This is a genomic window from Methylovulum psychrotolerans (assembly GCF_002209385.1).
GTDB classification, from domain to species: domain Bacteria; phylum Pseudomonadota; class Gammaproteobacteria; order Methylococcales; family Methylomonadaceae; genus Methylovulum; species Methylovulum psychrotolerans.
The window spans coordinates 402,358-517,700 of sequence record NZ_CP022129.1; the positions used below are offsets into that span (position 1 = coordinate 402,358).

General features: G+C 50.8%; 101 protein-coding genes (2 of these 101 only partly in view). 49 read left to right on the forward strand and 52 right to left on the reverse strand.

The annotated features are described in order from the left end of the window. From CEK71_RS01620 to CEK71_RS01635, 4 genes are all read right to left on the reverse strand, one after another. Positions 1–315, reverse strand: partial view of a right-handed parallel beta-helix repeat-containing protein gene (locus CEK71_RS01620; RefSeq protein ID WP_088617748.1) — the start only. The gene continues 1,179 nt to the left of window position 1, outside the view; the window shows 315 of its 1,494 coding nt (coding positions 1–315); the start codon lies at positions 313–315; its stop codon lies beyond the left edge, outside the window. A gap of 118 nt (positions 316–433) precedes the next feature. Next, positions 434–1,954 (reverse strand): choice-of-anchor Q domain-containing protein, encoded by a 1,521-nt coding sequence (locus CEK71_RS01625; protein WP_088617749.1) that lies wholly within the window; start codon positions 1,952–1,954, stop codon positions 434–436. A gap of 72 nt (positions 1,955–2,026) precedes the next feature. Beyond that, positions 2,027–3,613, reverse strand: coding sequence for a choice-of-anchor Q domain-containing protein (locus CEK71_RS01630; protein WP_088617750.1), 1,587 nt, complete (start codon positions 3,611–3,613; stop codon positions 2,027–2,029). A 42-nt stretch (positions 3,614–3,655) separates the two neighbouring features. Continuing rightward, a complete protein-coding gene (locus CEK71_RS01635; RefSeq protein ID WP_088617751.1) occupies positions 3,656–5,401 on the reverse strand; it encodes a right-handed parallel beta-helix repeat-containing protein in 1,746 nt (581 codons plus the stop codon). A gap of 539 nt (positions 5,402–5,940) precedes the next feature. On the opposite strand from CEK71_RS01635, the gene CEK71_RS01640 reads away from it, so the two are divergent. From CEK71_RS01640 to CEK71_RS01670, 7 genes are all read left to right on the forward strand, one after another. Continuing rightward, positions 5,941–6,438 carry an NUDIX hydrolase gene (locus CEK71_RS01640; RefSeq protein ID WP_088621462.1) on the forward strand — a complete coding sequence of 166 codons (498 nt, stop codon included), beginning with the start codon at positions 5,941–5,943 and terminating at the stop codon, positions 6,436–6,438. Positions 6,439–6,481: 43 nt separating this feature from the next. Beyond that, positions 6,482–6,814, forward strand: a complete 333-nt coding sequence (locus CEK71_RS01645; protein WP_088617752.1) for a DUF1820 family protein — start codon at positions 6,482–6,484, stop codon at positions 6,812–6,814. 334 nt (positions 6,815–7,148) lie between these two features. Then, positions 7,149–10,502, forward strand: coding sequence for an FtsK/SpoIIIE domain-containing protein (locus CEK71_RS01650; RefSeq protein WP_088617753.1), 3,354 nt, complete (start codon positions 7,149–7,151; stop codon positions 10,500–10,502). Position 10,503: 1 nt separating this feature from the next. After that, a complete protein-coding gene (locus CEK71_RS01655) occupies positions 10,504–10,782 on the forward strand; it encodes a hypothetical protein (protein ID WP_088617754.1) in 279 nt (92 codons plus the stop codon). A 1-nt stretch (position 10,783) separates the two neighbouring features. Continuing rightward, on the forward strand, positions 10,784–11,041 hold the full coding sequence (locus CEK71_RS01660; RefSeq protein WP_088617755.1) for a hypothetical protein: 258 nt from the start codon (positions 10,784–10,786) through the stop codon (positions 11,039–11,041). 11 nt (positions 11,042–11,052) lie between these two features. Further along, a complete protein-coding gene (locus CEK71_RS01665) occupies positions 11,053–12,072 on the forward strand; it encodes a hypothetical protein (RefSeq protein ID WP_088617756.1) in 1,020 nt (339 codons plus the stop codon). A gap of 3 nt (positions 12,073–12,075) precedes the next feature. Next, the gene (locus CEK71_RS01670; protein WP_088617757.1) at positions 12,076–12,510 is read left to right on the forward strand and encodes a hypothetical protein; all 435 of its coding nucleotides are present in this window, start codon (positions 12,076–12,078) and stop codon (positions 12,508–12,510) included. A gap of 181 nt (positions 12,511–12,691) precedes the next feature. On the opposite strand, the gene CEK71_RS01675 is transcribed toward CEK71_RS01670, so the two are convergent. From CEK71_RS01675 to petA, 6 genes are all read right to left on the reverse strand, one after another. Further along, the gene (locus tag CEK71_RS01675; protein WP_088617758.1) at positions 12,692–13,174 is read right to left on the reverse strand and encodes a hypothetical protein; all 483 of its coding nucleotides are present in this window, start codon (positions 13,172–13,174) and stop codon (positions 12,692–12,694) included. 21 nt (positions 13,175–13,195) lie between these two features. After that, the gene (locus CEK71_RS01680) at positions 13,196–13,579 is read right to left on the reverse strand and encodes a ClpXP protease specificity-enhancing factor (protein ID WP_088617759.1); all 384 of its coding nucleotides are present in this window, start codon (positions 13,577–13,579) and stop codon (positions 13,196–13,198) included. Positions 13,580–13,593: 14 nt separating this feature from the next. Then, positions 13,594–14,199 carry a glutathione S-transferase N-terminal domain-containing protein gene (locus CEK71_RS01685; protein ID WP_198328422.1) on the reverse strand — a complete coding sequence of 202 codons (606 nt, stop codon included), beginning with the start codon at positions 14,197–14,199 and terminating at the stop codon, positions 13,594–13,596. 198 nt (positions 14,200–14,397) lie between these two features. Then, positions 14,398–15,114, reverse strand: coding sequence for a cytochrome c1 (locus CEK71_RS01690; protein ID WP_088617760.1), 717 nt, complete (start codon positions 15,112–15,114; stop codon positions 14,398–14,400). Between the two features lies 1 nt (position 15,115). Further along, entirely contained in the window at positions 15,116–16,522 is a 1,407-nt protein-coding gene (locus CEK71_RS01695) for a cytochrome b (RefSeq protein ID WP_088617761.1), read from the reverse strand. A 10-nt stretch (positions 16,523–16,532) separates the two neighbouring features. Further along, positions 16,533–17,117, reverse strand: coding sequence for a ubiquinol-cytochrome c reductase iron-sulfur subunit (petA, locus tag CEK71_RS01700; protein WP_088617762.1), 585 nt, complete (start codon positions 17,115–17,117; stop codon positions 16,533–16,535). A 615-nt stretch (positions 17,118–17,732) separates the two neighbouring features. Here petA and CEK71_RS01705 point away from each other — a divergent pair. The 3 genes from CEK71_RS01705 (at position 17,733) to CEK71_RS01715 (ending at position 22,349) form a co-directional block, all read left to right on the forward strand. Next, positions 17,733–18,866 (forward strand): FG-GAP repeat domain-containing protein, encoded by a 1,134-nt coding sequence (locus tag CEK71_RS01705; protein ID WP_088617763.1) that lies wholly within the window; start codon positions 17,733–17,735, stop codon positions 18,864–18,866. 213 nt (positions 18,867–19,079) lie between these two features. Next, positions 19,080–20,558, forward strand: a complete 1,479-nt coding sequence (locus tag CEK71_RS01710) for a NarK family nitrate/nitrite MFS transporter (RefSeq protein ID WP_088617764.1) — start codon at positions 19,080–19,082, stop codon at positions 20,556–20,558. Positions 20,559–20,615: 57 nt separating this feature from the next. Next, on the forward strand, positions 20,616–22,349 hold the full coding sequence (locus CEK71_RS01715) for a bifunctional protein-serine/threonine kinase/phosphatase (protein WP_088617765.1): 1,734 nt from the start codon (positions 20,616–20,618) through the stop codon (positions 22,347–22,349). Positions 22,350–22,458: 109 nt separating this feature from the next. On the opposite strand, the gene CEK71_RS01720 is transcribed toward CEK71_RS01715, so the two are convergent. From CEK71_RS01720 to CEK71_RS01730, 3 genes are read right to left on the reverse strand one after another with little or no spacing between them, the layout of a single operon-like run. Further along, entirely contained in the window at positions 22,459–23,409 is a 951-nt protein-coding gene (locus CEK71_RS01720) for a catalase family protein (RefSeq protein WP_088617766.1), read from the reverse strand. Next, entirely contained in the window at positions 23,406–24,437 is a 1,032-nt protein-coding gene (locus CEK71_RS01725; RefSeq protein WP_088617767.1) for a sulfotransferase, read from the reverse strand. Before CEK71_RS01725 ends, CEK71_RS01720 begins: the two co-directional genes overlap by 4 nt. Further along, positions 24,434–25,627, reverse strand: a complete 1,194-nt coding sequence (locus tag CEK71_RS01730; protein WP_088617768.1) for an oxygenase MpaB family protein — start codon at positions 25,625–25,627, stop codon at positions 24,434–24,436. Before CEK71_RS01730 ends, CEK71_RS01725 begins: the two co-directional genes overlap by 4 nt. A gap of 923 nt (positions 25,628–26,550) precedes the next feature. On the opposite strand from CEK71_RS01730, the gene CEK71_RS01735 reads away from it, so the two are divergent. From CEK71_RS01735 to CEK71_RS01775, 9 genes are all read left to right on the forward strand, one after another. After that, complete coding sequence (locus tag CEK71_RS01735; RefSeq protein WP_088617769.1) at positions 26,551–26,898, forward strand: roadblock/LC7 domain-containing protein; 348 nt, start codon at positions 26,551–26,553, stop codon at positions 26,896–26,898. A gap of 581 nt (positions 26,899–27,479) precedes the next feature. Further along, positions 27,480–30,083 carry a glycosyltransferase gene (locus CEK71_RS01740; protein ID WP_088617770.1) on the forward strand — a complete coding sequence of 868 codons (2,604 nt, stop codon included), beginning with the start codon at positions 27,480–27,482 and terminating at the stop codon, positions 30,081–30,083. 316 nt (positions 30,084–30,399) lie between these two features. Continuing rightward, positions 30,400–31,413 (forward strand): polysaccharide biosynthesis/export family protein, encoded by a 1,014-nt coding sequence (locus CEK71_RS01745; RefSeq protein WP_232463738.1) that lies wholly within the window; start codon positions 30,400–30,402, stop codon positions 31,411–31,413. A 3-nt stretch (positions 31,414–31,416) separates the two neighbouring features. Continuing rightward, positions 31,417–33,513 (forward strand): GumC family protein, encoded by a 2,097-nt coding sequence (locus CEK71_RS01750; RefSeq protein ID WP_088617772.1) that lies wholly within the window; start codon positions 31,417–31,419, stop codon positions 33,511–33,513. A 124-nt stretch (positions 33,514–33,637) separates the two neighbouring features. Continuing rightward, the gene (locus CEK71_RS01755; protein ID WP_088617773.1) at positions 33,638–34,717 is read left to right on the forward strand and encodes a glycosyltransferase family 4 protein; all 1,080 of its coding nucleotides are present in this window, start codon (positions 33,638–33,640) and stop codon (positions 34,715–34,717) included. Then, entirely contained in the window at positions 34,714–35,715 is a 1,002-nt protein-coding gene (locus CEK71_RS01760) for a glycosyltransferase family 2 protein (RefSeq protein ID WP_088617774.1), read from the forward strand. Before CEK71_RS01755 ends, CEK71_RS01760 begins: the two co-directional genes overlap by 4 nt. A 59-nt stretch (positions 35,716–35,774) precedes the next feature. Further along, positions 35,775–38,837 carry an HD domain-containing protein gene (locus CEK71_RS01765; RefSeq protein WP_088617775.1) on the forward strand — a complete coding sequence of 1,021 codons (3,063 nt, stop codon included), beginning with the start codon at positions 35,775–35,777 and terminating at the stop codon, positions 38,835–38,837. A gap of 114 nt (positions 38,838–38,951) precedes the next feature. Further along, on the forward strand, positions 38,952–39,530 hold the full coding sequence (locus CEK71_RS23845; RefSeq protein WP_088617776.1) for an acyltransferase: 579 nt from the start codon (positions 38,952–38,954) through the stop codon (positions 39,528–39,530). Next, a complete protein-coding gene (locus CEK71_RS01775) occupies positions 39,531–40,922 on the forward strand; it encodes an O-antigen ligase family protein (RefSeq protein ID WP_088617777.1) in 1,392 nt (463 codons plus the stop codon). 83 nt (positions 40,923–41,005) lie between these two features. Here CEK71_RS01775 and trhP read toward each other — a convergent pair whose 3' ends face one another. The 4 genes from trhP to speE form a co-directional block, all read right to left on the reverse strand. After that, the gene (gene trhP, locus CEK71_RS01780) at positions 41,006–42,370 is read right to left on the reverse strand and encodes a prephenate-dependent tRNA uridine(34) hydroxylase TrhP (RefSeq protein WP_088617778.1); all 1,365 of its coding nucleotides are present in this window, start codon (positions 42,368–42,370) and stop codon (positions 41,006–41,008) included. A gap of 255 nt (positions 42,371–42,625) precedes the next feature. Then, entirely contained in the window at positions 42,626–42,886 is a 261-nt protein-coding gene (ubiK, locus tag CEK71_RS01785) for a ubiquinone biosynthesis accessory factor UbiK (RefSeq protein ID WP_088617779.1), read from the reverse strand. A 27-nt stretch (positions 42,887–42,913) separates the two neighbouring features. Beyond that, positions 42,914–43,507: a MarR family winged helix-turn-helix transcriptional regulator gene (locus tag CEK71_RS01790; protein ID WP_088617780.1), complete on the reverse strand. Its 594-nt coding sequence runs from the start codon at positions 43,505–43,507 to the stop codon at positions 42,914–42,916. Positions 43,508–43,516: 9 nt separating this feature from the next. After that, positions 43,517–44,365 carry a polyamine aminopropyltransferase gene (speE, locus tag CEK71_RS01795; RefSeq protein ID WP_088617781.1) on the reverse strand — a complete coding sequence of 283 codons (849 nt, stop codon included), beginning with the start codon at positions 44,363–44,365 and terminating at the stop codon, positions 43,517–43,519. Between the two features lie 680 nt (positions 44,366–45,045). Here speE and CEK71_RS01805 point away from each other — a divergent pair. After that, positions 45,046–45,327 carry a hypothetical protein gene (locus CEK71_RS01805; protein WP_088617783.1) on the forward strand — a complete coding sequence of 94 codons (282 nt, stop codon included), beginning with the start codon at positions 45,046–45,048 and terminating at the stop codon, positions 45,325–45,327. Between the two features lie 231 nt (positions 45,328–45,558). Here the strand turns inward: CEK71_RS01805 and CEK71_RS01810 are convergent, their stop codons facing one another. After that, entirely contained in the window at positions 45,559–46,188 is a 630-nt protein-coding gene (locus CEK71_RS01810) for a TIGR04282 family arsenosugar biosynthesis glycosyltransferase (protein ID WP_088617784.1), read from the reverse strand. 547 nt (positions 46,189–46,735) lie between these two features. Here CEK71_RS01810 and CEK71_RS01815 point away from each other — a divergent pair. Both CEK71_RS01815 and CEK71_RS01820 read left to right on the forward strand, forming a co-directional pair. After that, positions 46,736–52,513: a PAS domain S-box protein gene (locus CEK71_RS01815; protein ID WP_088617785.1), complete on the forward strand. Its 5,778-nt coding sequence runs from the start codon at positions 46,736–46,738 to the stop codon at positions 52,511–52,513. Positions 52,514–52,536: 23 nt separating this feature from the next. Continuing rightward, positions 52,537–53,529: a response regulator gene (locus tag CEK71_RS01820; RefSeq protein ID WP_088617786.1), complete on the forward strand. Its 993-nt coding sequence runs from the start codon at positions 52,537–52,539 to the stop codon at positions 53,527–53,529. A gap of 30 nt (positions 53,530–53,559) precedes the next feature. Here CEK71_RS01820 and CEK71_RS01825 read toward each other — a convergent pair whose 3' ends face one another. From CEK71_RS01825 to CEK71_RS01840, 4 genes are all read right to left on the reverse strand, one after another. Continuing rightward, positions 53,560–54,399 (reverse strand): hypothetical protein, encoded by an 840-nt coding sequence (locus CEK71_RS01825; RefSeq protein ID WP_088617787.1) that lies wholly within the window; start codon positions 54,397–54,399, stop codon positions 53,560–53,562. A gap of 70 nt (positions 54,400–54,469) precedes the next feature. Continuing rightward, complete coding sequence (locus tag CEK71_RS01830; RefSeq protein ID WP_088617788.1) at positions 54,470–54,985, reverse strand: hypothetical protein; 516 nt, start codon at positions 54,983–54,985, stop codon at positions 54,470–54,472. Positions 54,986–55,072: 87 nt separating this feature from the next. After that, positions 55,073–55,717 carry a DUF6928 family protein gene (locus CEK71_RS01835; protein ID WP_088617789.1) on the reverse strand — a complete coding sequence of 215 codons (645 nt, stop codon included), beginning with the start codon at positions 55,715–55,717 and terminating at the stop codon, positions 55,073–55,075. Positions 55,718–56,102: 385 nt separating this feature from the next. After that, entirely contained in the window at positions 56,103–57,803 is a 1,701-nt protein-coding gene (locus tag CEK71_RS01840; RefSeq protein ID WP_088617790.1) for a sensor domain-containing protein, read from the reverse strand. 423 nt (positions 57,804–58,226) lie between these two features. Here CEK71_RS01840 and CEK71_RS01850 point away from each other — a divergent pair, with 423 nt between their 5' ends. Then, positions 58,227–58,592 (forward strand): YidH family protein, encoded by a 366-nt coding sequence (locus CEK71_RS01850; protein ID WP_088617792.1) that lies wholly within the window; start codon positions 58,227–58,229, stop codon positions 58,590–58,592. A gap of 49 nt (positions 58,593–58,641) precedes the next feature. Then, the gene (locus CEK71_RS01855; RefSeq protein WP_088617793.1) at positions 58,642–58,884 is read left to right on the forward strand and encodes a DUF6868 family protein; all 243 of its coding nucleotides are present in this window, start codon (positions 58,642–58,644) and stop codon (positions 58,882–58,884) included. 70 nt (positions 58,885–58,954) lie between these two features. Here the strand turns inward: CEK71_RS01855 and arsB are convergent, their stop codons facing one another. The 10 genes from arsB to pqqA form a co-directional block, all read right to left on the reverse strand. Beyond that, positions 58,955–60,034, reverse strand: coding sequence for an ACR3 family arsenite efflux transporter (gene arsB, locus CEK71_RS01860; RefSeq protein WP_088617794.1), 1,080 nt, complete (start codon positions 60,032–60,034; stop codon positions 58,955–58,957). Positions 60,035–60,038: 4 nt separating this feature from the next. Next, the gene (locus CEK71_RS01865; RefSeq protein WP_088617795.1) at positions 60,039–60,515 is read right to left on the reverse strand and encodes an arsenate reductase ArsC; all 477 of its coding nucleotides are present in this window, start codon (positions 60,513–60,515) and stop codon (positions 60,039–60,041) included. Positions 60,516–60,579: 64 nt separating this feature from the next. After that, the gene (locus CEK71_RS01870; protein WP_232463739.1) at positions 60,580–60,981 is read right to left on the reverse strand and encodes a metalloregulator ArsR/SmtB family transcription factor; all 402 of its coding nucleotides are present in this window, start codon (positions 60,979–60,981) and stop codon (positions 60,580–60,582) included. 64 nt (positions 60,982–61,045) lie between these two features. Further along, on the reverse strand, positions 61,046–61,447 hold the full coding sequence (locus CEK71_RS01875; RefSeq protein ID WP_088617797.1) for a hypothetical protein: 402 nt from the start codon (positions 61,445–61,447) through the stop codon (positions 61,046–61,048). Positions 61,448–61,658: 211 nt separating this feature from the next. Next, positions 61,659–62,390 (reverse strand): pyrroloquinoline-quinone synthase PqqC, encoded by a 732-nt coding sequence (pqqC, locus tag CEK71_RS01880; protein ID WP_088617798.1) that lies wholly within the window; start codon positions 62,388–62,390, stop codon positions 61,659–61,661. Positions 62,391–62,429: 39 nt separating this feature from the next. Then, complete coding sequence (locus CEK71_RS01885) at positions 62,430–63,371, reverse strand: hypothetical protein (RefSeq protein ID WP_088617799.1); 942 nt, start codon at positions 63,369–63,371, stop codon at positions 62,430–62,432. A 13-nt stretch (positions 63,372–63,384) separates the two neighbouring features. After that, on the reverse strand, positions 63,385–64,548 hold the full coding sequence (locus CEK71_RS01890; protein ID WP_088617800.1) for an AAA family ATPase: 1,164 nt from the start codon (positions 64,546–64,548) through the stop codon (positions 63,385–63,387). Between the two features lie 472 nt (positions 64,549–65,020). Next, on the reverse strand, positions 65,021–65,578 hold the full coding sequence (locus CEK71_RS01895) for a Uma2 family endonuclease (protein WP_088617801.1): 558 nt from the start codon (positions 65,576–65,578) through the stop codon (positions 65,021–65,023). A gap of 11 nt (positions 65,579–65,589) precedes the next feature. Continuing rightward, positions 65,590–66,501 carry a pyrroloquinoline quinone biosynthesis protein PqqB gene (pqqB, locus tag CEK71_RS01900; protein WP_088617802.1) on the reverse strand — a complete coding sequence of 304 codons (912 nt, stop codon included), beginning with the start codon at positions 66,499–66,501 and terminating at the stop codon, positions 65,590–65,592. A 426-nt stretch (positions 66,502–66,927) separates the two neighbouring features. Continuing rightward, positions 66,928–67,002, reverse strand: a complete 75-nt coding sequence (gene pqqA / locus CEK71_RS24060; RefSeq protein WP_083930472.1) for a pyrroloquinoline quinone precursor peptide PqqA — start codon at positions 67,000–67,002, stop codon at positions 66,928–66,930. 294 nt (positions 67,003–67,296) lie between these two features. Between pqqA and CEK71_RS01910 the strand changes: the two genes are divergently transcribed. After that, positions 67,297–67,503 (forward strand): hypothetical protein, encoded by a 207-nt coding sequence (locus CEK71_RS01910; protein WP_088617803.1) that lies wholly within the window; start codon positions 67,297–67,299, stop codon positions 67,501–67,503. A 34-nt stretch (positions 67,504–67,537) separates the two neighbouring features. On the opposite strand, the gene CEK71_RS01915 is transcribed toward CEK71_RS01910, so the two are convergent. Continuing rightward, positions 67,538–68,290, reverse strand: a complete 753-nt coding sequence (locus CEK71_RS01915) for a HesA/MoeB/ThiF family protein (RefSeq protein WP_088617804.1) — start codon at positions 68,288–68,290, stop codon at positions 67,538–67,540. Between the two features lie 137 nt (positions 68,291–68,427). Between CEK71_RS01915 and groES the strand changes: the two genes are divergently transcribed. Further along, a complete protein-coding gene (groES, locus tag CEK71_RS01920; RefSeq protein ID WP_088617805.1) occupies positions 68,428–68,715 on the forward strand; it encodes a co-chaperone GroES in 288 nt (95 codons plus the stop codon). 56 nt (positions 68,716–68,771) lie between these two features. Then, positions 68,772–70,424: a chaperonin GroEL gene (gene groL, locus CEK71_RS01925; protein WP_088617806.1), complete on the forward strand. Its 1,653-nt coding sequence runs from the start codon at positions 68,772–68,774 to the stop codon at positions 70,422–70,424. 111 nt (positions 70,425–70,535) lie between these two features. Here the strand turns inward: groL and CEK71_RS01930 are convergent, their stop codons facing one another. Next, entirely contained in the window at positions 70,536–71,303 is a 768-nt protein-coding gene (locus tag CEK71_RS01930) for a hypothetical protein (protein ID WP_088617807.1), read from the reverse strand. 135 nt (positions 71,304–71,438) lie between these two features. Further along, on the reverse strand, positions 71,439–72,950 hold the full coding sequence (locus CEK71_RS01935) for a YifB family Mg chelatase-like AAA ATPase (RefSeq protein WP_088617808.1): 1,512 nt from the start codon (positions 72,948–72,950) through the stop codon (positions 71,439–71,441). A 345-nt stretch (positions 72,951–73,295) separates the two neighbouring features. Between CEK71_RS01935 and CEK71_RS01940 the strand changes: the two genes are divergently transcribed. The 8 genes from CEK71_RS01940 (at position 73,296) to CEK71_RS01980 (ending at position 83,249) form a co-directional block, all read left to right on the forward strand. Further along, a complete protein-coding gene (locus tag CEK71_RS01940) occupies positions 73,296–74,231 on the forward strand; it encodes a glycosyltransferase family 2 protein (protein ID WP_088617809.1) in 936 nt (311 codons plus the stop codon). Next, on the forward strand, positions 74,221–74,880 hold the full coding sequence (locus tag CEK71_RS01945; protein ID WP_198328425.1) for a GNAT family N-acetyltransferase: 660 nt from the start codon (positions 74,221–74,223) through the stop codon (positions 74,878–74,880). The genes CEK71_RS01940 and CEK71_RS01945 overlap by 11 nt, the downstream gene beginning before the upstream one ends. A gap of 289 nt (positions 74,881–75,169) precedes the next feature. Next, positions 75,170–76,117, forward strand: a complete 948-nt coding sequence (locus CEK71_RS01950; protein WP_157678921.1) for a lysylphosphatidylglycerol synthase transmembrane domain-containing protein — start codon at positions 75,170–75,172, stop codon at positions 76,115–76,117. Between the two features lie 79 nt (positions 76,118–76,196). After that, positions 76,197–76,727, forward strand: a complete 531-nt coding sequence (locus CEK71_RS01955; protein ID WP_198328427.1) for an acyltransferase — start codon at positions 76,197–76,199, stop codon at positions 76,725–76,727. Between the two features lie 43 nt (positions 76,728–76,770). Continuing rightward, the gene (locus tag CEK71_RS01960; RefSeq protein ID WP_088617811.1) at positions 76,771–77,997 is read left to right on the forward strand and encodes a DegT/DnrJ/EryC1/StrS family aminotransferase; all 1,227 of its coding nucleotides are present in this window, start codon (positions 76,771–76,773) and stop codon (positions 77,995–77,997) included. 132 nt (positions 77,998–78,129) lie between these two features. Next, positions 78,130–79,704, forward strand: a complete 1,575-nt coding sequence (locus tag CEK71_RS01965) for a GMC oxidoreductase (protein ID WP_088617812.1) — start codon at positions 78,130–78,132, stop codon at positions 79,702–79,704. Between the two features lie 325 nt (positions 79,705–80,029). Beyond that, positions 80,030–81,160, forward strand: coding sequence for a dTDP-4-amino-4,6-dideoxygalactose transaminase (rffA, locus tag CEK71_RS01975; protein ID WP_088617814.1), 1,131 nt, complete (start codon positions 80,030–80,032; stop codon positions 81,158–81,160). 10 nt (positions 81,161–81,170) lie between these two features. Beyond that, positions 81,171–83,249, forward strand: coding sequence for a hypothetical protein (locus tag CEK71_RS01980; RefSeq protein WP_157678923.1), 2,079 nt, complete (start codon positions 81,171–81,173; stop codon positions 83,247–83,249). A gap of 442 nt (positions 83,250–83,691) precedes the next feature. Here CEK71_RS01980 and CEK71_RS01990 read toward each other — a convergent pair whose 3' ends face one another. After that, a complete protein-coding gene (locus CEK71_RS01990; RefSeq protein WP_157678925.1) occupies positions 83,692–84,279 on the reverse strand; it encodes a tetratricopeptide repeat protein in 588 nt (195 codons plus the stop codon). Continuing rightward, the gene (locus CEK71_RS01995) at positions 84,276–85,022 is read right to left on the reverse strand and encodes a HEAT repeat domain-containing protein (RefSeq protein WP_198328430.1); all 747 of its coding nucleotides are present in this window, start codon (positions 85,020–85,022) and stop codon (positions 84,276–84,278) included. Before CEK71_RS01995 ends, CEK71_RS01990 begins: the two co-directional genes overlap by 4 nt. A 421-nt stretch (positions 85,023–85,443) precedes the next feature. Between CEK71_RS01995 and CEK71_RS02000 the strand changes: the two genes are divergently transcribed. The 3 genes from CEK71_RS02000 to lpxB all read left to right on the forward strand — a co-directional run bounded on the left by CEK71_RS02000 (position 85,444) and on the right by lpxB (position 88,872). Continuing rightward, complete coding sequence (locus CEK71_RS02000; protein ID WP_088617819.1) at positions 85,444–86,382, forward strand: Gfo/Idh/MocA family protein; 939 nt, start codon at positions 85,444–85,446, stop codon at positions 86,380–86,382. Positions 86,383–86,593: 211 nt separating this feature from the next. Further along, entirely contained in the window at positions 86,594–87,685 is a 1,092-nt protein-coding gene (locus tag CEK71_RS02005; RefSeq protein ID WP_088621466.1) for a DegT/DnrJ/EryC1/StrS family aminotransferase, read from the forward strand. 2 nt (positions 87,686–87,687) lie between these two features. Beyond that, on the forward strand, positions 87,688–88,872 hold the full coding sequence (lpxB, locus tag CEK71_RS02010) for a lipid-A-disaccharide synthase (protein WP_088617820.1): 1,185 nt from the start codon (positions 87,688–87,690) through the stop codon (positions 88,870–88,872). Between the two features lie 47 nt (positions 88,873–88,919). On the opposite strand, the gene CEK71_RS02015 is transcribed toward lpxB, so the two are convergent. Together CEK71_RS02015 and CEK71_RS02020 are read right to left on the reverse strand one after the other, a co-directional pair. Further along, positions 88,920–89,348, reverse strand: coding sequence for a DUF1249 domain-containing protein (locus tag CEK71_RS02015; protein ID WP_088617821.1), 429 nt, complete (start codon positions 89,346–89,348; stop codon positions 88,920–88,922). Positions 89,349–89,356: 8 nt separating this feature from the next. Further along, a complete protein-coding gene (locus tag CEK71_RS02020) occupies positions 89,357–89,761 on the reverse strand; it encodes a 6-pyruvoyl trahydropterin synthase family protein (RefSeq protein WP_088617822.1) in 405 nt (134 codons plus the stop codon). A gap of 243 nt (positions 89,762–90,004) precedes the next feature. Between CEK71_RS02020 and accA the strand changes: the two genes are divergently transcribed. The 7 genes from accA to CEK71_RS02055 all read left to right on the forward strand — a co-directional run bounded on the left by accA (position 90,005) and on the right by CEK71_RS02055 (position 96,626). Then, positions 90,005–90,961, forward strand: coding sequence for an acetyl-CoA carboxylase carboxyl transferase subunit alpha (gene accA, locus CEK71_RS02025; protein ID WP_088617823.1), 957 nt, complete (start codon positions 90,005–90,007; stop codon positions 90,959–90,961). Positions 90,962–91,059: 98 nt separating this feature from the next. Beyond that, positions 91,060–92,043: an ATP-grasp domain-containing protein gene (locus CEK71_RS02030; RefSeq protein ID WP_232463740.1), complete on the forward strand. Its 984-nt coding sequence runs from the start codon at positions 91,060–91,062 to the stop codon at positions 92,041–92,043. Next, the gene (locus CEK71_RS02035) at positions 92,040–93,083 is read left to right on the forward strand and encodes a hydantoinase/oxoprolinase family protein (RefSeq protein WP_088617825.1); all 1,044 of its coding nucleotides are present in this window, start codon (positions 92,040–92,042) and stop codon (positions 93,081–93,083) included. Before CEK71_RS02030 ends, CEK71_RS02035 begins: the two co-directional genes overlap by 4 nt. A gap of 423 nt (positions 93,084–93,506) precedes the next feature. Beyond that, complete coding sequence (locus CEK71_RS02040; protein ID WP_232463741.1) at positions 93,507–93,914, forward strand: DUF1499 domain-containing protein; 408 nt, start codon at positions 93,507–93,509, stop codon at positions 93,912–93,914. A 169-nt stretch (positions 93,915–94,083) separates the two neighbouring features. After that, on the forward strand, positions 94,084–94,911 hold the full coding sequence (gene proC, locus CEK71_RS02045; protein WP_088617827.1) for a pyrroline-5-carboxylate reductase: 828 nt from the start codon (positions 94,084–94,086) through the stop codon (positions 94,909–94,911). Then, positions 94,911–95,486, forward strand: a complete 576-nt coding sequence (locus tag CEK71_RS02050; protein ID WP_088617828.1) for a YggT family protein — start codon at positions 94,911–94,913, stop codon at positions 95,484–95,486. Before proC ends, CEK71_RS02050 begins: the two co-directional genes overlap by 1 nt. 141 nt (positions 95,487–95,627) lie before the next feature. Then, entirely contained in the window at positions 95,628–96,626 is a 999-nt protein-coding gene (locus CEK71_RS02055; RefSeq protein WP_232463742.1) for a hypothetical protein, read from the forward strand. On the opposite strand, the gene argB is transcribed toward CEK71_RS02055, so the two are convergent. The 8 genes from argB to CEK71_RS02095 form a co-directional block, all read right to left on the reverse strand. Beyond that, entirely contained in the window at positions 96,603–97,505 is a 903-nt protein-coding gene (argB, locus tag CEK71_RS02060; RefSeq protein ID WP_088617829.1) for an acetylglutamate kinase, read from the reverse strand. The genes CEK71_RS02055 and argB overlap by 24 nt on opposite strands. A 169-nt stretch (positions 97,506–97,674) precedes the next feature. Further along, a complete protein-coding gene (locus tag CEK71_RS02065) occupies positions 97,675–98,700 on the reverse strand; it encodes a hypothetical protein (protein WP_088617830.1) in 1,026 nt (341 codons plus the stop codon). 320 nt (positions 98,701–99,020) lie between these two features. Beyond that, complete coding sequence (gene dut, locus CEK71_RS02070) at positions 99,021–99,476, reverse strand: dUTP diphosphatase (protein ID WP_088617831.1); 456 nt, start codon at positions 99,474–99,476, stop codon at positions 99,021–99,023. Beyond that, complete coding sequence (coaBC, locus tag CEK71_RS02075) at positions 99,473–100,678, reverse strand: bifunctional phosphopantothenoylcysteine decarboxylase/phosphopantothenate--cysteine ligase CoaBC (protein ID WP_088617832.1); 1,206 nt, start codon at positions 100,676–100,678, stop codon at positions 99,473–99,475. The genes dut and coaBC overlap by 4 nt, the downstream gene beginning before the upstream one ends. Before the next feature lie 126 nt (positions 100,679–100,804). Beyond that, the gene (prsK, locus tag CEK71_RS02080; RefSeq protein WP_088617833.1) at positions 100,805–102,937 is read right to left on the reverse strand and encodes an XrtA/PEP-CTERM system histidine kinase PrsK; all 2,133 of its coding nucleotides are present in this window, start codon (positions 102,935–102,937) and stop codon (positions 100,805–100,807) included. Between the two features lie 28 nt (positions 102,938–102,965). After that, a complete protein-coding gene (locus CEK71_RS02085; RefSeq protein WP_088617834.1) occupies positions 102,966–104,315 on the reverse strand; it encodes an ABC transporter permease in 1,350 nt (449 codons plus the stop codon). Positions 104,316–104,342: 27 nt separating this feature from the next. Next, positions 104,343–105,104, reverse strand: coding sequence for a serine O-acetyltransferase (cysE, locus tag CEK71_RS02090; protein ID WP_088617835.1), 762 nt, complete (start codon positions 105,102–105,104; stop codon positions 104,343–104,345). A gap of 1 nt (position 105,105) precedes the next feature. Beyond that, the gene (locus tag CEK71_RS02095; protein WP_088621468.1) at positions 105,106–105,834 is read right to left on the reverse strand and encodes an RNA methyltransferase; all 729 of its coding nucleotides are present in this window, start codon (positions 105,832–105,834) and stop codon (positions 105,106–105,108) included. A 181-nt stretch (positions 105,835–106,015) separates the two neighbouring features. Between CEK71_RS02095 and suhB the strand changes: the two genes are divergently transcribed. After that, the gene (suhB, locus tag CEK71_RS02100) at positions 106,016–106,810 is read left to right on the forward strand and encodes an inositol-1-monophosphatase (RefSeq protein ID WP_088617836.1); all 795 of its coding nucleotides are present in this window, start codon (positions 106,016–106,018) and stop codon (positions 106,808–106,810) included. Positions 106,811–106,901: 91 nt separating this feature from the next. Here the strand turns inward: suhB and CEK71_RS02105 are convergent, their stop codons facing one another. Next, positions 106,902–107,603, reverse strand: a complete 702-nt coding sequence (locus CEK71_RS02105; protein ID WP_232463743.1) for a GTP-binding protein — start codon at positions 107,601–107,603, stop codon at positions 106,902–106,904. A 731-nt stretch (positions 107,604–108,334) separates the two neighbouring features. Here CEK71_RS02105 and CEK71_RS02110 point away from each other — a divergent pair. After that, positions 108,335–109,321: a hypothetical protein gene (locus CEK71_RS02110; RefSeq protein WP_088617837.1), complete on the forward strand. Its 987-nt coding sequence runs from the start codon at positions 108,335–108,337 to the stop codon at positions 109,319–109,321. 91 nt (positions 109,322–109,412) lie between these two features. Here the strand turns inward: CEK71_RS02110 and CEK71_RS02115 are convergent, their stop codons facing one another. The 4 genes from CEK71_RS02115 to CEK71_RS02130 all read right to left on the reverse strand — a co-directional run bounded on the left by CEK71_RS02115 (position 109,413) and on the right by CEK71_RS02130 (position 113,095). After that, the gene (locus CEK71_RS02115; protein WP_088617838.1) at positions 109,413–109,775 is read right to left on the reverse strand and encodes a hypothetical protein; all 363 of its coding nucleotides are present in this window, start codon (positions 109,773–109,775) and stop codon (positions 109,413–109,415) included. A gap of 215 nt (positions 109,776–109,990) precedes the next feature. After that, the gene (locus CEK71_RS02120; RefSeq protein ID WP_088617839.1) at positions 109,991–110,398 is read right to left on the reverse strand and encodes a hypothetical protein; all 408 of its coding nucleotides are present in this window, start codon (positions 110,396–110,398) and stop codon (positions 109,991–109,993) included. Between the two features lie 111 nt (positions 110,399–110,509). After that, on the reverse strand, positions 110,510–111,544 hold the full coding sequence (locus CEK71_RS23070; protein WP_088617840.1) for a hypothetical protein: 1,035 nt from the start codon (positions 111,542–111,544) through the stop codon (positions 110,510–110,512). A 1,149-nt stretch (positions 111,545–112,693) separates the two neighbouring features. Continuing rightward, a complete protein-coding gene (locus CEK71_RS02130; RefSeq protein ID WP_088617841.1) occupies positions 112,694–113,095 on the reverse strand; it encodes a PilZ domain-containing protein in 402 nt (133 codons plus the stop codon). Between the two features lie 479 nt (positions 113,096–113,574). Between CEK71_RS02130 and pssA the strand changes: the two genes are divergently transcribed. Both pssA and CEK71_RS02140 read left to right on the forward strand, forming a co-directional pair. Then, positions 113,575–114,315 (forward strand): CDP-diacylglycerol--serine O-phosphatidyltransferase, encoded by a 741-nt coding sequence (gene pssA, locus CEK71_RS02135; RefSeq protein ID WP_088617842.1) that lies wholly within the window; start codon positions 113,575–113,577, stop codon positions 114,313–114,315. A 103-nt stretch (positions 114,316–114,418) separates the two neighbouring features. Next, positions 114,419–115,343: the 5' portion of a 2-isopropylmalate synthase gene (locus CEK71_RS02140; protein ID WP_088617843.1), read on the forward strand. Its footprint extends 620 nt past the window's final position; only the first 925 of its 1,545 coding nucleotides appear in the window; its start codon is at positions 114,419–114,421; the stop codon falls past the right edge of the window.

The following is a 115,343-nucleotide window of genomic DNA, read 5'->3' on the forward strand; positions in this document are numbered from 1 at the left end:
GGTCGCACCGTTACCGTTAAGGGTGATGGTGCTGGTGATTAAGGGCAAGCCGTTCGGGCCGGTCGAATCTTGGTTGTTGACGCTATTGACGGTGTAAATGGCGTTGGCTTTCAGATTTAAGGTATCCGCGCCGTTACCCGCCGGGCAACCGCCCGTGCCGTCGGTATCGGTATCGGTGTTGGCATTATTGATGGCGTTAATTAAAGTGCACGGCGCGGTCACCGCCATGGTGGCGGCTTGTGCCGAACCCGCCAAGGCGAGTGCTAACACTAAGGCGTGGCGGCGATAAGGCAGCGGTTGGGATGGTTGGGCCATTATAAATCTCCAAACAAAAAGGGTAAGAGTTAAGCGGGTGGGGGGTATTTTAACTCTTCTTGACAAACGCCGTGTGAATGGCGGCAAATCGCTTTGCCGCCTTGGTGGCAGGGTTTGTTTATGGGCATTTCCAGGTGCTATGAAGGTCGTTAATGGCGGTCAGTAACACTACGGCCTGGTCGCCTGTGGCATAGTCGTCGGCTTCTGGACTATGATCCGGGTCGATGCGTGCGGCACTGCGTTGGAGTTGGCTACAGGCCAGTGGCTTTTGGTGGTGGGCACGCAAATCGCCCGCCACTAGGAATTGGTTCATTAGGGCATTCAGTTGCTGCATCCCTAAATTAGTGCTTAGGGTCGGCCTGAGGTTGCCGCTGGCGAGTAAGCCCTGAAAAATTTGCATAATGTCGGTAACTGGCGCGGGGATGAAGCGGATCTGTTCAATAGCCCCTATGTCGCACCGCTTGTCCGAGGTTTGGGGGCGGCTGACATGGCGCTGGTCGGTGGCGGGGCACAAGGCGGAGCTGGTGGGTTTAACCATTTTATGCGGGTAAATGGCATGGGTGGCGGTTACGCCGCCATTATCGAGTAAGGCATCTAGGTTGATGTTGCCGCTTAAGGTTGCGTTGCAAGAGCCGTCTTCAATCCAGTTTGAGCCTTTAAGGATAACCGCGCCGCTGTTGAGGCAATCGCCGTTGCTGTTGCCTGCAATTAGGTTATTGGTGAGTATCGCGGTCGCCTGATTGTTTAGCCCGCCGCCTTGATTCTTGGCGATGGTGTTGTGTCTGGCGGTGAGTGTCGAGGCAAGGTTGCCAATACCGCCGTTTTGTTGCGCCTTATTGCCCGATATGGTGCTGTTGCTCAGGGTGACGGTCGCTTGCTGGTTACTGAGGCCGCCGCCGTCATTGGCGGTGTTGCCGGACAGTGTACTGTTGCTGAGGCTGACGGTGGCGTGGTCGTTCATCATGCCGCCCGCGATAAAGGCCTTATTGCCGGAAACGCTGCTGTCCACTAAGGCCGTCGTGCCGTTGACGGTGATAATGCCGCCGCCGACTGCGGCACGATTGGCCGTTATCCGGCTGTTGCTGAGTGCCAGTGTGCCGCCAAGGTTGGCAATGCCGCCGCCATTGTCCACTTGGTTCTGGTCGATTTGGCTGTTGCTGATGGTCAGCGTACCGTGGTTAAGGATAGCGCCACCGTAGAGATAATCGCCGTCGAGGTTGCCGTTGCGCAAGGTCAGCTTGTCTAGGGTCAAATTGCCGTTGGCGGCGATGTGCAGGAAGCGGAAGTCGGGGGTGTCGGCAGTGTTGGCGCGTTGCAGGGTCGCGCCGTTACCGTTGAGGGTAATGGTACTGGTGATGGAGGGTAAGGCATTTTCGCCTTCGCCGTCGGCATAGTTGTCGGGGCTGCTTAAGGTATAAACGCTATTGGCCTTGAGTTTGATAATGTCCGCACCATTGCCCGCACTACAGCCGCCCGTGCCGTCGGTATCGGTGTCGGTGTTGGCGTTATGGATAGCGTTAAGCAGCGTACAACTGCCGCTGACCGTTAGAGTGGCGGCAGATGCCGCCCCGCTGGCGAGCGCCAGTGCCAGCACTAGGGCATGGGGGCGGAAAGGTAAAGCTGAAAGTTTGACAGGCATAAGAGATTCCTCGTCATCATTAATGTGTTGGTGAAGTTGCGCCTAGGGGTAAAGCCGCATAGGCGCAGCGTCTTATCGGCATTGCCACGCGGTGCGTAGGGCGGTGATGTTTTGCGCAAAAGTGGCGGCGGCGCTGCCTGTTATATAGTCGTTTTGTTCGGGTGTGCCGTCAGTGTCGATATAGGTCAAGGTTTTATGCAGTTGGCCGCAGGCTGCGGCGTTCTGGTGGCGGTCCTGGTATTCGCCCGCCACCAGCACTTGTCGCCGGACAGCATCTTGCTTGGCTGGGGTAATGCCGATCAGGGCGTTAATTGACGCTTGGTTATCAAAAAATTGCAGCAGGCCGCTGGTGCTGGCGGGCAGGAATGTCAAACGTTGGTAAGCGCCGATGTCGCAAGCTTGGTTGACGGCAAGCTGGCGGTTGATGTGGCGTTGGTCGGTTTTCGGGCAGAATATTTCCGTCGCCTTATTATTGGCGGGGCTGCCAGCCAACAAGGCTTGGGTCGGGGTGGGGCCACCGTTATCCAATAAGGGCCCCAGTTTGGGGTTGCCGCTGAGCTGGGCGTTACAGGTTTTATCGCCGATGAAGTTGGTACCGTTGCTGGCAAATACTTCGGCATGGTTGGCGCAGTCGCCCGTATTGGCGGCTAAGAGACTGTTGCCGAGGATCAGCACGCCGTGGTTATCGGCGCCGCTGCCGCTATTATTGGTCAAGGTGCTGTTGACTAGGGTAAGCTGGCAACGCTCTTGGATATAATAGCCGCCGCCACCGTCATAGTAATTGTAATGCTTTGTGCTATTGATCTGTTGGTTTTGGATGCCCATGCCTTTATTCCCGGACACTGTACTGTTCAACAAGCTGGCGCGGCCATAACAGCCGTAAAAATAGCCGCCCCCGGCATTAGAAACCGCTGCGCCGTTGCTGGCGGTATTGCCGGAGACCGTGCTGTTGGTTAAGGTCATGGTACTGTCTTTATTCCAAAGGGCGCTGCCGTCTACGGCGTGGTTGGCGCTGATGTGGCTATCGGTCAGGGTCAGTTTGCCGAGTGAGGCGATGCCGCCGCCATTCGCCCCGGCACGGTTGCCGGAAACGAGGCTGTTGTTGACGGTTAGGTTGCCCAAGTTGTGAATGCCGCCACCGTCATTGCCGGCACGGTTATCGGTAATGGTACTGTTGTTAAGGCTGACGGTGCCACGGTTGTAGATGCCGCCGCCCCGGTGGTAGTTATAATAGGCTGGGGCTTTGCCGCCCGTCACTTGCAGACGGTTGAGGGTCAGGTTGCCGGTGCTGCCGACATGCAGCAAGCGCATAGCGGGGGTGTCAGGGGCGGTGCTGCGTTGCAAAACGGCGTTGTTGCCGTTGATGGTAATGACACTGGTGATGGAGGGCAGGGCATTGTTGCCGTCGGTGTTGTTATCGGTTTGGCTAAACGTATAGGTGCTGTTGGCCTTAAGGTTAAGGGTGTCGGCACCGCTACCCGCAAGACAACCGCTGGCACCGTCAGTATCGGTGTCGGTGTTGGCGTTGATAATGGCGTTGCGTAAGGTACAGCCCTCTTTAACGGCAATGGTTTGGGCATGGCTGGCGGTAACCGCCAAGGCTAAAGCGAGAACTAGGGCATGGCGGCGAAAAGGTATTGGGTGTGCTGGGTTATTCATTAGGATAATCCTGAGCATAAAAATGAAGAGGGGCTAAAGGCCTTACTGGCAAGACCAAGGGCCAAAGAGTCCGGCAAGTTTTGCCGCTAACGCGGTGGCGTCGCTACCCGTGACATACTCGCCAGAACTTGGCGTATTGTCGGTATCGATGCGTTTTAGCGTCCGGCTAAGTTGGCTACAAGCGGAAGCGGTTTGGTTTTGGTTTTTATAACGTCCGGCGGCTAAGAGTTGGTTGCGCAAAGCCGAACTGAAAAGCGGGCTTTGCTTGGTGTTGCCCGTACCGACTAAAGTGCCGGTCAAAATACCGTTGTCAAAGAATTGCACAACACTGGCGACGGTATTGGGGATACTGGTCATCCGCTCAAACGCGCCGATATCACAACCGCCCCCACTCGGTTGTGGGCGGCTGATGCCACGCTGGTCTTGATTGGTGCAGAGCGGTTTATTGGCGGTATCTAAGGCCGGGCTATCGGCAAGCAGGGCTTGGGTGGCGGTGATGCCGCCGTTATCTAACAGCGTCACCAGTTTGGGGTCGCCCATGATGTCCGCACCGCAACTGCCGTCTTCAACCAAATTAACGCCTTGTAGGGTAGTGATGCCGCCGCTTTTGTTCACGCAATCGCCGCCGCTTTGGCTATTGGCAATCAGGGTGTTGGTCAGGGTCATGTTATGTAAGTTAAAGATGCCGCCGCCGTTGCCTTTGGCCGCTTGGTTGGCCGATAAGGTGCTGTGCGTCAGGTTTAATACGCCTTTATTGGCGATACCGCCGCCGCTGTTGCTGGCTTTGTTGGCCGACACCGTGCTATTGCTCAGATTGAGGACTTGGGCATTAAAAATGCCGCCGCCCCCAGTTGCTTGATTATTGACGACGGTGCTGTTGGTCAGGGTCAGGGTGTTGCTGGAAAAGATAAAGTGGCCGCTGTAGATACCGCCACCAGACGGGGCGTTATTGTGCGAGACGGTGCTGTCGGTCAGGGTCATCGTACCCCGGTTACGGATGCCGCCGCCTTCGCTGTCGGCGCTGTTATTGGCTACGGTGCTGCCGTTGAGGGTCATGGTACCAAAATTGATAATGCCGCCGCCCATAGGGCCTTCGCCCCGATAATGGCTGCCGAGGGTTTTGTTATTGCTTACGGTACTGTTGGTTAGGGTCATGACCCCGCTGTTGTAAATGCCGCCGCCCCGACCACTGTCGCCATTAATCGAATAGCCCGCATCGGCAGTGTTGTTGGAAATCTTGCTATTAGTAAGGGTTGCCGTCCCGCTGTTAAAGATGCCGCCGCCGTAACTGCCAAAGCAATAATAATCACAGGCTGCATAAACGCCGTTTCCGGTAATAGTGCTGTCATTCAGTTGCAATTGGCCACGGTTGAGAATGCCGCCGCCTTTCTGTTCATAACCATTCTTTACGGTCAATTTATTCAGCGTCAAATTCCCCGTGTTAGTGATGTAAAAGGCACGGGCGTAAAGGGCTTTACTGTCGATGGTGGCGTGGTTGCCATTGATGGTGATGACGCTGCTGATGGTCGGCAACAGTTTGTTGGCTAAAGCATAAGTGGCTTTTTTGGCCAAATTGATAACATCAGCACCATTGCCTGCGGGGCAGCCGACATTGGCGCCGTCGGTGTCAGTGTCGGTATTGGCGTTGCTGATGGCGCTATCAAGGGTGCAAGTGCCGCTGACGTTAAACGTGGCGGCGGAGAGTGTGGGACTGGCTAGTGCTAAGGTAAGCGCTAAAATCAAGGCATGACGGCGGTAAGGTAAAGTAGGGCTTTGGGTCGGGTTCATCAGATGTTCCTCGCTCGGTGAAAGGGGTTAAAAAAGTAAATCCTTTTTTTGGCGATAGCGTGTTAACACAGCAATGCCCTATCTGCCCAAATTCCTGTGTTTAAAATGAACTGTTTGTATGAAAATCTGATGACAACAAACCGTCTGAACGCCTAAGGTAACTTCATTTTTTATAATATAATCAATTAATAATGGCTTGGTTGAGGCCGTGTAGTCATATTTTGGCAAAGTTCATTTTTACTTGCCGAGCATAAGCTAAAATGCTGGCAGTAGGCTGTGATTTATTACCCAAACTGGGTCTGTCGCCTATAAAAAGCCTAACCGACCAGTTGCCTGATGGCAGCGGTTTTAAGCTTTTTAATTTATTTGCCGCATTGGGGGCAAAATGTCTGTAGCATAGGCACAATGCCAACCCAAACTTCGCCGTCTCTAGCAACTGGGAGTCTGCGGTAAATGACCCTTAAAACGCTGGATTTCTGGTCAGATGGGGCAAGATGCATTTTAAATGCCCTCTTTATTTACTGATTTTCAGACTTATCATGCACACTACAGACCTCCAAGCCTTGCCGATGCCCGCTATTGGAGTTGGGGCTATTGTTTTTAATGGCGGGCATGTCCTAATGATTCAACGCGGCCAGCCGCCCGCGCACGGCCTATGGTCGATACCTGGCGGTAAGCAGGAACCGGGGGAGGGTTTGGCCGAGGCTTGCTGCCGCGAGGTTGCCGAAGAAACGGGTTTGGCGGTAACGGTGCAGCAATTGGTGGCCGTGGCGGAAAGGCGGCTGGAAGGTTTCCATTATGTAATTTTGGATTTTTTGGCGGTATTGGCTGATCCCGCCGTGGCGGAACCGCAAGCCTATAGCGATGCGTTGCAGGCCCGCTGGGTCGCTTTATCGGACTTGGCGGATTATCCGATGGTGGAAGGCTTGGCAGTGATTATCACGCGCAGTTATAAGCTCTATAGAAACGGCGGCGCGGCAGGTTTAATAGCGGCCTTGCCACCGTACAGCGATTTTATTTTACCCGCCCAACCCTAGGCCTAAAGCCGTAACCCTGAACCAGCGAGGATAGCAAAGTTCCATGTCGGAAAAGCTTATTTATAAAGTGACCTTAGTCAGTCATGAGCAAATCTATGAACTCTATGTCAAAAATGTCTACCAGAGCGAATTGTATGGTTTTGTGGTCATTGAGAATTTCGTGTTCGGCGAAAAAAGCGCGATAGTGGTCGACCCGTCCGAGGAAAAACTCAGGATCGAATTCGAAGGGGTCGAGCGCTCGTTCATACCCGCCCACAAAATTATCCGTATCGACCAAGTCAAACAGCAAGGCAAGGCCAAAATTGTCGCGGCCGGGAAAAGCGAAGGCGAAGCGGGCACTAAGGTGTCGATGCTGTTTAGGCCTGATAAGAGTTGAGCCTATCAAAGTAAGCCTGCTTAGTTAAGTGTTACGCTTCGCATGGTAAATTGATGGTTGTATATTGGCAGATATTGCCGAAACAATGTCACATAAGGCGGTTTGGTATTTATTTTAACTGCTTGATAAAAAAGATATAAGTATTTTTTATTATTACAGTTGGAAGCGGATGGGTGGTGTTTGCGGTTGTTTGTGGTACGATTGCTAAGGTTTTATAAACGCTTTAATTAGGGCGTGGAGGTGTTGCTTTTTCGGGTAATATCCCGCCCCATTTTATTAAAAATCGTTATTGCCGCAATGGCTTACCGCATCGGCAACGTTTTGAGGCATAGAGATGAATGCAACAAATTCGTATTTACACAGCTATAGCGATCTTGGTCTGGTTATTAATGATATGCTGGCGCGTCATCAAAAACTCAAGCAATGGCAGGATCAAGTTTTTGCTGGGGAAACCACTGTTAGGTCTCAGCTTAACGCGTTTTCCATAACAGCAGATGCTATTTTAACGGTCAGCCATCCGCTTATCGGGCATTTTGAGAGAGTAACGCAAACATGGCAGGCAGGCATGAGTGTTCCGCTAGCGGAAATGTCCCAGGCTTGGCAGTTGGCAGGGGCGGCGCAATTAAGGCTCGTTCAGCTAGAACAAGAAATGGTTAAGCTGCAAAAAGAAATAAGGCAGTTCACTCAGGATTTGGAACAGAAAAAAACCGATAGGGATAAGCTAAAACAGTGGGGTTGGCTTTTGCTAATCTTCGTGATAGGGGCGTTTTTATTGATAAAAGCCTATCTAAGCCATGACGGCTACATAAAAGAGACCGACGAATTAGACGCTAACATTCATGTTTTAATCACAAAAGTAGAAGAGCTAAAACAAGCAATTAGCGGCCAGCAACAAATAATAGACCATAATAGCCAAATGCTAGCGGTAGCCCGACAACACGCTTTGCGTGTTGTTGAAGAATGCTCCGGGCTGTCTGGGCAGTTTTTTAAAGCGCAATTTGAGGAATGCCAACTGGCATGGCAGAACACAATGCAAGAGTTGCCGCCGTTTTTTTGGGGCGATTGGAGCGAAACTGCTTGGCGTGCTTATGGCTTTAAGGCCGCCTATCGGACAGCTTTTCTTCTTACCGGACTCATCCGGGATAATTTTCCATCAACGGACGCGCCGTTTGTCGTGCCCGCCTTTGCTGATTTTGCGCGTAAAAACCAAACGGTTGTCCTTGAAGGGACAGAAGAGCAAACGCTTGCTTTAATGCACACCCTTATTCTCCAATTGGCTGTACTTATACCGTACGGTGCAGTGTTCACGCTCTTGGATCCGGCCAGCGCCGGTCAGGCTTTCCCGATGCGGCGCAGTTTGCCGGAAGGTCTTGTGCGCCATATCGGCGCCGACATTTATCGGGATTTAGAGATCGTTTCTGAAGATATTTCCCGAATCATACACACTTATCTTGATGATCAGACCCGCTCCTTCGATGAATTGCCGGAACATATAAAAGCCAATGAGCGGTTTGAATTTATATTCGCCGCCAATTTTCCCGATGGTTATGATCGGCGCACTATTGAAATCTTGCAGAAAATATCCAGAAACGGGCCTGTCGCCGGAAAGTACCTTTTTATTCAAAAATCTCCTGATAAACAGTTGCCTAGGGATTTAAGCTGGGATGATTTTTATCAGTGTTGGCACTTTAACAACCCGCAAATGTCGGACGAATACAGTGTCGCGCCATTAATCTGCCCTCAAGGTGCGGCCCAGTCCATGATCTTGCAACTATTGGCCGCGCAAAAACCGCCTGAAGCCAAAATTACTTGGCAGGATGTCATTGATAACAATCCTGAAAAATGGTGGTCTGAAGAGGTTTCCCGCAGCATTAGCGCACCGATTGGCATGAGCGGGCGCGATAAAATGCTCACTATTTGGTTTGGGGTAAACCGCGATGGCCGTCCTTGTACGCATGGCATACTTGGCGCGATGACAGGTTCAGGCAAATCAAACCTGTATCATGTGCTTATTTGTGGATTGGCGACACGCTATAGCCCGGAGGAATTAAATTTTTATTTGATTGACGGTAAGCACGGCGTGGAGTTTCAGGCATACCGCTGTTTGCCACATGCCCGTGTTGTGGCATTGCATTCTGCACCTGAGTTATCGCGTAGTGTTTTGGAAGAGCTGATTGCGGAAATGGGCCGGAGAAATGATATATTCAAACGGTTGGGTGTCGTGGACTTGTCGGGTTATGCGCAGCAAGGTTTGCCCGAAAAAATACCGCGTATCGTGTTAATGATTGATGAATATCAAGAATTGTTTGAAGATGACCGTTTAGGCCACGCGTCGGCGATGTTATTGCAGCTTGCGCAACAGGGACGGAGTGCGGGCATTCATTTGTTGCTGGGATCACAGCGGTTTGGGGCGGTGGGTATGCTTAATCAAACCGCTATTTTCGGCAATATACATTTGCGCATGGCTATGAAAATGAGCTTGTCGGATATACAGAGTTTGACGGAGTTTGGGCGTGATGGAAAACGTCTTATTAGCCAGTGTGATCAGCCAGGTAAATTAGTGCTCAACGATCAAAGCGGCGATGATCGGGCGAATGAATTTGGTAAAGTCGCGTTGCTTGAAACATCGGAACGGGCCCGATTGCTTGCCGCGTTGGTGGCAAAAGCGGATGTGGAGTGGCCGCTTGAGCGGCGCTTTGCGATTGTTATTTTCGATGGGGAAGAACAGCCGAATTTTATCGAAAATCCACAAGCAATTGATTTGCTACGCTTAAACAGCCGTCCGATAGGGGATGCTTGGCAACGTATCGCTACCGCGCCTGTGCATGAACGGGGTCTGGGCGCTAGCGATTGGTTTGATGGCGAGCATCCTGTAGGGCTATGGTTTGGTCAAGAGCAGAATGTTCATGGGCAAGCCCGCATTATCTTACGCAGACGCGCGATGGAAAATATTTTGCTTGTCGGAGAGAACCAAGCTGCCATTTATGGGATGCTTATCGGTATAGTCTGTTCCGTACCCGTAAATTTAGCCGCTAGTCGTGTGCGGTTATGGATTATGGATAGGGCGGTTCCCGGTACACCTTGGAAAAACGCCTTCTCCGAAATGATAGATGCCGTTTTGGTGACGCTTGGGTATTCTTTGGAGCAAAGCAATGACGCAATTTTGCTTGCCGAATGGTTGGATGTTTGGTGTAAGGAATTGGAGCGCCGTGCCGCCCTTTCGGAAGATGACTTGGCGGGGCAACCGACTTGGCTAATCACTATGGCTAGCGTAGACCGTATCCCTCAGTTGATGCGCATACAAGGTAAGCACCATGGGTTAACGGATAGCCCTCAAGGAGAGTTGCTTAAGCGGCTATGTCGCGAAGGGCCTATGCTGGGTTTGCATATTATAATGACTTTTCCGGCAACCGGATCATTAAAGCAATTGTTTGACCGTCCCCAAGTTGAGCAATTTAAGCATCGGATAGTATCGCAAATATCAGAAGCGGATGCTTTTTGGTTGACCGGAAAAGATAGCGCGGCAAAACTCCAACGCGTTGGTGCTAAGCCGGTTTTTGCGATTTACGCCGATTCTGTTGGCGGTACGGAAACAAAACTTAAGCCTTACACGGTAGAAGCCCAAATACCTTGGCATGAACAGGCGCAGACCTTGGTCGGCCATTTGCAAAAATGGCAGGAGGGTTAACATGTCTATGGATGATGTTTATGAACGCGCCCAAATAGCCGAGCGGGAGCTAGAGCATTTTAACGGGCGGTTGCGGGAATCTTTTTCCGAGGTTATGCGTTCGCACGATGCCGTTTCGCCGATATGGGATGATGCTATGCGGCGTGAATATGATATTTCTTGGCGACCGTTACAAGAGTCTATGGAAGAGTATATCAATTTGATAGGGCCTCAGTATGTAGATTTTCTGATTGAACGGTTACGTTACTTACAAGCTTATTTGTACGGCCATGGCGCATAATATGAGAATTGAAGAACTTAAGGCCGGATTGGACGAATACCGTCAGGCATTGCTTCTCCAACGCAACAATCTGCATAGCGATTATGTCGAGTTGCAGCAAGCGTTTGACGCGCTGTGGGATGTCTATGGCGGCAACACTTCGGAGGAGTTTCAGCAGCATTGGAATCATACCGCCGATTGGTTTGGGCAATACTTAGAAGCTACCAGGCATTTAGAGCGTTTTCTTGAAGAACGTATTGAGGCCTTGCGTTATCTTTGAGGGGAGATTTTATGGGCAGACAAGAACCGCAATTGATAAGCCATAAGGTACAAATCCTTATAGGCCAGATGCAAGATTGGGAATACCGTTCTGGTATGGCAATTGACGGTGCGGAATATACCCAAAGCCATGCCAATGAGTTTGTTAGCCGTATGCAGAACCGGGTTATGGCGGCAGAGTATAACCTATATGATGATACGCTGACGGCAGAAGCGATGCGTCGGGAATATGAACTGTGCCGACAACGGAATTTCGACATTTCCCAACGGGTTCAGAGGGATTATGAAGCAACTTTACGCGTATTATCCAAAGCCGACAGCACCACTGAATATTGGTACGGTGAATTGAGTTTGGCTAGGCAATGGCTGGCTTCGGCACAGGCTGAAGAGTGTCGCGCAAGAAGTGTCCGTGACGAGGCACAACGGCAATTAGGGCAAGCATTGGCGGAGTTAGCCGCCGCTCAGGCGGAACTTGCCGCCGCCCGTCACCGGACCGAATATGCTGGCCAGGATAAAGATGGGCGACCGATTTATCGGCCTATTGATACGGCACCCTATCAGGCGGCTGTACGGGAGGCGGAGTCGGCGGTAATGCGGGCTAGGCAGTATTTGGAGAAAGCGGAAGCGGCTCTTCTCCGTGCCATAGTGGATAGGCGTGCCGCCGAAAACCGGGTGGAGGGATGTTGCCGTGCCGTAGAGTTTGCCGAACAGGCGCAACATCAGGCAGCGCAAGCGAAAACGGCTATTGCCCGCGCCAATGCTGTTTTTGGGCGTTTAGGCGAAGAAACGTTGCGTACAGAAAATTTGGTCATATCCGCTGAAACTTGGCTTCTTGAAGAAAATGCGGCGGTTGATGAGGCCAAGAGTCGGGCTGGATATGCGCAGGCCGACGAAGCGGAAGCCAAACAGACGCTGAACTTAGCATATCAGGAGCAGAGGGATGCCTGTTTGCATTCCGCACAAGGCCGTATAGAAATTGACTGGCGGTTACAGCAATTGTGTGCGTTTGATGCGCCGCTGTCTTTATTTTGAGCTATGGATCAGGAAATTTATTGGCTTTCCTGCCGGATTGAAGACTTAAGTGCGGCAATCCGGCAAATGCGCTGGTATTTTGCAGAAGTGCAAGAATTGCGCAAGAGTCTTGCCCCGATTTGGAATGATAGTTGCAGTTTGGAAATGGCCAAACGTTTTCTCAATCCGATGGCACTGGAAGCTGAGGCTTCGTTAACGGAACTGGAACGCCAAGTTGTAGGGTTATTGGATTGTGTGGCGGCACTTTCGGCGGCAGATAACGCTCTTTCAGAAGCTGTCGGTGCCGCAGAGCAAATTGATAATTTAAGTGGCGAAGTGCAATCTATGTTCCGTGTTTTAGATGGTTTGCTTTCCGATGTCGTCAAGGAGGCAGACCAAGCGCTGGCACATATTAGCAATGCAGAAACCCTGATAGCCGCAGCAAACTCGGCAGCTTAATACCGTGTTGTCTTAAGGGACGTGCACGAAATAAAATCCGTTGTAGAGCCTAAGAGCCGTTCCCTGAGCGAAGCCGAAGAGAACGGCTCTTAGGCTTCACTCAGGTATCCAGAGGTTGGATCCCGTGCAATGGAACGCCTACTTAATTTCATGCGCGCTCCTAAGCCAGATGATGGGCCAATTATTTGCCTAGTCCTTGGCGTATAAACCATAACCATAAGCCCGCTATCCCGGCCACGAGACACAGGCTGTGTAATGTGTCGATGGCGATAATACCGAGGAGCGGGTTGGCATCGCTAAACGGTGCGAACGGGCGGATGTCGGTGTGCATGACGCTATCGAGCAAGACGTGGGAATAGCAACCCGCCGCCGCACCGAAGGTAACGGCGGCGGGGCTTAAGCTTTGCCAAGCAAACCAGTTTGGTAGCCAGCGGCTGAGTTTGAGGGCTAAGACAAACAATGCCAAGGTGGCAATGATGATGGTAGATGCACCGAGATAAGTGTGCAGGAACCGATGGATAGGATACTGGGCGTTAAGCATAAAATACAGCGGCTCAACGTCAATCAGGACATTGGCCGCACAAAAGCTTAAAAAGCTGATGTGTTTAGGGGCTAGGGCATTGATCGCCGCCCCAGGACCAAAATGCAGCGGTGTGAAGGGCATAGGGGCGGCTAGAGGCAGGCGTTATTTGACCACGCGCAAATTGGGCCGACCGGTAGGCGGCTTGTGTTCGGGTGGCGGCGCTTCGGTTTCGGGGTAGTCTTCAGGATCAAAGCTCATGCCCTTGTTGGTTTCTTTGGCATAAATCGCCAGTACGGCAGCAACCGGAACGATGACCAACATCGGTTTGCCGCTAAAACGGGCGTTAAATTGGATGTCGTGATTGCCTAATGCTAAGGCATCGACCGCTTGCGGTCTGATGTTCAGGACAATTTTTCCGTCGTCGACAAACTGTTGCGGCACGACCGCTTGGCTATGCTGGGCATCGACCAGCATGTGCGGGGTCAGGTTATTGTCAATAATCCAATCGTAAATGGCACGGATTAAATAAGGTTTTAAAGAAGTCATGTTGGGGCTATGGGTTATTTGATAGGGTCTGCCATTTCTTTTTCGGCATCGCTCAGGCTGCGTTTAAAGGCGGTGCGTTTAAACAGGCGTTGGGCGTAGTTGCCGATGATTTCGTTTTGCGACATGACATCAATACCGACACTGGGCAAGCGCCATAATAATGGGGCAATGACGCAATCAATTAAAGAAAATTCGTCGCTCATAAAATAGGGCCGGGCACCAAAAACCGGCGTGGCCGCAATCAGGCTTTCGCGTAACAATTTTTTTGCACGCGCGGATTTTTTCTCGCCTGATGATGATATTTCGTCCAGCAACTGATACCAGTCTTGGTCAATGCGCTTAATGACCATGCGGGCAGTGGCGCGTGAGACCGGATCCATTTGGTGTAAGGGCGGATGCGGGAAGCGTTCGTCCAAATATTCCATGATGATACGGGAATCGTATAACACCAGTTCGCGCTCGATTAAAGTGGGCGACACACCGGTCGGGTTGAGTTCGAGCAAATCTTCCGGCGGATTGGCCGGGTCGTAATATTCTATGTCGGCGGTGATCGCTTTTTCGTGCAGGACGAAGCGGGCGCAGTGGCTCATCGGACAGGTTGCGGATGAAAAAAGCGTCATTACAGATTTACGAGTAATAATATTTGCCACAGATAACAACCTCTTTGACGTATGTAGGGCGATAAAATTGGCTATTATAGCATGAATCGTAAAGCTTTTTGTGGCTTCCTTCCGATTGCCTGCGACAGGACTTAAGGATAAGAAAACATCCTTGTCTTCTTATGCACTTAGGGTGGAAAAGACCGGGTACTAATGGCTTTAATGGATGTCTTTCCAATATTCTTTTTTCAGCAAGTAGCCGATGACAAAGAAAATCAATAGGAAGAACAGTACATATTTACCCATTTGTTGCCGTTCCAATTGAACGGGCTCGCCGACATAGACTAAGAAATTGACCAAATCATTTACCATGGTATCAAACTCTTTTTCAGTCAGGGTACCCGGATCATGTTGGACCAGTTCGATATGTTCGCCGTAAATGGTTTTCCTGACGGTGGCGTGTTGCTCGCCCTGCAATTCCCAGAACGGGTTAGGCATCGCCGTGTCTTTGAAAATCAGGTTATTGACCCCAAATGGCCGTTTCGGATCCAAATAATAGCTTTTTAAGTAGCTATAGAGCCAGTCTTGGCCGCGTGAGCGGGCAATTAGGGATAAATCAGGCGGTTGGGTACCAAACCATTTTTCGGCATCGTGCTTGTTCATGGCGCTGTGGATTTGGTCATAAATCCCAGCACCTTCAGGGGCGATGTCGTTCAGGATGACTTTTTCATCCACTTCCATGTCTTTGGCGATACGCAGGTAACGCATTTGCTTGATGGAGTGGCAGCCTAAACAATGGGTGACAAAATGCTTGGCACCGCGCAATAACGACAGGTTATCGGTTAAATCAATGTCCGCGCTGTCCAGCTTGACACTTTCGGAGGCGTTGACGCTGAGCGATACCAAGAGTAGTGATAAAGTGAGAAATTTTTTCATATTAGTCGAGGCTCTCTACCAGTTTTTTTGCAAAGCGAGTGAGGACATGGCGTATACCGGTAGGGTTAGGCCGTCGGCTGAAGAAAGAACTTCTGAACACGCCATGGTCAGGTTCGCCTGTTTCGGGTTTGAGTTCAGTGATTTCTTCAAATAATGCCGGCAATTGCTCGTCAAGCGAATGGTGTTCGGTAACGCGTGTCGGGACGGGTTTGGTGCGTTCCCAACGGGTGTAAATGGGCATCAGTAAAAAGAAGCCGAAGTACATGGCGGTAAAGATACGCGCCACGATAGTCGCGCTGGGTGTCGCGGGTTGGGTGCCTAAATAACCCAGCACCAAGAAGCTGATGGCAAACATGACCAAGGCTTTTTTATACACGCCGCCCCGGTAACGGATGGATTTGACCGGATTACGGTCCAGCCACGGCAACAGGAACAGCACCACAATCGCTCCGCCCATGCCGATGACACCGGCAAATTTGTCGGGGATGGCGCGTAAGATCGCGTAGAACGGTGTGAAGTACCAGACCGGGGCGATATGCTCAGGGGTTTTTAGCGGGTCGGCCGGAATAAAGTTGGCGTGTTCGAGAAAATAACCGCCCATTTCCGGCATGTAAAAAATGACGGTGGCAAAGAAAATCATAAACACGCCGACCCCGGCAATGTCTTTAACGGTGTAATAGGGGTGGAAAGGGATGCCGTCTAAAGGAATGCCGTTTTCATCTTTATATTTTTTGATTTCCACACCGTCAGGATTGTTGGAGCCGACTTCATGCAGGGCGACGATATGCAGGAACACCAGCATGACTAGCACCAGCGGTACGGAAATGACGTGGAAGGCGAAAAAGCGGTTTAAGGTGGCATCGGACACTACATAATCGCCGCGTACCCACAGCGACAACTCGTCGCCGATGACCGGAATGGCGCTGAACAGCGAGATAATGACCTGTGCGCCCCAGTAGGACATTTGCCCCCAAGGCAACAAATAGCCCATAAAGGCTTCCGCCATCAGGGCGACAAACAGCAACATGCCGAAAATCCACACCAATTCGCGCGGTTGCTTAAACGAGCCGTACAGCAAGCCACGGAACATGTGCAGGTAAATGACGATAAAAAACGCCGATGCCCCGGTCGAGTGCATATAGCGGATCAGCCAGCCCCAGTGGACATCACGCATGATGTATTCCACCGAATCAAACGCCAATTTGGCATCGGGCTTGTAGTTCATGGTCAATAAAATGCCGGTGACAAATTGGTTGACCAGCACCAAGAGTGCCAGCGAGCCAAAAAAGTACCAGAAGTTGAAGTTTTTCGGCGCGTAATAATGCGCCATGTGATCGTTCCACAATTTAGTGAGCGGGAAACGGTCGAGAATCCAGTTACCGGATTCGGTAAATCGGTTAATTTTCATGCGTTTTTCCTTATGCCTGTTCGCCGATGATGAGTTGCGTGTCGCTTACATAACGGTAAGGGGGAACTTCCAAATTGGTCGGTGCCGGTACGCCTTGGTAAACGCGCCCCGCCAAGTCAAACCAAGAGCCGTGGCAAGGGCAGAAAAAGCCGCCTTTCCAATTTTCACCCAAATCGCTAGGGGCGATTTCCGGTCGGAAGGTCGGCGAACATCCCAAATGGGTGCATAAGCCCACTGCGACAAAGACTTCCGGTTTGATGGAGCGGGCGGGATTTTTGCTGGATTCAGGCTGTAGGGACTGCGACGACAGAGGGTCGCGTAGCTGCGAATCCAAGGTTTTTAAGGTTGCCAGCACTTCGGGTGTCCGGTTTAAAACCCATACCGGCTTGCCGCGCCAAGCAACCCGTAGCAATTGCCCAGGTTCCATTTTGCTAATATCTATAGTAACAGGTGCGCCCGCCGCCATGGCCTTAACGCTTGGCTGCATCTGCGCGAGAAAAGGCACCGCTATAAAGCCAGTGCCGACTGTGCCAACCACGGTTAAGGCCGAGGTCAAAAACTGGCGTTTAGACTTATCGACGCCTTCATTAATCATTACAAAGCTCTCCTCATTGTTATGTGCTGTGCTGCACTTTTTTTATCCGCGCCAATATACCACCAGAACCTAGTGGATTTGAAGAGCTTATGTAAATTGTTTGGCAATCGCTGAACTGTAGTGAGAAATGTTCCTATTTAGAGCGTTTTTTTTGGAGAGTATGCGGCTCGAAGAACAATAAAGCCGGTTAAATATTCGGGGCTTTGGATTAGGGTTTAAATGCAATTGCATTTTATCAGTATATCAAGGTGTTTTTTAACCGGTTGTTTTGTAAGCTTGTCTGGATAAATACGGTTCTTAGCTGTTTAGGCAAAGGTTGGGTGGCTCTTGTTATCGGTTACTTGGAACATGTAGTTTTGAAAATAGGAATCAGAAGTTTTGGGTCTGGCTTATACCGCTATGCTTTTCGGTGGCGAAGTGGCCGGATGATCGGCTAGTGCGGTTAGAATATCTTGTACCGCAGAACTTGCCGCGTTGAGGTTGTGAGGTCTTACCGGATAACGCGGTTAATATTTAGGATTTACATAGGTTATATGTCGCTGCCAAAAATAGTTCTTGGCTTTATCATGATGTCTCCCGTTCGATGAACGAATTACTTAATTGAGGACAATAATCATGTTAAAAAATATTCAGTTATCTTCTTGCTTGTCTGTCGTTGCCATGACTGGCCTGGGGCTGTTATTACCCGATTTGGGCAAAGATTTGCAAGCGGCTCCTATTACTTTCCAGCCTAAGGCGGATTATGCCACGGATGCTACCCCCATTGATTTGGCGGCAGGCGATGTCAATTTGGATGGTAAACCTGATCTGGTTACGGCGAATATTGGTGCGGGTACGGTCAGTGTATTGCTCAATAATGGCTTTGGGGTGTTCTTGCCGAAAGTGGATTATACGGCGGGGGCTAACACCAATGCGGTGGTGATCGGTGATGTCAACAGTGACGGTAAAGCCGATTTGGTGACGGCAAATTATGCGGCGAACACCGTGAGCGTGTTGATAGGCAACGGTAACGGCACGTTTCAACCGAAGACCGATTATACGACAGGCCTAAATCCCTATTCGTTGGCTATCGGCGACGTTAACCGCGACGGTAAGGCGGATTTGCTGGTCACCAATGCGGGCGGCAATAGTGTCAGCGTATTGTTGGGTACAGGTGGTGGGGTGTTTGGGGCGAAAAACGATTTCATCGTTGGGGCTTTTCCCCAAGCGGTGGCGGTGGCCGATGTCAACCGTGACGGTAAGCCAGATTTGGTGACGGCAAATTACAGTGCCGATACGCTAAGCGTATTGATCGGTAAGGGTAATGGCAGTTTTAATTTTAAGGTCGATTATAGTACCGGCACTAGCCCTTCTATGGTTGCGGTGGGTGATGTTAACCGTGACGGCAAGTTGGATTTGTTTGCCCCCAACGCCAACGCCAATACGGTTAGCGTACTGCTGGGTAAGGGTAATGGGGTTTTCAATGCCAAAGTTGATTATGGTACTGGCGATAGCCCTTATTCAGTTGGCATTACTGACATCAACCGTGATGGCAAGCCTGATCTGGTGGTGGCTAATGGTGTCAGCAATACCGTCAGCGTGTTGCCGGGTAAAGGCAATGGCGTATTTTTGGCCAAAACCGATTATGCGGTAGGGGCAAATCCGAGCGCTGTTGCCGTAGCGGATGTGAATGGCGATAGCAAGGTTGATGTTTTAACGGCAAACCTTAGCGACAGTACAGCCAGTGTGTTGGTGAATACTACGCCTTAATATCGCGTGAGGCTGCTTATTTTAATTGTTACGCACGTTCTTGAATTCGCACCAGTATGGGATTTGTTTTCCTGTATTGGTGCAATTTTACTGAGAGTTGCCGGTTAATGTGCAGCAGAGAATGTATTTGCACCAATAAAGGACTGCTTTGGTCGCTTATGGTATGAATAGTGCTTAATTTTGGTGCTAAATACCCTTGATTTGGATTCTATAATGCCATCGCAGACCTTTAACCTCTTTTCTTTTTCGGGCAAAATGAAAATTTTGCACCTTACTTGGCTGGCTTTTTTTATTAGCTTTGTCGTCTGGTTTAATCACGCACCACTGATGTTGGTTATTGCCCAATCATTGGGCATGGATGCGGCTCAGATCAAAACCATTTTGCTTTTAAATGTGGCGCTTACTATTCCGGCGCGGATTGTTATCGGCATGTTGGTTGATAAATTCGGCCCTAAGCGGACATACTCGACGCTCTTGGCAGCGGGTAGCGTGCCGTGTTTTATGTTTGCGTTTGCCAGCAGCTTTGAACAACTGGCTCTGGCGCGGTTTTTACTGGGCTTTATCGGCGCAGGTTTCGTGATTGGCATCCGTATGGTCGGCGAATGGTTTCCAGCCAAGCAAGTGGGGCTGGCCGAGGGCATTTATGGTGGCTGGGGCAATTTTGGTTCGGCGGCGGCAGCGGGGCTATTGCCGATGCTGGCTCTGTGGTACGGCGGGGCGGACGGCTGGCGGTATGCGGTAGCGACGACGGGTATGATGGCTTTGATTTATGCGGTCGTGTATTTTTTTAGCGTGACCGACACCCCAAAAGGCTCGACCTATTTTAAGCCCAAAAAAGCCGGGGCGATGGAAGTGACCAGCCGGGGCGATTTGTATTTGTATATGCTGATGACTTTGCCGCTGTATTCGGCATTAACTTTGCTGACCTGGAAGCTGTCTAACGGAGTGACTGCTTTACTGTCAGCGGCGGCAGCCGGGGTGATCTATGCCGTGGTGTGGCTGGTATTTATCCTCAATATCAGAAAGATTTTCCACGTCAATAACGGACTTCTTTCGCAGGAGATTGAAGCTATTCATCGTTACAAATTCAAGCAAGTCGCTATTTTGGACTTGGCATATTTCATTACCTTTGGTTCGGAATTAGCCGTGGTGTCGATGTTGCCGATGTATTTTTTTGAGACTTTCCATGTGTCGCAAGGCATTACTAATGTGCAGGCGGGTTTGTTGGGCGGCAGCTTCGCTTTTATTAATTTGGTGGCACGTCCGGCAGGCGGTTGGCTGAGCGATAAGTTTGGCCGCAAGCTGTCCTTAAGCATTTTCATTGCGGGTTTGGCGACAGGTTATTTTGGTATGTCCCTGATCACCCCCGATTGGCCTATCCCTTTGGCGGTGCTGTTGACGATGGCCTGTTCAAGTTTTGTGTCCGGCGGTTGCGGGGCGGTGTTCGCTATGGTGCCGTTGATTAAGCGCCGCATGACCGGACAGATTGCCGGTATGGTCGGCGCTTACGGCAATGTCGGTGGAGTGCTGTTTTTGACTGTGCTGGCGTTTGTTTCGCCCGCCGAGTTTTTTGTTATCATTGCTGGTGTGGCTATCGTGGTTTTGCTAGCTGTGCAATGGGTCGACGAACCGAAAGGCCACATGGCGGAAGTGCAGGAAGATGGCTCGGTGGAAATGATTGAGCTGAATTGATGGGCGGTAAAGCTGATTTAAGGCATAACCCTTTCGGCAATTTTTAGTGGATTAACCATGACTCTTGCGGTACGGCCTGAATTGGCGATTGATATAGGCTCGGCCAGCGATAAGGGCGTTAAGGCCGATAATGAAGACTGTTGCGGGGCGTTTATCCCGACTGACCGCCAGCTCAGTTATAAGGGGATCGCTATTGCCATTGCCGATGGCATGAGCGGCAGTGAGGCGGGCAAGCAGGCCAGCCATTGCTGTGTGGTGGGCTTTTTAAGCGATTATTACAGCACCCCCGATTCGTGGTCGGTCAAACAAGCGGGGCAGAAAATTCTCTCGGCGACCAATTCTTGGCTGTACAGCCAAGGCCAGGTGCGCTACCAATCGGCTAAAGGTATGGTCAGCACTTTGAGCATTTTGGTGCTGAAATCGACGACGGCGCATATTTTTCATATCGGCGATTCGCGGATTTACCGTTGGCGGAACGGCAATTTGGAGCAGATCACCCGCGACCATCGGGTCTGGTTGGCGAACGATAAAAACTATCTGAACCGGGCGATGGGCATAGAGCCGCGCCTGGAAGTCGATTATAAGGCCATGCCCTTAGCCATTGGTGATGTGTTTTTATTAACTACGGATGGCGTACACGATTTTTTGGACGCGAAAGCCTTAAAAAAGCAGTTGCAAGACGGCGGCGATTTGGCGGTGTTGGCGGAGGCGATGGTGCGGCAGGCTTTGGCGAACGGCAGCGATGATAACCTGACCTGCCAACTTGTCCGTATTGTCGCTTTGCCGGAGGCCAAAGAGGATGAAATACTGCGCCGCCATGCCAATTTGCCGTTTCCGCCGCCTTTGGCAGTGGGGGCGATATTGGACGGTTACCGTATCGAAGCCGAACTGCACGCCAGTAAGCGCACACAAATTTATCGGGCTTTAGATATGCGTAGCGGTGTGCAGGTGATTTTAAAAACCCCGTCCGTGCTGTATGACGACGACACCTTGTATATCGAGCATTTTCTCCATGAAGAATGGGCGGGTAAACGCCTTCGGCATGACCATGTGTTGCAGGTGCTCAGCACTGACCGGGTTAAAAGCTGTATTTACTATGTCACTGAGTATCTGCCGGGATTGACGCTTAGGCAGTGGTTGGCGGCGCACCCGAAGCCGGATCTCGATACGGTGTCGGTGATTGTTGGGCAAATCGCCAAAGGCCTCCGCGCTTTTCATCGTATGGAAATGCTGCATCAGGATGTAAAGCCGGAAAATATTATGTTTGCGGCAGACGGTAGGGTAAAAATTATTGACTTTGGTTCGGTGAAAATTGCCGGTATCGCCGAATTGGCTCCGTTGGCCGACCAGGAAGAAAATATTTTGGGGACGCTCAATTATACTGCGCCCGAATACCATTTGGGTCAGCGGGGCAGCACCCGCTCAGATTTGTTTTCTTTGGCGGTGATCACTTATGAAATGCTGAACAGTGCTTTACCTTATGGGCCGATGCCATCCCAGCCCGACAAGCACAGTCTGGCAAAGTTGGTCTATGTGCCCAGTTTCCACCATAACGATAGGGTGCCGGTCTGGGTGGATGGGGCGTTAAAAAAAGCCACGGCACTGAATCCGCAATTGCGTTACGGCGATTTGTCGGAGTTTCTCTACGATTTGGGCCATCCCAATCCCGCTTTTTTAAATACCCCCCAGCACCAGCCGCTGATCGAGCGCAACCCGTTACTGTTTTGGCAAGGGCTGTCACTGTTGCTGCTGTTGGTTAATTTTATTTTACTGTATTTCGTCAGCAGGTGATGGCCGCGTTCTTTAGGGAACACCGATACCGGCTATTAGGCAACGCCACACCCTTGGCTTGCCTAGTCAAAGCAAGGCCGTTCCGAACGGGTACTGTTGCGGAATCTGGCTATGTAAGCCGCCGCAGGGCCGAATTCTTGTAGACGACGCGCCGCAATGCATTGATGCTGCCAAGCGGTTCATGCGCTTGCAAACAATGCCAAGGATTGTAAGACAGCCGCTCGCCTTCTGTGAATAGTGCGGTTGCCAAAATATCCTGTACCGGAAAGGTTAAGCGTCCGACAAGATGCGTAGGGCTTTGCCAAACTTGAAACAGGTCATCCACCAAATCCGTTGCCAATGTTTTTGGCTGAATGAAAAAATCGAACACCAAATCGGTTTGCAACAAATGCGAGTGTAGCCGTTCACGCAGAGTGCGGCCTTTGCCCATCGGTGTGCTCGCCGGGCGGAACTGATATTTCATGGCGCTTGTGCCGAGCCGGTAAGGGGAGAGGCTGTTGTATTGGTATTGCGTGATGTCCCGCCGCCGGAAGGCTTGGCCTAAGGTGCAGAGCATTGCCTGCACAAAGCCCCATCGCGCCTTTAGCGGATTTAAGCTAGGAAAGGTGTAGGTCGGCGGCGCGACGTTAAAAGGGGTCAGCTCTTTCACACCGTCCATTTTGCGCATAAACGCCAACATATCTTCCGCATCCCGCGTAATAAAAGTCGGTTGGTTGATGGTAACAATCGTATGTTCGCCTTCGGGTGCCTCTTCACAAACGGGGCCGCTGACAGCGTGTATTTTCAACGCCATCCCTCGTGCGTCAGGGTAGTTTTCATTGGCAAAAAGCGAACTGGAAAAACGTGCCGTGACTTTGTAGGTTTTGGGTTCGAGAAACAGTCCAAGCCGATATGGGGTAGGCACGGCAGAAAAAATTTCCAGTTCGCCTTCTAGGTTGGCAATCAGCGGGGCATGGAAGGTTCGCCGATAACTGCCATCGGGTTGGATTTTTTGAAAAGTTTTCGCGCAGATGCTGTTAATCTCATCCGCCATCGCTGCGAACGGGCAGGTCGTTTTCATAATGGGTATCCTAGTATTTTTAAGCCCGGTTCACACGCTTGGGTAAGCGCAAGCCGCTCCGCTTCGGGTAACTCACGGTATTTTGAACGTGTCGGCCTAGGGATTTGCGACACGGTATCCAACCAGTGGGCATCTTCCAGTTCTGGGCTGATAAACCGGATCAATTCGTTCAGTTCCTTTCTGGGGTCTTGCTGGACGGCTTCAAATTTTACGGAAAGCAGACGGTCTTTAGGAAGGGTAGCCAAAATCGCGCTGCCTGCCAGAATCATGTTGCTCCATAATTTTCCGTATTCCACGAGCGGAAATTCTTGTGTTTTCATCTGCCGGGTATTTAAAAAAGGCATCAGCAATTTTTCAAGCCACAGTTTTTGTGGCCCGATGTGCGGTTTATGCCAAGCCTTAAAAACATCGATGCCTAGGCTTTGGCTTTTCTGTAGCATGGTCAGCAAGAGACGAAAATTGTGATGCTGGCTCATCGACAAGGCGGTGTCGCGCCCATCCCGAAAGACGTGGATGACTTTGGCCTGTGGGAACAGTTTCAATAAAGTCGCGGCGATCATAAAAGAACCGCCTGAGCGCTCGACCCAGACATCACGTTGATATTTATTCGCCAAAGCCTCAAATAAAAACTGATACTGTTCCGCAAGCGGACAACGTGGACGTGCCTTTACAAGCAATTCCAATTCATCGTACAGGGCTTCGTGTGCGTCGGTCAGGTGCGGAAGTGCCACCGACAGAATGGGGGGGATATTTTTTGGGGTAAACCGCGCCTGCGGGCTATTAAACGGATATAAGCCTTCATCGACAACAATGCCATCTTCCAACATCATCCGCAAAGCGGGAGTTTGTTGGCTCAATATCTGCCACATTTGCGGCCCGGTAGGGGCTTTGTTTGAAAACGCCGCCGACCCTAAGGGGACAAAAAACTCCGATAGACTGAGCACTTTCGGATGCTTGCCCAGTATGTCCGAAATCATTGTGGAGCCACATCGCCCCGTGCTCAAAATTAAGATAGGGTCGGTTTTCATAATTCTTGATCTTGTTCAGCGTATAAATGCCCTGGCATCCGGTAGCGGATACCATTCTGATTGTATAAGGAAACCTCCAGTAGCTGCATAAACTGCCCGCTACGGCTACGTCTTTCCAAGCTTGGAAACAGGCGTTGCAACAAGCTGCCCAGGCCATTTTTGAAACGGAAAAACGCCAGCACCCCAAAGGGGTTATGGTTCGGAAAATTCAATTGATCAGCTAACTCCGTGCCGATCAAGGCGCGTGAGATCCGATAAATGTAGTTTGCCAAATTGCGCCGTGCTTTTGGCTCTGTGATTCCGGCAACAATAGGTGCGGAATTGATCAAGGCGTTTGCCATGATGATCGATTCATAAGTGGGGGAGGGCTCACACATCGCGCCGACCCGTTGTAAATGCAACGCGCTTTGTTCCGAATCAAACAGGATGCTTTCAGGAACGCCCATCAGATAACCAGTATAACGCCAAATCATCATGAAGCTTTCCCGCTCTTCCTCGGATAGGTTTACCCCTAACGATTTCACCCGCTTGAGCAGTAACGCAGAAAAAACCGTTGTTGCCAAACCGATGTGCGCGGCACTGATTGGCACACCCCAGGCCGCTGTATCCCAATCTTGCGAGTGGCTCAACATTAACCGGATGCGTGCATGGATCAGGCGCAAGCGCATGGACAGTTTCCAGCCGTCGCCGTACCGCTCCAAGCCGCCGGGTAACATGATTTCCATCAAATGCAGGTTATTTTGTTTCAGCCGCCGTACGCCCTGATCAATAACCCGCCCGGTGATACAAAAAGATTTGCTGATTAGCGTCGCAAAGCCTTCCACCAAACCCCCGGCGACAAAAGCCCCTACAAACATCGTCGAATGGCGGTGAAATGCCGCACAGCCTTTATTGACTTTTTGGGGGTCAAACCACGCAGGTACCGTCTCCATTTTCGCAAAAAAATCACGCACCTCATCGGGCGCATCGGCTAAGCCATCCAGGCCAATTTCTATGCCTTGGCGTAGCCAATTTTCCGCTTCTTCGGGCGATAACGTGGAGAGATAGGCAATCAGGGCATCGGCATCAGGATCACCGATAAGCGTGTGGCGTATATAGTTTTCGGCGAGTGCCTCATCAATTAACTTGCCTTGTATAAAGCCAGCCCGATAGTCGGTCGGAATCTCGTTTTCGTTAAGCCGTTCAGTCATTTCTGCATCTCTTTTATGGAAGGCAATCCTTATTTATTCGGCAAGCTTCCTAGTTATGCCGGGAAGCTGATAATGTTTTGGCACATCGGAGAATTATCGGGAAGCTTTGCCTATTTGTAAAAGCGTAAACGATAAAGCTGTCGGAAAGTTTAAATCATACAAACTAGAAATGTAAGTATCCCCCTCCAATACTTTGGACGGTTTGTGCAAAAGTGGCGGCGATATTATTCGGGATGGGATAGGGCTTCTTGCGCCGTCTGTCCTTGAATAAAAGTTCAGCTACTCAATGTCTTAGGCTAAGAAAAAATGGGTGCTTGTTATGTCAAAAATAGCTTACACGCCACTTGTGCAACTTCGGGGGCTGATGGGTTAATGTCCGCCTGAGTATGGATGAAAAAATGGGCTATAATATACTTAAGTATCTATATGGGTTTTGAAGTCTTTTTGCCGTCGATAAATATGATGTCCATTAATCTACCCCTCTCCGGTCAATCCCTTTGTTTCTGAGAGGATGCCGGAATAACGGGTATTTTGGAGATCGCCATGCTTATTAACGGCTTAGCGCTACACCTCTAGCAAAATGATTCTAAAACCCCTATAGACAGGGCTTATCTCAACTAGGCTTTTTTCGTCTCGGTAGCGGCTTTGCCGACTAGACAGTAGCCCCATTAGCAACTATGCTGAATGGATTATTGGGTAGGAGAATTAGCTGTAAGTGATGCTGGCTGTTTATGGTTACGCGCATATTTATCATTAGGAATTTCCGGCAGCTAAATTTATCTGTTAATTCCGTTAATGTTTGCGGGTTAGGTTGAAAAAGCCAGCGGATTTAGGAAGTTCAGACAGCGTGTTTTATGCCTGCTAAGAATTCACTTATAAACATTTGCGGTTAACCATCAAAATAGTTCAAGAGAGGCCTTAAGATGTATGCTTTGCTTTCTGCGTTTAACAATACAGACCCCCGTATTCAAGCGTCTGCCGTCACATCTATAGATGGGGTGGCGCTGGGCTATGCGCACCAGTATGGCGGCAATGAAGACCATGTTTGCGGTATGGGTTCAGCCCTTTTTGCGGTCGGTAAAAACAGTATCGCCACTCTGCTGGGCGGCGACTGTAAGCACCTTGTTGTTACGGGCGAACAGGGTTATGTGTTAGTTGCTTTATTGAATCAGGATGTCTTATTAGTGGCGGTAACACAAGAAGGTGTTGATCTGCCAAAACTAATGCAGGCGATGGATGGCTTTCGGGAGGATTTTTTGCTTGCGCAATAAAGGCTTGTCCGGCTTTATCGCTTTGCACACCCGTGTGTGGACTAAAATGTACGCGGCTGATAGCGTATACAAGCGAAGTGCCTTAATTTTCGTAGGTAAACCTTAATTAGTTGGTTAAGGTTAATGTTCCATTTTGCGGGGGAGGGGGCTATATACTTCAAACGGCCAGGTTTTCGGTTTTTTTGGTAGGGTACAGCGTACCCTACGGTGAATTGTAAAAGCCGAAAACTTGGCCGTTCACAGTATATTTGTCAGTTCAGTAACCGTTCATTCTGTTTTTTTTAAGATAAGCTCAAGCCGGACAATAAGGGTTGTACTTAACCGATTGCTTGGCGATTACCGCGCTTTAATAGGCTTTTTGTCTTGTTGTGGGCGGTTTTTGACGCTTTTATCATTTTCAGGCACAATCTATGGTTAAAATCCTTATAAATCTTGTTGGTTATGGTTTAAATAATTTCTTACAAGTTTTGTATCGCGTGTAAAATAAGGGGCGCAAAGCTTTTTTGCCGCTTTGTGTTAATCCTAAATGATTTCCGTTGGATTCAAAACATCCTCCACAAACAAATTCCCGCATCCCCCCGATGAAAACAAAAATAGCTACTGTATTGGCACTTACTTTGCTGGTTATGATTAATTTCAGCATTTGGAGCTTTGTCAACAACCCCTTGCAGTTACAGCCGTGGACAAAAACCACGATGGGCTTGACCTACGATCCGACCCGTAAGACGGATGACCCCCGCGACAATATCTTTGTCAGTGAAGAAGACATGGACAAAGACTTGACCTTGCTGGAAAACAAAGTCCATGCTATCCGTACTTACAGTATGTTACGCGGCCAGAATAAAATTCCTGACATTGCCGCCAAACATAATCTGAATGTGACAATGGGCGCGTGGATAGACGGCAATTTGGAGAAAAACCGCCAGGAATTGGAGGCGCTGATTAATGTCAGCCGCCAAGACAATCCCAAAATCATCCGCGTGATGGTCGGCAACGAAGTCTTGTTGCGTAACGAAATCCCGGAAGATGCGTTGATTGAATATATCCGCGAGGTGAAAAAACGTAACTGGCGGCCAGTCAGTACCTCAGAAACTTGGGCGGAATGGTTAAAGCACCCTAAAGTGGCGGCGGAAGTGGACTTTATCGCCGTGCATATCCTGCCGTATTGGGAAGGTATTGCCGCCGAAGATGCCGTGGATTATATTTTCGACCGCTATCATCAAGTGCAACAAGCCTATCCTGATAAGCCGGTCATCATTACCGAATTAGGTTGGCCCTCTGACGGCCAGCCCGCCAAACACGCCACAGCGTCGGTGTCTAACCAAGCAAAAATATTGCGGGAATTCTTAAACCGCGCCGACCAAGAAAAAATCACTTATTACATCGTCGAAGCCTTCGACCAACCGTGGAAGCAATCCATTGAAGGTTCTGCCGGGGCCTATTGGGGTATTTTTAATGCCGACCGCCAAGCTAAATATCCGATGGACGGGGATGTCCTGACCTTGCCAAGCTGGAGCCATTGGGCGACGGGTGCGGCGGTGTTAAGCGTGGTGCTGATGGCCCTATTCCTGTTCACCCGCCGCAGCTTGAAACTGCCGGGTATGGTATTTTTCGGCTTGATCACCAACTTGGCGGTATCGACCATTTTTTGGTCGCTGTCGATAGGCGCACAACAATACCAAACGCCGTTGACCATTATTTTTTGGGTGGTGTTGATCTTAATGCAGGTGCTGGCGGCGATTATCTTGCTGATTGAATCCTTAGAGATTGCCGAAGTTATCTGGCATAGGAAAACCGCGCGTACCTTCCAGCCTTTAACGCCGTCACCCGATTTCAAATACCCAAAAGTCTCCCTGCATTTGCCCATCCATAACGAACCGCCACTGATGGTGCGTAAGACCTTGGAAGCCTTGGCAAAAGTCGATTACCCCAATATGGAAGTTTTGGTAATGGACAACAACACCAAAGATGCAGAGATTTGGGAGCCAGTGCGCGACGATTGCGAACGCTTAGGGCCGATGTTCCGGTTCTTCCATTTGGAAAACTGGCCCGGTTTTAAGGCGGGGGCGATTAACCACGCACTGGAGCAAACCGCCGCTGATGCCGAAATCATCGCCGTCATTGACAGCGACTATATTTTGTCGCCGGATTGGCTGAACTGTATGGTGCCGTATTTTGATAATGAAAATGTCGGTTTTGTGCAGTCGCCGCAAGATTACCGCGACCGCCACCAAAGTACCTTCAAGGACATTTGTTATTGGGAATATGCCGGTTTCTTTAATATCGGTATGGTGCAACGTAACGAATATAACGCCATTATCCAACATGGCACGATGACGATGGTACGGAAATCGGCCTTGCTGGAAGTCGGCAAATGGTCGGAATGGTGTATTTGCGAAGACAGCGAACTGGGTTTGCGCCTGTATGAGGCCGGTTATGATTCGGTCTATGTGAAAGATTCGTTTGGCCGCGGCCTCATGCCGGATACCTTCTCCGGTTACATGACCCAACGCTTCCGCTGGGTATATGGCGCGATGCAGATCATTAAGGCGCATTGGCGCAGTTTCTTGCCGACGCAAAAATCACCGCTGACCTCGGCGCAACGCTATTATTTTGTTGCGGGTTGGTTGCCCTGGTTTTCCGACGCGCTGGCCTTGGTGTTCACCATCACCAGCTTATTGTTGACCGCGATTATCGTTTATGACCCTATCCATAGCGAATTGCCGATTAACGCCTTCTTGTTGCCGACTATCGGCCTGTTTACCTTTAAGGTGTTGCGCGGGTTGTGGCTGTATCAGGCGCGTGTCCCGTGTTCGTTCTGGCAATCCTTGGGCGCGGCTCTGTCCGGGCTGTCGTTGACCCATACCGTAGCGCGGGGCACTATCCAAGGTATGTTCACATCGGGCAAGCCGTTTATGCGTACTCCTAAATATGAAAAACAAGGGCCTTTATTTGCGGGTCTGATGATTATCAGGCAAGAAGTGATACTGATGCTGTTGTTGGCGGCGGCAATGATCGCCATGGCCTCCTTAGAGCATTTTGATAACCTCAGCGGCAGATTATGGATTTCTATCCTGGCTGTCCAAGCCGTGCCGTATATCGCCACGGTGGCGACTTTGTTGATTAGCATTGCCCCGCATTATGGCAAAAATGCCAAATTGGCCGAGGAATTGGATGAAGTGTAAGCGGCACAAGATACGCAAGGCATAGCGTTGTTGGGTCTTCTTGCTGGTTTAAAAGCTGGCAAGATGGCCTGATGTTATTATGCCTATTCCCTTCTTTCCCCTATATCTGCCGTTAGTTTGGGCAGTTTCTTTTTGGGCAAGGCGCAGGTTCCCCTCGCTCCTATAAGCCCCTATCCATACGCTTAATTTCCCCTGCCGAATGGCTGGCCGCCAAAACAGCCGCTAAGATAATGGTAAAGGTTATTGATAGCGGACGGTAGCAATGATAAGGTTTAGGGCATCTTTGCTTAACCGATACCCTCCCTGCGCTTTATACATGATGATCTTAGCCATTAACCGAACCGCCATTCTTTGCTGTTGCTTGGTCTTGCTGTCTGCTTGCGGGGCGTGGGAGAGTGTTCCAGATGCCAGTCGGGGGGCGGCGAAAGCCTTTACCGTGCCTGACCGTTCAACACGCTATTCGGAAACCAGCGCCATCGAAGCGTTTAAAACCGACACCAAAAGCGTTACCGATTATTTGTTGTATGATGGTGACGACATTAATATTGAAGTCATCGGCAGACCGGAATTATCGGGCTTACAGCGTATTGGCCCTGACGGGCAAATCACCTTATCGGTGGTCGGGTCGGTATCAGTGCGCAACATGACCCGCGAACAGGCCGCCACCACCATCAATAACGCCTTGTCGCCGTATTATCTTAACATTTACACTACGGTGCGGGTTGAGCATTACAATTCAAACCGGGTCGTGATTATCGGGCGGGTCGAGCATCCTGGTGAGTTGCTTTTTAATACGCCGCCTAATTTGCTGGATATTCTTGCCCAAGCGGGCGGTATGCCGTTATTGCGTAAGGAGCAGGTCTTGACCCGCTGTGCGATTATCCGTAAAGAGAAAATCCTTTGGATAGACCTGACCCGCCTGTTGACAGGCGATATTAGCTTAAATGTACCGTTGCAGCGCAATGATGTGGTGTACATCCCTGATGCTACCGACACTTCCGTGTTTGTGTTGGGGGCGGTGAATGCGCCAGGGGTATTTCGTTTGACCCCGCAAATGTCGTTTATGGATGCTCTAGGGCAAGCGGGCGGCATGACCAAGGACGGCAACACGCATGATATCCATTTAATCCGCCCCAGTGCCAATGCCAATATGCAAATTGATTTGAGTGATTTGTTAAAACCTCATGGGCAATTAAATGTCGCCATTAACGAAGGTGACATTATTTATGTGCCTAAACACAACGTCAGCAAAATTGGTTATATCGTGCAACAAATCAATCCCTTCAGTACCTTGTTTACTATCAGCCAATTAGGCGCGGTCATCCCATAGCCCATGTCTGAGTCCGCCTTAACACCGACGGCTAGCGAATCGGTTTCGACCGGGGCGATTATGCCTCTGGTCAGCCTAAAAAAACATTGGAAAATCAGTGTAGGCATCTTTGTCACTTTGGCGGTGCTAGGGGTGCCGATTGCCTGGAAAAAGGGCACGTTGTACTATTCGGTGACGGCGGTCGTCCATGTCGCGCCGCGTATCGCCAATATCCTGCAAGACAGTAAAGAGCAAGAGATCCCTTCTTATCAGCAATATCTGCAATTTTTGACCCAACAAGCCAGTACCGTCGCCCGCTATGATATTGTTTTGTCGGCCTTACAAAAACTGGGCGACAAACGCTTTGTTTGGCAATTGCCGAATGAAAGCGAGCGCCATGCCGCCGAACGCTTGCAAGCGGCCTTAGTGGTTAAGCCGGTTAAAGATACTTATTTGTTTACCGTCACGCTGGAGTCGGACAATAAGCAGTATCTGGACGAGTTGGTCAATACTGTTGTTGCCGAATATTTTGAGGCATCGCGTAAAGATTTGATGCTCTATGCCTCAAAAGAGCGGCTGGCGTTTTTATACGGGCAGCGGGAGAAATTCCAAAAAATTATTGCCGAGAAAAAGCAACGCTTAGCAGACATCACCCAGGCGATTAGTGTGACGACCTTTGTCGATAATGCCCCTAACCCTTATGACGATTTGCTGGCCGATAGCCAAAAAGCCTATTCGGTCGCGCAACGCGAACGCATGGCGGCCGAAGCGGGCCTGCAACTGTTTGAAAATCCCAAAGATGCCAAAGCCACGGCGGCACTGGAATCTATGGTGTCCGAACAAGTCTACAAAGACCAAGGCTTATACAGTTTAAAGGCCAATATGTATTTGCGGCGCAGTAAGCTGGTGGAACAAATCAGCGGCTTGGATGTGAAGCATCCGTGGCATGAGCAAATCAAAAAGCAATTGGAAGTGATTGAGGCGGAAGTGGTCGAGGCGACCCAGCAGTTAAGCAATGATGTCAAGCGGATGCTGATTGAAGAACGCCGCTCTAAAGTGACCTTGACACGGCAAATTGAGCAGGGATTATTAGCGCAAATTACTGAACAAAAGCAACGCGCGGCTTGGTTTTCCTCTAACTATAACGAGGCCTTGAGCCTGACCCAAGAAATCAAGCGCAATTACAGCCAATTGGATACCGTAGAAAACCGCATTAATTTTATTGAGCTGGAATCCAATGCGCCCGGTTATATCCGTATGGAAAGTTACGCCCGGCCACCTGAACAAGCCATACGCGGCGGCAAGAAAAAAATCATAGTGATGATGGCGGTAGTGGGCGGCATTCTTGGCCTAATCGTGCCGATTATTATGGATTTGTTGAATAAGAGCATCAGGACAGCCGGACAAGTCGAAAAGCTCTTAGGCTACAAACCCTTGGCGGCGTTGTTGGAAAGCGGGCAGGCGGGCGTGGCGCCGCAAGTGCTTGCCGACCAACAGCGCCGCTTGGCTTTGGCTTTAAACCGAGAACGCTTGCGTACAGGTAAATCGGGCAGTGTGGTGTTATTGACGGCGGTGACCCATCACAGTGCGCAGACTTCGTTAGCGTTTGAACTGGCGCAAAATTTTCAGGCTATGGATGTACGGGCCGTGGTGGTGGAGGTCAATACCTTAAAGCCTGATACCCGTTATGTTTGTAGTTCGGCCAGCGCAGGCCTGTTCGATGTCTTGGTTGATTCCGACATTACCCTGCAACAGGCGCTCAGTCCGGCAGATGCCGAATATCCCGATCGGATTGCCATCGGTTTGCCTGCCGAAGGTTTGCTATTCGGCTACCACCGCTTACAGACCCTGTTAGAACAGCTTGCCGAAAGCTATGCCTTTGTTATTTTAGATGCCGCGCCGCTGTTGTTGTCGGCGGATGTGGAGTTTTTCGCCAGCATCAGCGATATTACCTTGCTGCTGATTGCGGCGCAAACCACCCAACCCGGCGAGATCAAGCGTTCGGTGCAGATGCTGGAGCGGGTTGACCCTAAAGTCATCAGTTTTATTGTCACCCGCTTGCAAATTTTTCACGGTGGCGGCTATTATTCTAAAGTGTATACTAAACCGCCGAAAGGGTAGGGGGCTGGCACGCTAAAGATACCTAGCTCTGATAGAACGCGTTTTACCCAACAGCAAAACATAAAGGCCTAAGAAAACCTATTTTTAGGCCAGAACAATAACACTTGCTTTCAGGAGAACAACGATGGCGCAACCCACACAGCTGCTGTATCTGTTACACAGCGGCAATCTATACGGTACCGAGCGCATGGCCTTGGTCACTTTGGCGGGCTTGCGCGATCAGTTGCAGCCCGTCTTGTTCGCCCCGCCCGGCCCCGTCCATGCCGCCGCCCAAGCCGCAGGTATAGCCACCCACGTCTTTAACGGCAGCCTCGATTTGCTTAAGCAACTGCCGGGCTTGTTGCGTGGCCGCACCCGCATAGCCATTTGCGCCACTGGGGTGTCGCATTCGCTGATTTTCTTACTGTTAAACCTCCGCTTCCGCTTGCCTAATGTCCATTTGCACTTGGTGCATGGCGGTACCGATGAACGCCTCAGTTACGGCAGAAAAAAGCGCTTAAATTTCCTGCCTGTAACATTGGTCGCCGTGTCCGAATACGTCCGCGAGCGCTTGCTGGCGCACGGTGTCCGCCCGGCACAAATCCAAGTCTTAGAAAACTTCCTGCCTGATGAGCAAATCGCCGCCACCTTGCAACGCCCCCGCTTTAACCAAGCGGGTATCCGCAACGTGCTGGTGGTGTCGCGGGTCGACCCCATCAAGCGGCTTGATGTGTTATTGGATGCGCTGGATATTGCCCCATCCTTACAGCGGTTAACTATCCGTATCCTCGGTACGGGTTGGGATTTGGATACCTTACGCGAACGCGCCCGCGCCTATCCGAACGTTACCTTTGTCGGCTTTAGCGAACAAGTCGCCGAAGAATTGGCCGCGAGTGATGTATTGCTGCATTGCTGTCCGGTCGAACCGTTTGGTTTAGCCATTTTAGAGGCGATGGCGGCAAAAGTTCCCGTATTACTGCCCGACCAAGGCGGGGCGGCCAGCCTAATCCCAACCTACAACTTGGCGGATGAAGGCGTGGCAGGGCTGCATTTTACAGCCAATGATCCGCAGGACTTAGCTCAGCAGCTTAACCGCCTACAAGCCGCCACTGCCGAACAATTAAACCGGATGGCAGACAACGCCGAACAACGCCTATGGCAACAGTATTCCAGCCAAGCGCGTTTACAGGCTTACCGTGAACAATTTGCCAAGGTGATGCTATGAATACCCCTAGCGTATCCGTCGTGGTCATAGGCCGCAACGAAGGCCAACGTCTGGCCGAATGTTTGGCCTCCATCCAAGCCATTAGCCCTATCGGCGGCCCTATTGAAGTGATTTATGCCGATTCCAATTCCCAAGACGGTAGCTCCGAATTAGCGGCCAGCTACGGCGCAAAAGTCTTGCGCGTCATTCCCGCCCGGCCTTGCGCGGCGATAGGCCGTAATGCCGGGTGGCGGGCGGCCAGTGCGCCGTTGGTGTTGTTCTTAGACGGCGACACCCGCCTACACCCCGACTTTTTGCCCGCCGCACTCCAAGCCTTGGCAGAACAGCCCGAAGTCGCCATCGTGTGGGGCCATCGCCGCGAACGTTATCCCGAACGCACGTTCTATAATCGGGTCTTGGATTTGGATTGGATCTACGCCCCCGGCATCACGGATTTTTGCGGCGGCGATGCCCTGATGCGCCGCTCGGTCTTAGTGGCGACCAATGGCTTTAGCGAGGACTTAATCGCTGGCGAAGAGCCGGAACTGTGCCAACGCATCCGCGCCTTAGGCCACACCATCCTGCACATCGACCAGCCCATGACAGACCACGATTTGGCAATGAGCCGCTGGCAAGCCTATTGGAAACGCGCCCTACGCGCAGGCCATGCGTATGCGGAAGTCTCGCAACGCCTAAAAAACACCGGCTTCCCGCTCTGGGCCAGCGAATGCAAACGCAACGCCATCCACGCCGGGGTTTTACTGGCCATGCCCCTTGCCGCCCTTGCCCTAGCCGTGCTGATGGGCGATGTGTTGCCGTTACTGGGCTTGCTGCTGGCCTATCTGTTTTTGATCGTGCGCTCGGCCTACAAAGCCCGCTGGAAATGCCGCCAACCCGTGACCTTATTGCTGTATGGGCTGCATTCGCATCTGCAACAGATTCCTATTGCTTTGGGGCAGATGGGCTATTGGTATAACCGCTTGAGAAATCGGCGGCAGGGGTTGATTGAGTATAAGTGATATTTTTCACGAAATTTTGCATGGCGAATTCGTATCATATTTAGACAAAGAGGATATTTGTGGCAGATTTTTTAATTAAACATCTTAAAAAAAAAGCGGAAGAGCACTCTGCCCTAGAAATGCTAGTCAACCAATGGGGATTTGATGAAAAACTCATTCCAAAAGCCCTGCAAACCGTTGGCAATCTATTCCCGCATTACAGCCGCCATGATGAATCCCATAGCAAGCAGATTCTAATCAATATTGAACGCCTGTTAGGCGAAGACAATATCGCCCGGCTCACAGCCGCCGATACTTGGCTCTTGCTAGAAGCGGCGTATTGGCACGACATAGGTATGGTTGTACCACATAAGGATATTCAAGATGCTTTTAGTCAAACCGATTTTCAGCACTACGTTGATGAAATCCGCAATAACCCCCATCACGGCCTGCACCGTTTTTGCCTGAGTTTTAAGCTTAATAATATGTCGCAATGCTTCGGGGGAGCTGATACGCCTTTAGAAGCCGTGGATAAGTTTCGGGAATTGATGGCGGAATGGTTTCGGCGGCAACACGCCAGCCGAGCAGGCAAAATTGTTGAAGATCCCTGGACAAGTGCAGGCATCAGCTCCCCGCGCACCGAACTGATCCCCACTCGGTTATTCAAATTATTGGGGCATATCTGCAAGATGCACGGCTTGCCGTTTAAAGACTTGCTCGCCCCGATGAGCCTACTTTTCCGTGAAGACGGATTGATGATGGGGGATAATTGCCATCCCCGATTTGTCGCCTGCCTATTACGGCTGGGCGACTTGCTCGACTTGGATGACAACCGCTTTTGTCCGGTGATGCAACTTATTGCGGGCGAAAATCGCCCACCGCTCAGTAAAGCCCATGAAGACAAGCACGCGGGCATCCGGCATTTGAGGATTGACCCTGAGCGCATTGAGATTACCGCCGAATGCACAACCATAGACGGTTATCTGGAAGCCTTTAAATGGTTCGATTGGCTCAAGCAAGAAATGCAAGACCAAATGTCACACTGGCAAGACATTGTGCCAAAGCGCGAGTTTGGCTCATTACCGACATTAGGCCACATTGAGGTACGTTTAAGCGGTAATCAACAACTGCTGAATGAAGGGCAGCGTCCACAATTCAGCCTTGATGGCAAACAAGCCACTAAACTGCTTAGCGAGAGCCTGTACAGCGATGCCTTTCCCTGTATCCGTGAATTACTGCAAAACGCAGTTGATGCCACCTTGCTTAAGTTGTGGCTGCTTAACCAAAAAAAATATCCCGCTGATAGCAATATCTGGAAAAATCCGTTTACTGATGAAGTTCAGGATATTTTAAAAACAGGTGATGTGACGGCTTTGCTTGAAGAAACCGAACCAGATGCCGACACACCCTCTGGCAAATCGCGGTGGAAACTGACAATCACTGACCAAGGCACAGGCATTAGCCGCGATGATTTAGGCTATATGCTCCGTATAGGTAGTTCTCAGGCCAATGCCCCGCGCCAGCAAAAAATCAATACCATGCCGGAATGGATGAAACCATCGGGAGCATTTGGCATTGGATTTCAAAGTGTATTTTTGCTGTCTGATAAGGTGAAGCTGATAACCAAAAGCGTTTTTACTAATGAGACGCTAGACGTTATTATGCACAGCCCTCTTGGGGAAAAAGAAGGGTTAGTCGAATTCAAACTCTTAGACAATGATATTACCATGTCCTTTGGAACAACAGTTGAGGTTGTTATTTTTCTTGAAAGACTTCCTAAATCTTATAAATATAATCGTTATGATGAATATTCTATTAAAAGTCAGATTATAAGTTCATTTGATCCTGTTTTGGATGATACTCTCCCACTTGAAGCGGCAGACCTGGCCGAAAAAATTCGAGAATTTGCAACGAATAGTCTTGTTTGGGTATGCAGAGATATGAACGCAATTTATAAGCCTATGAAGCCTATGAAGCCTATAGGACTTTTATGTGATTTTAATGATAATAGTGATAAATATAGTAAGATTACACGGCAAAAAAGTTTTTACATTGTTAAAGAGCATCAACTAGAGTTGGTGGCTGATTTAAACCTCTCTGGTGTTTTTTCTTCGTCGTTTGCCGGATCTGAAACTTTGTATCGAGGCCAGCCTTTTGAGCAAAAATGTCTTAATGATTTACCTATTGCCTCCATAAAAATAAATCTGTTATCAGGAAAAGCCGGCAAGTGGCTAACAGCTAACCGTGAGCGATTGAGTGATAGTGCCGTTAAAGAATTTAGAGATATAGTGCTAGCGGCACTTGAACAATTAGCCGCCGAATATATAAATCAAATTAAAGAGGAATCAAAACCAGCCTATTCTTTCTTTCTTGAACGAATGGCAATGCAATATGAGCATAACTGGATTGAACTAGCTAAAAAACTTGATCGTGACTGGCTTAAGCTTAATGCACCCAACCCCGTAACAACCGATAAAATTAGTTTTGAATATCTGTTTGGGAAAGAAAATTGGACTATGTGTAATTTGCCCTTGCCAGATTTGCAAATTTTGCTCCCTCCTATTTCAGGAGATTTTCAAATAGATGATAGTTATGGTGCTTATACCAAGGAAATTATCATCAAAGAATGGATGAAAACAGCAGGTAATACAATACAAATTATCGAAAGCAAAGAGTATGAAAATAGCGATTTGACCCTTATTTACCAATTTGCCAAGAAACCCCAGCCATTGTATAGCCCGAAGGCGTTAGCCATAAAATTGATAAGTGTCGATAGACGTAAAAATAATCGTTTCGTGTTGAACGATTTAGATAATCGTTGGGAAACTCTTTATCTGAAAGAAAATAGCAAAATCAATGCGTTTTATTTATTTGGTATTCCCTCAAACAAAAATATCGTCTTGTTACCATTTTTATTTTATCGTCGGTTAAATATGCAATCTCCAGCGCAGATAACGGCCACACCCTCCCAGCTCGAAGCATTATGCCAATGGATTCAACCCTATTTAGAAAAATCATCCGCTACGCTTGAAGAAATAAGAACAGCTTATAATGAATTAATTCGCTATATCGATTATGACATTATGAAACCTTCGCCACATTGGGAAGCTTGGAAAAAAGACCGAATGATCGATGCCCATTAATGTTTTTTTGTAAGTTTACAACCCTTTGATATTTAGGTTTATATTTTTGAAATTAGTATATTTAGTTTATATGAGTCTTGGGGTCTTTTGTTGATGTGTCTAAAAATAAATTCCATGAGCTATCTGATAAAAAAAATCCTCGTAAAAACCCTGCAACCTATCGCCGCGCTGACCAATAAGTTGGAGGCTTGTAGCCGTTTATGGGCAAGTGCGCGTTTCAACAGTGCGTTGCACGGTAAGTTGCACCCGTCGGTGGTGGTGTTGGGTACGCCTGAGTTGCACGGCACCAAAAACATTGTATTAGGCAAAAACCTCTATCTTTACCGCGATTTGTATCTGGAAACCCAAGAAGCCGGGCGGATTGCCATGGGTGATGAGGTGGTGTTGTCGCGGGGGGTGCATTTGGTGGCGTTTGCGGCCATTACCTTGGAAGACGGGGTGATGATTGGCGAATATTCCAGTTTGCGTGATGCCAACCACCGTATTGTCAGTGATGCGTCCATGCGCCATAGCGGCCATGTCGGTCAGCCGATTGTGGTACGGCGCAATGCTTGGATAGGGCGGGGGGTGACGATTTTGGGCGGGGTGACGATAGGCGAGGGCGCGGTGATTGGGGCGAATGCGGTGGTGACCAAAGACATCCCCGCCGGGGCGGTGGCGGTGGGTATCCCTGCCCGTGTCATTAAGGCCTGAATGTTATCGTATATCGCGTATTTGCCGGGGCTGTGGGCGTATTATGTGGCACAAAACCAATCGGTGACCAAGGCGTTCATTTGGGTGTATATCCCGACCTTATTGCTGTTGCCGGACTATTACCGCGCCATCACCCCTGGTTTGCCTGACCCGTCGTTTAACCAAAGCGCGTCGGTGGCCTTGTTTGCGGTGTTTGTCATGCAAGGCTCGCCGGGATATAAGTTTAGCCTGACCGATTTGCTGGTCGGTTTTTACGCCTTTTCGGTGTCGTTTTCCGAGTTTCTCGCTTCCGGCTATGCCGACGCGCAGAATCTGATGTTTTTTGAACTCACTTCGGTGATGTTCCCGTATATTTTCGCCAAAAGCCTGATTGAGCCGTTTAATTTGCGCTATGACTTCGCCAAAAGCGTGGTGCTGTGTTTGTCGTTCGTGTTTGTGCTGAATTTGTTCGAGAATAAGTTTGGTTTCAATCTCTGGCAAGCCTATCTGGGGATGTTTTTTCCTGGACAGGGCTTGGGTTGGATTACCACCTTCCGGTTTGGTTTGGCGCGGGCGGCGGGGCCTTATGGGCATTGTTTGCTGGATGGGGTGATTATGGCGGTCGGCTACCGTTTGCAACGTTGGTTGCAGTGGTCGGAGGCGTGGCCTGAGAAAATGAAGCATTTGACATGGTTGAAGGCGTTCAAGCTCAAGCCGGGGCAGTTTTTTACGCTGATGATTTTTGGCGGCGTGTTGTCCACCTTAGGCAAAGGCCAGTGGTTAGCGGGGATTGTGGCGGCCGGGATTGTCATCATTGGCCGCTCCAAGCAACGGGTGGCGGCGGTGACGGCGGTCGTCGCGGTGATGGTGTTCATCGGTTTGCCGTTGTTGCTGGCGTTTTTAAGTTATGCGTCGGTCGGGCGTAAAAATGCCAAAGATGATAACCAAGAAACCGCCGCCTACCGTTATGAACTGGTGACGGAGTACATGGATGTTGCCAGCGAACGTTTATGGTGGGGTTGGGGGCTGATGAAATGGCCGGAAGTGCCGGGGTTTGAGTCCATCGACAACCATTTTTTGCTGACTTATTTAAACCACGGCGTGATTGCCTTAATGTTGCTGCTGGTTATTATGCTGGGCATGATGGTGCGCCTGATTATCCACGGTATGTCCCGGCCCATAACCGAGCCTAGGGGCAGTTCTTTGGCGTTCTCGTTATCGGCGATTTTTTTGATGTATTTTATCGCCGTGGCGACCGTGGCGATGATGAACCAAAGCTGCACCTTGTTTTTTATTATTGTCGGCCTGTCGGATGCGTATCTGCGCTTAAGCACTTGGGACGGGGACCAGGGCGGCGGCAAAACGCGGCAGGAGCCGGATACCCGCAAGTTTAAGTTCCGTAAGGTGTTGTAAGAGACGCGTCTAAGCCGTATTTTTGGAGCGCGGGCATCTTGCCCGCCCTTGCGGGCAAGATGCCCGCGCTCCAGGCTTTTGCCTTATTCGCCCACCATCTCGGTTTGGTCGGTATAACGGGCTAATAAGCCGTAGCCGTCCGCGCCTGTCGGCAAGGGTATTTTGACTTCGTAACCGCCGCCGGACGCTTCGTGCATGGCTTGCCCATGCAGGTTCTCCATACGTTCTACGGTGATGTCCTGATTGCCTGTCGGCAAGATCAATTCCAGCTTATCCCCTACTGAAAATTTGTTTTTCACATCAATAGTCGCCAGCCCAGTCGCTGGGTCGTAGTCTCTGATTTCGCCGCAAAACTGTTGCTGGTGGCTTTTTGAGTAGCCAGTGATGTAGTTTTGTTGTTCGTGGGTGTGGTGGCGTTGGTAAAAGCCGTCGGTATAGCCCCGGTTAGCCAGGTTTTCTAACACGCCTATCAGTTCCGGTTGGAACGGGCGGCCTGCCAGGGCATCGTCAATGGCTTGGCGGTAAGACTGTGCGGTACGCGCGACATAATAATGCGATTTGGTGCGGCCTTCGATTTTTAGGCTGTCCACACCGATGTCGACCAAGCGATGGATATGCTCAATGGCGCGTAAGTCTTTGGAGTTCATGATGTAAGTGCCGTTTTCATCTTCCATGATCGGCAGCAGTTCGCCTTTGCGGCCTTCCTCTTCCAGAAAATAAATATTGTCGGCTAAGGGGTGGCGTTCCGCGCCGCCGCAACTGGCGGTGCTGATGTCGGCTAGCGATAAGGAGCCGCCTGCCAGTACGGTGTCGCCTTCGGCATTTTCATGTGCGGGCAGGGTGTCGTATTTCCAACGGCAGGAGTTGGTGCAGGTGCCTTGGTTGGGGTCGCGGTGGTTGAAATAACCGGACAGCAAACAACGCCCCGAATAGGCGATGCACAACGCACCGTGGACAAACACTTCCAATTCCATATCAGGGCAACGCTGGCGGATTTCGGCAATTTCATCCAAGGACAATTCCCGCGACAAAATCACCCGCTCAACGCCCATACTTTTCCAGAAATTGACCGCCGCATAATTGACGGTGTTGGCCTGTACCGACAGGTGTATTGGCATGTCCGGCCAGGTTTCCCGTGTCATCATCATTAAGCCGGGGTCGGCCATGATTAATGCGTCCGGCTGCATGGCGATAATGGGGGTCAGGTCTTTAATAAAGGTTTTGACTTTGGCGTTATGGGGGATGACATTGGTCGCCAAAAAAAACTTTTTGCCTTGTTGGTGAGCTTCATTAATGCCTTTCGCCAAATTATCGGCGAGAAAGTCGTTGTTGCGCACCCTAAGACTGTAGCGCGGCAGGCCTGCGTAAACGGCATCGGCACCAAAGGCGAAGGCATAGCGCATGTTTTTGATGGTGCCGGCGGGGGATAGGAGTTCTATGGGTTTCATGTCGGTCAGGTTAATCAAATGGGTTAAGCTGTATTTTTAGTACCGTCATTAATCGCGGCACCGAACGGTATCGCCTAAGGCAGGTGCCGTATAAGCGCGAGGGGCGTTAAGCCGGGCATAGCAGGCCGGAAAAAGGCGGGGTCTGCACCGCAAAAGATGGGTGTAGGCAGAAAACGGCTGGCGGTGTGGGGGCACCGCCAGTGACAAAGTGGCTAGGTATTTGCAGATTGCGGCAATCTGCGGCCTAGGGCCGCCTTAACCTTCTTGCTGGCTGCTCTGTGATTGTTCCATAGCGGCGACGCGTTGCTCTAAGTCTTCCAATTTGCTGCGGGTTTTGGCCAGCACCATTTTTTGCACTTCAAACTCTTCACGGGTTACCAGATCCAGTTTGCTTAACGCGCTTTGCAAAATGGCGTGGAAGTTTTTTTCCAAGTCTTCTTTAAAGCTGTTCAGGCCGGGCGGGATAGCGCCTGCCAAACGGTTGGCGATGTCATCAATGGCTTTAGGGTCAAACATAAGGGCTCTCACTATAAAAAGGGTCTACTAGGGGGAGGTGGCAGTAGAGGGGCCAAAGCCGTCAGCAAGGACATGCTCACGGCAAATTTTAACCGAATCGTTTTGGCTTAAGGGCAGTTGGGTCAAATTGCAGAGGTAGTGGTTTTCCACCTCAACAAAATTGATGCACGAATGGCAAACCCCAAAACTTTTGGCATTGTTAGCTTTTTGCAGTTCAATCAAGACGCTGTTTAAGGCATCTTCCAGCGTCGTAAAGTTATGCGACGAAATAATGGCCTGGGCTTGGGCAAACACGTCTATTGGCTTAATTTCTTCCAATAATTGCCTGCCGGCTTCCGATAAGGCCAAATGCACCACCCGTCCGTCCTCGCTATCTTGGCTTTTGCTGACATAGTCTTTACGCTCCAGCACTTGTATGGATTGGGAAATGGTGCCTTTGGTCAGGCCTAAGTATTCGGCGACCGCCGCTGGCGTATCGCTAAAGCGGTTGCAGGTGGACAGGTAATCCAAGACTTGGATATGCACAGGCTGCAAACCGATAGCGGCAAATTTTTTTCGCTCTTCCGAGCGCAACAGGTTACTGATACGCTCTATAAGCCTAAATGTATTCAATTCCTGCATCCGGTTTTTTTATAATGAAAACGCTTTTTTGAAAAATTCGGGTTGTGCCAACGCCGCTCTATGAATATCAACATTGTAATAAGTGGTATCAAAGGGCTTATTGGCGGCTTCCAATTCACGGAATTTTGCCAAGCTGGCTTTGCTGGCAATGGTCGCGCTCCACCAACCCGAAGGGTAGATGCACTGCGGGAAGAACAGGGTTTGCAAATGCCCGAACCCCGCCGATGCCATTGCCCCGCGCATTTCGCCGATCAGTTTCAGATGGTAGAGCGCCGATTCGCTTTGTTGGACGACCATGCCGTGTTCGGACAGGCAGTTAAAGCAATCGTGGTAAAACGCTTTGCTGAACAGGCCTTCGGCAGGACCCACTGGGTCGGTGCTGTCGACAATGATAATGTCTACTGAATTTGGCTCGGCCTCTTTGACCCATTTAATGCCGTCGATAAATTTCAGTTCCGCACGCGGGTCGCCGTTGGAATCGCACAATTCGGGGAAATAAATTTCCGCCAAACGGGTCACGCGCTCGTCAATGTCAATTTGTACGGCGTGTTCGACAGAGTCATGTTTTAACACTTCTTTTAAGGTTCCGCAATCGCCGCCACCGATAATCCAAACCCGTTTTGGGTTAGGGTGGGTGTACAGGGCAGGGTGGCTCATCATTTCATGATAGAAGAAGTTATCACGCGTAGACACCATTGTACAACCGTCAATCACCATCAGGTTGCCGAAGGTTTCGGTTTCGTAAATCTCTAAAAATTGGAAAGCCGATTGTTCTTCGTGTAATTTCTTTTTGATTTTTAAAGAAAAGGCTGAGTCCGCTCCGGGGAGCTGTTCGGTAAACCATTCTGAGGGGTTCATCTATGTTTCCTGAAAAGTAAATAAGTTAAGCGGCTATTATATTAGAATTTGTTCGGGTTTAAGTATATTTGTCGGCACTACTTAATGTTACGGTTATGTTAATGGGCAATAGCCCGCCGCGTATCGGAGTTATAGGGAGAAGGGGCGGGTAGTATTGCCCCAAAAGATCAACCAATACTACCCGAAACATCTTTGCATATACTTCAAACGGTCAAGTTTTCGGTTTTTTGGTAGGGTACGCTGTACCCTCAGGGGCATAAATGTGTACCTTTAAAAAATCATCATAAAATCAGTGCAAAAGGTACGCACAGCGTACCCTACAGTGAATTGTAAAAGCCGAAAACTTGGCCGTTCACAGTATAGATGCGATGTTTGGCGATTTTAAAGGCCGGAATTGCCAGTGGCAAACGAATAGGGTCACGCGGGCTTCTAAACGGGTTTTGTGCCTGCTGAAGGGGTTCCCCACTTTGCATGTCTTTAATTTTTTTGTATAACTAATTGATAAGCGGCAATTATTCTTATAAAAAAAGCGTTCGGTAGCAAAGCTATTCAAAGCCATTTAATCAGTTTTTTTGCCTTAGGCACAAGCCTGAAATTAATTTTAAAGGTAACTCTTTATTTTCTTGCATACCGCCCTATACCTGTTATACTGAGGTTACTTTTTAATAATTGAGCAATTTATGACTAAGAAAAAAGATAAACGGGGACGTAAGGCCTTACCGCCGGAGCAAAAGAAACCGCCGCAACCGACCTTAAAAATCAATCCCGCGCTACATCCTTTTGTTAAGCAGTTAAAACGCCATTATAAAGCAGGTCTTGTCGATGCTGATAAGCTCGCCGCCTTAACGGCCTTATTGCTTGACGACAGTCATCAGCCTTCTATTGAAGAGCAGGCAGCTCTTCCGTCGGGTGACGACGTTTTTCCAGACACTGACGAAATGCCCCCAGAAGACGGGGGCTAGGGTGTTGTAAGCCGTCCGATCGAATAGCTTCCGTTTATGGTAATAAATGTCGGGAGGTATCTGATGATGAAACAAGTAAAAAAACAGTTTGATGAGTTAAAGTTATTTTGGGTTTTTGGCCTAGTGGTGGTAAGCGTCATGTTTTTCACCGTATTTTTTGGCAACGTTTAATCATACTCCTCATCCAACCCGCAGAGCCTCAACCCTTGTGGCTCTGCCCACAAAGCCCCCTTAAATACCCCCGCACCATTGTTTATATCTCGCCCAATCGGCTGGGGTGTCCACATCCCATTGTTCCCGCAATTCATAGCATTGTAGTCCTAAACGCTGGCTACGCGCACGGGTTTCCGGCAGCACTTGCGGCGTACTCCACGGCATAGCAGCAAACAGTTGAGCAGCGGTTTGGTTTAGGCCAATTAAGCTATAGCCGCCATCTTCGGTCGGTGCTAATACACTGTCATAGCCTTTCTGTAACACGGTTAATGCCTGCGCCAAATCCGCCTCAGTCAAGGATGGGCAGTCGCAACCAATCAGGAGCGCGTGGGCGTAGTTTTGCAAAACGTCCTGAAATGCGTCCGCCATCCGTGCGCCTAAGTCATTGCCTTGCTGGGTTTTTAACGTCACGCTAAAATTCTGCGCTGCGGCCTGAAAAAAAGGATGCGCTGGCGATGGTGCGCACCATAATTGTACGTCGCATAAAGGCCGTTTAGTTGCTATATGCAGGGTATGGCGGGCAAGGGCGATATGTGCGTCGGCGGCTTGCCTAGCACTGAGGGTGGGGATTAAGCGGGTTTTAACCTGCCCTGGGACAGGGGCTTTGCAGAACACCATTAATACTGCGTCGGGATAGTGATAAGTCATAGCATCAAAAGTAACGAGTGTATTTCATAGGGCATGACAACAAAGCAAAGAGATACTGTGAACGGCCAAGTTTTCGGTTAATCCTAAAACCGAAAACTTGACCGTTTGAAGTATACATAGAATACCCGATCAACTACACCTGCACCAAACATCCTACAATTCAGATTGAAAGGTAAAGTGATGATGGCCTATGTGGTGAATAAACATAATTATATAAACGCCCTTATTGATGAACAACGCCATTTTTCAAGTGTTTGATATGCTTTGCTGTTCATTCATGGGTATCAAAACGGGTTATTAAACAATTCAATGTGAAAGGGTTTCAATAGCGGGTCGCTGTGTTTTAGTAGTTGGTTGCTGCGCAAATGCTTATTTTCCGATAAATCCAGTGCTTAGCTGATGTTATACAGCAAAAAATTGGACATTTTCTCTGCTCAGAGTATATATAACAGGTTAACATGGGGTGTTATGCTTTTAGGATTTAAAGATCCCGCACTTCGGCAGTCAGGTTGCCAATGGGGGCGGACTGATTAACAAAGGTGCAGATATGAAAATGATACGTCCGGCTCTCTTAATATCCGGGCTGCTGGTTGATCCGTTGGGCGGGCATAAAGTCTGGCGGTTGTTGTTGGCGGTGTTAATGCCGGTGTTTGCCGCTGTGCTGCAATGGCTGTTGTGGCCTTATCTGCCGCCGTTGACGTGGCTGTTTTTGTATCCGGCGGTCTTTATCAGCGCTTGGGTGGGCGGTTTTATCGGCGGCCTGATGGCGACGGGTGTCGCCATCGTCCTAGGCATTTATATCTTTATTCCCACTCAGTGGTCTTGGGTTATTCAGGACTCCCGGCATCTGTATTCGGCATTGGTGTTTGGGGTGATGGGGGTGATGTTCAGTGTGGTACATGGGCTTTTACAAACGGCTTATGCGCAATTGCGCCAGATAGGTGCGCACAATTTGGATGTTAGCCAATCCCGTTTACGGCTAGCCTTGGAAGCCGCCGAGGCCGGGTTGTGGGAATGGGATGTACGGACTAACCGTAATGAGTGGTCGTCCAACCTTTGGGGGCTTTATGGTTTGGTGCCTGGGAGTGCCGAGCCGTCTTATGAGCTGTGGTTATCGTCTGTGCATCCTGATGACCGGGAAGCGGTGCTTAAGCGTCTGAATGAGGCCGTGCAAAGCGGTACAGGTATCGTTTTGGAATGGCGCGTCGCCGGCTGTCCGCCCGGCCAAGAGCGTTGGCTGATGTCGCGCGGGCAGGCGGATGCCGATGCGGACGGGGCGGTGACGCTGTATCGCGGTATCGTCATTGATATTAGCAGCCGGAAAAAGCTGGAGCAGCACTTGCAAGATAGCGGGCAGCGTTTGAATTTTGCCCTTAGCACTCTGCAAGTTGGGGCTTGGGAGTTAGATTTGCTGACCCATCAGTCACAACGCACGGCCTTGCATGACCAGATTTTTGGTTACTCGACCCCGCTTGATAGTTGGACTTATGAGCAGTTTTTGGAGCATGTTGTGCCTGAGGATAGGTTGGGTGTCCATAGCTGTTTTCAGGAGGCGACCCAGACCCATTCGGATTGGGATTTTGAGTGCCGAATACGCCGTGCCGATGGAGTGGTACGCTGGATCCGTGCTAAGGGTGGCCACCGTTTAGACCCGCAAGGCGAGCCGCTGTTATTAGCGGGTATTGTTGAAGATATCCAAAACCGCAAAGAAGCCGAGCAAACGTTGGCCAGAAAAGACCAGGAGTTGCTGGAGACGCAACGGCTGGCGGGGTTGGGGAACTGGCGTTGGGAGGTCGCTACCGATACGCACACTTGGTCGGAAGAAACCTACCGTATTTATGGGCTGGATCCGGCACTGCCCGCGCTCACTTATCCGGCTGTCCAGAGGCTTTTTACCCCTGAAACGTGGGCGCAACTCACTGCCGCTGTCGAAACGGCTCTGGCGGCGGGTTTGCCTTATGAGTGCGATGCCGAAGTGTTGCGGGCGGACGGTGGCCGCCGTTGGATTACCGCGCGGGGTATGGCGGTACGGGCGGCCGACGGCACGATCACTAGCTTGTATGGTACGGTACAGGATATTACCGGGCGCAAACAGGCGGAATTGGCGGCCCAGGTCAGCGAACAGGCACTGGCGGCCAGTGAGCGGGAGTTTCGCTGGTTGGCGGAATCCATGCCGCAAATTGTTTGGGCCACTGACCGTGAGGGTATGACGTATTATTTCAATTCGCAATGGTGCGGGTATACCGGGCTGGGTTTGGCGGAAAGCTATGGCGACGGGTGGAGCATTCCGTTTCATCCTGATGAGCGGCAACAGTCTATAGCGGCTTGGCATCAGGCGGTGCATCACAACGGCATCTATTCGCTGGAATCCCGTCTGCGCCGTGCCGACGGCGAGTACCGTTGGTGGTTGGTGCGGGGCGTGCCGGTTCTCGACGGGTCGGGAGCTATTTATAAATGGTTTGGCACTTGTACTGACATCCATGAGCTAAAGCAGGCGGAGGAAAGCATTCGGGCTTCGGAAGCCTATTATCGGCTGATTTTTACGGCCAACCCCGTGCCGATGTATATTTTGGACTATGAAACGCTGATGTTTCTGGATGTTAACAGTGCCGCCTTGCTTAAATACGGCTATACGCGCGAGGAATTTTTAGTGCTGAGTATTAAGGATATTCGCCCTGAGACGGAAATCGAGCGGACGCTGGCGGCAATTGAAATGACCTTGAACGAATTTGACCGGCCAATCAATTTGGGCGAGTGGCAGCATAAAAAGAAAGACGGCACGTTATTGTGGGTGCAAATTAATATCCATGCCCTGATCTTACATGGCCGTCCGGTGATGGTGGTCTTGGCGAATGATATGACCGAACACCGCCGCTTGCTGGAGAGCTTGCGGGCTTCGGAAAATCTGACACGCTCGGTGATGAATTCGCTGGACAGTTCTATTGCCGTATTGGACGATCAGGGTACGATTATCCATGTTAACCAAGACGGCCAAAACTTTTCCACAGCCGCTAGCTATGGCATATTACAGCCAGAAGATATTGGCCATAATTATTTTGCTATGTGCCGTGATAGCACCGACCAACAGCAGGCCACGCAAATTTTGCAGGGCTTACAGGCGGTGCTGAATGGCGACCAAGCGCGTTTTTCGCAAGAGTTCCTCTTGGCTATTGGCGATGGGCAGCGTTGGTTTAGGCTCGATGTCGTCCCCTTGCAAGGAGCTTTTAAGGGCTTGGTGACGCATCTGATTGACATTAGCGGGCGTAAGGCCATAGAGGACTCCCTGCGCGAGCAAGAACGGCTGTTGGCGGCCTCACAGGCGATTGCCCATATCGGCAGTTGGTTGTTGGACATTAAAACCGGGCAGCTCCGCTGGAGTGAGGAAACCTTCCGCCTGTTTGGCTTGTCGTCGGCAACCGATGCACCGCCTAATAAGGAGGCTTTTGGGGAGTTGGTTTATTCTGATGACCGCATGGCTGTCCAAGCGTGGCGGGAGGCATTAATAGCAGGGGGTGAGCCAGTCAGTTTGGAATTCCGCAGCCGCCCCATCAATGGCCAGTACCGTTGGTTATTGGCGTTTGCCGAGCTAGAAAAAGATGCGGACGGTGTACCGTTGCGGATGATCGGGGCGGTACAGGATATTACTGCCCAGAAGCGGACAGCGGCTGAGTTGCAGCGCTGGGCAGATGCCTTCCACTATTGTGCCCACGGTATTGTCATCGGCAACCCGTTGACTAACGGTATCAATTTTTGTAATCCGGCTTTTGCGTCTATGCAAGGTTACGGTGATCCTAGCGAACTGGTGGGTTTGCCGATTGCTGCTTTATATCCGCCTGAGGAACAGGCGGCGATTAAGCCCCATTTACAGGTTGCCGATACCTTGGGTTGGATCAGCTTTGAATCGCGCTACCAGCACAAAGGCGGCTATGTGTTTGATGTACAGGTTGATTTAGTCAGTGTTAAGGATGGTGCCGGAACGATTCTTTATCGGGTCGCCACCGTGCAAGACATTAGCCGCCGCAAACACAGCGAAGCCGAGTTGCTGCATTATCACGACCATTTGGAGCAACTGGTGTCCACCCGCACCGAAGAACTGCAACTGGCGCGTGAGGAGGCGGAGCGGCTGTCACAAGTAAAAACCAGCTTTTTGGCGAATATGAGCCATGAAATCCGCAGCCCGATGAACGCGGTGTTGGGGTTTTGTTATTTGTTGGAGCAACAGCCGTTGGATAATGAGGTGCGGCAGTTGGTCTACAAAATCCACCGCGCGGGCCGTTCGCTATTGGCGATTATTAATGACGTGCTGGATTTCTCTAAAATTGAGGCAGGGCGCTTGGAGATGGAGCAAGTACCGTTCCGCTTGTCGGACATCTTGGACGATTTGGCGGCGTTAATGTCCTCCGCTGCCAATGATAAGGCGATTGAACTGGTCATTACCCCCGCTCCGTCGATTGACGGGCTTATCGGCGATGGCTTACGCCTGCAACAAGTGCTGGTCAATTTGCTCAGTAATGCTATTAAATTTACCGAACAAGGCGAAGTGGTGTTGCGGGTCAGCCTCGAAACCGAAACGTCGGAACAGGTGAGCCTGCGCTTTGGGGTACATGATACTGGCATCGGCATTTCCCCCGAACAACAGCAGGAAATTTTTGCTGCCTTCAGCCAAGCCGACAATAGCATCAGCCGTCGGTTTGGTGGCTCCGGCTTAGGTTTGGCGATTAGCCAAGAGTTGGTGCGGCTGATGGGCGGCGCATTACAGGTTGACAGCGAGATTGGGCGGGGTAGTGTGTTTTGGTTTGTCCTGCCCCTCACCAAAGACCCGCAATGGCGGCGCACGCCCGCCCAACTGACGAATTTGGCGTTGCTGGTAGCCGATGACAGCGCCACCGCCAGGGAAGCGTTGGCGCTGACGGCGCACAGTTTGGGCTGGATAGCCGAGACCGTCAGTTCCGGCCCTGACGCGCTGGCGCATATTTTAGTGCGCCAAGATAGCCCTAAGCCTTATGATGTGATTTTGCTGGACTGGAAGATGCCCGGACAAGACGGTCTGCTTACCGCCCAAATCATCCAAGAAAACTTACGGAAAAATCCCATCCGCATCGCCAATAGCACACCTATCGTTATTATGGTAACGGCCTATTCGCGCGAAGAATTGCTCGGCCAGTCCGGTATCACTTGGGTGGATGGTGTGTTATCTAAACCGGTCACGCCCTCGGCCTTATATAACACCATTACCCGCATTATCAACGCTGTGGAGCGGGGCGGCACAGTAAGCGAGGCGGAAGCTCCCCTGCCCAACCAACGTTTGCCGGGGGTGCGGGTGTTGGTTGTGGATGATAGCGACATCAACCGTGACGTGGTGCAGCACATCCTCGAAGCCGACGGGGCTCGCGTTAATTTGGCGGCTGATGGCCAAGAGGCTTTGGATTGGTTGTATAGCCATCCCGATGCGGTTGACATTGTGTTAATGGACATCCAAATGCCGCGTATGGATGGGTACGAGGCCACCCGCCATATCCGCCAAGAGGCGCGTTGGCAAAAATTACCCATTATAGCCCTAACGGCTGGGGCTTTTAAATCCCTGCGCGAGACGGCTGCTGCGGCGGGTATGGACGATTTTGTCGCTAAGCCGTTTGATGTCGGGCAATTAATCGCGGTGATCCGGCACTTTACCCTAGAGCGTACCGCCGCATTAGCGTCTCAGGTTGAGCCTGACACCGCCGCAGACCCTAGTTTATTGCCGGGGATTGATGTGGCGGCAGGGCTAGGGCAATGGCAAGATAAGGCGGTCTACCGCACTTATTTGGCTAAGTTTACCAGTGCGTATAGCGATGCCGGGCGCACCATTAGCCATTGCCTTGAAACGGGTGACCGTGCGGCCGCTGCCGCTTTGGCGCATAAGCTAAAAGGCGTGGCGGCAACGTTAGCGTTAACCTCGGTAGCCGCCCAAGCGCAGGCGGTGGATGCGCGGTTGGCGGCGGGTGAAGTGCTTGCCGCACAGACTGAAGCTGAGGCTTTACAGGCCGCGCTTGACGAAGTATCCTTATCACTAGCGCAGTGGCAAAAATTAAGCACAAAAGGACAAAAAAGCCCAGTTTTAACAACCAAACCTAGCTCTTCGGCTGAGGTTATGGTGGTGCTGGTGCAGTTATTAGACGCTTTAGACCAAGACAGTCCGAGCGGCGTCGAACCGCTGTTGTTAAAATTGCAAGGGCAACTTGCCCCCGAACATCTGGCCTTGCTGCAAAATCAGGTAGGTGATTTTGATTTTCGCGCTGCTGAACTGTCGGTACGCACCTTGATGGCCACCTTAATAGCTGACTAAAACCGTTGAAGAATTGAGCTCCTATGACCCTGCCTTTATTGCTCGTAGATGATGAACCTACCAATCTCGCCATGCTGCGGCAAATTTTGGAGCCGGATTATAATTTGGTGTTTGCCCGCAACGGCACTCAGGCCTTAGCGGCGGTAGCCAAGCACCATCCCCGGCTGATTTTGCTCGACATTAACATGCCTGATATGGACGGCTATCACGTTTGCCGCGCCTTAAAAGCTGATCCGCGCTTTGAAGCCATCCCGGTTATCTTTGTCACTGCCCTGTCGGAATTGGGCAACGAAGAAGAAGGCTTTGCCGTCGGTTGCGTCGATTACCTGACTAAGCCGGTCAGTGCGGGTATTGTCAAAGCACGGGTACGCACCCATTTGTCGTTGGTGCGTACTTGCGAGCTGGAAAAAACCCAGCGTGATGCGGTGTTTATGCTTGGTGATGCCGGACATTATAAAGACACTGATACTGGTGAACACCTGTGGCGTATGGCAGCATATTCCCGCGCCTTGGCAGAGGCGGCGGGTTGGCCTGTAGACCAGTGTAATTTATTGGAGTTGGCCGCCCCCATGCACGATACGGGTAAGATCGGCATTCCCGATTCGGTTTTGCGCAAACCCGATAAATTGACTCCAGACGAATGGGCGCTGATGCAGACGCACCCACGCATCGGTTACGATATCCTCTCTAAAAGCGATGCTCCGCTGTTCAAACTGGCGGCGGAAGTCGCCCTATATCACCATGAAAAGTGGGATGGCGGCGGTTATCCCGAAGGCTTGACGGGCAAAGCCATCCCCGAATCCGCGCGTATTGTCGCGATTGCCGATGTCTTCGACGCGTTGTCGATGAAACGGCCTTATAAAGACGCATGGCCTGTCGAAAAAAGCATCGAGTTTCTCAAAGAAGGTTCTGGCCAGCATTTCGACCCCGAACTGCTGGCTATTTTCATCCGTATTTTGCCAAGTATCCTAAAAATTAAAGCCGAATGGGATGGTCGTGAAGTGTTGCATGGCTGATGGTTTGGGGTGAAGAAACGAGAAAATCCGTTACCGTCTAACTTTATTGAGGGTTGCCGATAGCCGTCCGAACATGCTGTTAGGCGAGGTACTTTTATCGCCTGTTAAGATAATAATACTATACGGTCTGCCCGGCTCGCCGTCCTGTAGCGATGCTATCCATTCTTCTTCCGATAAGAACGGCCGCGTTTCGTACACTACCCGCAGTAAATGCTCCCACTGAGGGCAAGTGCTGTGTATACCTGCCGAGATATATTCGGCGACTAGCGTCGCGGTTGGCAGGGTATCGACGAATTGATATTCAATCAGGGTTTTTAAAGATGGAATAGCGGAGTCCGCTGCAAAATGCCGGGGCGGTCTTAACAGGACAGGCGTTCGCTTTAAATCGTCGAAATGGCATTTTAAGATGGCTTCAATCCGGTCATGGATGTCTGCTTTGCTTGCCGGAAGCGCAGGGAAGAGGTTGGGTGAGCAGATAACGTGGAGCGTCCGTTTAATGATTTCTTTCAGTGCGGTTATGTCGGCGGCAGATGTTGTTTCCAGTCCGTGTGCCGCGGCGATGCCGTCAACATAATGCCGTATTTTTTCGCCCCAGATGAGATAAGGCCCGTCCGGCCCCATTTTATAATCAAGAAAATGCCCTTTTGCTTCTTGAAATAGGCCTTCAATCTGTTGAAGGGCGTGGCCAAGCCCGAGATGTTCACAGAGGATCAATAAGCCTATGAATGCCCGTTCTACAGAATGCTCGGCGATAAGGCGCTCTTCGTCGCTGTACGCGCCGCCGTTGCGGTACAAAGAATCTTCTGCTTGATGGAGGCTGTTTTTAATGGCGTTGACGGCATAATTTAGGGGATAGATTACTGTCTTCATGATGTGTCAATGCGTTGGTGAAGAAAGGCTCATGAGAGAATGGGCTGAAATTATCATTACGGCCATTGCCTTAGTGATGGATGTCCACCACGGTAATCAGGGAGTCTGGCGGCAAGCTGTTAATAATCGCTTGATAATGCGTGATCCAAGCTTCGTTAGCGGGCTCAAGCGGCTCCATGTCCCCGGTGAGCCACTCGCCGTCTTTGATGACAAAGACAGGCGCGTTGCCCAGTAAGAGACCAATATCTAAGTCTTTCAACAAAGCTTGGTCAACAAGTTCGCCTGATGCCAATTGAAGGTAACCGCCCCAACGTCCGCCAATGTCGAACCAGTCAAATTTGCCGTTGGGGTTTTCTATCGACCAATAGCCAAGCCGGCCATTTTCTATAAAACCCTCGCCGTCAGCCCATTCTTGTAGATGCCTGCATAAAAATTCAAGGTTGTCGGGGCTTACTTCATATTCATCGGCCATTTCTGCTATCTGCTCTGGACTAAGAAAGGCTTGGTAAGGTTCTTCCAGATAATCGGAAAACGCGAACAATTGATTTTCTGCGTCTTCACCAACGACTATACCTAGTGAGTGCATTTTATGCTCCTTGAGTGATTATAAACCTGATGTTACGGCAATCGCCGCGATAACCGCACACAAAATAGATGGCTTATTAGGGCTAACTTACCATAGTTTCCACCAAGGATTTACCCGTTGGAAACCTGCTAAAGGGATGTTTTTGGGCTGTAGGTGGGTGGGGTCGTCGGCACCTGCTATGTGATAGCCGAACAATTCCGCTAAAGCCGCTTCACCAAAATCGAGCGGATCAAAAAGAAAAGGTAATTCGCCCTTATCTATATCGACGTCAAAAACGGAATGCTGGCTTGACCAATACGGTTCCTCGAACGGTAGCCTTGTCCCGATGTCTTCCAAAATTCCGCCATCACACCAAACGCTCAAGGAGCGCTGTATTTTGCCATTAACCCAGATGGCATAGGCAGACCAAATGACTACGCTGTGCATAGCGTGTAGATACACCGTATTGGCGGTTGCCATGTTGATAAAGTGGGCGGGCAAATCGGATGGGCGGTTGCCGCCGAATTCTTTGGCGGCAATGATGCTGACACCAGGAAAACAGCCGATATGAATTTCATTAGCCACCGGACAGGTAAATGATAAATCCCGGTCGCCGATAGGTTTGAGGGTTTCGGAAGGAAACAGCCGCTTCGCCAAGGCGGATGTGGCTACCCTATCCATTGGGGGATTGGTTTTTAATAGCTCGCGGATGTTACCGTCGGTATAGGCGAGCATCCATGTTTTTGCACCCATTCCTTTCCTCGCCTTATTTTTAATAAGGCTAATTTTGCAGTTAAAAAGTTCTTTCAGAAAAAGTCAAGGTATAGCGTAGAGGCTTTTATTAACTGCTATGGCGTTAATTGCTTGTGATTTTATTCTAATAAGGCAGTAAAATCTATGTATTTAAGGTCTGGATAATTTATATGCGCATAATACAAGTGCTCAAGGGGGCGAAAGCGGCTCATAGTTTGACAGGGTTCTCCATGCATGGCTTTTGTGCCCTTGGGTACAGATAGTCTACCCTTGTTTTAATTCGGTAATTTTTCTGTTTTATTGGAATATAAATCATTAGGTTAATGTGTCAGGAGTAACGGTTATCTGGCAAGGTTTTTACAATAGTCCGGTAGCAAAAGCCATTTCATAGGTCGTCATCAGGCGTATAAAAATGCACCCTGTTACGTCCGTTGGCTTTGGCCTTATACATGGCTTGGTCGGCGTGTTTGAGGATTTGCTTGGCTTGGCTGTGTTTGGGGCCGAATAAGGCCGCGCCAATACTGGAGGTGCAATGATGGACTACGGCCTGATCGCCGCCAGACGGCAGGGTCAGCGTATAGGGTTGTGCCAGTTGGTTGCGTATACGTTCGGCGACCCGGTGCACACAAGCGGCGGCGCGGGCTTCAACGGCTTCTAATTTACTGATTAACACCACAAATTCATCACCGCCGAACCGTGCCACGGTATCGATATCGCGGATACAGTGGCCGATGCGCCGCGCCACTTCAATAAGCAACAGGTCGCCAATTTCATGGCCATGCAGGTCATTGAGCGGTTTAAAATTGTCTAAGTCCAAAAACAGCAAGGCGCCATAGCCGTGATGGTGCTTGAGGGCGGCCAAGGTATGCTCCAGGCGCTCATGCAGCAAGCGGCGGTTGGCGAGTTTGGTCAACGGGTCATACAAGGCTTGTTGCTTGGCCTGTTCCTCCTTGTTATGGCGTTCGGTAATGTCTATGCACGAGCCGATGTAGCCGAAAAAGTTGCCTTGGTCGTCGTAACGGGGTACGCCATGATCGGTTAGCCAACGGTATGCCCCGTCTTTGCGGCGTAGCCGATAATCAACGGCAAATTTTTCCCGGTTAGCCAGCGCTGTCTGATAGGCCGCTAAGTAATGTGGGAGATCATCGGGATGGACATTTTCAGTCCAGCCCTGATGGCGTTCTTGCGCCAAGGTGCGTCCGGTAAAGTCTAACCAGACTTGATTAAAATACAGGCGCGAGGCATCAAACCCCGCCATCCAGATCAGTACGGGCGCGTTATCGGCTAACAGGCGGAAACGCTTTTCGCTTTCGCGCAGTGCCGCTTCCATCTGCTTTTGTTCGGTGATGTCGCGCCCCACCGATTGCATTTCTAGGAGTTGGCCATTGGCATCGAAAAAACCTCGGTTGACAAATTGTCCCCAACGTAGGCTACCGTCAGCCGCTATCAGGCGGTTTTCTATGGTGACAACGGGCTGGGCGGGCGATAGCATAGCCAGTTTTGCATTAATTAGCGGTAAATCTTCTGCCCAAGCGGTCGGTTGCCAAGTTTTGCCGATTAAGGACTCGCGCGATTTGCCAAAGAAGCGGCAGTAGGCATCGTTAACATAAAGGATTGTGCCGTCGGTCAGAAAGCGGCAAATTATTTCGGTCTGGTCTTCTAAAACACACAGATAGCGGCGTGCCGAGGGGGAGGATGGGCTGTCAGTTGGGGGTGGCGGGCTGGTGTTGACTATGCAAACAAAATACTCCGGTTTAGGGCTAAAAACTTGTACCGAATAGGGGGCTTGAAAGGTGTCGGGGAAAACTTGGAAATGTTCCGGCGGGCCACCTGCCGCCACCCGCGCATAGCGGGCAAAAATATCCGGTTGCCCGCTTAAGTCTTGGAGTCCGGATTGCCGCTGGAAGGCTGGGTTGGTGTAGAAGTAAGCGCAGTCGTATGCTTGCCCGTTTTGGTACAGGATCTTGCCGTAGGCGACGCCGTTAGGCAGTTGCCCTAAAAAATCGGGCAGCATTTCGTTAGCCAGATAAACAGAGCCTTCGGGGACTGAAAAGGGGGCGGCTATGCCCGAATTTAGGGTTGACATGCTCGGTTCCGAAAAGAGTAAATTTTATGGCATCTAATGGTCTGGCTTCATGCCGCAGGCTGCTTTTTTTGCCGGCTGCTGTAAAGTAAGACATGAAAGCGATCGGCAAAACCTAAAAAGCCGCAAGTGGCTTAATTTATTGCCTGTCCGCCTCTTAGCCGGGTTATGGGCTGTTTGTTTTGCTTGGTTTTATGGATTTTTACCTTATGATATACAGGTATTTATCAGCCACATAATTCTTTTTTCTGGTTACGGCGGCAACTGAACAGTATAGGAGTTATTTTACGCTCTGCTTTGGTGGGCAGGGTTGTCTTTCGTTGTCTTGGTTTACTAGGTATTAACGCAAGTTTTTGACTTTCTTGGTGTTTTTTTCTGGTGCTAAGCTGTATTGTTAACAAACCCTCTTACTTTATTGCATAAGACATGTCAGAATTAAACGACCCTAGAGTATTTTTTGCGGCGGAACGCACTCTATTGGCGTGGAACCGCACGAGCCTGACCTTGATGGCGTTTGGTTTTGTTATTGAGCGGTTTGGTCTGTTTATGCATATCTTGGTAGCCAAGCAAAATACGGCTTGGGCTTTTTGGATAGGCTTGGGGTTTATCGCTATGGGGGCGTTGGCGGCACTGGTGGCGGTCAGGCAATACCGGAAAGTGTTGCGTACCCTAAAGCCGATTGAAATACCCGAAGGGTATAGTGCTGGTTTTGGGGTTTTTATTAATGTGATGGTCGCCCTGTTAGGTATTGCCTTAGTGGTGTCTTTGTTTCTTGAGGCTAAGATACTGTAGTTGGGGGAGCCATGGGCAAGGGCTGTCCTATCCGTTTGGGGAGTAGGCAATGACGGGCAATGAGTTGGCAACTCTGCTGGGGTATTCGGCGGTCATTAACTATAGTGTGTTGATGGTGTGGTTTTTCTGTTTTAAGTGCGCCCATGCTTGGCTGTATCGCTTACATGGGCGTTGGTTCCAATTGTCGGTCGGACAGTTTGATGCAGTCCATTATGCGGGTATGGCCTTGTATAAGATAGGGGTGCTGTTGTTGAATATCACCCCTTATTTGGCTTTGCTGCTAATGGGCTGAGGTTATATGATCCTAATGGTTGGGCTGAGCGGGGATGCGCGTGTTAACCCCGCCACAGCTTCCACGCCGTTTAGGCTTTAGGCAAATAATATTTGCCGCGAAAATACAGAGCCAGTTTTACCAATCCGATCAGGGCGGGCACTTCCACCAAGGGGCCGATGACGGCGGCGAAGGCTTCGCCGGAGTTGAGGCCGAACACGGCGACGGCGACGGCTATCGCCAGCTCGAAATTATTGCCGGAGGCGGTAAAGGCTAGCGTCGCACTGACCGGATAATCCGCGCCCATTTTTGCGGCTAGATAGAAGGTCAGCAGGAACATGATGGCGAAGTAAATCACCAGTGGCACGGCAATACGCAAGACATCCAGCGGCAGTTGCACGATGTAGTCGCCTTTTAAGGAAAACATCACCAAGATGGTAAAGAGCAGGGCGATCAGGGTGATGGGGCTGATACGCGGGATAAACACCTGTTCGTACCACACCACGCCTTTTTGCCGCACTAGGATGAAACGGCTCGCCATGCCCGCCAGAAACGGGATACCCAGATAGATAAAGACGCTTTTCGCCACTTCCAGCATGGTCAGCTTAACTTCCGCCCCTTCGCCGATACCCAGCCAATCCGGCAAAACAGTGACGAACAGATAGGCGTAGAACGGGAATAGCAGGACTTGGAACAGTGAGTTACAGGCCACCAGCCCGGCACAGTAGTTGCTGTCGCCATCCGCCAATTCATTCCAGACCAGCACCATCGCGATACACCGCGCCAAACCGATGATAATCAGCCCGACCATGTAAGCGGGGTAATCGTGCAGAAACAGCACCGCCAGCGTGAACATCAGTACCGGGCCGATCAGCCAGTTTAACAGCAGGGACAAGGAGAAGACTTTCAGGTTTTTGAACAGCGACGGCAGTTCTTCATAACGGACTTTCGCCAGCGGCGGGTACATCATGATGATGAGTCCGGCGGCAATCGGCAGTGAGGTGGTACCGGATTGGAATTGGCCTAGCCACTGGGGCAGGGCAGGCACACCATAGCCTAGGCCTATCCCTAAGGCCATTGCCAGAAAAATCCACACGGTCAGGAAGCGTTCGACAAAGCCCAGGCGTTTGGAGGCGGCGTTGGTTTTTACAGCAGCGGTTGCGCTATTCATAGCCTTAACTGCTCTGGCCGATGCGGTTGATGTGGGCGCTCAGTTCGCTGCCGCTTAAGGTTTCTAACGGTAAAGCGAGCAGGGCGGTGATGCGTTTTTCTAATGCGTCGTAAGTGGCTTGGAACGCGGCGTTAATTTCTGCGTTGGTACCGCTGACATGGGCAGGGTCAGGCAGACCCCAATGGCCGCGCGTGGTGCTGTTGAGGTATATGGGGCAGACTTCGCCAGCGGCTTGGTCGCAGACGGTAATGGCGATGTCGATGCCCGTGTCGGCAAATTCATCCCACGATTGGCTGCGGTAGCCGTCAGTGGGCAAGCCGTTCCGCGCCAGGATCGCTAAGGCGTGGTCGTTGACTTTGCCGACCGGGCGGCTGCCTGCGGAAAAGGCCTGTAAGCGGCCTTTGCCCAGATGGTTGATTAAGGCTTCGCCTAGGACGCTGCGGCAAGAGTTGCCGGTGCATAAGATTAAGACGCTGAGCATAGTGGTGGTTCCTATAATATGTGGATATTCGAATTTTCATATATTATAGGGGCGAAAAAACCGCTTAGCAACAGCGGAGCGGTTCAGGGCGGTTGGCCATGGTGTGTAAACGTTGGCGGTCTTGTTGCGGCATCGGCTGTTGCGCGGCCTGTTGAATGGCGATGTCAAGGATTTGCCGCGCCCAAAGCGGCAGTGAGGGGTTGATTTGGTAATATACCCATTGGCCTTCGCGGCTGTCCAGCAAGATGGCGCTTTGCCGTAACAAGGCCAGATGGCGGGAGATTTTCGGTTGGAGCATGTCCAAGGCTTCGGTCAACTCGCAGACGCATAGCCTGCCTTGTTGGTGCAGCAGGATGAGGCAGCGCAGACGGGTGTCGTCGCCAAGGCATTTGAAGAATAAGGTCGGGGTCAGCATGGGCAGTAAAAAAGTCTTAATTATAAGGCCATAAAAGGCTAGTGGTTTCACTGGGCGAACACTCCGCCGCTTTGCATAAGGACGCAAAACGGGGGTGCTGTGCTGTAGACTGGGCTTATTTGGCGATTTTAATCAGCCAGCCGGTTTGGTCGTCGCAACCTAAAACGGCTTTGGCATAGACATTCACCCTGACAAATTGGCCGTTAAATTGGGCGGGCAATTTCGCCGTGATCTTATGGAAGGTGGAGTTGCTCTCCAACTTAAAGGGTGCGGGTTCGCCTTTGACCATCAGCTTAATGGTTTCGGGGTTCGCCCAGCCCGATATTTTTATGATAAATTCTGATTCGGGCGACACTTCGATATTATCGGCGGCGGTATAGGGGGTCAGGTTAAAATCGGTGAAACGCGGTTTTTTGCAGACGATTTCTTTTTCTTCGGGACTATAGGCGTTGGCGGTGGCGCAGGCTAACAGCGTCACCAGCAAAAGGCCGGACTTAAGCATTGTTGTTATTGTCATTGTAAACTCCTCAGTCGAATGTTGGGGTGGTTTGCCGTAGCATCACACCACCCCGCACTTTAATGAGTTTTGCGGGCAAATTCAACTAAATCCCTAGTGAATTGTTGGGGATTGTTTGGCGGCGGCGGCTGGATGGGGTTTTCTTGCCGAAAACGGTGGGTTGGGCTTGCTTTAGGAGGGCGGGCAAGATACCCACCCTCCGTGTGTCCGGCTATTTTTCGATGTTGAAATAGGGCGGCATATTATGGAAGTAGGCCATGTACATGGCATCGGCCATTGTCCACAGTACATCGAGCTTGAATTTTAAAATCTCCACCATGCGGTCTTGCTGTTCGCGGGTTTTGTACCAGTCTAGGGTGATCGCCAGGCCATGTTCGACATCGCGGCGGGCTTCGGTCAGGCGTTTGCGGAAGTAGCTGTAGCCTTCCAATTCGACCCAAGGGTAATGCTCAGGCCAGTTGTCCAGGCGTTGTTGGTGAATTTTTGGCGCGAACAGTTCGGTTAAGGACGAACTGGCGGCTTCGTGCCATTCGGCGCGGCGGGCGAAGTTGACGTACGCATCGACGGCAAAGCGCACACCAGGCAAGACGTATTTTAACGAAGTGATGTCTTCGCGGCTTAAGCCGACGGCGATGCCCAGTTGTATCCAAGCTTCAATGCCGCCGGGGTCGCCGGGGTGGCCGTCGTGGTCGAGGATGCGCTGTATCCACAAGGCGCGGGTTTCGCGGTCGGGGCAGTTGGCGAGGATGTTGGCATCTTTTAGCGGGATGCACACTTGGTAGTAAAAACGGTTGGCAACCCAGCCTTGCAGTTGCTCTTTGGTGAGTTTGCCCTCGTTCATCAGCGTGTGGTACGGGTGATGGATGTGGTAATACTTTTCCATGCCGCGCAGGGCGGCTTCGAATTCTTCGCGGGTCCAGGCTTGATTGTCTGCACAACTCATGGTCGTCTCCTTGGGGTGGTGTTTATTGTTATTGGGTGGCTAGGGGGTTTGTGCTAGCCGATGGAAAAATTGGGGTAGATGGTGGTCGCTGTCGCGGCTTTGTTTGGCGTAGAAGTCTTTGGCTATTTTAAGGCACAATTCGTCACGGTAGTTTTTATTAATGTCTGCTTTTGCCGATGTTTCGGTGCCGTTAGGAGATTTTATGCCATTCCACACAGGTTTTGCCTTAGCCAGCGTCAATAAAATATAGGCTAAAGCATCTTTATCCGTTTCTGTGGCTTGATGGTTTTGCCAGTTTTGTTGGAATGCTTCGATAGACAGGCTGTTGCCGAGCGGATGGTGGTTGATCCGGGTTTTGGCGTGGGTGAAATTTTCGTGGACATCCTGATGCTTGCCCATGTCGTTAAGCATGGTTTGATAAATATCGGGTAAATTTATGCTGTGATGCTGGCTTAAGAGGTTTTGCAGCTCAGGGATTAAGAAATAAGCTTCTTTATGTAACAGCCCCGTTACCCAAATGCGATGGTTTTGGCTATTGTTCACCTTGCCTTGTTGGTATAGGTCATTATAAATGTCCCATAGCTTTTTGAACGGGTAATCGCTTTTAGGGATTTTTTTGTTGGCTAAGTCAATGTCAATGAAGGCAAAGAGTTTGTTAACGTTTAAGTAAGATTCGTTAGGTTGGCTGGCTTGATGTTTATCGGCTAAATAGCTATAAGCGTTCAGGACGTTGTCTTGGGTGCCACAGACATAAAAGCTAGGCTCAGGCCGTCTGGTGGTGCGCCACCAATCGGGGATGGCCTGATAATAAAAGGCGCTGTCTTGGGTGGTTTGGGCAAAGGCTTTAATGCGGGCGGCGTTGGCGGTGGGTTTAAATGGGGTGGTGTCGCCTTCGCACAGCACTATCACACGGTTACGGATGGCGGGGTCTTTGATGATTTCATCACAATGGGCTTCCAATTCAGCACGCGAAAAACTCATCCTTTAGCTCCGTTTAAAGTTGCTGTTCTGGCTCAAAAGGCAGTTTGGGATAAATTTCTTTGACATGCGCTGGAGTGACACCACGGCATAGCTCATAAGAATGGGTTGCCAAAATGTATTGGTTGCTTGGTCCCCAGGCCAGTAAATCATCGACGATATGGCGTTGCCAGTCGGGGTGGAAGGCGTTTTCTATTTCGTCCATTAATATTATGGCATCTTGGATTTCGTAATATTGGAATAAGATAAATATGGTTAGTCTTTTAAGCTCGCCGTGGCTTAAGTCTTCTGGGTAAATTTCTTCGCCGGAGGGCAGCTTAAAGCCCATGCTTTGGATTGAGTCTTTGGTGTGACGTTTTTGGTCGATAGTTAAAGGGGTGATTTTTTTGCCATCAATAAATAAATTGTTTATAGACTTTTCCAATTGTTCGGAATGAGTGCCATAAACGCCTGTTTTTAGTCTTTCGTTATAGTCTTTATCCCTAGCTAAGCGAAAAATTTCTGTTAATACATCAATAAAGTCATAGGTAAAAAAATTAGGGAAGCTGTCTTTTAAACGTTTTAATGTTTGGTTATGGTTTTTTTCGCCGTCTGACATGTATGGCAAACGCCTTTCTTCTTGGGTTGCAAAGATGTAACTCTGGTTCGATGGTGATATTAAAAAAATGTATTTTTTAATATCACTAAGTAATGTATGGAAGGCTTCGTGGTCTAGTTGCTGGGTGTTCGATTCGTTGTCGGCCAATACTTTAAAGCGAGTTTTATCGTTTTCTTTGTAGGAAAAATAAGGATAAAAGTTTCCTTCTTGTATTTCCCTAAGATAGGTTTGGTGGTATCCACTAGTTGTACTGTCAAAGTCACCGTAAAAGTAATATAGCGTTAATTCTTTGTCTTTATGTGATAAGGTGATTGTTGCTAAGCTTCTTAGCTCTTCTGCTTTAATTGATTTGTCTATAAGGTCAAGTAATAAGTTTTTGAAATGGGAATCGGTTAAGTAAGAGGCAGAAGAAAGGGATGGCTCAATATTCAACAACACAAAAATCAACTGCAAAAGCGTACTCTTCCCTCCGCCATTCAAGCTCCCCAATGGAAACACTTGCGGGTAAAAGTCCGGTTCAAAGGTGATATCGACATTTTTTAATGCCCTGAACTCAGGGATTTGTACGCGCACTAGCCGCATGGTTTATTCCTCTTACGCATTAATGCTTGTGACTGGGATGGTCTGGGGGTTGCAGGTTAATCCGTTCGTGGTGAGCCTGTCCCACAGGGACTTCCGTTGGTCGTCGAACCATGGGCGGATTAACCGTCCACCCTTCGACAAGCTCAGGGCGAACGGTTAATCCTCGACTGTCCATTGAAACTACGGCTTTCAATATGGACAGGGTTTAATAAGCATAACAAGAATCAAAATACCCGTCATTCCGGCAGATTGCCGGAATCCAGATGCCAAGGATGGCATCTTTTCCAATTTTTAGCGTTTAAAAATAGTCTGCTGCCTATTTTCTGGCGTAATTGTAACCGTTCACATCCTGTGAACTGGATTCGCTTACGCGGTCTAACGGCTCCGGTAATCCCTGCCGGAATGACGGGTGGATTTGTAGTTGCCTTATTTTTTGGCAATAAAATTCCCCAAAAAAACCTCATAAATGCTTTTAAAATACCACATCTTCATAAATATCCGCTAAACGCAACGCGGCGTGGTAATCGCCGCAAGTGATATTTAGGGTTTGTTTTTCTGTCAGTAGGCTGTGTTGCCACGCGCCTGTTTCGTCGCGCCAGAAATACTGGGCCGCCTTTTGCTGCGAATCGGCCAGCAGGTAGTAGTGTAGGCTGGGGATTTGCGCGTAGACTCGCCATTTTTCGTGGCGGTCGATGCGGGCGGTGCTTTGGGATTGCACTTCGGCGATGAAGCCAGGGTGTTCTTTGTAAAACTCGGCTTGATCGGCTTTGTTGCAGACCAGCATTACGTCCGGGTAGTAATAAAACTTCCCTTCTTCAAGGCGGCATTTCATGTCGCTGACAAATACCCCGCAACCACCGCCCCGCGCAGCAATGCGCAAGACGATGGCAATGTTTAGCGCGATACAGTTATGCTTTTCCCCCGCTCCGGCCATGGCGTAGCAATCGCCGTCAATATATTCATGTTTGCGTCCGTTTTCCGCTTCCCAGAGCAAATAATCCTGTTCAGTGATGTGTACTAACGCGCCCATGTCAGTTACTCCTATAAGTCGATTTCCAGGCCATCATAAGCCACTTCGATGCCGTGTTCCGCTAATATCTTACGCTCTTGCGAATCATCGTCCAAAATTGGGTTGGTGTTGTTGATATGTATCAATATTTTGCGTTTTTCGCCGATGCTGTCCAGCACTTCGATCATGCCGCCTTCGCCGGATTGCGGTAAGTGGCCGATTTCCCGCGCCCGTTTTTGGCTGATGCCTTGGGTGACCATTTCGTCGTTTGTCCAGAATGTGCCGTCAACCATGACGCAATCGGCGTTCTGCATGGCGGTTAGGACGTGCGGCTCGATTTCGCCCAGGCCGGGGGAGTAGAAGACTTTTTTGCCTGTGGAGATTTGCTCGATAATTACGCCGATGTTGTCGCCGTCGTGTGGGTCGTAGCGGTGCGGTGAGTAGGGCGGGGCTTTGCTTTTGAGGGCTTGGGTGTAAAAGCGCAAGTCGTCGATGCCGGGGATGGTGAAGCTACTGCCGTCTACGGGGACGGGGTGGTGGTTGACGGTGCAGTAATGCGCGAGCATGTTGAACAGGGGGAAGCCGCTGGTGAGGTCTTGTCTGACCATTTCGGTGCAGTAGACGTTTAAGGGCTTGCCTTCGCGCAGCATCAACATACCTGTGGTGTGGTCGATTTGGCTGTCGATCAGCATGATGGCTTTGATGCCCGTATCGCGGATGCCTTCTTTGGGCTGGATGGCGGGAAAGGCTTCCAGTTGGGCGCGGATGTCCGGCGAGGTGTTGAAGAGCAGCCAGTTGCGGTTGTCGGTGCTGACGGCAATGGAAGATTGGGTGCGGGCACTGCCGTTCATTTGGTTATGGCGCAGGCGGTGGCAGTTGTGGCAGTTGCAGTTCCATTGTGGGAAGCCGCCGCCAGCGGCGGAACCTAAGACTCTTATTTTCATGGTGTTTGGGTTTGGGTAAGGTTGAAGGGTAGGAGGTGGTAGTGATTAACGTAGGTTCCTGAGGGCGTTGGGGGCTTAGTAAGTGGGTGCGCCATCTTTTAACATTCGTGAATTCAACCCCACCCCAGCCCTCCCCTTCGCAGGGGAGGGAGCGAATGGCTTCCCCATCATACAGTGAAAGTCAGGGGAAAAAGCCCCTCCCCCTGGCAAGGGGAGCCCTTCGGCTTCGCTCAGGAGGGAGGGGGGTGTAGATATAACAAAATATAGGCACACCTACCTAGTGTAAGCAATGCTATCCACGATTCTCCGTGCATCCGGCATTGCGGGTAAGCTTATACAAACGGTTTATGCGTAGGATTCCGCCCCAAAAATCAGGCAAAAAAAAGGGGTTCGTGCGAACCCCTCCCTTTAACCGTTCGTTAAAAATTAACGGTTGTAGATGTACATGGTGACTTCAAAACCGAAACGCAGGTCGGTAAAGCTTGGTGTTTCCCATTTCATAATCATAACCTCCAAATAGTTTTATAGGTGTGTGCTAGCTTGATCAAGTAAGCCAATCCGAAGTATACGATGAACCCTTTTTTTTCGCAAGATGTGCTAGGGCTTTGGGCAAATATTTCGCATTTGCGTGTGCTTGCCAAGTTGTGGGGGCAGATAAATCAACTGCTCCGGGCGGTGTGTCGGGCAAGCTAAAACCATCCTGCCCGGCGGGTATTTTTTTGCCGCCAAAATAAGTGTATTATCCTGATTCACCTAAAAATAATAATAGAAATTGGTTTACTATGAGGAGTAGCTATGGGTACTGTCACAGAGTTGTTTGTTATCATGTTTATTGTTGCCGGGGCGGCGTTTGTGCCGTTGGGGTACTTCATTTATAAGTATACCCAAAGCAACGGTCAGCCATTTGGCGACACCGCGCCGCATGGCGATAGCCCGTCGGTCATTAATGACCTGGCGGAAAATGCCATCCGCTTTGTCCAAAGCCGCTTAGCGAAAAAATAGCGGTGTTTTGAGTGGGGGCTTGCCCGTCAAGCCCTCATGTCCCGACGCTCCCACAGCTGGGGCAGGCGGGGTTTTTCTTTAGGCGTAGGGTGTTGATTTCCATACTTAAGCCGTCTATCAATAATAATTTTCCTGTTAAGGGCGTACCGATGCCCATAATCAGTTTCAAGGTCTCTAAGGCTTGGATGCTGCCGATAATGCCGGTAATCGGCGCGATAACGCCATTGGTGGCGCAATTGACCAATTCTTCCCCGTCGCTCTGGTACAGGCAGTTATAGCACGGGCTGTCATTATGGCCGGGCGTGAACACCGCCACTTGCCCCTCAAAACGGATCGCCGCACCCGATACCAAGGGCGTTTGGTGCGTCACACAGGCTTTGTTAATGGCAAAACGGGTGGCGAAATTGTCGCTGCAATCGACCACCACATCGGCGGTTTTTACTTCTGCATCAAGCAGTTCGCCTGCCAAACGCTGTTTGACTGCGCGTACTTGCACATCAGGATTTAATTTATTCAGGGTTTGTTGGCTTGAAATCGTTTTATCCATCCCTATATCAGGGGTGTGATGGGCGATTTGCCGTTGCAGGTTGGATAAATCCACCACGTCATCGTCATAAATGGTCAGCGAGCCGACCCCGGCCGCCGCCAGGTACATGGCGACCGGCGAGCCTAAGCCCCCGGCACCAATGATCAATACTTGGGCGGCGAGCAGGCGTTGCTGTCCGGCGACGTCGATTTGCGGCAGCAGGATTTGGCGGCTATAGCGTAACAGTTGGTTGTCGTTCATAAGTCTGAGGTCTAGGTAGGTAAGCGTAAGATAATGCCAAAGAACTTGACACACTGCAAAAGCTCATTATCATTAGCACTCATAACCATAGAGTGCTAACAACTTTTCAACCTTTAATTTAATCTTAGGAGATATAAATGAATATACGTCCGTTACACGACAGAGTCATTGTCAAACGTGTTGAAGAAGAAACCAAAACGGCTAGCGGCATTGTATTGCCAGGCTCAGCGGCTGAAAAGCCAAGCCAAGGCGTGATTTTGGCAGTAGGCACAGGCAAACCTTTGGACAACGGCACTGTCCGCGCTTTAGACGTAAAAGTCGGCGACAAAGTATTGTTCGGCAAATATGCCGGCAACGAAGTGAAAGTTGACGGTGAAGAAGTCATCGTAATGCGTGAAGAAGACATTATGGGCGTGTTAGGTTAAGCCCCGACCCCCGTAGACCCCACAATCACACACACAACGAATTTAGGATAAAAAAAATGGCAGCAAAAGACGTATTATTTGGCGATGACGCGCGTGTCCGTATGGCGCGTGGCGTAAACATTTTAGCAAACGCAGTGAAAGTCACTTTGGGCCCTAAAGGCCGCAACGCGATCTTAGACAAAAGCTTTGGCGCACCCACTATCACGAAAGACGGTGTATCGGTTGCTAAAGAAATCGAATTGAAAGACAAATTCGAAAACATGGGCGCACAAATGGTTAAGGAAGTTTCTTCTAAGACTTCTGATGTGGCTGGCGACGGCACCACCACTGCAACCGTATTGGCACAATCTATCGTCAACGAAGGCCTGAAAGCCGTTGCCGCTGGCATGAACCCAATGGACCTGAAACGCGGTATTGACTTGGCGGTGACTAAAGTCGTTGCTGCTGTCCAAGCGTCTTCTACCCCTTGCACCGACAACAAAGCCATTGCCCAAGTCGGCACCATCTCTGCCAACTCTGACGCATCTGTCGGCGACATTATTGCCGAAGCGATGGAAAAAGTCGGTAAAGAAGGCGTAATCACTGTTGAAGAAGGTTCAGGTTTGGACAATTCTTTGGACGTGGTTGAAGGTATGCAGTTTGACCGTGGCTATTTGTCACCTTACTTCATCAACAAACAAGAAAATATGAGCGTCGAGTTAGACGATCCTATGATCTTGATCTACGACAAAAAAATCTCCAACATCCGCGAAATGTTGCCGATTCTGGAAGGCGTTGCCAAATCTGGCCGTCCTTTATTGATTGTTGCTGAAGACGTTGAAGGCGAAGCCCTGGCGACTTTGGTGGTTAACACCATGCGCGGCATTTTGAAAGTTTGCGCCGTTAAAGCCCCAGGCTTCGGCGACCGCCGTAAAGCCATGTTGGAAGACATCGCCGTTCTGACTGGCGGTACGGTCATTTCTGAAGAAGTCGGTTTGAGCTTGGAAAAAGCCGAACTTGACCAATTGGGTACTGCGAAGAAAATCCAAATCAGCAAAGAAAACACCACTATCATTGATGGTGCCGGTTCAGAAGAGCAAATCAAAGCCCGTGTTGCGCAAATCCGCGCCCAAGCTGACGATGCCACTTCTGACTACGACAAAGAAAAACTGCAAGAACGTCTGGCCAAATTGGCTGGCGGTGTTGCTGTGATTAAAGTCGGTGCCGCCACTGAAATCGAAATGAAAGAAAAGAAAGCCCGCGTTGAAGACGCGCTGCATTCAACCCGCGCTGCGGTTGAAGAAGGCGTAGTCGCTGGCGGCGGTACTGCCTTGGTGCGTGCATTGTCGGCTCTGGAAGGTTTGGAAGGTGCAAACCATGACCAAACGGTTGGCATCAACATCCTGCGCCGTGCGATGGAAGAGCCACTGCGCCAAATCGTCGCCAATGCCGGTGACGAGCCTTCTGTTGTCTTCAACGAAGTCAAGAAAGGTTCTGGCAGCTTCGGCTACAACGCCGCGACTGGCGTGTACGGCGACATGATCGAAATGGGTATCTTAGACCCTGCGAAAGTGACCCGCACCGCGCTGCAAAACGCCGCGTCTATCGCTGGCCTGATGCTGACCACCGAAGTCATGATTGCTGATGCGCCTAGCGACGAAAAAGGTGCAGGCGGTATGCCAGATATGGGCGGTATGGGCGGCATGGGCGGCATGGGCGGTATGATGTAAGCCTAGCTGTCTTAGGGTCTGTGGTTTAGGCCCTTTGCTTGCTTGAACAATAAAAAGCCCCGCTTGCAAAAATGCAAGCGGGGCTTTTTTATGCCTTAAAAATCAAAGCTTTTAAAAATGTGCGGTCAAGCCAAAGATCAATTGGTGGTTGACGGTTTCGGTGCTGATGTTGCCGCCGCCAGTTAGGCTATCATCAACGCTGACGTAGCTTAATTTATATTCGGCGAAGGCGGAGAGGTGGCTGATGATGTCGTAGTTGATACCCATCATGCCGTTGACGACTGGGCCTGCACCCCATTGGTATTCATAAGTCCACACATCTTTGATAAGCGCTTCGACATGCGGAACGCTGAAACCGGCTCCTAAGCCTGTGTACAACTGCATACGGCCTAACAGGGTGTTGTCGCGTTGGCCGCTCGGAAACCAGCGGTATTGGCCGTTGAAGGTCAGGGTGTTGACACCGTGCGACATGTTAAAGTCTTGGATGCTGTTGCTGATCGGTTCGACCCCGTGGACGGCAGAGCCGTCGGCGCGGGTGCCGTCGACTTGGGCGTTGTTGTCGTAGTTCAGGTAGTTTTTGATGTGGCTAAAGTCAATCGACACACCCCAGTTAGGTGCGCTGTCGAACCAGTAACCTAAACGCGCCCCGTAGAAAATGGGCTCTTCAAAAGAGCGGTCATCCCAACTGACATCGCTAAAGGTTAGGTTGGTTTTGCCTTGGGTCAACGTCAAATCGCCATTGTCGATGAACGATTGTCCGGCGTATAAGGAAAGGTCGATTTCGGCATTTGCTAGCGGAGCCAGTAAGAGTCCGGTTATGAGGGTGAGCAGTTTTGTTCGGAAGGACGTGCCGCTAGCAATTGCTGTGTGTTGCTTCATATTGATAGGTTTCCTGTACGGGTTTAAGACAAGCTCAAAAAAGAGTGGCGTTAGGGTTTTTGAGCGGGTAAAAAATGCTTACCTTACCATTTTTGTGCTATTTGTGGCAAAGGATTGCTGTATAAATGCACAATTCTAACGGCTTCGGTCGAGCTTTCGGTAGCTGATGGCTTCGCTGAGATGGGCGATGCCGATTTGTGGCGATCCAGCCAAATCGGCGATGGTACGCGCCAGTTTAAGGATGCGGTGGTAGGCGCGGTTAGATAGGCCAAATTTGTCCATCGCTTGCTCTAAGAGCAGGTGTCCGGCTTCCGGCAAGCCGCACACGGCGTTGACTTCTTTGGCGCTCAGTGCTGAGTTGGCTTTGCCGCTACGCGCTACCGCCAGCGTCCTCGCTTTGACGACCCGCGCCCGGATGGTGGCGCTGCTCTCTTCGCCCTGTGCCGAGCCTTTGCGTAAGATTTCGTGCGGGACTCTGGGCACTTCCAGGTGCATGTCGATACGGTCTAATAGGGGGCCGGAGATTTTGCCGCGATAGCGGGCGACCTGTTCCGAGGTGCAGTGGCAACGCCCGGAAGCATCGCCTAAGTATCCGCAAGGGCAGGGGTTCATGGCGGCGATCAGTTGGAAACGTGCCGGAAAGTCGGCTTGGCGGTTGGCGCGGGAAATGGTGATATGGCCAGTTTCTAGCGGTTCGCGTAGCACTTCCAGAACTTTACGGTCAAATTCCGGCAGTTCGTCGAGAAATAAAGTGCCGTTATGCGCGAGGGAGATTTCTCCGGGTTTCGGGTTGCTGCCACCGCCTACCAAAGCCGCCGCCGAGGCGCTGTGGTGCGGGGCGCGGAACGGTGATTTTAGCCACTGCCGGACATCAAAACCCTGTTCACTGATGGAGGCGAGGGCGGCGGTTTCTTGGGCTTGGGTTTCGGTCAACGGCGGCAAAATGGTGGGTAGGCGGGCGGCGATCATGGATTTGCCGGTTCCGGGTGGCCCTAGCATCAGTAGGTTATGCGCCCCGGCGGCGGCAATTTCAAAAGCGCGTTTGACGTGGTACTGGCCGTGGACATCGGCAAAATCCAGTTCGGTGGCGGTTTCGGCATTGGGGTCGGGCTGGTGGCCTAGTAGGGGGATGGGGGTTTGGCCGTTTAAATGCGCACAGATTTCCAGCAAATGCCCGACCGGGATAATTTCTATGCCAGTGACTAGGGCGGCTTCGGCGGTGTTGGCAATAGGCAGGATGAGTTTGCGGCCTTGGTTACGCGCTTGGATGGCGATGGGCAAAACGCCGCTGATAGGCCGTAATTCGCCGCTTAAGGACAATTCCCCGACGCATTCATAGTCGGCTAGGTGGCGGCCGGAAATCTGTTGGGAGGCGGCCAGAATGCCTAAGGCGATGGCCAAGTCAAAACGCCCGCCTTCTTTGGGCAAATCGGCGGGGCCTAAGTTGATGGTAATGCGCTGCATAGGAAAGTCAAATTGCGAGGTCAGTAACGCCCCGCGCACCCGATCCTTGCTTTCCTTTACCGCCGTTTCGGGTAGGCCGACGATGGACATGGCGGGTAAGCCATTGGATACATGCACTTCAACGGTGACTAAGGGCGCGTCAATACCGGAGCGGCCCCGGCTGTAAACAGTGGCTAAAGACATAAGGAGGGCTGTAAGACTAATAGGATTAATGCGATAGGGTGATTATAGAACCACTTGGGTGCTAACCAAAATAATATAACCCTCACCCAACCTCCGCGTTCCCTGAGCGAAGCCGAAGGGAACGGGGCTGGGGCTGCTCTTCCTATAGACGGTTTAACGAAAGTTGAAAAATAAATGAACGCTTGTTTAGGCCATCGTGCAATGGCTGAAGACCATTGCACTCCATTTCGGGCAGAGCGGCCTATCCGGCGGGGTGCACTTTGTTTTTTCCAGTTTGCCACTGCCTGTTATTTAGATGATAATCTTGCACATTTGCCGCCGCTTAGCCAGCTTCTTTAAATAGTCATGCCGCATATTTCCGTTGTCATTCCCGTCTATAAGGCCGAAGCCTGCCTGCATGAGCTGTATCGGCGGCTGGTGGCCGCGCTTGAGCCGATTAGCGGTGATTTTGAGCTGATTTTGGTTGAAGATTGTGGCGGCGATAGGTCTTGGACGATAATTAACGACTTGGCGGCCAGCGACCCGCGCGTCAAGGGGCTGCAATTTAGCCGCAATTTCGGCCAGCATTACGGCATTACGGCGGGGCTGGACTATGCCGGGGGCGATTGGGTGGTGATTATGGATTGTGATTTGCAAGACCGCCCCGAAGAAATCCCCCGGCTGTACGCCCATGCCCAAACGGGTTATGACATTGTGTTGGCGCGGCGCGGCCAGCGCCGTGACCCGTTGTTTAAGCGCTGCGCCTCCCGGCTGTTTTACGCCCTGTTCAATTATCTTGCCGATATGAATTACGATGCCGAAACCAACAATTTTCGGATTATGTCCAAAAAAGTGGTGCAAAGTTTCCGGCTGATGCGCGAGCAGCTGCGGTTTTTCGGCGGGCTGGTCGATTGGCTGGGCTATCGGGTCGGTACGGTGGATGTCCAACATGCCGAACGTTTTGCCGGACAATCCACTTATACGTTCCGAAAGTTGTTTAAGCTGGCGCAGGAGACCATCATTGCCTATTCGGACAAGCCCTTGCGCTTGACCATCCGCTTTGGCTTTATGATCGCCTTGTTTGCCTTTTGCTATGGTTTGTACATTATTTACCAATGGTTGGCGCATGGCTCGCCGATTATGGGCTGGAGCAGCCTGATCGTGTCGATTTACTTTTTGGGCGGCATTATCATTTCCATCTTGGGGGTATTAGGGATTTATCTGGGCAAGACCTTTGACGAAACCAAAAAACGTCCGCTGTATATCATCAGTAACGCCACGTTTGCCGACCGTGAGCCGTAAGCCTACGCCTTGGGATGCGGCGGTTTTTGCCGTGCCAACCTTTGAGCTGGCCGATGCGGGTGAGCAGACATTACAAATGGCCGTTACCCAGTCTGGTCACTATACGGTTAAGGTTGATCCTTTAGCCTGTAAAAAAGCCCTGCACGATTATGGCTTTTATTATTGCGACACGCTAATCGAGCCTTATTGCCCGAAAGCCCGGTTTAAGGCGTTTGCCCATGCCGAGGTCAGCATCTCTAAGGCGGTGACGTTTGCGCAGGTGCAGCCCATTTGCCACGGGGCGTTTGCCCACGGGCGTTTCCAGCGTGACTTCAACCTAGACCGCGTTAAGGCGGATCTGCGCTATGATAATTGGTTGGCGGCTTTGCTCGCTGAGGATAAGGTCTATGGGGTGTTTTTTCGCGGCGACTTGGCGGGCTTTATCGCTGTGGACGGCAATGTCTTCGTCTTACACGCGCTGTCGGCAGCCTATCGCGGCCAGGGCTTAAGCAAATATTTCTGGACTGCCGTTTGTCAGGCCTGTTTTGCGGATTTGGAGGTGCTTAAAAGCTCCATTTCCGCCACCAATATCCCCGCCCTTAATTTGTATGCGTCCTTGGGGTTTCAGTTTAGCCATCCGGTGGATGTGTATCATCGGTTAACGCCATAAACGGATAAGGAACGTGCATGAAATTAAGTAGGCGCTCTGCATCTCTGCGTGCCCAGCCCTCTCGGCAACCGCTCCTTGCGTTGCTCTACCTCCTTTACACCCCTGAGGGTGTGCATCCGTGCAGTCGCCCTTGGCACGGGAGGGAGCTTATGGCTTCCCCGTCGTACAGGCGAAAATCAGGGGAAAAATGCTCCTCCCCCTGGCAAGGGGGAGGCTGGGAGGAGGTTGCTGTACTTTCGCCTGTACAACAGATTTTATTTCATGCACGTTCCTAAGCGAATCCCATAGCATGAAAATTCCGGTCTTGCGCGTCTTAGCTAAGCTAGTGCCGATGCTGCTCTTAGGGGGCTGTGGGTGGTATCTGTACCGTTATTTCCAATGGCCTGCCATTATCGCCTTGCTGGGCAAGACTGAGGTTATGTGGTTGCTGATGGGTACGCTAGGAGGGTGTACGGCTGTGACGGTGTTGCGGGCGTGGCGGTGGTGGCTGATGATCAGGACGGTCAACCCACAAGTGGGGTTTGGGGATGTGTATCTGATTACTGGCATTGTCGTGAATCTGGCCGTGGTGACTCCCGGCCAATTGGGCGAAACGCTTAAGATTGAATTGTTAAAACGCCGCATAACGTTAGACAGGACGACGGGGATCGGGTCGTTTTTTATCGAACGGGTCATCGATATGGTGATGGTCGCCAGTTTTGGGATGATTGGTTGGCTTGGTCAGGATTTGTCCCGCTTAGGTTTTGCTTCGCGCCCGGTGGTCTATATGCTGGGTGGGATAATAGGCGTTGGCATAGTGGCCTTAGTGCTGTTGCTGTGCTGGCCCGGCCAAAGCAAACTAGGGGTGTTCGTCCGGCGTTTGCTGGAGGCGGGCAATCAGCCCACGTTGTGGTTGAAGATTATCCCCATCAGTTGGCTAACGTGGTCGTGTATCGCCCTGGGTTGGAAGCTTAGCCTGTTGAGTGTGGCTATTGATTTGTCGGTGCCGCAGACTCTATGGCTGATGTCGGTAACCGCATTGGCGCAAGTCTTTAGCCTTATCCCCGGCGGCTTGGGGGTCAGTGAGGTGGTAGTCGCTAAGCTGTTGCAGGCGATGGGTTATGATGCTGCCCAAGCCGAGGCCGGGGCACTGATACTGCGTTGTTTTAGTGTGGTGATGATAGGCTTTGGGTTAGTGCATGGGCTGGTTTGGCAGCGGTTATATGGGTGGGTGTCGGTACGCCGGCAGGCGGTGTGACGCGTACACACTTGGGAATCCAGGCGGTTATTCCTGTTTTTTGTCCCCGTTTTGGCGGGCTAGCCGATAAGTTAATAGTGTGAGTCCATTCAAGCAAGAGCTGTTTAAAAGTTACGCCTATTGTATACATCTAGTGACGCTGGTCATGGACGTGTTGCCGGCTTTTTTACGCGCGGTACTGTTCCGCCTGCTGTTAAAAAAACTCGGTAAAGGTGGGTTTATCGATTACGGCACTTATATCCGTTATCCTTTCAAGGTGTCTATCGGCGATAAGGTGTGGATTAACAGAAGCTGCGCTTTCTACCCAGGGTATCTTAAAGAGGCCGAGATTATTATCGGCAATCATGTCTCTATTGGTCCTGAAACCAGTATCTTTGCAGCGGCGCACGATTACCACCGGCTCGACTTGCCCGACATTGGAAAAACGGTCAGGATTGGCGATCATGTCTGGATAGGCGGCAAATGCACTATCTTGCCGGGGGTGGAGATAGGCGAGGGCGCGGTGGTCGGTGGCGGCTCGGTGGTGACTAAAAATGTCGCGCCTTATACGGTGGTGGCGGGTAATCCCGCCAAACTAATTAATAACAGGGAACTGCACCCCACTTCCTGAAAAGGTACGCGGTGCGCCCAATAACGGATATGAGGTAAGGCCTATGAATTTAGCAATCCCACGCGGTATTATTTATCATTCGGTGCTGGATGATTTGAAATGGCTGGTCACATCACTGGTTGCCAAGTTGGACGATCAGCCTGTGGTGGCGGCGTTCGAGACCCGTTTTGCGCAGTTGCTGGGCAGAAAGCACTGTGTGGCTTTCCCTTTTGCCAGAACGGCGATTTACTATGCCTTAAAGCGCCAGCATTTTCCGCATGGCAGTGAAATTATCATGCCGCCGATTTCCATCAAGGGCATTTTAGATGTGGTATTGGCTTTGGGGTTGGTGCCGGTGTTTGTCGATATTGACAAGGATACGCTGTGTTTTGATGAGCAGTTGTTGGAAAAAGCCCTTAACGCGAATACCCGTGCCGTTATCATCACTTATCTGTTTGGTATGGTGCCAGATGTGGAGAAGCTGGTGGCGGTGTGCCGTAGACGCGGGGTGTTTGTTATTGAGGATTTTTCCCAATGTCTGAACGGCCAGTTTGCCGACCGTAAAATCGGCAGCTTTGGCGAGGTTGGGGTTTATAGCGCGTCTTCCATCAAAACCCTGGACACTTATGGCGGAGGCCTATTGGTCTGTGATGATGAGGCTCTGGCCGAAGCCTTGAGGGCTGACCAAGCGCAGTTAGCGCCGCCCGTCAGAACCCAGTTGTGGCAAAAAATTGTCACCGACTTGATCCGTAATGTCGCCACCACGCGGCTGGTATTCCATTTTGGCGTTTTTCCACTGCTGGGGCTGTTGGCTAAATTAAAACCCAATAGTGTACTAAAGCATACAGGCGACCGGGATAAAGCCATGATAGACGAATTGCCGGGCGAGTGGTTTTGTGCTTACACGGCATTACAGGCGCGGGTGGGCTTGGAAGGGCTAGTCAGCTTGGAGGCGTTAGACCAAGAACGCTTACACAATGTTGCCGAGATTAAAGCCGCTGCCCCTGCGGTCGATTTTCCGCGCGGTAGCACGGGCGGCGTGCCTATCTATTGGCAATTATTGGCTTATTTTGCTGACCCGGCGGCAACCCAGCAACGCTGGCATGGCAAAAAAATCGACACGGCGACCACCAGCCTATTAAAAATATCCGATTTGCCCGCTTATCCTTACCACGGCGACACCCCTAATGCCGATAAGCTCTATAGCAACAGTTTGTTTATACCCTGTTTTCCTGGCCTAAATGCCGCTGATCGGCAGCGGATTATTCAGGTGCTGAATGATGTGGGTTAATGGTAAGCGGCTAGTAGGAGCGCGGGCATCTTGCCCGCCCCTTTTGCGGGCAAGATGCCCGCGCTCCCAGGGAGATAAGCTTTTGCCTGCGTTAATTTATATCTGTTACTTAGTGGCAGTAGGGGCTTAGCTATGAGGGTAGCCGTTATCGGTTCGGGGTTGGCGGCGGTGGCGACGTTGAATGCCTTGGTTACGCGGGGCTTAAAGCCGATAGTGTTGGATTATGGCGAATGTTTAGATACAGGCAGGCAACAGCTTGTAGATACGTTGTCCGCCTTGCCGCCCCAGCAATGGGCGGCGGCTGGGCGCGACGCGCTGTGCCATAACCCGACTTTGGCTAATAAACAGGCCGTGCCGACTAAGCTGGCGTTCGGTTCGGATTATTTTTATGGCCGTCCGCAGCCGTTGGCTCCGCTGCTTAGGGAAGCCGATATGCCGCCGCTCAGTTATGCTTATGGTGGCCTAAGTGTCGGCTGGGGCGGTTCGGCCTTGCCCGCCGATGCCTGTGATATGGCCGATTGGCCGCTGGCCGCTAGGCAATTGCACGGCTATTACGCGCAAATTCTGGCGCGTTTGCCTTATTCGGCCTGTGCCGACAGCTTAAGCCTGAACTTTCCTTTGCACAAAACGGGCAGCGATGCGGTGCGCCTGTCGGCGGGCAACCGTCTGTTGTTGGCAAAAATGGCCGCTAGCGGCTTGGCGGCTAAAGACCGGGTGGTGTTCGGCCAAGCCCGTCTGCTGCTCCAGCTTGCCGATACGCCAGCAGCCAATGCTTGCCAATACTGCGGGTGCTGCATGAGCGGCTGCGTTTATGGTGCTATTTATAAAGCCAGCCAAGACATCGACCGCTTGCGGGCGGCGCAGCACATTGAATATGTTGGCGGGGTGTTGGTGCAGGAACTGGCCGAAGCGGCAGGTCAGGTCAGGGTATCGCTGGTGCGGGCGGGCGGGGAGCCGGAAGTGTTGACATTCGACCGGGTGTTTGTCGCTGCCGGGGCGGTGGGCAGCACCCGCCTTGTCTTGCAGTCTAAACGGCTGTATGGGCAAGCGGTGCGCTTAAAGTCTACAGGAGGCTTTGTCATGCCGCTGTTCAGCGTCCAGAAAATGCCCAGTGCGTGGCCGCACGAAAATACCCTGCCGGGAGTGTTTTTGGAATTTAAGGTCCAGGGCCTGTCGGAGCATTGGGTGCATACCCAACTGTCCACGCCGAATGAGATGGTGTTGGCAAAGCTGGGGCTTGCCAAGGAAACCCAAGGGGCTTGGCAGTCCCTTAAGCGGCGGTTGTCGGCGCATTTGCTGGTCGCCCATTGCAATTTGCATTCGGATCATTGCAATGGCTACAGCCTTCAGCTTGAACAGGCTGTTAACGGCCCTGCGACATTGGTCGCCACGCCGCAGCACTTGACCGAATCTCGCCACGCGCTGAAAAAAACCGCCCAAGCGTTATTTGCGTTGGGGCGGCATTGGGGCTGTTACGCGCTATTGCCGTTCTCGCAAGCCTCGGCCTCGTTCCATGTCGGCGGCAGCTTGCCTATGTGCGCTACCCCTGTCTTAGAGACTGATACCGATAGCGATGGCCGTCCTAAGGGTTGGCAACGTATCCATATTGTCGATAGCAGTATTTTTCCTTCGCTTCCGGGCACGACAATTGGCCTGCTGGCTATGGCGAATGCCGCCCGTATTGCTAGTGAAGTGGAGTTAAGTTAGTTCTGTGTTTATCTCGCTGATCAAATTGTGCATAAAACCTACGCTGAATAATATTACAGACGCTGGTTCCCAAGCTCCGGCTTGGGAACCCAGCTTTCCGAAGCTCTCGCTTCGGGAATTCTGGACGTTAACGTTTCCTGGTGCTGTTCGGGTAGGCTCTGCAAGCGGTTTTGGCGTAGCTGTTGACCTTTTTTGGAATTCTCGAAGCTAGAGCTTCGCGTAGGCTGGTTCCCAAGCCGGAGCTTGGGAACCAGCGCCAAAACTTGAACATCGAGTAACATAAGCCCTATCGCCCCATCCTGATTATAAACAGACCAAGTAAGCTATGCGTATCCCTTTTAATAAACCTTATATGACGGGCAAGGAGTTGCATTATATTGCCGAAGCCCATGCTAATGGCCATCTTGCGGGTGAGGGCAGTTTTACTAAGCAGTGCCATGCGTGGTTGGAAGCCCGCACGGGGGCGCATAAAGCGTTGCTGACCCACTCGTGTACCGCCGCTTTGGAAATGGCCGCTATGCTGATCGGTATCGAACCGGGTGACGAGGTGATTATGCCCGCTTATACCTTTGTTTCCACCGCCAATGCCTTTGTGTTGCGGGGTGGGGTGCCGGTGTTTGTCGATATTCGCGCCGATACGTTGAACATTGACGAGACGAAAATTGCCGCCGCGATTACGCCGCGTACTAAGGCCATTGTCCCGGTGCATTATGCCGGGGTGGCTTGCGAAATGGACACGATTATGGCGATAGCCCGCCGCCATCGGCTTTGGGTGGTTGAGGATGCCGCACAGGCGGTCATGTCCACTTATAAGGGGCGGGCGTTGGGTAGTATCGGCGATCTGGGGGCGTATTCGTTTCATGAGACCAAAAACATCATTTCTGGAGAGGGCGGGGCGTTGTTGGTCAACCATCCCGACTTGGTGGCGCGGGCGGAAATTATCCGCGAAAAAGGCACCAACCGTAGCCAATTTTTCCGGGGGCAAGTGGATAAGTATACTTGGGTGGATATTGGCTCGTCGTATTTGCCGGGGGAGATTATCGCCGCGTTTTTATGGGCGCAGATTGGCGAGGCCGATGCCATTACCCGCCGCCGCACAGCCCTGTGGGACACTTACCACCAAGGCTTGGCAGGGCTGGCCGAGGCGGGGCTGATAGAGCGTCCGCGCATTCCTGAAGCGTGCGGGTATAACGCCCATTTGTATTATATCTTGCTGCCTGATGTCGAACGGCGGAGCGCGTTAATAGAAGCCCTGAAACAGCATGACATTTATGCGGTGTTCCATTATATCCCCCTGCATACCGCACCCGCTGGCCTGTGTTATGGCCGTGCCGACCATGCCTTACCCATAACCGATAACATTGCCGGACGTTTGCTGCGCTTGCCGCTGTGGTTGGGGCTTGAGGCTCATCAGGCTGCGGTGATCGGGCGGATTATTGACGCTTTGGCGGGGTAGGGGGATGGCTATGCAGGCTTTAAGTGCCCAAGGCCTCGTCAAGGGTTTGCGCCGGCCACCGTTGGTGGCGGCAGTGCTGTTCGTGTTGTCCGCTGGGGTTTGGCAGGCGCAGGCCAGCGGCGGGGTGGGTTGGGCGACGCTCGGTGCTTTAGGTTGGTATGCCTGCTTGTGCTTGGCTTACGGAACCGCCGTTTTGCCGACCAGCTCGTATCTGGTCAGTAAGGGCGGGGTGGCGTTGCAGTTGCTCGGCGGCTATTTTGTCTTTAATACCTTGTTGTTGGTCTTGGCGGTCGTGTCGCCCTTGGGGATGATGGCTAACCTGATGTTGCTGACGGTTGTCGCCCTGTTATGGGTGGCTTACCGCGTCCAGTATCGGCCTTTTCTGGATGGGTATCAGGATAATCTGCCCAGTTTGTTGGCGATTGCGGTCAGTGGTGCGGCGGCGGGGTTATGGTGTGCCGATTTCCGTTTTCCGGTGCTGGAAGACGGGCAGGCGGCGGTGTTCCGCACTTGGCAGGATATGTTTTTTCATGCCAGAGAAATTAGCGCCTTCATCCAGTATCATGGCTTGGCGAGCTTTTCTGATGTCAGAATGGCCGGGTTGCCCGCGCCGTTTTACCATTATGGCAGTTATCTTTCTGCGGCGGCGCTGGCTTTGCTGTCGGGGGCGGGCGCGGTCGAGGTGTATGCGGGGTTTCAGCTACCTTTAGGGATTTTCCTCAGCGGCTTGGCGGCGTTTGTCCTGGTGGCGTATTTTTGGGGGGCTTGGCCCGCGCTGGCGGCGACGGTGGCGATTGTCTTGCTGCCGGATGCCTACCAACAAGGCTTTGCCAATAGATACCTGAGCTACCATTTTCTTACCCAGGTCAATCTGGGTATGTTATACGGCATCGCCTGCATGGCCTTGGCTTGGCTGTGTATTTTCGACGGCTGTCGGCGCGGCTTGTACTGGCCGATAGTCGCGGGCTGTGTATTGACCGTGGTCTGCCTGTTTTATAAAGCACATTTTTTCGTTGCCAATGCCTTGCTGATTGGGCTATATCCCTGTGTGTTTTTTACCCGCCTCGGTGGGCTTTTGCGGCTGCTGATCGGTTTGGGGTTTATCGGCGGCTTTGTCGGCGTTATCGCTTGGTCGCAACAGTTGACCTCTGTACCCGTGTTGCGCTTGGATGGCAGTGGCGCGACGGGGTATTTGCTGTTGCTGCTGGACGCGTTTGACCCTGGCGCGTTAAAAAACTTTTTCCATAGCGTGTTAGTCGAGGAACACCATAGCAAGCCGATTAACGCCCTGTATGCCACCGCCTTATTGTCGCTGTCTACCTTTGGTTTGTGGGGCGCGGCTTTTGTCGGGGTTTGGGTGGTGCTGTGGCGGCGGCGGCCGCTGGCTATTGCGGTGTTTCCGGTGCTTATTATCGGCAATTATCTGTTAATGTCCATTGGCTTGGCGGCGGATGCGCATAATAGCGTCAGCCCTTACGAATTATTGAACCGTCCGCTGGGGTGGGCGTATTTTGTTGTGGTCGCGTGGACGGCGGGCGGGGGCTATTATTGGCTGTGGGGTGCTGGCCTGCCGCCCCGCAAGTTAACGCGTATCGGCTTGGCTGGGGCAGTTTGTGCCAGTCTGGCCGCGCCTTGGTTATTGGCCGCGAATTTCCAGACCTTTCCGGCCTTGCGCGGTTATGCAAAGTATGAGGATTTTAATGCCGTGCCTGCGTGTCTGGTCAAGGCCGCGCGGTTTGTCCGGGATAATAGCCGCCCCGACGAGCTGATCCAAGCGTCAGACTTTGACCCCCGCTATGCAGTCACCGCCTTAGCCGAGCGGCAAAGTTTTGTCAGTAAGAGCATGTTCGGCTGGCAAGAAGCCGCCCTGCAAGAGCGGGTTAAGGAAGTGGAAGCGTTCAGCCGTTTGGCCGATACCGAAGCGGTGCAAACCTACGCGCTGAGCAACGGCTTGGCCTGGTACATCCTGCAACCGACAACAACCGTGGCATGGCCTGCGGCATTACTGGAGCAGGCGGTGTTTAGTTGCGGGGGGTATCGGGTTTATTATTTTGGCGCTTTGTGGGTTTCGGGGTCGGTGTATCGTTGAGGCTATAGGGTTTCAAGGTCTCTTTGCCGTTAATACATAGAGTGCCCATAAATCTATCCGTCATTTTTAGCGGTTGCTCTGGAAATGAGTTAGGGAAGCTTAGTGCTATGGTTCCGGCATTTGGATAGATTTCGCTTCAAGGGTAAGCGTATCCCCAGACTGAAGTTCTATCTCTACACGGTAATTGCCATTATCCCGTTGAACTGGCCCAAAGACCCTGTTCACCGAGTTGCTCGGCCCCCATTCCTCATATTTAGGGACAGCCAAATTGACCAGCCCTGTAGCCGTCAATTCTACCTGATTGGATTTGTTGGTAGTAAAGGTCATTGTGACCCTACCTTCTCCACTTTTTGTCCATGCAACTAAAATTGCCCACAGAATCCAGTCGTGCATAAATTTTAATCTCTACGGGTAAGGTAAAAGGACGCGCATAGTTTGCCCTTTACGTTGGCATTTGTAATTCGTTAACGTCATCATTCAAGGACAGTGCCGCGTTAACGTCCTCTAAAACGGTTTGTGCGTGGGTATAATCGGGTGTTATGGCAAGCGCTTGTTCAAGGCTTTTCTGTGCGGCGGCTAATTGCCCCAATGTCCGTTGGTTCAGGGCTAAATTTAACAGGACTTCATCGGTATCGCCTTCGCAGTGCAAAGCGTCTGCTAATACGCCGATGGCCGCTGCAAATTGTTCTTGTTCCGCTAGGGCGGCAGCGAGATAAACGCGCGGCACGGTGGATGGGTCATGGGAACAGGCATCCCGGAACGCGTGTTCCGCCTCAGGGAACCTGCCCATCTCAAACAGTGTTTGGCCTTTGAAAAGCGTCACCAACCACCTTTTATTTTCTGGAATGGGTAAGGTCGCCAAGTGTGCATAGTGTTGCAACGCCTCATTTTTTCGCCCAACTTGGCGAAGCGCGTCAGCGTATTCAAAAAGCTCGATAGATTTGGGCGAAACGCTTTTGCGGTGTTCAAAACGGGCGATTGTTTCGGCGGGGCCGGGTTCGCGCTGATTAGTTTTTGATAAATCTGTCATAATTTTTCTGCCTCGTGTGTTGCAGGTTTTGCGTTGCCTTTTGCATGAGCCAATTCTTCCAGACATCGGGTCAGGGTTGATTTTACGGCGATGGTGGGTTCTTTTGCCAGCCGTTTTGCCAGTATTTCCGAAATGCCATTCAGATTATAGTCAAAAGCCAGTTCGGTCAGGATGTTGGTGGTGGCGCATCTTACCCGATAGTTTTTGCTGTTAAGCTGTTTTATGATGGTAGCTAAGTGGGCTGTTTCGCCAAGCCTGTATAGTGCGGTTAATAACCTGACTCTGGCTGCATGTCTTTTTTCGCAGGCCAAGGCTTGTTTGAGCGGCAGGATACTGGTTTTATCGCCTATTACCCCTAAGGCTTCTGCGGCATATCCCCTAACCAATTCGTCGCTATCGGTAAGTTTTGCCGTTAATGGGGCTATGGCGTTTAGGGCTTTTAATCGCCCTAGGCTTTCGGCGGCGTTTATTCTGACCAGATCGTTTTCATCATCCAGCGCGGCGATTAAGGGGAGGATCGCGCTTGGGCTATTAAATTGCCCTAAGGTTTCGGCGGTTATATATCTAACTTGGTAGTGCGGGTCTGTTAATAACGGCAAAAGTTTGTCAATATCGTGTTCGTCGCCAATGTCGCCAAACACTTCCGCTGCCGCTGATCTGACCACATAATGTTTATCGGCAAAGGCTTGTAAAAGTAAGGGGCGTACGGTTTTATAGGGTTGTTCTTGCAAATTTTCGACCAAAAGGAGCCTTTCAAGAGTCTTTGCCGGAAGGTCTTTTTTTCCGCTTTGATGAGGTTGGGCTGTAGGTGGCATATTTTGCGGTTAAGCTCTTTGAATAGGGTGGAATAAAAGTAGTGCCAGCATCACGCGAAAGCAGAACGATTCGGCGCAATATGCCAAGGCTATTTGCCCCATGATGAAGGATATAAAAAAATAGACAGTATTGTCATGACAAAAAACTACAGTCCAGCGTTAGCAAACCTTTACCATGATTTTTTGCTTGGCGGCGGTCGGTTGGGGCGGTTGTTATGCTTTGCCCAATCATCGAAAGGTTTCTGAATATTTTCCGATAGCTTACAATACACCCTATATCCTTCTTACTTATTGTGCCGATTCACTGCTTTGCCAAGCAGAGTGATGGTACAGACTTTCTGGCTTTATGATGAAAAAATTGCGATGCGCCGTTATCGGCACAGGTTATCTGGGTAAATTCCATGCCGAAAAATATGCCGCCTTACCCGATTGTGAGTTGGTGGCGGTGGTCGATGTCAATCCGGTGGCGGCAAGTTCGGTTGCCGATAAACATGGGGCGCAGGCTCTGACGGATTACCATTCTTTATTAGACGGCTCTATTGATGCGGTCAGTATTGTGGTGCCGACAACTTTGCACCACCGGGTCACGAAAGACTTTTTGGCGGCTGGGGTGCATGTGTTGGTGGAAAAGCCGATTACGGTGACGGTTGCCGAAGCCGACGAGTTGATCGCCCTTGCCGAAGCCAATAAAGTGGTGTTGCAGGTCGGGCATTTAGAGCGTTTTAATCCGGCGGTCTTGGGCTTGGATAAAGACGAGAAACCGTTATTTATCGAATCGCACCGTTTGGCGCCGTTCAATCCCCGCGCGAATGATGTCAGTGTGGTGCTGGATTTGATGATCCATGACATTGATATTATTTTAGCGTTGGTCGATTCGGAGGTTGAGCGCATTGATGCCAGCGGTACGGCGGTATTGACCCAAGGCACGGACATTGCCAATGCGCGGCTGTTGTTTAAGAACGGCTGTGTCGCCAATGTTACGGCCAGCCGTATCAGTATGAAGCTGGAACGCAAAATGCGCCTGTTCCGTCCGAGCTCTTACATTGCCGTCGATTTCCAAAACCGCACCCTGACTAAGCACCGTACGGGGACAAAAGAAATGTTTCCGGGCATTCCTGAGATAGAAACCGAAGAGTCGGTCTTTGAGAGCGGTGATGCGTTGCTGGCGGAAATTGCGCATTTCGTCAACTGTATCCAGACGGGCAGTACGCCTTTGGTATCTGGCGAAGCAGGACGCAGGGCTTTGGCAACGGCGATTAGGATTACGGCGCTGTTAGGGGATAAGTGAGGCGATTGTCCGCTACTTAACAGCGCTTAGATTAAGCGTTTAAACGAACAAACAATAGATTTCAAGGTGACGGCCTTTTCCTATTAGGGGAGGCCTTTCCTGCCCGGCTTGCGCTTTTCATAACGACATCTGTTATTTGAAGGGCTTGATGATCGGGCCATACCAATTGCATAACAACATCCACAATACCCTGTGGAAACAAGGAAATAATATGATACCCATGGTAAACCTGAAAGCCCAATACGCGGAAATTAAAGATGAAGTTGAACAGGGCTTGGCGCAGACGATAGAGAATTGTTCGTTTATTTTAGGCCCGAACGTGCAAGCGTTTGAGCAAGAAACGGCGGCTTATCTGGGCGTAAAACATGCGATAGGCGTGGCTTCGGGTACGGATGCGTTGCATTTGGCGTTGCTGGCGGAGGGGATAGGCAAGGGCGACGAAGTCATTACGACGGCGTTTACGTTTATTGCCACGGCGGAAGCGATTAAATATGTCGGTGCGGTGCCGGTGTTTGTCGATATTGACCCACGCACGTTTAATATTTCGCCTGAGGCGATCATTAACGCCATTACCTCCCGGACGAAGGCGGTGATGCCGGTGCATTTGTTCGGCCAACCTGCGGATATGGAGCAGATTGAGCAAATCTGCCAAGAGCATAATTTGAAATTGATCGAAGATTGTTGCCAGTCATTTGGCGCGAGTGTCGGCGGCAAACAAACCGGGTCTATCGGTGATGCGGCGGGGTTTAGTTTTTTCCCCAGTAAGAATTTAGGCGGCTTTGGTGACGGCGGTTTGGTAGTCACCAATTCCGACACCACGGCGGCTAAGCTTAAGCAATTGCGTAACCACGGCTCGAATGTCCGTTATTATCATGAGGTGATCGGTTATAACAGCCGCCTTGACGAAATGCAGGCGGTGATTTTACGCGCCAAGCTTAAGCGTATTGACCAATACAATCAAGGCCGCCGCCGCGTCGCGCATCGCTATTCCGAGCTGTTGGCGGGCTTGCCGCTGACCACGCCGCTGGAAGACGGGTTGGGGGAGCATGTGTACCATCAATATACCTTATTGTCTGAGCGTCGTGACGAGATTATGCAGGCTTTACAGGCGCAACAAATTGCTTGCGCGGTGTATTATCCCGTGCCGCTGCATCAGCAAGTGGCTTTTAAGGAAGAGTGTGAAGGTTTATCTTTACCTGTTACCGAAACCGTCGCCGCCCAGTGCTTTTCGTTGCCGATTTGTCCGTATCTGTCGGATGGGGACATCAAAACCATTACCGATACCATTAAGGCGGCTTTGTAACCATGACCAAGCCCTTAACCGTGATGTTCAGTGCGGGCGAAGCCTCCGGCGACCAACATGCCGCCAATTTGTTTTTGGAGCTGAAAAAGCAAGTGCCGGACATTCAGGCACTAGGCATGGGCAGTTCCAAAATGGCGGCGGCGGGGGTAGATGTCCGTTATGATTCGTCGGCTATCGCGGTTATTGGCGTGGTGGAAGTGCTTAAGCATTACGCGGAAATCCGGCGGGTATTGGCGTTTATGCAGCGGTTGGTCGCCGAGGAACGGCCCGATTTGTTGGTGTGCGTCGATTATAAAGAGTTTAACTATAAATTGGCGAAATTTGCCAAACAGCAGGGCGTTAAAGTGCTGTTTTACGTCAGTCCGCAAGTGTGGGCTTGGCGGGCGGGGCGGGTGAAACAGTATGGCAAAGCCATCGACATGATGGCGGTGATTTTTCCGTTTGAAACGGCGTATTACGAGGCGGAGAATGTGCCGGTGCGTTATGTCGGGCATCCGTCGGTCGATAAAGTGCATCCGCAATACGCTAAGGCGGAGGCTTTGCGGCTGTTCGGCTTGGATGGGCAACGGCCTGTCGTGGGTTTGTTTCCGGGTAGCCGTGCCAATGAGATCAAACGCCTGTTGCCCGTGATGCTGGCGGCGGCTGTGCAAGTGCAGCAACGCTTACCCGCCGTCCAGTTTGTCTTGCCACAAGCCAGTTCTATCCCTGATGCCTTACTGGCGGCGTATTTGCCGGAGGCGTTACCTATTAAAGTGGTGAAAAACCAGCCTTATGAAGTCATGCAATGCTGTGATGCGGTGATGACGACTTCGGGGACGGCGACCTTGGAAATCGCTTTGTTTACCGTGCCGATGGTGATTACTTATAAGTTGTCGCCGCTGACCTATTGGCTGGGTCGGTTGTTGGTCAAAACTCCATTTATTGGTTTACCGAATATTGTCGCTGGCAAGTTGGTGGTTAAGGAGTTGATTCAACATGAGGCCACGGCGGATAACTTGGCGGCGGAGATGCTGCGGATTTTGACTGACGATGCTTATGCGCAAACGATGCGGGCAGAATTGGTGCAGGTTAAGCAGGCTTTAGGGCAGGGCGGCGCGTCGAAGAATATGGCGGATTTAGTGGTGGCTATGCTGAGTTGCCCGTTGGCTTCGGCTTCGTTCAGCCAACGGGCTTCACTCAACCAATAGTAGCCAACGGGAGCTATCCCGTTCCCTGAGCGAAGCCTAATGGCAACTTAGCTGGTGAACCGGTAGTTTTTGCCCAAACAATGGTCTAGCCATTTTTGTAAGAAATAATTGAGCCGCCATTTGTAGTGCATGATTTCGCGGCTTTGGCGGGCATCGGGGAAGGTGCGGGCGACGCTGGCCCGGTCGTTGTCGCTGAGCACTTCGGCGAGTTGTGCGTCCATGTAAATACGGATGCGCAGGGCAGGGGCGAGCAGTCCGTCTAGGTGTTGGCTAAAGCAATGGTTGAGTTCGACGGTTAGGGTGTAGGGGCTGTGGTCAATGACGGTGAGGTGCAGGTTGGCATGGCGTGGGGCTACCCCGACGGCAGCGTTTTTAATGGCGGCTAGGTCGGGGATGAGTTGCAGCAATTTCTGGAAGTTGGAGGCGCACAGCTGTTCCAGACAAAGCGAGGTGTTGATGGGAGTGATGAGGGCCATGGCGGCGGTCAGTCTTCGCGGTAGCTGGCGTAAGCGCTGGCAGTTTCCCATAGCGTCACTTGCGCGACGTTAAAGCCCGCTTGTTTGATATGGCGGTAGAGCATTTTGCTTAAGACTTCGGCGGTCGGGTGTTCGTCTAAGGCCATGAAGCGCTCGTTTTGGGCGGTCAGCATCGGGATGATCGGATCATTTTTATGCAGTAAAAAATTGTGGTCTAGATACTCGTCGACGTAGCTTTCCACGCAGGCGCGGATGTCGGCAAAGTCACAGACCATGCCGTCGGCGTTAAGCTGTTCTTGTTGGATGCTAATCGAGGCTTTGACGCTATGCCCGTGCAGGTGGCGGCATTTTCCGGCGTGGTTCATTAACCGGTGCCCGTAGCAAAAATAAACTTCTTTGGTGATGGTAAACATAGTCGGTGGATTTAAGGGACTGCTATCAGATTCAAGGCGGGCAGTTTACTATAAAAGCGGCTATAACAAGTGACGATTTGCAGATATTTCCGTTCGCGTAAGCGGCCGGGCAGTTACGCCCAGTTTGGCCGCGCTAATTTCAAGTTTGCCCTTTAAATGCATTACTACAATTTATATTTAGAATAAATCGCTAAATTTCTATAAAATCTACCGTTTACCTTTCATTCGTCATAGCGCACCTTCATGGATTTAAATTTTCTCGATTTCGAACAACCTATCGCTGAGTTAGAAGCGAAAATAAAAGAGCTTCGTAATGTGGAGTTTGATAACAACATTAATATTTCCGATGCCATTAAGCAGTTGGAAGACCGAAGCCGGACGCTAACCGAAACTATTTTTGCCGAACTGTCCGATTGGCAGATTTCCCAGTTGTCCAGGCATCCGGGGCGGCCTTATACGCTGGATTATATCGAGCTGATGATGACCGATTTCCAGGAACTGCATGGTGACCGTGCTTATGCGGATGATCCGGCCATTGTTTGTGGGCTGGCGCGTCTGGACGGGCAACCGGTGGTAGTGATGGGGCATCAGAAAGGCCGCGACACCAAAGAAAAGATTTACCGCAATTTTGGTATGCCACGTCCTGAAGGCTACCGGAAGGCCTTGCGGGTGATGAAAATGGCCGAGCGTTTCCAACTGCCGATTATTTGTCTGATTGATACGCCGGGCGCATATCCTGGCATCGGTGCGGAAGAGCGCGGACAAAGTGAGGCGATTGCCAGAAATTTGTTTGAGATGTCGAAGCTGAAAACGCCGATTATCTGCACGGTGATTGGTGAAGGCGGTTCGGGCGGGGCGTTGGCGATTGGCGTGGGTGACCGTCTGATTATGATGGAATACAGCACCTACTCGGTGATTTCCCCCGAAGGTTGCGCGTCGATTTTATGGAAAAGTGCCGAAAAATCACAATTGGCGGCGGAAGCGATGGGCATTACTTCCGACCGTATCCGTGAGCAGGGCTTTTTGGATGAAGTGGTGCGCGAGCCTTTAGGCGGCGGCCATCGGAATTTTGTCAGCACCGCCAAGAATCTGAAAGAGACCTTGGTACGGCACTTGGCGGAATTAAAGCAACAGAATATGGATGAACTGTTGGAAACCCGTTACCAACGCATTATGGATTTTGGTGTGTTTACTGAGTAAACCCTGACGGATATGATCTTGCGGATGCTTGTAGAGACGGGGCGATTGCGTTTATGGCAATGGCCGGACGGTGACCGTGCGCCTTCGGCAGGCTAGCCATGATGCGGGTACTGGTGTTTGAGTATATTACGGGCGGTGGTTGTAACCAAGCGGCGTTACCTAGTTCCTTAGCAAGGGAAGGCTGTTTGATGTTGCAGGCGCTCTTGGCTGATTTTTCCGCCCTCCCGGCTATTGAACTGACAGTGATGTTGGATAGCCGTCTGTTGGCTGAGGTGGACACCCGTGCGGTGCAGCATCTGGCCATCATTAGTCCTGAACAGGACACCGAAGCGGAATTTGCCCGATTGTTGGCGGCTGTCGATGCGGTGTGGCCTATCGCACCCGAATCTGATGGGGTGTTGCTGCGGCTGTGTTTGGCGGTGCAGGCTCAGGGTAAGCGGCTGTTAACGTCACCTGCCGCCGCTGTGGCGGTGACGGGCGATAAATACCAGGCCTATCGACGCTTGCAACAACACGGCATCGCTACGGTTGCCACGCAATTGGCCGACCAGGCGATGTTTGCGCCGGGGGAATGGCTGATCAAGCCGATTGATGGTGCGGGCTGTGGCGGCACTTATATTCTGCCGACCCAAGCCGCGCTTGCTAAGCACATCATCCGCTCGCCCCGGTTTATTATCCAGCCGCACTTGCACGGCGAGAAGACCAGCCTGTCGTGCCTGTTCCGGCACGGCGAAAGCTGGTTGCTGTCGGTCAATCTGCAAGGTTTTACGGTGTGTGACCACCAGTATGTGTTGCAAGACATTATCGTCAATGACCGCCCCGTGACTTCCGCGTATCAACAAGTGGCGGCGCAAGTGGCTAAGGCTTGCCCCGAGCTATGGGGCTATGTCGGCATTGATCTGATCGAAACCCCCGAAACCATCTGGGTGCTGGAAATCAACCCGCGCCTGACCTCTTCCTTTGCTGCCCTTCGGTCTGCTCTAGGTATCAACGTCGCCGAGTTAGTGTTGCAGTTGCTGCATGGGTCGCCCGCCATTACCGTTAGCACTGACCAAGCCATCACCTTGACATTACATTCATGAAACCGAGACATTATTTAGGCTGGGACATCGGCGGGGCGCATCTTAAAGCCGCTGTCCTTAATTCGGACGGCATCGTTACCGCCCTGTACCAGCAGCCTTGCCCGTTATGGAAAGGTTTGGCGACCTTGCAGGCGGCGGTCACCGGCATTATGCAGGCTTTGCCTGCCGCCGATTATCGCCACGCGATGACCATGACGGGTGAGTTGGTCGATTTATTTGCCGATAGGGAGGACGGGGTCAGGCAAATCATCGCCACGATGGCCGGCTTGTTGCCTGCCAGTGAGATACTGGTGTTTGCTGGACGGCAAGGTTTGTTGCCTTTGTCGGCCATTAGCCCCGCCGATTATCAGGATATTGCCTCAAGCAATTGGCTGGCCAGTGCCGGATTCGCTGCGCATAGCGTGGGGGATGGTTTGTTTATTGACATAGGCAGCACCACCACGGATGTGTTGGTGCTGCAAGACCGCCAGGTGCAAGTGCAGGGCTATACCGACTATCAGCGATTGGTTACTAAAGAGCTGGTGTATACCGGGATTGTCAGGACGGCGGTGATGGCGGTTGCGCAAGCGGTGCTTGACGAAGGCCAAGAAGTCGGTCTGATGGCGGAATATTTTGCCACGATGGCGGATGTGTATCGGCTAACGGGCGAATTGGACGAAGCTCATGACCAGACTGAGACCGCCGATGGGGCGGCCAAAACCGTTGCCGCCAGTGCCAGACGTTTGGCACGGATGCTAGGTTGTGATTTTTATCCCGAACAATTGCCGCGTTGGCAAAGCGTGGCGGTTAATTTGCGGGCCCAGCAACTCCAGGCCATTACCGCCGCCAGCGGGAAAGTGCTGGCCGAGAACAGTGTGTCCGCCGCTGCCCCGCTGGTCGGGGCGGGTATAGGGCGGTTTTTGGTGCGCGAACTGGCGCGGCACTGGCGACGGCCTTATCGGGATTTTTCCGAGCTGTGCCAGTGTTCGGCAACGGCTTTAAACCCTGCCGATTGTGCGCCTGCGGTGGCGGTGGGGTATCTTAACCATGCCCGTGCCTAGGCTTGGGTTTATCTGTTATAGAGTCCGCCGTTAAGGAAACGGCAAGCTAAAAGCCGATCTTTGAGGCCAACTGGACGGTATTGCGGCGTTAGCGTTGGTACGCGCCGTTAATTACCCGAAAATAAATATACGCTGATGTTTTTTATAATATTTTGATTGATAAAGGCATTGTTTGTTGTGTTAAGCTGTGTTTTTCGGTAAGCCCTGAGAAGGGATTAATAGTATGAAAGATGGGAGGATGGGCGGCATGACGTTAGCACGTTTCAGTCTACGCTATGTTTAGCCTGTCGTTTACCCAGCGCCGGATGCTATAGATTTGACACTAAGCCAGTTTGTGTCAAATTGTCATAATGTTGTGAAATATAACCTCTGCCCTCATAATTTATGCACTTCAAAATTATTTTTTTCAGCGTGATAATGGCTATGACGAATCCGACCCTGACCCAAGCTTCGGCTATTGACGGTAAGCTGCCACTGTGTGGTAGCAGTCCTAATTGTGTATCCAGCCAAGCGGACATCCATGACCGCCAGCATTACATCCTACCGTTTGAAATTAAGGGCAATCCGCTACAGGCGTGGGATGCCTTAAAAAAAGCTATTTTAAAACAGCCGCGTCTGGTGATTACCCATGAGACGCATACCACGCTACATGCCGAGGCCACCAGTTTGGTGTTCCGGTTTGTCGATGACATTAATGTGCTGCTTGATGCCGATAGGGAGCTTATCCATATCCGTTCCGCGTCACGGGTGGGTCACAGCGACTTTGGCGTTAACCGTAAGCGTATTGAGGGTTTACGCGCCGAATTGCGGAAAATGGGTGTGGTGGATTAGTTTTATGCCGCCACTTGAACGTTACCACGTTGGAATTTAGGTTAATCATATCGACAGTTCTTGTCGCGCTCAGTTAAGCCCGCTATTTTCTAGGGAAAAAGCTTGTGATTTATTGCTCCAGCTCCATATAGGGTAAAATAGCGTGATATAACTATCAGACAGGGACATTATGAAAACACATAAAATAGGTTTTATCGGCGGCGGCAATATGGCCTCCAGTTTGGTGAGCGGCCTGATTGCCAGCGGCCATGCGGCGGCGGATATTTGGGTCTCCGATGTGAATGAAGCCGCTTTGGCAACGTTGGCGGCTAATCTGGGCATTAATACCACGTCCCATAATGCCGATGTGGTGGCAGCTACCGATGTGGTGGTTTTGGCGGTTAAGCCGCAGGCCCTTAAGGAAGTGGCGTGTGGCATTGCCGAGGTGGTGCGGCAGCAACAGGTGTTGGTGGTCTCAATTGCGGCGGGCATTTCGCAACGCGGTTTGGCGGCTTGGTTGGGCGCAAAAGTGCCAATTGTCCGCTGTATGCCTAATACCCCCGCGCTAGTGCTGACCGGGGCGACGGCCTTACATGCCAATAGCTATGTTAGTGCCAAGCAGCGTGATTTGGCCGAGAGCCTGATGCGGGCGGTGGGTATTTCCCTCTGGGTGGCTGACGAAAGCGAGCTGGATGCGGTAACGGCGGTGTCCGGCAGTGGTCCTGCGTATTTCTTTTTGTTGATGGAAGCGATGGAGGCGGCGGCTGTGGAATTGGGTTTGGGTGCGGAAACGGCCCGCTTATTAGTCCAGCAAACGGCTTTGGGGGCGGCGAAAATCGCCTTGGAATCGCCTGAATCGCCGGAGCAATTGCGCCGTCGGGTAACTTCGCCGGGCGGGACGACCGAACAAGCGATACGAACGTTTACCCAAGGTGGTTTTACGCAATTGGTGGCGCGCGCCTTACAGGCGGCGCGTGACCGCTCTATTGAAATGTCTGAACAAATGGAGAATTCCTGATGGATTCCAGTTATCTGACCGACCCTATTATCTTGGTTGTCGATTCTTTATCGTCACTGTATATTATGGCGGTTTTATTGCGGTTTTTGTTGCAATGGTGTGGGACATCATTTTACAACCCGATTGCGCAATTGTTACTGAAAATCACCCATCCGCCGTTACGGGTATTACGCCGTTTTATACCGCCCATCGGTAGGATTGATACGTCTTCGTTAGTTTTGGTTTTGGCCCTGCAAATGTTGGCTAATTTCGTCATCCTGATTTTGAAAGGGGTGACGGTCAATATCGGGGCTTTGGCGATTTTGTCGATGACAGACGTGGTGGCTTTGCTGTTGAACATTTTTATTTTTGCGGTGTTTGCCAGGGCGTTATTGAGCTGGATAAACCCCGGCGCTTACGATTCGGCATCGTCGATGTTGGCGAGCCTGACCGATCCTTTATTGGCGCTGTGCCGGAAATTTATTCCTGATGTAGGCGGCATAGATTTGTCGCCGTTAGCGGCGCTGCTATTTTTGCAATTGGCAAAGATGCTGGTTTTGCCGCCGTTGCAGCAATTGGCCAGTTTGCTTAGTTAGATTCTGTCGGGTGGCGGGTGTGTCTGATGAAAGAAGCAAGCCCAACTAAAACTAAAGATGGCCGCCAAGATGATAAGCTTTTCGCTTTGTTTGAGCCTTTGTCATATAATTCAAAATCTTGTTAAAGCGATTAAGAAGCCTATGTCCGTACCTATGTTTCAAGTTTTTATTGTGTTATTTTGTTTGCTCGGCAGCGAAGTGGCTTTTGCCAAGCGCTTGTATAAGCTGCAAGACCAATACGGCAATACCCTGTTTTCTGATCAGGTGCCGCCTGAGCAGTCGCAAAACCGCCGCGAGCTTCTTAATAACCGTGCTATGGTGGTGGATGTGGTCGAGAAAGCCAAGACTAAAGAGCAAATTGATCTGGATATAAGGCTGGCGGCACTGAGAAAAGAAGAAGAAAAGCTGATTGCCAAACAAAAAGTCAATGACCATGCCTTGCTCAATACCTTCCATTCGGAAGAAGAAATTACGGCGGCCTTAACGGCGAAAATGCAGGACTTTGACAACCAGCAACGGGTGTTGCAAGAATCGTTAAACAATGTCACCCAACAATTGGCTAACCAGCAAAAGGCGGCGGCGGCGGCGGAGCGTAACGGTCAGGATGTATCGGCCAAATCGGTCGAGGACATCAAATCGACCCAGCAACAAATAGCGCAAATCCAAAAAGCCCTTAGGGCAAACATGGATAAGCGGGAGCTGGTCAAAAATGAATATACCGCCAATATAGAGCGTTATTTATTTTTGACCCAATCGGTAAAACAACCCAAGCGCCACGAGGCGGACAAGCCGAGCATCCAACAGGCCAATGCCCTTGGCCTGTTCCATTGCGAGAATGACCATGAATGCAATAAGGCTTGGGAGATTGCCCGCCAGTTTGTTAACCGCCACTCGACAACGGTGCCCGATGTCTATAACGATAAACTGATTATGAACCGTCCACCGGCTGTGGATACGGACATTAGCCTGTCTTTGTCACGCATTACCATTACCGAGAATGATTACGAGCTGTTTTTGGATATTCATTGCCATGATTCGATAGTTGGTGAAGAATTATGTTCTAGCCAAAAAATCAAGGACTTGCGGGCATCATTCCGTAGCTATGTCAATAACGTCTTAGCAGCGGGGGCGGCTCACTAATAAAGTGCCTACGCCTTGGTCGGTGAACAGTTCCAGTAATACGGCATGTTCTACCCGTCCGTCAATAATGTGGACGCTATGGACTCCGCCGTTTAGGGCATCAGTGGCGCAACGGGTTTTCGGGATCATGCCGCCGGAGATAGTACCGTCCGCGATCAGCGCGTCGATATCGCTGACTGACAGGCCGGTCAGCAGCCCCCCTTGTTTGTCAAGGATACCGGCGGTATTGGTCAATAAGATCAATTTTTCGGCCTTCAAGACCTCGGCGGTTTTGCCCGCCACCAAATCGGCGTTGATATTGTAGGAATAGCCATCCGCACCCACGCCTATCGGGGCAATCACCGGAATAAAATCACTGCGTCCTAGCATATCGACCACAGCGGGGTCTATGCTGCTGACTTCGCCGACATGGCCTAAGTCAATGATTTCTGAGGCATCATCGTCGAGCGCCGAGCGTTTTAGGTTGATTTTTTTGGCACGGATAAAATCCCCGTCTTTGCCTGTCAGGCCTACCGCCTTGCCGCCGTTCATATTGATCAGGTTGACGATCTCCTTATTCACCAAGCCACCCAGCACCATTTCCACCACATCCATCGTTTCGCTGTCAGTAATGCGCATACCGTCGACAAAGCCGGTAGTCTTGCCCAGTTTTGCCAAGACTTGGCCGATTTGCGGGCCGCCGCCATGGACGACAATCGGATTGATGCCGACCAGTTTCATCAGGACGATATCTCTGGCAAAGCTGTGTTTTAAGGCTTCGTCGACCATCGCGTTGCCGCCAAATTTAACGACAACCGTTTTGCCTTTAAAGCGTTGGATATACGGTAGGGCTTCGATCAACACTTCAGCGATCAGGGGGGCGGCTTTTTTTTGTTTCATTTTTTAATAGTCCATCATCTATTGGGTATTAAGGGGAAAGGGTGAATTAAGCGGCGGTGGATACAATTAAGCATTGCCGCCAATTTTATACACGGTGGGCATGAAAACTTGCAAGATTTTAATCGGCGAATTTATGCTTGAATTTGGCTAATTTGCAAGCTGCCGTTACCTAAAATTTAAAATCATCAAATAAATCATCCAAATCGAAGTTATCGTCAGTGACGGTTATATCAGATTTATGGCTAGGTGGCGGGCTGTCGCGGTCGCTATAATCGAGAACCCTTTTAAATTGCATCAGATTGGAGACGGCGGCGTGCATTTCTACCAGTTCGACAGGATAGTGGCTGTGTGCCGAACCGGCCATAATGTCTTTAAAGGCTTTCATCAGGCTTTCTAAGTCTTGGCTTAGGGTGCTTGATAACCAACGGTGGGTGATAAATATCAAGCCTAAGGCGATAAGGCAGGGGATGATGATAATGCTAAGCATCAGGCTCAAATCAGCCATATCCATGCTATCGTCGTATTGATAATATATCGCCCAGTCACTATTGGCAATAGGCTGCTGGTTGCCGTCCAGGCTGCTTGTGCTATTTTTGGTGCCGATAGCGGCCAATACTTGTAAGCCTTGCCTGAGTTCAAAATAACTGTTTTTTGTCGGTATCAGTTTAAGGCCATTTAAGATAATGTTTTCGTCTAAGCTCGCCAGAATCATGCCGACGACTTTACCGTTTTGGCTAATGCTCCGGGTTATCGCCAAGTGCCTGTCAACCCCTTTATCGCCGTGGATGCTGGGAAACGGGTTGTGTGTTAAGGCTTCTTTGACCATTTCCAAATCGGCAAAGCCCATGCGCGGTTTATCTTGCTCGTCAATGGTATTGGTGTCAGGCAGTAATAAGCGGATTTTTAGGGCATTCGGGAGATACTTTTCAAGTCTGGCCGCATTAACCCTTAATAGGCCGCTGTTACCTATGTTGACCGCATTCAGCACATCGGGGTCTTCGGCCATTTTATCGAGAGTTTTGTTCAGTAAGGTAAGGTGTGCCGATAACCCTAAGGCAATACTTTTCGCTTCGGCGGCGGCGGCCTCTTTTTTGGCGGTGTTGGTTTCGTTTGAGCTTAACCAATAAATGCCAAAACCCGCCGTCAGTATGATGAGAACCATGGCAAGCGCAAGCAAAGAGAACATTTTTCTCATAATAATAACTCCGAAGATAAAAATCTTTTAAGTGGTTTCCGGGCAGGAAGACACTGAAATGGTGCGGGACTTGATTTTAAAGGCGTATCCAAGAAAACACGCATAAAAATAATTTCTGGGTTTGCGCAGGGGTTGTTGTCCACGAAAAACACGAAAAAGTTATTCTGGCTGAAGATAGCCGTAAAATTTTAGGAATGCCTGTGAAATAACTGGGCCAATATGGGACGGCTTATCCCCTTCTTTAGATAATTTACCGCTGTTTTTTAGGCAGTGTTCTGCTAGTGGCCTATAAATTTCAGGCAGAACATTAGCGATGTCACCTACTGTTGTCCGGTATGGCCAAAGCCGCCGCTTCCCCGGCTACTGGTTGTAAAGTCGTCGACTTGGCGGAACTGGACTTGTGCGATGGGGACAAATACCATTTGGGCGATACGCTCACCGATCTGGAGGGTAAAGGCACTATCACTGCGGTTCCAGCAGGAAACGAACACTTGCCCTTGATAATCCGAATCAATCAGCCCGACTAAATTGCCCAAGACAATGCCGTGCTTATGACCTAGGCCTGAACGCGGCAATAAGACTGCCGCTAAACCAGGGTCGCCAATATAAATCGCCAGTCCGGTAGGGATAAGCAAGGTTTCCCCAGGGGCGATAACGGTAGTTTGGTCAAGGCAGGCGCGTAAATCTAAACCCGCCGAGCCGGGGGTGGCATAGTCAGGCAAAGGGATGGTTGCGCCTAAACGGGGGTCAAGAATTTTTAACTGTATGGTATTCATGGCATGGTGTTATAGAAGTGTTCGGCGATCAGGCTGAGCAGTTGTTGGGCAAGCAGGGATTTGTCGGTCATTGCCAGGGCTTTTTGGCCAGTGGGCCAAAAAACCTGTAAGGCGTTTTGGTCCCTGTCGAAGCCGCCCTCTGCCTTACCGACCCAATTGGCGGCAATCATCGCCAGTTTTTTGTCTTGGAGTTTGCCTAGCGCATACTCGGTCAGGTTTTCGGTTTCGGCGGCAAAGCCGACGGTAAAGGGCGGCGGCGTTAAGGCCGCTACCGCCGCTAAGATGTCTTGGGTTTTGTGTAGCACCAGCGTGCTTGCGCCCGCGTGTTTTTTCAGTTTTTCAGGGGCGGGTACGGGGCTGTAATCGGCCACTGCCGCCGCGCCGATATAAATGGCATGGCTGTCGGCCTCGGCCAGTACCGCCGCATACATTTGTGCGGCGGTCTCCACTTGGATTAGCCGCGCCTGGGCAGGAGCGGCTAATTGTACCGGGCCGCTGACCAAGGTGACATCTGCCCCCATATTGATTGCCGCTTCTGCTAAGGCGTAGCCCATTTTGCCTGAGCTACGGTTGGTGATATAGCGTACCGGGTCTAAAGGCTCACGCGTGGGGCCTGCACTAATTAAGACCTTAAGGCCGGCCAGTTCCGAACTGGCTTGCACCGAAGCGGGCGCAGTAAGCAGTTGGCGGCAAATGTCTTCGGGTTCTGACATACGCCCCAAGCCCGTTTCGCCGCAGGCTTGGTCTCCTGCTGCCGGGCCAATAAATCTGACTCCGTGGGTTTTTAGGCGTTCGACGTTTGCCTGAGTGACGGCTTTAGACCACATGGCTTGGTTCATGGCCGGAGCGACATAAACCGGACAGGTTGCCGCCAAATACAGGGTGGAAAGCAAATCATCCGCTAAGCCATGGCTGAGTTTGGCGAGCAGGTTGGCACTGGCGGGTGCGATGACCAAAACATCCGCCCAGCGGGCGAGGTTAATGTGTCCCATGGCGTTTTCGGCATCGGCATCCAGTAAGGTGGTCTGGACAGGATGGCCCGATAAGGCCTGAAAGGTGAGGGGACGGATAAACTCAGCGGCGGCGGTAGTCATGACTACGCGTACCTGTGCGCCTTGTTTGCGCAATAAGCGTACTAACTCTGCCGATTTATAGGCGGCGATGCCGCCGCTAATACCTAATAAAACACGCTTATTAATAATGGCACCTGAATACGGACAAAAACGCTATTATGGCAAGTCTGGCTGAATTGTTCTAGGCTTAAATTTTAAACGGGTGGGCAATGGCTAGGAGATCCGTACTTTGTGAGTTCTGGGTGGCGGATGTTGTTATACGTTTGCCCCGGTATTAGCAGGAGAGGGGCTCTCCGGGTCTACTATCAACTCTTCGGCAAGGGGTAGGCAAACGGTAAAGGTTGTGCCTAGCCCGGGGGCGCTGTCAACATGGCAGCTGCCCGCTAATCTGCGGATATAATCACGCGCTTCATATACGCCTATGCCCATGCCGGCATTACCTTTGGTGGTGTCAAACGGTTTAAACAGGCGTTCGGCGATAAATTTTCTATCCATGCCGCAGCCGTTGTCGGTTATTTTAATAATGGCGTGGGGCGGCTGTTTTTCTAGGATTAATTTTACAAAACCGTCGGCGGGTGTGGCATCTTGGGCATTTTGCACCAGATGGCCAAGAATGGCGGTGATTTTGGTTTTTTCACCGACGACAAACAAGTCGTCTGTAAAGGTGTTCAGCACTTGCAACGCAGGGCGGTTACCGGCTTGTTGCAAGGCGACATCGGCGGCAACATCGGCAAGGTTAAGGCGATGGTTCTGATATTGAGGGTCATGGCCTTTTTTCAGTTGAGTAATCAGATGATCCATTTTGGTCACGACATTTTCCAGCGTAGTAATGGCGTCATCGACAAATTCAGGATTGCGCTTATGTTTTTCGGCATTTTTGACAATTAGGCCGACTTGGGCGATCAAGTTTTTCAGATCATGCACCAAATAAGCGGAAATGCGGTTGTAAGCTTCAAATTGGCGTGATCTGGACAACGCGTCACTGGCGTGGTTAAGGGCGAGGGCGTTGGCAAGCTGTTTACCCACGGTTTTCAACAGGTCGTGGTCTTCCCAATTTAAAGGCCGCGGGGCGCGGGCTTGGGTCAGGACGACAAAGGCTTCCAGATCATTTTGCAAGAATAGCGGGATAATGAGCCAGACTGCTTTCTCTGGGGTCATCCATAATGACAGGTCGGCATCCTTATAGAGCTGGGGGCTTTCTGCTAGTTCGTAAAAATCAATAACCCATTGTTTTTTTGATATAAATAGGATCATGCTATGGTTGGCCGCCAGTTGCTGGGGAGAGTCAAAGCCTAAATTTTTTGCATCGGCCAGATAAAAATCGCCTTGCTCGTCTTTTAACCATAAGCCGCCGCCAGAACTGTCCACCAAATCGGCCATGGTTTTGATGATGGCGGCGGAGAGTTCTGGCAAGGAGTTCAACCGGGCAATAGTTTTGCTGAGCTTGAGCCATTCTTCGCGGTAATCGTAGTGGTAGCTGAACAGATGCTTGTTGAAATAGACTTTGACTAAGGCTCTAACTCTGCCCGAAACAAACAACACCAGCAGCAGAATAATGGCGAGGAAAATAAAGACAATTTCGGCGAACTCACCCCAACTGCCGCCAAAATCGCGGATGTAATAGCCTGCTAAAGACATGGTGATCAGGTATAACCCGGTCCCCATCAGCACCGTGCTATGGAAGACCAACGTCCGCGACAGGCTAATGTCGGTCATGCCGTGGGTTTGCAGGCGGTACATGGCGATGCCCAGCAAAGGGGTGATCAGGGTATTGATAATGCCCCGCGAACCCCACAACGGGTAATCCAGGCTAGTGAACAATAATGATTTGCTAAAGACAATAAAGTCAATAGTAAACAAAGACGCTAAGCCGATACACAAAAATTTGATGACCCAGCGCAGCTCGGTAGTGGCGTTGCGGTACAGTTGTTCGACTAAGGCCAAGCCGATAATGGCGAACATGAGGTGGGACATCAATCGGATATGCACTTGATTGCCGACGAACTGTTTAATGGGGGTGCGCACGTCTTCGGACAGTTCAAAAACGAGCAAAAAGACAATGAACGCGGCGAGCATATAAGTGAAGCGTGACCGGTATAGCAATAGGTAGTTATGGTTAAGCTGCTGCCGCGAAATGAGTGTGCCGAGCAGAAAAAACCAAGTGGCATTGCGTAGGGTTTCAAACGCCAAACTGGTTGAAATTATTAAAGTGTAAGTAGGTTGGTATTCGCAAACGGTGATATAGCCCGCCCAGAGCATGGAGAAGGCCAGAGCCAGCAAAAAAGGTCCGGCGACGGGATTTTTTTTGCGCCCCACCCAAGCGGTCAGCAATAAGAGAAAATAGGCGATGGTAGCCAATAAATAGCCATAAAAAACGAGTGGTTCCATGAAGCCTGCCGCCTGTGAGAAAGGGGGGTTATTGCCTGTTTCGGCGTGGGTCAAAAGCCTGTTGTACGGTGTCGGCAAATAAGTTGGCCGCCAAAACTAAGGCCAGCATAAACACAAACGCGGCGGACAGCGACCACCACACCATCGGTTCCCGCGCCATTTCCAGCCGCGCCCCGTTAATCATATTGCCCCAGCTGTAGGTGGTCGGATCGACCCCTATGTTGATGTAAGATAACACCGCTTCCGCCAGCACCAGCGAGCTGAAATCCAGCACCACCGAAATCAGCACCAAGTGCATGACATTGGGCAGGATATGGCGGCTTAAGATGGTTAGCGGTTTGACCCCTAATGCGGTGGCGGCCTGGACATATTCCATTTCGCGCAGCTTAAGGGTTTCCGCGCGTAACAGACGGCACAGCCCCGTCCAACTGGTCACGCCCAAAATCATGCACAAAAATAACAGGCGCATATCGGCGCGGACGACTAGGCTAGTGAAGGCGGCTTCATGGTTCGCCATGTAAACTTGCACCATTAAGATGGCGGCGGCGATTAATAAGACGCTGGGGATTGAGTTCAAGGTGGTGTAGACATATTGGATCATATCGTCCACCCAACCCCGGAAAAACCCGGCGAGGATACCGAAAATAACCGCCAGCGGCAACATAATGAGGGTGGTCAGCGTACCGATGACCAGTCCGGTACGGATACTTTTGATGGCTTGGTAGAAGACATCTTCACCAACCTTATCTGTGCCGAGGATGTGATAATAGCCCGATAGGTAACACAAGGTATAGGCAGTGCAAAAAACCGCCGCCACCGTGCAAAAAACCGCCTTAGCAGCGGTATTTTTGGGTATGTTTTGCCCTGCCAAGGCAAATCCTGCCCAGACTAGCAAAGCCGCCAAACCTAGCCAAGCCAAACTTTGTGCCAAGGCTATGGCTGTTTTTACGCCAATATCGGCGGCCTGCTGGGTGGGGTCGGCCAAATGGTGGCCACCGAAAGTCAGGCGCGGATATGTCCACGCGACTGTACCGTCGGCGGCGGTGGCCATTTCTTTGCTGTACAGGGTCAGTGCGAACGGAGCCGAATAGGTTTTTTCGCCGTGCTGGCGTAAGGGTTCTGCCCATGCGTCCAGGACGCTGATGATCTCATGGCTATTGGCTTGCTCGGTACGGCTTGTGCTTTCGTAATGCAGGGAATCGAGCAGGCCGATGCCCAAGAAAAACACCAGTACGGCCAGTGCCGCCATACCGAGCGGGTCGCCGCCGATTTGCCTGAGCGGGCGTTGGATATAGTCTTTACCGCGCAGGTACAGGCCAGTTGCCAAAATTATTAGGCACAGGGTAAAAATGAGGGCATCTGTCCATAAAATAACCATTTAAGACCACCTTGCTTTGGGCATAGCTTAGGGTAGGGTACGGTAAGCGTCTTTGATTTCGCAACCGTCCAGAGTACAAATAGGGGGATTTTTGCAACTGATCCCCGCCTCATTCATGGCTTTTTGCATCGTCTCTATTTGTTGGTCGAGGGCGTTGATATGGTCGATCATACGGTTAATCGCCACGGCGACCGGGTCGGGCATGTCGGCGCTGGCCCCATAAGCGTTGAAGTTGACCGGGCGGTTACTGCTGGTCGGTTCGGGCGGCGGGGCTTTTTGTTCGCCGATAATATGCGCCGGAATGCCCACTACGGTAACGCCGGCGGGTACAGGTTTGAGTACCACCGAGTTGGAGCCGACCCGTGCCCCGTCGCCAATATCAATAGGCCCTAAGACTTTTGCGCCCGCGCCAATGACCACGCCGTTATGCAGCGTCGGGTGGCGTTTGCCTTTTTGCCAAGTCGTGCCGCCCAACGTTACGCCATGATAAAGGGTACAGTCGTCGCCGATGACGGCGGTCTCGCCGATGACCACGCCCATGCCGTGGTCGATAAACAGGCGGCGGCCAATGACGGCACCGGGATGGATTTCAATGCCCGTCCACCAGCGGCTGAGATAGGCGATAAAACGCGCCAGCCAGCGGAAACCGGCCTGCCAGCACCAATGGCTAAGGCGGTGGACGACCACGGCATGGACTCCCGGATAGGTGGTGATGACCTCTATCCAAGTCTGCGCGGCGGGGTCGCGGGCAAACACGCAAGCGACATCTTCTTTTAAGCGGCTGAACATATTAATCCTTATGTTGGTGATCTTGGGACATCCGTAAAATGCCCCGGAGTATGTCGACTTCTTTCGTGTCCAGTTGGATACGGTTATACACGCGCCGTAGGCGGCGCATAATAGATTTGGAGCGGCCTGGCTGCATAAAACCAATATCTACCAAGGCTTCCTGCAAATGCCGGTAAAACGATTCCATTTGGCTGGCGGTCGCCAGCGGGCATTCGCCTTGGTCGCCCACTTGTATGGTGTCGGGGCGGTCGGTGGCGGCGAACAGCTCATAACACACCACTTGCACCGCAGCGGCTATATTTAGGGAGCTATAGCTCTCATTACAAGGGATATGCAGCAAATAATGGCACAAATCCAGCTCATGATTTTTCAGGCCGGAATTTTCGCGGCCAAAAATAATGGCGATTTGTTGGTGCGGACTGTCGATGACGGCCAATTGCGCACATTGTTTGGGATTAAGTTCCGGCCAGCTAATCGTCCTGCGCCGGGCGCTGGTGCCAATAATCAATTGGCAATCGGCGATGGCCTCCTGCAAGGTCGGGTAGACCGTGGCGGCGGCAAGCACATCGTCGGCACCTGAAGCGCGGGCGGTCGCCTCGTTGCTGGGGAAGGTTTTGGGGCCGACCAACGCGAGGCGGGTCATGCCCATGTTTTTCATGGCACGGGCCACCGCTCCGATGTTACCCGGATGGGTGGTTTCGACCAAGACAATTTTGATATGGGAAAGCAACGTTAAACCTGTTATGAAAAAGGTGGCCATTTTTAGGTGGGTTTGCCTGACAGCCCGAACCGCCGTTGGGTTTGGGGCAGGCTAAAGCGCCACTTTAAAAGTGCAAGCCGAAAAAAGCCTTAAGTTTACCAAAAGATTTGCTACCATACTGGCTTTTATCTGCTCATTAAGAAACTGACCTATGCAACCAATGTTAAACATCGCCGTCCGGGCGGCACGCAGCGCGGGCGATTTGATCCTGCGCTCCTCTGACAGTATCGGACAACTCCGTATTGACCAAAAAGGCAAAAATGATTACGCCAGTGAAGTGGACCGTATGGCGGAGCGGGAAATTATCAGCATTATTCGGGCAGCTTATCCCGATCATGCCATTTTGGCGGAAGAAAGCGGTGAGCATCAAGGGAATGATTTTGTTTGGGTAATTGACCCGCTGGACGGCACTACCAATTTTTTGCATGGTTTCCCGCAATACGCCGTTTCTATCGCCTTAAAGCACAAAGGCAGGCTGGAAGTCGGCGTTATTTATGACCCCTTGCGCGACGAATTGTTCACCGCCAAACGCGGCGGCGGCGCGACCCTGAACAACCGCCGCTTGCGGGTTACCCAACAGCCGAGCTTAAAAGGTGCGTTATTGGGTACGGGATTTCCTTTTAAAACCGATTTGCATCTTAAGGCTTATGTGAATATGTTCAGCGCGTTGACCATGGAGTGCGCCGGCATCCGCCGCGCCGGGTCTGCCGCTTTGGATTTGGCTTATGTCGCGGCTGGGCGTTTAGATGGTTTTTGGGAAATCGGGGTGATGGAATGGGATATGGCCGCCGGGATTTTGCTGATTAAGGAAGCGGGCGGTGTTGTTACCGATTTTTCTTTTAATGACAATTATTTGCAGTCGGGAAATTTAATTGCAGGTAGCCCGAAAATGCACCAGTTGATGTATCAGCTCATAGAGCCTTATGTGACGGCGAATTTGAAATAGGTTTTGGTCATGCTGGATACGGCTTAGGCCGTGTCCAGTTCCGGGCTTGTTGACCGGATACGGCTAGGCGTAGGGCGTTATGGATGGGGGTTTAGCTGTATTCGACCATCATGACTAACGTATCGAGCAACAACATAATGTCGTCCAATTCGCGTGCGTCGATATTCATGACTGGCCAAGGGATGCCACGTCCGTTAAGGACGGTCAGATAATCGTCAACACTGGGTTGGCTAGTGGTATCGTAATGGGTAATACCGATTACCGCCGGATTTTTCAGCAAAAAGGCTTTGTTAAGGCTAAGATAATAGTCCAACTCCTCCAAGGGATTGCCTTGGGTGTTGTTGATCATGATAATCAGCCCCGCCGCGTCGCGGGTGAGGATGGGGGTCATAAAATCAAAACGGCGTTGTCCGGGTGTGCCGTACAAATAAAATTTATCTTGGCCGTCAATGGTTTTTAGCACCCCGTAGTCCATTGCGACGGTAGTGGATTTTTTTTGTTGCAGGACGTTTTGTTCTGAGGGTTTTACTTCGGTGGAAAAATAGCTGCTTTCGCTGATGGTGGCGATGGCCGTGGTTTTCCCTGACCCTACCGAGCCGGTAAAGACAAATTTAAGGATGGGCGCTTTTTTCTGGGTGTTGGCCGTAACTGCCGATACATTAGCGGCTTGGGGAACTGTTTCGTCATGGCTCGGCTGGTTTTTTTTCACCGCCCTTTCTTGCCCCAGCGCTTTTATGGCAGATAAATCCATAAAAATGGTTGCCGAGGGGGCTGAAGAGGTTTCTTTGGTCATGATGGGGATCCTTTGGTGGGCAGTACGGGTATTGGGTAATCTGCTATCATTGTCATAAAGTGGTGGCTTTTAAGGCGGATGATTTTTAGTTACAGGACACTCCGCATATCGAGTGGAATTACCTTTGACATAATACGTTAAATTTTTAATGGATAAAAGGGAATGTTGTTATTTGCCGTATTTAATGTGGCATTATTTTAGCTGGTTTATTTTTTTGTAATTTATTGATTTTATTTTTATTTTTATATTAAGTTCACAGTTTTTGCAAGTTTTTTGGCATTTTTTGTGAACTGTATCACACATTTTGGCAAAGCTGGGCTATAGGGTTGGTTTGTTGGTCAAGGCTTCGGGCAATCAGCAAAATACCAGCCCTTTCACTATAGCGCCTGTCAAGCGTCATGCAAGTTATCGGAAGGATTTCCATAATGTATACTCTGAACGGTCAAGTTTTCGGTTAATCCGCTCGTGGTGAGCCTGTCCCACAAGGGGGGTCTGGGGACAGGCGAACGGTTAATCCTAAAACCGAAAACTTGACCGTTTGAAGTATATAGGTACGGTGGTGTGGCCGCTTAATAGAAGTGAGTACATAGCCATTGTTATCTTGCTATGGCTATTTGGCCTGAATATTGGTTATTATAGCCCGATTGATTGGAGCTTCCGCGAAGGGTGGCTCGGAACAGGGGCGTAAATAATTTTTTACGCAATTTCACATAATTAGGAATGATTTATCTATGTCCGTTAGCCATTTTAGTATTGCCCCCATAGGATTTGACGAACTGGAAATACGCTATTTTACGGCTGTCCTCTATTTGGCGGAAACGCGTCTGCATCAACGGTGGCAAGTGGTAAACACAGGGGATGCCGATTTTTTTGTGTTGCCGGCACAGCACCCACAAGACGGATTACCGCCCGAACGGTGTTTTATTTACGCTGCCGAAGCCTTAAGCGATAAGCATATCGTGGTGGATGCCAGCGGCATCCCGAGTGTCAGTTCGTTAGTGGCGGTGTTGGCCCGGGTTGAAGGCGCTCCGCTGCTTGAGCGTCCGCAAGCCCTGCCGCCAGTAGCCGACCCGGTCACGCCTTCGGTAAAAAAACCTGAGCCTTTGCCGGAGCGTTTAAGTGATGATGACAAGGTTTTTTATCCGGAGGATGGGCTGCTAAAAGCCTTGCTTGACGACAGCCCCGAACCGATATGGATTGTCGTTGATAAGGCCATCGATATTTGGCTGGATCCGGTGCAAAGCCTTTACTATAGCCAAGTGAACTTAGAAGAACTGATGCCTTACTGCACCGCCGATAGCCGGATATTGATCAATACAATGACGGCATCGGAATTGCAAAGGCTGGTTGAAAAGCGGCAAATTGCCGCTAAGCCCCTAAATAACCTGATTTGGTATGTTGCGTTTAAATCTTCGCAAGGCCGGTTGTTGGCTGGTAATAGTCCCGATGATATTGTGCATTTGAAGGGCTGGCCAAATTTGCGCTTGCCGGAAGGCCGCGATTTTATCAAGCTGGCGGCGTTTATGCATAATAATACCTTGGCTTTGGCGGATATTGCCGAGGCGACCCGTTTGCCTTTGCCGAAAATCTATAATTTTTATAATGCCTGTTATTTGGTGGGGCTGATAGAAAAATCCGCTGTTGCCCAACGTAATGAGAAGCCGTTAGATGCCGACCGCCGTAACTTGTTGGATAGGATCAGAACCCGCCTTAAATAGCCATAAAAGCAGAAACAAACAGGCCGGATGATGGGGTCATCCGGCCTGTTATTGCTGGAAACTGTTCTGCTGACTCAGCAGGCGTACCCGATTACAGCACTAATTTGCTTTCTAAAGACATGACGCTACGGCGGGCCAAGGCCAAGTTGCTTTTGGCTTTGTCCAGTACGACATAAATGAATACGCCTTCGTATTTTTCAGTCGGGCGGATGATGTGGTATTGTTTGCCCAGCGTGATCAGGATGTCTTCGATGTCGTCTTTCAGACCTAAGCTTTTCATGGTTTTCAGTTTGGAGCGGACAACTTCGGAGTTGCCGGCCGCCGCCAGTTCCATATCAATACCTGTACCCGCTGAGCCTAATAACATGCCGCTGTTGCCGTCAACCACAGCCGCAACCATAGAACCGTCAATAGTGGCAACTAATTGTTCCACGATCTCTTTAATATTGCTCATTGTTTTTCCTTTAGATTATTGGCACAAAAAAAACTATTGCTATTTGCCAACGGATGATAGCAATAGGGTTAGGAATGGCTGTGAAATAAGCTCGCCAGTTAAGGCTTTGCAGGTTTCGGCATCCCCTGTGTAGAGTATAAAATCTTGGCAGGTTTGGGTCGTCATTGGCTTAACTTATCCCGTACCGTCCTAAGTCTTGTTAATTTCAGCGGCTGTTAGGCGCAATGTTCGGTAATCAGCCCCATATTGCGCTGTATGGTGATCCAGCCCATCGCGACGCTGGTGTTTTTATCCGTGCTTAACACGAGCAGTAAATCTGGTTTTTCGGGGATGACGGCCATAAAATGCCGGGTGTCTCCGGCATTGATACAAATGTCATTAATGCTGTTACTGATGGTTTTGCCCAGTTTAGCCGACAGTAGTGATTCTACGGCGCGTACAGGTTTGCCGCGCAACATTTCCGCCGCCGCCGCCGCCAATGCTTCTAAGTAAGAGGGGGTAAGGAAATCGACTTTATGGGCGACCCCTAATAATTGCCTGCTGTTCATGTCAATCACCGCGTACCCGAATACGCCATCCATGTCGGCTATAACTGATTGTAAAATATCGTCTAGTTTTGTCATTGTTATTGTTTTTTCCGGCAAGTAAAAAGAAGCTTTTTGCTAAAACGTAATCCAGATAGGTATATTGCCACCCTTAGTTACTTAGGCAAGGGTTTGGGGATAGGCATTCGCTTAAGCCCCAGGGTGTTTTAAGCGGTTTTTTAGTTTGCTAAACAGGCTCTGCTTATCAGGGGTCGGAATTGTTCCGAACAACCCTGCCACGAAGCTGGCATTGTAAAAATTGTTTGCTACCGCTAAGGGCGTGCCCGTCACTTCCGCAGCCTGCTCTAAAGAGGCGGTGTTTTTATGCAAAAATTCCGCTAATTTTCGGTAACTCAAGCTGTCAGTTTTTCCCAGATACGGCAGTTGGGACAATTGTACCAATTCTTGACCGGAATGCCCCTGTAGCAGTTGCCCTTGCGATAAGTTAAATGTGGCATACCAAATCAGTTGGCTTAACGGCAGCGCCGTTAAGCCGGATTTTTTGACGGCTTTGCCTAATTCGGCTACGGATAAAGGGGTTGCTAAGATAGGGTTGTCCAGACTAAAAAATGGCTTAAGCTGCTCTAAAGGGGCAAGGGAATAATAGGCTTTTTTATCGTGATAGATAAAAATAGGGTTATCGGTAGGCCGTGCTTGCAAGGTTAAGGCGAAAGCTTGCTTTTGCTCAGTCAGTAATATACCTAGTAGCCCTTGTTGCGGGTTAAACTCTGGGGCTTTTGCCGGGGCCTGTGGTTTGGCCGGTTGCACGGTAGCAGTAGGTGCAGGTACTTTCGGGCTAGTGGGTGCAGGCTTTTGTTCGGGCTTTGCTTTAGGTGCCGTTTTAGCTGTAGCAGCGGGCAACGCCTGCTGGGCGACCCGATTAAACAGCGGGATTAAAGCCTGTAAGCTGGGGGTGCGGTCACTGTCGACCAGTAGGCCATTGTCAAGACCTTTACTGGGGTCGGGGACATAAAAAAAGCAGCGTTCACGCGGTAGATTTTTTAAGGCAGCACTTTGCGATTTGTCATAAACGACATAAAAATCGGCGGTGGCGGTTTTGACAATTTGCCAAGCAGGCTGTAAGGCAAATTCAGCCAAATCAAGAATGGCGCAAAATTTTTCTGCCTCATGCTTTCTAAAGCCAATGAGTTTAAGGCTAATAAAATTATCGTTTTCTATATTCATTAATTTTAGAATTGGCGGCTATATGATATTAGCGGGGCTATTCCCAGTCGGTTCAATATATCCCGAAGCCTAAGAAAAACAAAGCCAAAAAATTTAAAAGCGGCTGGCTTTTTGGCTGTGTAGGATAGGTGGGCTTTTTTCCGAATGCACTGCATCTGTTTACCCCAATAACCTATCAAACATTTCTGCCGCTATTTTATCCTTGAACGGGCCATAACCATAATAATCTTGTTCAGTTTAAGGTTTTTATATAGAGGGCGAACCCAGTTAAGCTACATAGACTTGCCGCCAACCAAAGCCTACCCTTAATTGATACGTTTATGACCAGTTTCAAAGTCATATAATATGATGAAAATGATGAAAAGTCTATTTTTAGATTTACTAAATTTTGTAACTACTTAACTTCCTCTTATAAAAACTAATCATTTATGAGCAATTTGTTAAAATTTAACCCCCAGTCTCTTCATTTCTTTAGAATTATTCACTTTTTTAGGTGATTTTTGACGATGATTCCAAAAAAATAATCTATGGACATTGTTGAAATTAACGCCTTTGATAGGTTGCCATTGGTGGACATATAGGGTTAAAAGTTGATTACGCGACATAATGTATACTTCAAACGGTCAAGTTTTCGGTTTTTTGATAGGGTACAGCGTACCCTACGGTGAATTGTAAAAGCCGAAAACTTGGCCGTTCACAGTATATGTTGCATGAGTTAAAAATGGGCTTTGATTAGTAGAGAGCCTATGCCGTTAATTGGCTTTGGCCTCTATACATAGGTGTACAATACGGCAATTAGGGATAAGATGCTGATGGTATTGCAGTTAGTCGGAGGGCTAAGCCAACCATACCGTATGATAAGTACCGCAATTCGGGAAAATGCCCGCAAAGATAGGCAATAGCGGCCTTTTTCAGGCTGTCATTTTAGTGTACAGTTGACAAAAGGCGGTTTAGCTGGAAGGGGGGAGTCTGTAACGGCAACCCTATATAACTAAAGCACAATAAAATGATGTCGTTCGTGGTGAGCTTGTCCCACAGGGACTTCCGTTGGTCGTCGAACCACCATAGCCCTTCGACAAGCGGGGGGCTGGGGACAGGCGAACGGCTTTACAATCAATTTATACTGCGTTAGCTATAATGCATAATGATTTAAGTGTCGCGCCCTTCTTCTAAGGCAAGCGCTAGCATAGACGCTAATTTATTGATGGATGCTTGGGTTTTCGCATCAGTGCCGTTAAACATAACCCCTGCGCCAATAGGGAAAAATTCGTTATCCATCGGTGCGATATAGACTATCTCGCACACCAGCTTTAATTGCTCGCCGTCGAACTCAATGTTAATTGTACCCGATTGCGAAATCAGCTCAGGCGCCAAGTACGGTTGCAGGTTCGATAAAAACGCGCCGCTGAGGCTAATGTTATCGATGTTTCCGATATATTCTTGGCCGTTGATCGTCATGGCAAAGGCTATCTCGGTCAGTACACGGCTGTGTATCCGTCTATCAATCCGTTTGCGTCTGTCCGGTTGCGGCGTTTTTATAATTTTTTTCATGACTCTATAGTATAGCTAGGGAATGAGTATAGGAGTTATTAAACCACAATGGTGCGTTACTTTGTCCAAATTTACTTGTACAAGTGTAGTATAAATTGGCGGTTGGGCAATAGCTAAATTAGGGCTACTGGCTATTGATTTTGTCTAATACAAAAGCCATAAAAATTATATAGTATTTAAGGTGTTAAGTTTGATTGGGATTAAGCTTGTTTTTAAATGTTTTGGTTCCTCGTGTAAGGTTGATAATTCTTGTAGGCCGATCTATTGCCCAATGAATGTTGGGCGGTCAGTTACGGGTTTTTGCCGCTTTGTCCGGTAGAAAGTGCGTGGCAATAATCCCTCTATGGTGAAATGGCGTGGGGATAATGTTAGCGCTTTTGCTGTAAAAAAAATGTAAAAATCAGCCTTTGTTAGGTATCGTGAGTTGGCCCATTGTATAATTGATTAGTTTTAGTCACTACGAAGGATTGGTTGCAAGCATGGCATCTGAAAAAACCTCCATACGCCGTCGCGGCATCTACTTACTACCCAACCTGTTTACCACAGGTGCGCTGTTTTCCGGTTTTTACGCTATCACCTCGGCGATGAACGCCCACTATGAAACCGCGGTCATCGCCATCTTTGTCGCCATGATTCTTGATGGCTTAGATGGCCGGGTCGCCCGATTGACCAATACCCAAAGCGAATTTGGGGCGCAATACGATAGCTTATCGGATATGGTGTCGTTTGGTGTGGCTCCGGCTCTGGTCATGTATTTGTGGGCGTTTTCTAGCCTAGGGCGCTTAGGCTTGTTTGCCGCTTTTGTCCATACCGCCGGTGCGGCCTTACGGCTGGCGCGGTTTAACACCCAATTGGAAACGGCGGACAAACGCTATTTCCAAGGCTTGGCGAGTCCGGCGGCGGCGGCTATTTTGGCCGGCTTTATTTGGATTTGTTTGGAACACCAATACGCCATTGATATGGTCAAATATGTGGCGATTGCCTTAACCATTGGCACTGGCTTGCTGATGGTCAGCAATTTCCGCTACACCAGCTTTAAGTCTATCGACTTAAAGGGTAAAGTGCCGTTTTTTGTCGCTATTGCCATGATGTTGGGCATCGCCTTTGTGATGGCGCAACCGCAAACCATGCTGTTCTTGCTGTTTTTGGCCTACGCGGTTTCCGGTCCGGTGATCACGCTGGTGCAACGCAAGCGCATTAAGCAAGAGCGTAAGGGCTGATGCGTCCAGGGTGGCGGTTTGCATCCGCCTGATATCCCCCTTTATTTTTTACTTATTTAGTATCAACACGCTGTGTTGATTTTTCTCCATGAATGGCGTTTTTATGAAAGACCAATTAATCATTTTTGACACCACCCTGCGCGACGGCGAGCAAAGCCCAGGCGCATCCATGACCCGCGACGAGAAAGTGCGCATTGCTAAAGCTTTGGAGCGGTTGAAGGTGGATGTCATCGAAGCCGGTTTTCCGGCTGCCAGCCCCGGCGATTTTGAGGCAGTGCAGGCGGTGGCGAAAATCATCAAGGACAGTACCGTGTGCGGTTTGGCGCGGGCGTTGGATAAGGATATTGACCGTGCCGGGGAGGCCTTAAAACAGGCGGGCCGCCGCCGTATCCACACCTTTATCGCCACCTCGCCGATCCACATGCAGATGAAGCTGAACATGTCGCCGGAGCAGGTGATTGAATACGCAGTGCGGGCGGTGAAGCGGGCGCGGCAATATACCGATGATGTCGAGTTTTCCCCCGAAGATGCCGGACGTTCCGAAGAGGATTTTTTGTGCCGCATCTTGGAAGCGGTAATTGACGCGGGCGCGACCACCTTGAATATCCCCGACACCGTCGGTTACAGCATTCCGCAGCAATTCGGCGCGACCATCGCCAACCTGATGGCGCGTATCCCTAATGCGGACAAGGCGATTTTTTCCGTGCATTGCCATAATGATTTAGGGTTGGCAGTGGCGAACTCCTTATCGGCGGTCATGAACGGTGCCCGGCAGGTTGAATGTACCATCAACGGTTTGGGCGAGCGGGCGGGCAATGCGTCTTTAGAAGAAGTGGTGATGGCGGTGCGCACCCGCCAGGACGTGTTTGCTTGCCAAACCCGTATCGACACCCGCGAAATTTTGACCTGTTCCAAGCTGGTGTCGACCATTACCGGTTTTCCGGTACAGCCTAATAAAGCCATTGTCGGCGCCAATGCCTTCGCCCACGAGGCGGGTATCCATCAGGATGGCGTGTTAAAAAGCCGCG

What these genes read in the sequence shown, in the direction of transcription:
- CEK71_RS01935 (WP_088617808.1), bottom strand. Translation starts at nt 72,950, where the DNA reads ATGTCTTTAGCCACTGTTTACAGCCGGGGCCGCTCCGGTATTGACGCG.
- CEK71_RS23070 (WP_088617840.1), bottom strand. Translation starts at nt 111,544, where the DNA reads ATGAATATAGAAAACGATAATTTTATTAGCCTTAAACTCATTGGCTTT.
- proC (WP_088617827.1), top strand. Translation starts at nt 94,084, where the DNA reads ATGAAAACACATAAAATAGGTTTTATCGGCGGCGGCAATATGGCCTCC.
- CEK71_RS02015 (WP_088617821.1), bottom strand. Translation starts at nt 89,348, where the DNA reads ATGGCCCTCATCACTCCCATCAACACCTCGCTTTGTCTGGAACAGCTG.
- CEK71_RS01830 (WP_088617788.1), bottom strand. Translation starts at nt 54,985, where the DNA reads ATGCACTCACTAGGTATAGTCGTTGGTGAAGACGCAGAAAATCAATTG.
- CEK71_RS01690 (WP_088617760.1), bottom strand. Translation starts at nt 15,114, where the DNA reads ATGAAAAAATTTCTCACTTTATCACTACTCTTGGTATCGCTCAGCGTC.
- CEK71_RS01850 (WP_088617792.1), top strand. Translation starts at nt 58,227, where the DNA reads ATGTCAGAATTAAACGACCCTAGAGTATTTTTTGCGGCGGAACGCACT.
- CEK71_RS01960 (WP_088617811.1), top strand. Translation starts at nt 76,771, where the DNA reads ATGAATTTAGCAATCCCACGCGGTATTATTTATCATTCGGTGCTGGAT.
- CEK71_RS01625 (WP_088617749.1), bottom strand. Translation starts at nt 1,954, where the DNA reads ATGCCTGTCAAACTTTCAGCTTTACCTTTCCGCCCCCATGCCCTAGTG.
- cysE (WP_088617835.1), bottom strand. Translation starts at nt 105,104, where the DNA reads ATGTTCAGCCGCTTAAAAGAAGATGTCGCTTGCGTGTTTGCCCGCGAC.
- CEK71_RS01890 (WP_088617800.1), bottom strand. Translation starts at nt 64,548, where the DNA reads ATGCGGCTAGTGCGCGTACAAATCCCTGAGTTCAGGGCATTAAAAAAT.
- CEK71_RS01965 (WP_088617812.1), top strand. Translation starts at nt 78,130, where the DNA reads ATGAGGGTAGCCGTTATCGGTTCGGGGTTGGCGGCGGTGGCGACGTTG.
- CEK71_RS01840 (WP_088617790.1), bottom strand. Translation starts at nt 57,803, where the DNA reads ATGTCAACCCTAAATTCGGGCATAGCCGCCCCCTTTTCAGTCCCCGAA.
- CEK71_RS01725 (WP_088617767.1), bottom strand. Translation starts at nt 24,437, where the DNA reads ATGAAAACCGACCCTATCTTAATTTTGAGCACGGGGCGATGTGGCTCC.
- CEK71_RS01805 (WP_088617783.1), top strand. Translation starts at nt 45,046, where the DNA reads ATGACTAAGAAAAAAGATAAACGGGGACGTAAGGCCTTACCGCCGGAG.
- CEK71_RS01735 (WP_088617769.1), top strand. Translation starts at nt 26,551, where the DNA reads ATGTATGCTTTGCTTTCTGCGTTTAACAATACAGACCCCCGTATTCAA.
- CEK71_RS02030 (WP_232463740.1), top strand. Translation starts at nt 91,060, where the DNA reads ATGATGCGGGTACTGGTGTTTGAGTATATTACGGGCGGTGGTTGTAAC.
- CEK71_RS01745 (WP_232463738.1), top strand. Translation starts at nt 30,400, where the DNA reads ATGATGATCTTAGCCATTAACCGAACCGCCATTCTTTGCTGTTGCTTG.
- CEK71_RS01740 (WP_088617770.1), top strand. Translation starts at nt 27,480, where the DNA reads ATGAAAACAAAAATAGCTACTGTATTGGCACTTACTTTGCTGGTTATG.
- CEK71_RS02000 (WP_088617819.1), top strand. Translation starts at nt 85,444, where the DNA reads ATGAAAAAATTGCGATGCGCCGTTATCGGCACAGGTTATCTGGGTAAA.
- CEK71_RS01660 (WP_088617755.1), top strand. Translation starts at nt 10,784, where the DNA reads ATGAGAATTGAAGAACTTAAGGCCGGATTGGACGAATACCGTCAGGCA.
- CEK71_RS02130 (WP_088617841.1), bottom strand. Translation starts at nt 113,095, where the DNA reads ATGAAAAAAATTATAAAAACGCCGCAACCGGACAGACGCAAACGGATT.
- CEK71_RS01715 (WP_088617765.1), top strand. Translation starts at nt 20,616, where the DNA reads ATGACTCTTGCGGTACGGCCTGAATTGGCGATTGATATAGGCTCGGCC.
- CEK71_RS01940 (WP_088617809.1), top strand. Translation starts at nt 73,296, where the DNA reads ATGCCGCATATTTCCGTTGTCATTCCCGTCTATAAGGCCGAAGCCTGC.
- CEK71_RS01730 (WP_088617768.1), bottom strand. Translation starts at nt 25,627, where the DNA reads ATGACTGAACGGCTTAACGAAAACGAGATTCCGACCGACTATCGGGCT.
- suhB (WP_088617836.1), top strand. Translation starts at nt 106,016, where the DNA reads ATGCAACCAATGTTAAACATCGCCGTCCGGGCGGCACGCAGCGCGGGC.
- CEK71_RS02120 (WP_088617839.1), bottom strand. Translation starts at nt 110,398, where the DNA reads ATGACAAAACTAGACGATATTTTACAATCAGTTATAGCCGACATGGAT.
- CEK71_RS01990 (WP_157678925.1), bottom strand. Translation starts at nt 84,279, where the DNA reads ATGACAGATTTATCAAAAACTAATCAGCGCGAACCCGGCCCCGCCGAA.
- CEK71_RS01815 (WP_088617785.1), top strand. Translation starts at nt 46,736, where the DNA reads ATGAAAATGATACGTCCGGCTCTCTTAATATCCGGGCTGCTGGTTGAT.
- pssA (WP_088617842.1), top strand. Translation starts at nt 113,575, where the DNA reads ATGGCATCTGAAAAAACCTCCATACGCCGTCGCGGCATCTACTTACTA.
- lpxB (WP_088617820.1), top strand. Translation starts at nt 87,688, where the DNA reads ATGACCAAGCCCTTAACCGTGATGTTCAGTGCGGGCGAAGCCTCCGGC.
- CEK71_RS01655 (WP_088617754.1), top strand. Translation starts at nt 10,504, where the DNA reads ATGTCTATGGATGATGTTTATGAACGCGCCCAAATAGCCGAGCGGGAG.
- CEK71_RS02035 (WP_088617825.1), top strand. Translation starts at nt 92,040, where the DNA reads ATGAAACCGAGACATTATTTAGGCTGGGACATCGGCGGGGCGCATCTT.
- CEK71_RS01640 (WP_088621462.1), top strand. Translation starts at nt 5,941, where the DNA reads ATGCACACTACAGACCTCCAAGCCTTGCCGATGCCCGCTATTGGAGTT.
- CEK71_RS01645 (WP_088617752.1), top strand. Translation starts at nt 6,482, where the DNA reads ATGTCGGAAAAGCTTATTTATAAAGTGACCTTAGTCAGTCATGAGCAA.
- CEK71_RS02085 (WP_088617834.1), bottom strand. Translation starts at nt 104,315, where the DNA reads ATGGTTATTTTATGGACAGATGCCCTCATTTTTACCCTGTGCCTAATA.
- CEK71_RS01705 (WP_088617763.1), top strand. Translation starts at nt 17,733, where the DNA reads ATGTTAAAAAATATTCAGTTATCTTCTTGCTTGTCTGTCGTTGCCATG.
- CEK71_RS02105 (WP_232463743.1), bottom strand. Translation starts at nt 107,603, where the DNA reads ATGACCAAAGAAACCTCTTCAGCCCCCTCGGCAACCATTTTTATGGAT.
- CEK71_RS01820 (WP_088617786.1), top strand. Translation starts at nt 52,537, where the DNA reads ATGACCCTGCCTTTATTGCTCGTAGATGATGAACCTACCAATCTCGCC.
- CEK71_RS02005 (WP_088621466.1), top strand. Translation starts at nt 86,594, where the DNA reads ATGATACCCATGGTAAACCTGAAAGCCCAATACGCGGAAATTAAAGAT.
- speE (WP_088617781.1), bottom strand. Translation starts at nt 44,365, where the DNA reads ATGAACCCCTCAGAATGGTTTACCGAACAGCTCCCCGGAGCGGACTCA.
- CEK71_RS01630 (WP_088617750.1), bottom strand. Translation starts at nt 3,613, where the DNA reads ATGAATAACCCAGCACACCCAATACCTTTTCGCCGCCATGCCCTAGTT.
- groES (WP_088617805.1), top strand. Translation starts at nt 68,428, where the DNA reads ATGAATATACGTCCGTTACACGACAGAGTCATTGTCAAACGTGTTGAA.
- CEK71_RS23845 (WP_088617776.1), top strand. Translation starts at nt 38,952, where the DNA reads ATGAGCTATCTGATAAAAAAAATCCTCGTAAAAACCCTGCAACCTATC.
- CEK71_RS01650 (WP_088617753.1), top strand. Translation starts at nt 7,149, where the DNA reads ATGAATGCAACAAATTCGTATTTACACAGCTATAGCGATCTTGGTCTG.
- CEK71_RS02020 (WP_088617822.1), bottom strand. Translation starts at nt 89,761, where the DNA reads ATGTTTACCATCACCAAAGAAGTTTATTTTTGCTACGGGCACCGGTTA.
- pqqC (WP_088617798.1), bottom strand. Translation starts at nt 62,390, where the DNA reads ATGAGTTGTGCAGACAATCAAGCCTGGACCCGCGAAGAATTCGAAGCC.
- CEK71_RS01915 (WP_088617804.1), bottom strand. Translation starts at nt 68,290, where the DNA reads ATGAACGACAACCAACTGTTACGCTATAGCCGCCAAATCCTGCTGCCG.
- CEK71_RS01675 (WP_088617758.1), bottom strand. Translation starts at nt 13,174, where the DNA reads ATGCCCTTCACACCGCTGCATTTTGGTCCTGGGGCGGCGATCAATGCC.
- CEK71_RS01695 (WP_088617761.1), bottom strand. Translation starts at nt 16,522, where the DNA reads ATGAAAATTAACCGATTTACCGAATCCGGTAACTGGATTCTCGACCGT.
- CEK71_RS01670 (WP_088617757.1), top strand. Translation starts at nt 12,076, where the DNA reads ATGGATCAGGAAATTTATTGGCTTTCCTGCCGGATTGAAGACTTAAGT.
- CEK71_RS01825 (WP_088617787.1), bottom strand. Translation starts at nt 54,399, where the DNA reads ATGAAGACAGTAATCTATCCCCTAAATTATGCCGTCAACGCCATTAAA.
- CEK71_RS01930 (WP_088617807.1), bottom strand. Translation starts at nt 71,303, where the DNA reads ATGAAGCAACACACAGCAATTGCTAGCGGCACGTCCTTCCGAACAAAA.
- CEK71_RS01680 (WP_088617759.1), bottom strand. Translation starts at nt 13,579, where the DNA reads ATGACTTCTTTAAAACCTTATTTAATCCGTGCCATTTACGATTGGATT.
- CEK71_RS01855 (WP_088617793.1), top strand. Translation starts at nt 58,642, where the DNA reads ATGACGGGCAATGAGTTGGCAACTCTGCTGGGGTATTCGGCGGTCATT.
- CEK71_RS01665 (WP_088617756.1), top strand. Translation starts at nt 11,053, where the DNA reads ATGGGCAGACAAGAACCGCAATTGATAAGCCATAAGGTACAAATCCTT.
- groL (WP_088617806.1), top strand. Translation starts at nt 68,772, where the DNA reads ATGGCAGCAAAAGACGTATTATTTGGCGATGACGCGCGTGTCCGTATG.
- CEK71_RS02065 (WP_088617830.1), bottom strand. Translation starts at nt 98,700, where the DNA reads ATGAGAAAAATGTTCTCTTTGCTTGCGCTTGCCATGGTTCTCATCATA.
- pqqB (WP_088617802.1), bottom strand. Translation starts at nt 66,501, where the DNA reads ATGAAAATAAGAGTCTTAGGTTCCGCCGCTGGCGGCGGCTTCCCACAA.
- CEK71_RS02110 (WP_088617837.1), top strand. Translation starts at nt 108,335, where the DNA reads ATGTCCGTTAGCCATTTTAGTATTGCCCCCATAGGATTTGACGAACTG.
- CEK71_RS01750 (WP_088617772.1), top strand. Translation starts at nt 31,417, where the DNA reads ATGTCTGAGTCCGCCTTAACACCGACGGCTAGCGAATCGGTTTCGACC.
- CEK71_RS01710 (WP_088617764.1), top strand. Translation starts at nt 19,080, where the DNA reads ATGCCATCGCAGACCTTTAACCTCTTTTCTTTTTCGGGCAAAATGAAA.
- CEK71_RS01635 (WP_088617751.1), bottom strand. Translation starts at nt 5,401, where the DNA reads ATGAACCCGACCCAAAGCCCTACTTTACCTTACCGCCGTCATGCCTTG.
- CEK71_RS01895 (WP_088617801.1), bottom strand. Translation starts at nt 65,578, where the DNA reads ATGGGCGCGTTAGTACACATCACTGAACAGGATTATTTGCTCTGGGAA.
- CEK71_RS01865 (WP_088617795.1), bottom strand. Translation starts at nt 60,515, where the DNA reads ATGCTCAGCGTCTTAATCTTATGCACCGGCAACTCTTGCCGCAGCGTC.
- CEK71_RS01875 (WP_088617797.1), bottom strand. Translation starts at nt 61,447, where the DNA reads ATGACAATAACAACAATGCTTAAGTCCGGCCTTTTGCTGGTGACGCTG.
- CEK71_RS01685 (WP_198328422.1), bottom strand. Translation starts at nt 14,199, where the DNA reads ATGACGCTTTTTTCATCCGCAACCTGTCCGATGAGCCACTGCGCCCGC.
- dut (WP_088617831.1), bottom strand. Translation starts at nt 99,476, where the DNA reads ATGAATACCATACAGTTAAAAATTCTTGACCCCCGTTTAGGCGCAACC.
- CEK71_RS01980 (WP_157678923.1), top strand. Translation starts at nt 81,171, where the DNA reads ATGCAGGCTTTAAGTGCCCAAGGCCTCGTCAAGGGTTTGCGCCGGCCA.
- argB (WP_088617829.1), bottom strand. Translation starts at nt 97,505, where the DNA reads ATGAAACAAAAAAAAGCCGCCCCCCTGATCGCTGAAGTGTTGATCGAA.
- CEK71_RS01760 (WP_088617774.1), top strand. Translation starts at nt 34,714, where the DNA reads ATGAATACCCCTAGCGTATCCGTCGTGGTCATAGGCCGCAACGAAGGC.
- CEK71_RS02115 (WP_088617838.1), bottom strand. Translation starts at nt 109,775, where the DNA reads ATGAGCAATATTAAAGAGATCGTGGAACAATTAGTTGCCACTATTGAC.
- CEK71_RS01950 (WP_157678921.1), top strand. Translation starts at nt 75,170, where the DNA reads ATGAAAATTCCGGTCTTGCGCGTCTTAGCTAAGCTAGTGCCGATGCTG.
- CEK71_RS02040 (WP_232463741.1), top strand. Translation starts at nt 93,507, where the DNA reads ATGACGAATCCGACCCTGACCCAAGCTTCGGCTATTGACGGTAAGCTG.
- CEK71_RS01720 (WP_088617766.1), bottom strand. Translation starts at nt 23,409, where the DNA reads ATGAAAACGACCTGCCCGTTCGCAGCGATGGCGGATGAGATTAACAGC.
- trhP (WP_088617778.1), bottom strand. Translation starts at nt 42,370, where the DNA reads ATGAAACCCATAGAACTCCTATCCCCCGCCGGCACCATCAAAAACATG.
- CEK71_RS02050 (WP_088617828.1), top strand. Translation starts at nt 94,911, where the DNA reads ATGGATTCCAGTTATCTGACCGACCCTATTATCTTGGTTGTCGATTCT.
- CEK71_RS01910 (WP_088617803.1), top strand. Translation starts at nt 67,297, where the DNA reads ATGGGTACTGTCACAGAGTTGTTTGTTATCATGTTTATTGTTGCCGGG.
- CEK71_RS01810 (WP_088617784.1), bottom strand. Translation starts at nt 46,188, where the DNA reads ATGACTTATCACTATCCCGACGCAGTATTAATGGTGTTCTGCAAAGCC.
- rffA (WP_088617814.1), top strand. Translation starts at nt 80,030, where the DNA reads ATGCGTATCCCTTTTAATAAACCTTATATGACGGGCAAGGAGTTGCAT.
- arsB (WP_088617794.1), bottom strand. Translation starts at nt 60,034, where the DNA reads ATGAATAGCGCAACCGCTGCTGTAAAAACCAACGCCGCCTCCAAACGC.
- petA (WP_088617762.1), bottom strand. Translation starts at nt 17,117, where the DNA reads ATGATTAATGAAGGCGTCGATAAGTCTAAACGCCAGTTTTTGACCTCG.
- prsK (WP_088617833.1), bottom strand. Translation starts at nt 102,937, where the DNA reads ATGGAACCACTCGTTTTTTATGGCTATTTATTGGCTACCATCGCCTAT.
- CEK71_RS01835 (WP_088617789.1), bottom strand. Translation starts at nt 55,717, where the DNA reads ATGGGTGCAAAAACATGGATGCTCGCCTATACCGACGGTAACATCCGC.
- CEK71_RS02055 (WP_232463742.1), top strand. Translation starts at nt 95,628, where the DNA reads ATGTCCGTACCTATGTTTCAAGTTTTTATTGTGTTATTTTGTTTGCTC.
- CEK71_RS01790 (WP_088617780.1), bottom strand. Translation starts at nt 43,507, where the DNA reads ATGCAGGAATTGAATACATTTAGGCTTATAGAGCGTATCAGTAACCTG.
- CEK71_RS01885 (WP_088617799.1), bottom strand. Translation starts at nt 63,371, where the DNA reads ATGAGTTTTTCGCGTGCTGAATTGGAAGCCCATTGTGATGAAATCATC.
- ubiK (WP_088617779.1), bottom strand. Translation starts at nt 42,886, where the DNA reads ATGTTTGACCCTAAAGCCATTGATGACATCGCCAACCGTTTGGCAGGC.
- accA (WP_088617823.1), top strand. Translation starts at nt 90,005, where the DNA reads ATGGATTTAAATTTTCTCGATTTCGAACAACCTATCGCTGAGTTAGAA.
- CEK71_RS01755 (WP_088617773.1), top strand. Translation starts at nt 33,638, where the DNA reads ATGGCGCAACCCACACAGCTGCTGTATCTGTTACACAGCGGCAATCTA.
- CEK71_RS01775 (WP_088617777.1), top strand. Translation starts at nt 39,531, where the DNA reads ATGTTATCGTATATCGCGTATTTGCCGGGGCTGTGGGCGTATTATGTG.